The sequence below is a fragment of the Halovibrio salipaludis genome (assembly GCF_002286965.1).
Classification (GTDB): domain Bacteria; phylum Pseudomonadota; class Gammaproteobacteria; order Pseudomonadales; family Oleiphilaceae; genus Halospina; species Halospina salipaludis.
In genome coordinates, this window is record NZ_NSKD01000004.1 from 1 (window position 1) to 113,385 (window position 113,385).

Sequence of the window (113,385 nt, forward strand, 5' to 3'; positions counted from 1 at the left end):
GGGCGGATCAGCGAATGACAAAGCAACGCAGACAGTAACCAGGTAACCGGGTTGGACGAGTTCGGAGCTGTTGACCCCGTGGCTCGCTTGAGGCGCTGACCTCGTGTAGGAGATCAAAGGGCAACGGCCTCCGATTCCATACTGCGGCGTAGACCGCGAAGAGAAGCCTGAAAGCTCGTCGAACCCAATCCTTAACCAGAATCAACGGGCGTGGGTTGATCCTGACGCCCGCTTTAGAGAAGCGAGCTTTGCTCGCGAAAAACGGATCGCTTGCGATCAAGCTCCTACAGGTTTCATCGGCAATTCTGATCATCATGGATGGCGGTAAAACGGTATTTTCTGGCCAAATGACCCATTGAAATGGTCATAATGTGACACTTTGGTGGGTGTCCGAGTGGGCAGGGTATGAGCACGATTACGGTTTCCGTGCGCATGATCGAGGCGGCGCTGGCGCATTATCACGGCAGTGATGAGCAGCTGGAGGCGTTGTTCCGCAAGCATGGGGTGCCGCGTGGGTTGCTTTCAGAGAAGCAGGTGCGGATTGCGGCGGAGCAGTATTCGGGGCTTCTGCAGGACATCATGATCGCCATGGGCGATGAGATGCTGGGTTACACCCGGGTGCCGCACCGGCTGGGCACCTGGAAGATGATGTGCCATGCGGTGATCACGGCGGAGACGCTGGGGGAGGCGTTGCGGCGGTATTGCCACTTCTTTCGGTTGTTCGACTGGGGGATGGTGCCCCGTCTTCGCGTTGAGAACGGCGAGGCGATCCTTTACCTGGAACCGACGGACCCGGAGCGCCCCCTCGAGCATTACGCGCATGTGTCCACGCTTTTCTACTACCACCGCTTTGCCTGCTGGCTGGTGGATTATTCCATTCCGGTGCTTGGGGTGGATTTCAGTTTTCCGGCGCCGTTCTACGCGGAGGAGTTCCGGCCCATGTACCGGTATGCGCCGGTGCGGTGTGAGCAGCCGGTGACGCGGATGCGGTTTTCGGCGGCGATGCTGGAGGAGCCCGTGCGCCAGGACCGGCGCTCGCTGGAAACCTTCCTGGAGAACCCGAACCTGGTGATGGTGGCGCGCCAGTTCGACCATGGGAGCTGGCAGGCGCGGGTGCGGGGGATCATTGCGCGGGATCCGGTGGTGATGCCGACCTTTGAGCAGGTGGCGGAAGAGGTGGGGCTTAACCCGCAGACGCTGCGGCGCCGGCTCAGGCGTGAGGGGCTGACGTTCAATGAGGTACGCAACCAGCTGCGGCGGGACCTGGCGATTGATCTGCTCTCGCGCACCCGGCATTCGGTGGAGGAGATCGGGCACCGCGTGGGGTTTTCGGACCCGAGCAACTTCATCCGGGCCTTCCGGCAGTGGACGGGAGTGACGCCCTACAGGTACCGGAAGCAGGGGTAAAGGAGTGAACACTTGCTCATTCTTTCTATCTATGGCCTGATCAGAATGTGATCGTTCAATGCCGAACCATAGACAGGGAGACCGCCATCATGATCATCGACGCCTGGGCTCAGCACCCCACAACCCGCCTGGTCAACCACCCCATGCTGGATTCCCTGCGTCGCTGGACTCGGGAGCAGGGAGACAGCATTACGGCCTCAAATAAGGAGCTGTCGGTCTCCCTGACCACGGGTGCCATGGATCAGGGCGGGGTGGACCGAAGCCTGATCTCGGCCTGGTGTGGACCGCACGGCGACCTTATTTCCAATGATGAGGTTGCTGCTTTCGTGCGTGAATCGCCGGATCGACTGGCGGGCGTCGGCTCTGTGAATATTGCGAAACCCATGGAGGCTGTGCGCGAGATCCGCCGGTGCGTGAAGGAGCTGGGGTTCAAGGGCATCCGTGTGCTGCCGTGGCTCTGGGAGCTGCCGCCGACCCATGCGCGGTTCTATCCGGTCTTTGCCGAATGCTGTGAACTGGGCGTTCCCTTCTGTACCCAGGTAGGCCACACAGGGCCGTTGATGCCTTCCGACGTGGGCCGGCCGATTCCGCACATTGACCAGGTGGCGATCGATTTTCCGGAGCTGACCATCGTGGGTGGTCACGTGGGCTACCCGTGGACGGAGGAAATGGTCGCCGTGGCCACCAAGCATGAGAACGTCTACATCGATACCTCGGCCTATACTGTAAAGCGCTATCCTCAGGAACTGGTCCGGTTCATGGCGGGGCATGGGCGGCACAAGGTGCTGTTCGGGTCCAACTGGCCCATGATCGCGCCGGCGCGCTGTCTCGAGGGGCTGGATGAACTGCCCCTGGACGCTGAGACCCGGGATCTGTTCCTGGGCGGTAATGCAGCCCGGGTGTTTGGGTTGTAGCGCAGGGTTTGGCAGTAGACCTCCGTGGTCAGTCGGCGGCGACCCGGTCGCGCCCCTCTCGCTTCGCCCGGTACAGGTTCTCGTCGGCGCGGCTGACGAAGGTGGCCGGGGAGTCCTGTAGCTGGAGTTCCGTGACGCCGAAGCTGGCGGTAACGTTGCCGACGGGCACAATGGCCTGGCTGCGTATGAGCTGGTTCAGCTTGTTTGCGAGCTGCTGCGTTTCGTTGATCCCGGATTCCGGCGCCAGTATCGCAAATTCCTCACCACCCCAGCGACAGACCACATCGCCAGCCCGTATATGGTCGCGCAGCCACTGGCCGACGGTCTTGAGCACGGTGTCCCCTGCGGGATGCCCGTAGTGGTCGTTCAGGGCCTTGAAGTGATCCAGGTCGAGTAACACCAGCCCCAGTTGGCGTCCGTGGCGCTGGGCGGTACTCATCAGGGCATCCATGCGTTCATCGAACGCGCGCCGGTTGTAGACGCCCGTGAGGTAATCCCGTTCGGAATTCTGTCGTTCGGTGATGTCCCGCACGATCACGAAGATGCCTTCGGTGATGCCCCTGGGGCCCCGGTGGGGGATCAGGTCGGTCTCCGTTGGCTTCAGGTCCGCGTTTTCATTGAATCGGAGTCTCAGCTCGAAAGATACGTGCTCGCCGTTCAGTGCGGCTTCAATGTGCGGGCGCGTGCGACTGAAAACCGGCTCGCTTAGGATGTCCGTGACAGGGTGACCGATGATGTCGGCGCGTGCGCAGCCCACGGCGGCGAGGTAGGAGGCGTTGGCTTCCTGGTAGCGCATGTCCTGGTCGACGTAGGCGGCGAGGACCGGCAGGTTGTCGGCAAAAGTGCGGTGGCGCTGTTGCGTGCTTTCGTAGAGATAGGCGTCGTGCAGCTCAGCGGCGAGGGCGCTGCTTGCAAGCGACAGGAGCTCCTGATGGCTGCTGTCGAAGGCGGCGGGTCTGTCCGCGTAGACCTTGAGAACGCCGAAGCAGTAATCGCCATGGATCAGGGGCACCAGGACGCCGGAACGAAAGCCCACACGCTCCGCGGCGTCCCGCGCGACGCGCTCATCCTCGCGCACATCGGCGCATTCAATGGTCTCCCTGATCCGGTAGCAGGTGCCGGTGAGGCTGTTCGCGACGGGCAGTCTCAGCCCCAGCATCCCCTCGGCTGTGCCGCTGACTGCGGTGTAGACCATTTCCTCGCCGTCCGCTTCCTCGACCGCAGCGCCATCCGCATCCGTGGCGCTGAGTGCGATATCGGCAACCTTCCGGCGCAGTGCCTCGAGGTTCAGCCCGGTGGTGACCACGGTACGCTGAATGTTGACCAGTGTTGTCAGCTGGGCGCGGCGATGCTCCAGCTGGCGCATCTCGGTGACATCGCGAAGAACCGCGATATAGTGGGTCGTTGGTGCGTTGTCGCCCGGATAGGGCGTTACGGACCAGTGGAGCTGGAAGGTGGTGCCGTCCTTGCGGTAATTGACGGTTTCACCCTCGAAGGTGCTACCGGCTTCCAGCTCAGAGCGCAGGCGCGACAGTTCACTGGGGTCGGTGGCAGGTCCCTGGAGCAGGCGTGGTGTTCGGCCGATGACCTCATCCGGCGCATAGCCGGTGAGCGTCTGGAAGGCCGAATTGGCGTAGACAATGGTGGGCCCGGGCTGCTCCAGGTTGGGCTCGGTGATCAGGACGGCTTCCCCGATATTGTCCAGGCAGGCCTTCCAGAGGGCTTTATTGTTTTCTTCGGAATTCATCCGCTTACACCCATAAAACACTTGTACTTTAAGACAGATTAGACCCCGAACTATAGATAGCAAAAGAGAAAGGAAACCCTATCCAGTGGGTGTGGTTAAGGCGGGGCATACCGGGGCATTGATGAACATTGCATGGGTAATGGATTATAATTCCATGTAAATGCGTTGTGCCGGGAGATGGTTATGGAAACGAAGACTGCACGCCTGACGGTTCTGGTGGATCCGGAAAAGAAGAAGGCCTTTGAAAACCTGTGTGCCTCCCAGGATCTGACCACCTCCCAGGTGGTGCGCCAGCTCATCCGGGACTATCTCGCCCGCCATGGCGTGGACTACCCCACACGTACCCCCGTATCCGGCGAGGAGAAGTAGGTCAGAACCGGACTTCCGCCCACTTGAAACCGAGTGCCTGCAGCTCCTCAATGGCCTCGTTAAGCAGGCAATAACTGCGCCCTTCTGTTGCCGCCGAGGTGAATCTCCGGCTCCCCAGTGATAGTATGCGTATCATATGTTAATGCCATTAACATTGAATGAAATCCCTGCATGCGAGTCTGTTGTCCCATGACTGATCGATCCTTCCTGAGGCATGTTCCCGGCATCGCCACTGGCCTGCGCGCCGCCTGGGCGGAGGGGTATGGCCTTTCCGATCTGCGCCACGACGTGATGGCGGGAATCACCATTGGGACCGTGGCCGTGCCGCTGTCCATGGCGCTGGCGATTGCCACGGGTGTGGCGCCCCAGCACGGTCTCTATACGGCGATTGTTGCCGGCATGCTGATTGCGCTGACCGGAGGCTCGCGCTTCAACGTGTCTGGCCCTACCGCGGCCTTCGCGGTGATTCTTTTCCCGATTGTTCAGCAGCATGGGCTGGGGGGGCTGCTCATCGCGACCATGATGGCCGGCGTCATGCTGGTGGCACTGGGCATGGCCCGGTTGGGGCGGCTGATCGAGTTTGTTCCCTATCCGGTGATCCTGGGGTTTACCGCTGGTATCGCGGTGGTGATCGCGGTACTGCAGGTGCCGGACTTTCTGGGGCTCAGCGTGAGTATGGGAGAGCATTTTCTCGCCAACCTGGGGCGGATACTGGGGGCCCTGCCGCGTCTTGACCCGGTCGAGCTGGGGATTGGTGTGCTGACGCTTTCGGTACTGCTGATGTGGCCGCGCCTGAAACTGCCGGTGCCTGCGCCCCTGATGGGGCTGGTTGCCGGGGCGACCGCGGCCTATGCCATCAATCACTGGTTCGCCGGTGGTGCGGGGGTGGAAACCATCGCCTCACGCTTCACCTGGGAATCGGGAGGCGAGAGCGGCACCGGGATCCCGCCCATTGCGCCCACCCTGGCGGCGCCGTGGTCCCTGCCGGGTCCTGATGGCCAGCCGCTGACGGTGGATTTCCAGCTGATCCAGGCGCTGATCGGGCCGGCTCTGGCCATTGCCATGCTGGGCGCTATCGAGTCCCTGCTGTGTTCGGTGGTGGCGGATGGTATGACCCGGACCCGGCATGATCCGAATGCGGAGCTGATTGGCCAGGGGCTGGGGAATATCGCCGCGCCGCTTTTCGGTGGTATTACCGCCACGGCGGCCATTGCCCGCACGGCGACCAACATCCGCAGCGGCGCCCGCTCGCCGATCGCGGCGGTCGTGCACGCGCTGGTGGTGCTGCTTGCGGTTGTGGCATTGGCCGGGGTTCTGGGCATGGTGCCCATGGCGGCCCTGGCGGCACTTCTGTTCGTGGTTGCCTGGAACATGAGTGAGGCACGGCTTTTCGTGCGCACACTGCGCTCTGCGCCGGCGGGGGATGTGACCATTCTGCTGGTGTGCTTCACCCTGACCGTGGTGTTCGACATGGTGCTGGCGGTTGCCGTGGGAGTGGGTCTGGCGGCCGCGCTGTTCATCCGCCGCATGGCACTGCTCACGGAAGTAGAGCAGGTCAGTGCTGAGGACCATGCCCTGGTGGAGGGGCTGCCTGCGGAGGTGGCCGTCTATGATGTGGATGGGCCCATGTTCTTCGGGGCGGCCGAGAAGGCTGTGACCTCCCTGCGTCTGGTGGACCCCAGGATCCGTATCGTGATCCTGGACATGCACGATGTGCCCAGCATGGACGGCACCGCCATCGTGGCGCTGGAAACCCTGATCCGGGAAATGCACCACGATGGCGTCTCCCTGATTCTGGCCGGGCTGCCCGCGCGCATAATCCTGAAGCTCCGCCGCGCAGGGTTGCGCAGCGAGCAGGGGCGGCTTGGCTACTGTTCCGGCCTTCCGGCCGCACGCTCACTGGCGCTGCGGTGGGGTTACTCGCACAGGTAATCCCACAACCGGCGACCAAGCCTTTATACTGTTTTCACATTCTGAAAGGCGGTTGCCGGAGTCCGTGCATGCGAATACCCGTGGCTGTTCCTGCTCTTGTGGTTCTGATGCTGGTGTTGCCGGCCTGTCAGTTGATGCCGGAGGGGACTGAGCCGGCGGATCACCAGCTGAGCTGTGGTGACCGCAATCTGGGGTACAGTGTTGCCGGGGACCGGCTGCAGCTGCACCTGGAGGATGGCAGGCGGGAGCTCAGGCGTGAGGAGAGCGCCACTGGCGCGCTGTACCGGAGTCGTTCCGGCGACACGGAGTTCTGGAGCAAGGGCGAGCGGGTTACCGTAACCCTGGCCGGAGAGCGCCTCCCTCAATGCCGGCATACGGACCGGGCGAGCCTGGAGTCCCCCGACTGGCGGGTGTTGGCAGTGGAAGACGCGCCGGTACCGGGACAGGCGCGACCGGTCACCCTGAACTTCATGCCGGAGGGCCGTCTTGCGGGTCGGTCCGGCTGCAACCACTTCATGGCGGCCTGGGAGCGTGTCGGGGATCGCCTGATCATCGAGCGGGCAGCCACCACCCGCATGGCCTGTCCGCCTTCCGTCATGAGCTTCGAGCAACGGTTTCTGGGGGCTCTGAGCCGCATTGAGAACGCTCGCATGGAAGCGGATGGAACCCTGGTGCTTGTTGGCCGTGAGGACAACGGGTTGATCAGGGCCTCGGCATCCCCGGAAGGAGGTTCGGAATGACAGATCGGATCAGGACCCGGCGGATCCATGATCCCGTCTCCGACGACGATGGTTACCGCGTGCTGGTGGACCGGGTCTGGCCCCGGGGCATCAGCAAGCAGGCGGCGGCACTGGATGAATGGTGCCGTGAGCTGGCGCCTTCCACGGAACTGCGCAAATGGTTCGGGCATGACCCGGAACGCTGGCAGGGGTTCCGGGAGGCCTACCGGGATGAGCTGGCCCAGTGCCCTGAAGCGCTCTCCCGGCTTATGGAACAGATGGAAAAGGGCCGCGTGACCCTCCTGTATTCCGCGAGCGACCGCGAGCACAACCAGGCCGTGGTGTTGGCGGAGGTTCTGGCACAGGAGTGGGCCGAGACCATGGGCCCTAATGAATCCAGTTCACCGGTGTGTTACGCGGACCAGGTCCGCGACACCGGTGCCAATCGAGGTTGAATCTTTGTTGAAAACAGATGGAAGTCGGGCACTGGCGCTGGCGGCGCTGGTGCTGGTGAGCCTGACGGGCTGCAGCCTTCGCCCGCCGGGTGTTGACCCCCAGGTTGTGCGGGTGGACGAGGTGGCCCAACAGAGCGAACAGTCCCGCGAATCCGCGGATGAGGCCGCCAGTGAACCGGCCTCCGCGGAAAAGGAGGATGACGCGGACGACAGCGGCAGGGAGACAAAACCTTCCTTCACTGAAAAACGCAGGCAGGCCTCCGGGCCCGCGCAGCTGGATGAGCCGGAGGCGCTGGGCCGCGCACTGGCGGTGTTCTACCGCATGCGCTCGCGGGCCTTTATGGCGCCCGTGGCCAGCCACGTTCAGGGTGCCGTGAATCTTGGTGGTTCAGGCGGTGACCGTGAAACCCGGCGCTGCCCGGACGGCGGTGTTTTCCATCTGGAGTGGCAGGGGACGGATGGCGAACGCTCGGGTTCAAGGGAACTGCTCTACCAGTTTGATGGGTGCCGTGGTCACTTTGGTGATGGCCCCTTGCTTTCGCTCAACGGTCATTACCGGCGTGACTTCCGCCCGATGGTCGGGCGCGAGCAGGTGATCGAATCCTTCGATGTCCATGGCTACCAGGGGGAGGGCGGTCAGCGCCAGCCGATCGCCCTCCGTGGTAAGCAGCGCATCCTTCGCCCGGCCGAGGGCGGTGTGGTGCGCAGCACCGAGCGTATGGAGATGGTGCTGGGCGAAACCTATACCGCTCTCAAGGGGGTGCGTGATGAGATCACCCCGGAGGAAGGGGAGGGCGACAGTGACTTCGCCTCCTTCAACACGCGTTTCGTGACCACGATTGAGGGGCGCCTGTTCAGTTCCGAGCTCGGGGGCTGGGTGGATATCGCCACCGGCACGGGGCTGGTGGAGCAACAGGCACCCTGCTCTGCCAGTGGCGTTGTGGCGCTCAGTGCCGGACGCAATGGCGAGGTGCGCTTCGGGCCCCACACCGGAACCCATCACCGGGTGGCGCTGGAACTGGAAAGTGGTGAGGTGGCCCGGTATGAACGCTGCTCCAGCTTCGGGGAGGCGTTCGGCTTCGGGCGCTAGCGTTCGGTCGCCATCCAGTCCAGAAGCTGTTCGGCCATGCGGTCGGTAGCCGTGCCCATGGCGCGGGCGGCGGCCGTGGGCGTGTTTTCCGCCAGCGGTTCGGAGACAGTGAACCGGCGGGTGCTCCTGGCGCCGTCCTGCCGTCTGTCGACCAGCTGCGCATCGAACCGGATCACGGTTCGCGGCGTCGCGCCGGTCTGGTCCACCAGGAAGGCGCGCAGATGGCCGCTCAGGGTCAGGTCCGCGCTCAGGTTGTCATCCCGGATGCCCAGTGTGTGGAAGGCGCCGGTGTTGTGGAACGCGTCCAGCACCTGATCCCGCCAGAGTTCCGGAGCCGGCGCGCTCCAGCGGATGCCTGACCAGGCGCTCAGGCGCTGCCCCTCGCGGAGTACGACCACCCGGTTGCTGCTGGTGAGGTCGTCTGCCCTGGGCGCCCGGATTTCCAGTGACGTGGCGCCGGCCACCGCAGCCTGTTCGTTCAGGCTGGAGGGCGGCAGCCGGTAGAGCTCATAGCGGTTGGGTTCCGGCAGCACGCTGCAGGCCCCCACAAGGGTGAGGGCAAGCAGTGTCACAAGCCGTGCCGGCAGGCGGGCCTTGTGCTTCATGGCTGGTATTCCTCGAGTTTGTCCCGGTTGAAGAGGGTGCCGGCCGCGTCGGATTCCAGCCGCTGGCTGAGATCACGCAGCGCGCCCAGGGTCCGGCGCATTTCCTCCAGGGTCGGGCCCAGGCTGGCGGACCCCTGCATGGCCTTTTCCAGGGCTTCCCTGTTGCCGTTGACCAATGCCTCGACCTCCGTGACCGCCCGGCGTGTGGCCCGTGCGGCCTCCGCGGTATCCGCCAGTGCCTGCGGCGCGTCCTTCTCCAGGATCGCCCGGGTATCCGTGATCAGGCCCCGTGCTTCGCTCAGGGTTGTCTGCGCTTGCTGACCGGTCCGGTTCCAGGTCTCCAGGGTCCTGCTGATCCGTTCCTGCTGGTTGTTCAGGTTGCGGGTCAGTTCCGCCATGCCGTCCAGGGTCTGGTCGATGTTCTCCAGGTTGCGCCTGGAGAGCAGGGATTCCATGCGCTGCACCAGCTGGTTGATGTTGGCGAGGATATCACCGCTCTGTTCGCGCAGCTGTGAGAAGGGCGAGGGACGGGCCGGGATCTCCGGCGTGGTGCCGGGTTCCGACACCAGGGCCAGGCTGTTCGGTGTGCCCCCACTGAGCCGGATATGGGCGGTCCCGGAGAGCAGGCCCGTGGGCTGGATCTGGGCATGGGTGTTCTGTTTGACGGGCGTGCTTGGATCCACCGCGATGCGGGAAAGCACCCGGCGTGGGTCACGCGGATCGAGTTCAAGCTCGGTGACCTGACCGACCGTAATGCCGTTGTATTTGACGTTACTGCCAACGGTGAGCCCTGAGACGGCCTCATTGAAGATGATGCGGTATTCGGCCTGCTTCTGATGGAGGCCGCCTTCCGACAGCCACCAGCCGAACAGCAGCGCACCGGCCAGCATCAGGATGGCGAACAGCCCGATCAGGATGTGATGGGCACGGGTCTCCATTCAGGCGCTCTCCCGGTTGGTGGATGATTGGCGCAGGGCCGCCCGGCCACGCGCCCCGTGGAAGTAGGCCCGGATCCACTCATCGTCCATGTTGGCAACCTCGTCAAGGGTACCGATGGTCATGACATGACCCTGGCCTAGCACGGCTACCCGGTCACATACGCGGTGAAGTGTGTCCAGATCATGGGTCACCAGGAACACGGTCAGGCCCAGGGCATCGCGCAGGGTCAGGATCAGCTCGTCGAAGGCGGCGGCGCTGATGGGATCCAGGCCGGCCGTGGGTTCATCGAGAAAGAGCAGATCCGGATCCAGCGCCAGCGCCCGGGCCAGGGCCGCACGTTTGACCATGCCGCCAGAGAGGGCTTCCGGGTAGAGCCTTGCCGTCTTGGCTTCCAGGCCGGTGAGCCGGATCCGGGTAAGTGCCAGTGCTTCGGCATCGGCCTTTCCGAGGCCCGCTTTTTCCCGCAGGGGCAGCGAGATGTTCTCGCACAGGGTCAGAGAGGAATAGAGAGCGCCACGCTGGAACAGCACCCCCGTACGACGGGTCAGGCGTGGATCCGGCGCGCCCCGGTGGTCCAGGGCGGTGCCCTCCAGGCTGATGCGGCCGTTATTGGGTTCATGCAGCCCGATGATACTGCGGAGCAGTACCGACTTGCCGGAGCCGGAGCCGCCGACCACGCCCAGGATTTCCCCTCTGTTCAGGTCCATGTCCAGATCCTCATGGACCCTGTGACCCCCAAAGCGGTTGCTCAATCCGCGGACTTCGACCAGGGGGGCGGGTGCCGTATCCATCACCATCCGATCTCCATGAAATACATGGCTGCGAGGGCATCCAGAAGGATCACCACAAAGATGGACTGTACCACGCTGGAGGTGGTGTGTACCCCGACGGAGCGGGCGCTGCCGCCAGCCTTGAAGCCTTCCAGACAGCCGATGACGGCGATCAGGAAAGCGAAGAAGGGGGCTTTGACCAGGCCCGCAAGGAAGTGGTTGAGCGGGACCTCACTGATGGCCGTGATGAAGCGTGACATCGGAATATCCACCACCGTCAGGGCAATCAGGCCACCACCGCCAAGGCCGGCGAGTACGGCGATGAAACTGAGCATGGGCAGTACCAGTACCACGGCCAGTACCCTTGGCAGGACCTCCAGCTCCACTGGATCCAGGCCCTGGGCGCGCAGGGCGTCCAGTTCCTCGTTGGCGTTCATGGCTCCAATATGGGCGGTGAAGGCGCTGGCGGTGCGCCCGGCCATGACAATGGCGGTGATCAGGACACCGAATTCGCGCAGGAAGGAGTAGGCGACCAGGTCGATGGTGTAGACGCTGGCGCCGAACTGGCCCAGCACCGTGGCGCCCAGGTAGGCGATGACCGCGCCCACGGCGAAGGTGAGCAGGGCGACAATCGGCACGGCGTTGAGACCGGTGGTCTCCATGTGATGCAGCAGCGCCGTGAACCGCCAGCGCCGGGGCGAGATCAGGCAGCGGCCGGCGCAGGCAATAACGGCACCGATGAACCCGATCAGCAGCCGCGCTTTGGCAGCGGCATCGGTCAGTGCCTCGCCCATGCGTGCCAGAAGCTCCAGTGGGCCCCACCGGGGTTCCGGTGGCAGGGTGCCACAGTCGGCCATGGCATCCGCCACCGTGATCAGCAGGGCCCGGCGTGCTTCCGGGAGCTCCGGGCTGTTCCCGGCGATCTGGCGCAGACGCTCGCCGCCCACCAGTTCCGCCAGCAGGGTGGCGCCCGCTGTATCCAGATGCTGGATGCCGTCGAGCACCACCTGGGTGGGGACACTGCTGATGGCCCTTGTGCTTCGGCGCAGGGCGCTGTAATGGGTCAGCGTCCAGTCACCCGTGGCCCGGAGCGTCTGGCCGTCGTCGGCGCGCTGGAGCTGCCCCGGTTCAGTGCCGGCCATGGGCATTCCGGGGCCATGCGTGCTCAGTCGAAGATCCCGTCATAGAAACGCAGGGTTCCTTCCCAGGCGGTTTCCGCCGCGTGTTGGTCATAGCCGACGGGCATGTCGAATTCCCTGGCGTACTGATCCGCCTCCGGGTTCATGAACGAGTGCTGCACGCCCGGGAAGCTGCGCAGTGCGTAGTCCACGTCAGCGCTGTGCATCTCCTGAACGAAGCCGGAAACCTGCTTGGCGGGCACCATCTGGTCGGCACCCCCGGTATAGGCCCGAACGGCGGCCTCCACCTCACCGGATTCGGCCTCGATGGGGCTGCCCAGGCTGCCGTGGAAGCTCACCACGCCCTCCAGGTCCATGCCCAGGCGGGCCATGTTCAGGACCACGGCGCCGCCGAAGCAGTAGCCCTGGGCCGCGATCTGGTCCGGGTTGACGGTATCGTGGTCCTGAAGGCTCTTCATGGCCGTGCGGAACCGGGCCTGCATCAGGTCCATGTTGCTGCTGGCCTGCTCCATGAATTCCTTGGCCTTCTCGGGATGGTCGGCGTGTTTGCCTTCGCCGTACATATCCAGCGCCAGGGCGGTATAGCCTTCTTCCGCCAGCTTTTCCGCCTGGTCGCGGCTGAACTCACCGTGGCCCCACCACTCATGAACCACCAGAACACCGGGGCGCTCCCCGCTGACGCTGTCATCCCAGGCCATGTAGCCGGTGTGGGTCTGACCCTGGACGCTGTACTCAATCTCCTGGGTCTGGATGGCCGCTGTTGCCGGCGTGGCGATCAATGCGGTTAGAACAAGCGGAATACCCGCACGGGTCAATGTGCCTGTCATGTTCAATTCCCCTGTTTTGGGTTTGTCTACGAGACCATACGCCAGGTCAGGGGGTGCCGACCAGTCCCGCCCTTGATCTTCCCCAGCAATGACCTCAGTTGAATGTATAAAGCAATTATCAATCGATCAGGAGGATATAGGTCGGGACTGTTATCCGATTGATGAGAGGTTGGAACTATGGCTATAAGGAATGTGTTCGTCATGGCGTTGGACGACTTCAACCGCGCCATGCTGGAGCGTCTCCAGGGTGTGGAGAACCTGCGTTTCCATTCGCTGCTGGATCTGGAAACGGCAGTGGACACCCGCCATTACGACATACCGGCGCTGCTCGATCGGGCGCGGCGGCAGCTGCGGGCGTTTCCCGGCTCCATCGATGCCATCGTTGGGTTCTGGGATTTCCCTACCAGCACCATGCTGCCGATACTGCGCCGGGAGTTCGGGCTGCGGGGACCGTCCGTGGAGAGCGTCATGCGGTGTGAACACAAGTACTGGTTCCGGATGAACCAGGAAAAGGTCGCCCCCAGCCAGACACCGGCCTATGCCGCCTTCAACCCCTTTGATTCGCGCTTCCCGGACGAGGCGCCGCTTGCATACCCGTTCTGGATCAAGCCGATCCGCTCCCACTCGTCGCAGCTCGGGTTCCGGATCAATGACCGCTCGGCGTTTGCCGATGGCCTGACCGAGATCCGCGATAATATTGACTTCCTGGCCCGCCCCTTCAACGAGCTGATGACGCATGCGGAAATGCCGGAGGAGGTCCGGACGGTGGACGGCTGGCACTGCCTGGCCGAGGAAATCATCTCCGCGGGGCGCCAGTGCACCGTTGAAGGCTATGTCCTGGATGGCGAGATCGTCATCTATGGCACCATCGACTCGCTGCGCGAGGGGGTCCACGGGTCTTCCTTCTCCCGCTACCAGTATCCGTCCGATCTGCCGGTGGATGTGCAGGAGGCGATGTACAAAGCCACTCACGACTTCCTCAAGCAGGTGGGCTTTGATGATTCGCCGTTCAACATCGAGTTCTTCTACGAGGAGGACACCGGTCAGCTCTGGATGCTGGAGGTCAACACCCGCTGTTCCAAGTCCCACAGTCCGCTGTTCGAAATGGTGGACGGTGCCTCCAATACCCAGGCCATGGTGGATGTGGCGCTGGGCCGGAAGCCGGACTTCCCCGAGCAGGGCGGCGACTACCGACTGGCCACCAAGTTCATGCTGCGCGAACACGAGGACGCCTACGTGCGGCGGGTGCCCACCGCCGATGAGATTGCCGCCATTGAGGCGGACATTCCCGGCGTGCGCATCCAGATCGTGGCCCACGAGGGCTACCGGCTGAGCACGCTGTTCCACCAGGACAGCTACACCTTTGAAACGGCGCTGCTGTTCATCGGGGGTGACAGCCTCGAGGAGATCGAGCGAAAGAGTGAGCAGGTCAAGGGTCGGCTGCATTTTGAGCTTGAGCGGTAAGCACCGGAGGTGAGATGAAGGAAGTAACCCGGTTTCCCAGCAAGGTGAAGCACATCGAGAACCTCTGGATTCCGCTGCCGGATGGCACCCGGCTGGCGGCCCGCGCCTGGATCCCGAAGGGCGCGGACCGTGATCCGGTGCCGGCCATCCTTGAATACATCCCGTACCGCAAGCGGGAGTTCACCCGGTTACGGGACGACGTCATGCATCACTGGATGGCGGGGCAGGGCTATGCCTGTATCCGGGTGGATATCCGTGGCAGTGGTGAATCCGAGGGGCTGCTGACCGACGAGTACCTGCCGTCGGAGCTTGATGACGGGGAAGCGATCATCCACTGGCTGGCCCGCCAGAGCTGGTGTGATGGATCGGTGGGGATGATCGGCATCTCCTGGGGCGGCTTCAACGGCCTGCAACTGGCCGCACGCCAGCCGGAGCCGCTCAAGGCGATTATTACGGCCTGTTCCACGGACGACCGATACACAGACGACGTGCATTACATGGGCGGCTGCCTGCTGGCGGACAACCTCTCCTGGGCGTCCGCCATGTACAGCCATACCTCGCTGCCACCGGATCCGGCGCTGGTCGGGGACCGCTGGCGCAAGGACTGGCACCGGCGCATGGAGGGCAGTGGTTTCTGGCTGGAGCAGTGGCTGAGCCACCAGCACCGTGATGACTACTGGCGCCACGGGTCCGTCAATGAACACTACGACAGCGTGAACATACCGGTAATGGCTGTATCCGGCTGGGCCGACGGGTATTCCAACGCCGTCTTCCGCCTGCTGTCGAACCTCAGGGGTCCACGCATGGGGCTGATCGGGCCCTGGGGCCACAAGTACCCCCATCAGGGCCAGCCGGGGCCCGCCATTGATTTCCTCAACGAGGCCAGGCGTTGGTGGGATCGCTGGCTCAAGGGCATTGAGAGTGGCATTGATGCCGAACCCATGCTGCGGGCCTGGATGCAGGACACCGCGCCGCCGGACACCAACCTGCGGATCCGGCGGGGGCGCTGGGTGGGCGAGCCGTCCTGGCCCTCACCGAGCATCCGCACCCAGAGCTACCCGCTGCGTCGCGGCCTGGTGGCGGCGCCGGGTGAAAGCAGGGGGGAAGAGGCCCTGCCCATCCAGTCGCCCCTGTCCGTGGGGCTGTTCGCAGGGCGCTGGTGCTCTTTCACGGCCACGCCGGATCTCCCGCATGACCAGCGCGAGGAGGACGGGGGCTCGCTGGTGTTCGAGAGCGAGGACCTGAGTTCCCCGGTAGAGATCCTGGGGGCACCCGTGGTCACCCTGCGCCTGTCCTCGGACCGGCCCACGGCCATGGTGGCCGTGCGTTTGTCGGATGTGGCCCCGAACCAGGAGGCTACCCGGATCTCCTACGGGCTCCTGAACCTGACCCATCGCGAAAGCCATGGGGAACCGGCGCCACTGGAACCCGGCGAGTTCTATACGGTGCGTGTCCAGCTCAACGATGTGGCCCAGCATTTCCCGGCCGGGCATCGCCTGCGGGTATCGGTTTCCACGTCCTACTGGCCCGTAGCCTGGCCGGCGCCGGAGCAGGCCCGGCTGGAGGTGGATTTCTCCGGAAGCCGGCTGGAGCTGCCGGTGCGTGAATCCAATGCCTGGGATGACCTGGAGTCCCTGGGCGAACCCCAGGGCGCGAAACCCAGTGATACGGAGCTGATTCGCCCCCGTGATTACGGCTGGAACGTGAATCGGGACCTGGCGGCGGATCGCTCCACCCTGGAGGTGAAAAAGGACGAGGGAGCGGTGTACATCCCGGACGCCGATGTCTCCATGGGTATCCGCACCGTCGAGCGGTACAGCCATGTGGGCAACGACTACGACTCCGTAACCGGTGAGACGGAGAATTACCGGGCGCTCTCCCGGGAAGGCTGGTCCGTGGCGGTACAGACTCGCACGACACTGACCTCGGATTCAGGCAACTTCTACCTGCACGCGGAGATGGACGGTTACGAGGGTGGCCGGCGTGTGCACTCCCACAACATCGACCGCACCATTCCCCGTAACCTGCTCTAGGCGGACCGGCTCAGCCGTTGCTGAGCTGGTCCCGGATCAGTTTCTTGTTCACCTTGCCGACGCTGGTCTTGGGGATGTCCTCAACGAAGTCGACCCCCTGCGGGATGGCCCACTTATTGATGGTGCCGTTGTCCACGAAGCCCTGGAGATGGCTCTTGATGGCCTCGGCATCGGCGCTTTCCCCGGGGTTGAGGACCACCAGTGCGTGCGGGCGTTCGCCCCACTTGTCATCCGGCAGGCCCACCACGGCCGCAGCGGCGACGGCGGGGTGCTGGCTGATCAGGTTTTCCAGGTCCAGGGAGGAGAGCCACTCGCCGCCGGTCTTGATCACGTCCTTGATGCGGTCCTTGATCACCAGGGTGTTGTCCGGCTCGATGCTGGCCACGTCGCCGGTGTGCAGCCAGCCGCCGGCCCAGAGTTCCTCACCTTTCTCCGGGTTCTTGAGATAGCTCGCCGTCAGCCACGGAGCACGGGCAACGACCTCGCCCTGGGCGACGCCGTCCTTCGGCAGTGGGTTGCCGTCTTCGTCGTGGATTTCGACCTCGGCCATGGGCACCGGCACACCGGTCTTGATGCGCTTTTCTGTCTGCTGTTCCGGCGGCAGTTCCAGATCCGCGGGCTTGAGGTGCGTGGCCGTGAGCAGTGGACCGGTCTCGGACATGCCGTAACCAGTGTACATGCTGATGCCCATCTTCGTGGCCGCGTCACACAGCCCCTTGGGCAGGGCGCTGCCGCCGATCAGCACATGCCAGTTGCTCAGGTCGGCGGTCTTGATGCCCTCGGTGCCCATCAGCATCTGCATGATAGTGGGCACGCAGTGGGAGAAGGTGACGTTGTGGGTCTTGAGAAGCTCCACCAGCAGTTCCGGCTCATAGCGGCCCGGGTAGACCTGTTTCACGCCCATCATGGTGGCGGCGTAGGGCACGCCCCAGGCATGCACGTGGAACATGGGCGTGATCGGCATGTAGACGTCGCTGGAACGCAGCAGGGGCTGTTCATCGAAGTGCGACAGGGTGCCGGTGGCCACCAGCGTGTGCAGGACCAGCTGGCGGTGTGTGAAGAACACGCCCTTGGGGTTGCCGGTGGTGCCGGTGGTGTAGAAGGTGGTGGCGATGGCGTTCTCGTCGAAATCCGGGAACTCGAAGCAGGGCTTGGCCTTGGCCAGAAGGGCTTCGTATTCGCCGTGGCTGTGCAGTTGAGTCTTCTTGGGCGCGTCGTTGTCCGTGAGCTGGATGTGGCCCTTGACGGTCTCCAGCTGGTCGCTGACTTCTTCCACCAACGGCAGGAAATCATCGTGGATCAGGACCAGGTCATCCTCGGCGTGGTTCATGGTGTAGAGGATCTGTTCCGGTGACAGGCGCACGTTCACGGTGTGCAGCACAGCGCCGATCATGGGAATGGCGAAGAAGCATTCCAGATAGCGTGGGGTATCCCAGTCCAGTACGGCCACCGTATCCCCGGGTTTGACGCCCGCATCCGTGAGCACATGGGCGAGGCGATGGATACGCTCGACCAGGTCGGTGTAGGTGTAGCGGCTGCGGTTGGCGTAGATGATCTCCTGGTCCGGGTTGTAGCGCGGGCCGGAAAGCAGGAGCTGTTTGATCAGAAGCGGGTAGCTGTGTGCGTTTTCAGCGGCGGGCAGTGTCTTGGGCTGTGCCATGGGGCGCCTCTCTTGCTTGTTGTTGGAAATGCACCTGACAAGCCTAATACAAAACGCCGCGCATTCACTCCCATGTAGGGATGTTAATTGGAATCCGTTACCAGAGGACGAGGATCAGGAGCGCCCCCAGGGCCAGCCGGTAGATGACATAGGGCATCAGCCCGATCCGTTCCAGGAAGCGCAGGAACAGGTGAATGCACAGCAGGGCACTGATGAACGAGAGCAGGGTGCCCCAGGCGATGGCGTACCAGTCCGTGGCGCCGCCCTGTTCGATGAGCTCCAGGGTTTTGAGGCCACCGGCGGCCGTGATCAGCGGAATGGAGAGCCAGAAGGAGAAACGTGCCGCATCCTCACGCCGCAGGCCCAGGAAGAGGGCAGCGGTGATGGTGATGCCGGAGCGTGAGGTCCCCGGGATCAGTGCCAGCGCCTGGGCAAGGCCAATGAGCAGGGCATCCCGGAGTGTAACGCTGCTCAGCTGGCGCCGGCGCGAACCGGCGGCATCCGACCACCAGAGCAGCAGGCCGAAGCCGATGGTGGTGGCGGCGATGACCCAGCCAGAACGGAGTTCGTCCTCGACAAAATCGTTGAGGACCAGACCGGCCAGACCCGCGGGAATGGTGCCCAGGATGACCGCCCAGGCCAGACGGCTGTCCTCGGTCACGGTCCGCCGGGCGGTATCCCGTACCCAGGCGTTTCCCATGCGGAACACATCCCGGCGGAAATAGCTGAGTACCGCGCAGAGTGAGCCCACATGAACGGCAACATCGAATGCCAGGCCCTGGTCCTGCCAGCCGAGAAGGGCGGAGGGGAGAATAAGGTGAGCGGAGCTGCTGATCGGAAGGAATTCCGTCAGGCCCTGGATAATGGCCAGTACGATGATCTGCCAGAGGTCCATGGCGTGATGACCCATAAAAAAGCCGCAGCGTTCACTGCGGCTTTTTGAATACTGGTAGCAAGGGGCGGATTCGAACCGCCGACCCCGGCATTATGAGTGCCGTGCTCTAACCAACTGAGCTACCTTGCCGCAAACCCGTCCAACGCCTGACCTTCGGCGTTGAGGCGCGTATTCTCTGGATTTTTCCCCGGGGTGTCAAGGCACCCCGGGAATTGTGGCCAGAACGGCCGATCAGCCTGAATGACCTTCAGCACTCTCCTTGGCGAAGTACTCCCGGGTAACAGCGAATACCGTGCCGGAGAGGGCGAGCAGTGCGATCAGGTTGGGGATGGCCATAAGGGCGTTGAGCACATCCGCGATCAGCCAGATCAGCTCCAGGTTGGCCACGGCGCCCACGACCAGCAGGACGACCCACAGGTAGCGGTAGGGCATGATCACCTTCACGCCGAACAGGAACTCGGCACTGCGCTCGCCGTAATAGCTCCAGGCGACGATGGTGGTGAAGGCGAAGAAGATCATGCCAAAGGTGACCACCCAGTTACCGCCCGGGATGCCCTGGTTGAAGGCCATGGAGGTCAGGGCCGCGCCGGACTCGCCGGTTTCCCATGCACCGGTAAGCACAATCACGAGGGCCGTCATGGTGCACACCACAATGGTGTCGATGAAGGTTCCCATCATGCCCACGGTGCCCTGGCGTACCGGGCTGTTGGTCTGGGCTGCCGCGTGCGCGATGGGCGCTGAGCCCAGGCCGGCCTCATTGGAGAAGACACCGCGTGCCACACCGAAACGGATCGCCGCCCATACTGCCGCGCCCGCAAAGCCGCCGGTGGCCGCTGTTCCGGTGAAAGCACCGGTTACAATGCTGGCCAGTGCTCCAGGCACGTCGGGCAGGTTCCAGAGGATGACGGCCAGCGCGCCGAGAATGTAGATCACGGCCATCAGGGGAACCACCTTCTCGGTGAGCTGGGCGATACGGCGTATGCCGCCGATGATCACGAGGAAAACCAGCACGGCCAGTACCACTCCGGTCACCCAGGCGGGTACCGACAGGTTGGCTTCGACCACATCCGCCACGGCGTTGGCCTGCACGGTGTTACCGATCCCGAAAGCCGCTACCATGGCAAAGAAGGCGAACAGGATACCCAGCCAGTGCCAGCGGGCCCCCAGGCCGTTCTTGATGTAGTACATGGGCCCGCCGACATAGCGCCCGTCTTCATCAACCTCGCGGTACTTCACGGCGAGGAGGGCCTCCGCGTACTTCGTGGCCATGCCCACCAGCGCCGTCATCCACATCCAGAACACGGCGCCCGGGCCACCCAGCGCAATGGCTGTAGCCACCCCGCCGATGTTGCCGGTACCAATGGTTGCGGACAGGCTCGTGGAAAGGGCCTGGAAAGGGGTGATCTCGCCTTCTTCCTGGGAGGTCCGGCCCAGGAACATTTGCTTGAAGCCGTAACCGATGCGGCGTATGGGCATGGCGCGCAGCCCCAGCGTCAAAAAGAGGCCGGTGCCGAGCAGCAGAACCAGCATCGCGGGTCCCCACACGACGCTGCTTATGCTCTCCAGTGCGGTCATTAATGTTTCCATGCAGTCCTCCAGTTCTGGTTTTTCTATGGGAATGACGGCTTCAGCCGAGTATGTCTTCAGGGGAGGTGGCGTTCCGCCCCTGGCTTTGTGCCACCGGAACGCAGGTCAGTACGCCATCCGTTACGTTCAGGCCATTGCGCAGGTTGGAGTCCGCCCGCAATGCCTCACGCCAGCCCTGGTCAGCGAGGCTGAGGACATGTGGCAATGTGGCATTGGTAAGAGCCTGTGTGGACGTTCTGGGGACGGCGCCTGGCATATTGGCCACACAGTAATGGACGACACCATCCATCACGTAGGTGGGGTCAGCATGGGTCGTGGGCTGACTGGTCTCGAAGCAGCCGCCCTGATCGATGGCGACGTCCACCAACACCGCACCGCTGTTCATCCGCTTGACCATATCACGCGTAACAAGCTTGGGAGCGCCAGCGCCACTGACAAGGACAGCACTGATCACCAGGTCACTGTCCAGAACGGCACCTTCCAGGCTGCTTCCTGTGGCATAGAGCGTTTTCAGGGCTGGCCCGAATTGATGGGACAGGCGCTCGAGGACTTCCGGACTGCGATCCAGAACCGTGACTTCCGCGCCCATGCCCAGCGCGATCTGGATGGCGTTCTGCCCAACCACGCCCCCGCCAATCACGGTTACCCGGGCTGGCATCACGCCGGGAACACCTCCCATGAGCAGGCCACGGCCCCCGAAGATGCTCTCCAGAGCCTGTGCTCCCGCCTGGGCGGACAGCCGACCGGCCACCTGTGACATTGGGCGCAGGAGTGGTAAGCGGCCCTGGTCATCCGTAACTGTTTCATAGGCGATACAGGTGGCACCCGAGTTCATGAGGGCGTCGGTCAACGCCTTATCCGGTGCCAGGTGGAGATAGGTGAACAGTATGTGCTGTGGCCCCAACAGGTCACATTCGCTGGGTTGGGGCTCCTTGACCTTAACGATGAGTTCCGCTGTGCTGAATACTGCCTCAGCATGCGGCAGTATATTTGCGCCTGCCTGCTGGTAGTGCTCGTCGCTGGCATCAATACCCTGGCCGGCGCCGGTCTCCACGTACAAGGAATGCCCGTTTGCTGTCAGTTCCCCGACCGCCTCCGGTGTCAGCCCAACCCGAAACTCCTGGCTCTTGATCTCCTTCGGGACCCCAATCTGCATGTCGTCGTCCTCGGCTGGCTTGTGTGCGAGCGTTCATGCTAATGCGTCTGCATAAGCAATGTCTCTGCCAAATCAAGCTTATAGCGAGAGGGAATGCAAGGAATGGCGGAAAAGAAAAGGCTGACTGGCAGGAGAGTGTTACCGGGACTGACAACGAGTATGCTGCCAGACCCGGTGGAGGGGGCTAGACGTTAAAGCGGAAGTGGATCACGTCGCCGTCCTGGACAATGTATTCCTTGCCTTCCAGCCGCCATTTGCCGGCTTCCTTGGCGCCGTGCTCGCCGTTGTAGGCGATGAAGTCGTCGTAGCTGACGACCTCGGCCCGGATGAAGCCACGCTCGAAGTCGGTGTGGATCACGCCGGCGGCCTGGGGCGCCGTGGAGCCGGTGGGGAAGGTCCAGGCGCGGACTTCCTTGGGACCGGCGGTGAAGTAGGTCTCCAGGCCGAGCAGGTTGTAGCCGGCGCGGATCACGCGGTCCAGGCCCGGTTCCTCCATGCCCATCTCGGCGAGGAATTCGGTCTTTTCCTCGTCCTCGAGCTCGGCGATCTCGGATTCGATCTTGTTGCAGATCGCGACCACACCGGCGCCTTCGCGTTCAGCAATGGCGTTCACCGCATCAAGGTGCGGGTTGTCCTGGAAGCCGTCCTCGTTGACGTTGGCGATGTAGACGGTGGGCTTGGCCGTGAGCAGGTGCAGTTCACGGATCAGCGCCTGGTCGTCTTCAGACAGGTTCATGGAGCGCACCGGATCGCCCTCGTTGAGTACGGGCTTGATGCGCTCGAACAGTTCCAGCTGGGCCTTGGCGGTCTTGTCGCCACCCTTGGCGGCACGCTCGGTCTTCTTGGTGGTGTTCTCGATGGTCGCCAGGTCCGCCAGTGCCAGCTCGGTGTTGATTACTTCGATGTCCGAGGCAGGGTCGATGCTGTTGGAGACGTGCATGATGTCCTCGTCCTCAAAGCACCGCACCACGTGAGCAATCGCTTCGGTCTCACGGATATTGGCCAGGAACTGGTTGCCCAGGCCTTCGCCCTTGGAGGCGCCGGAGACCAGACCCGCGATGTCGACGAATTCCATGGTGGTGGGAATGGTCTTTTCCGGCTTGACGATCTCCGCGATGCGGTAGAGACGCGGGTCGGGGACGGAGACCACGCCGGCATTGGGCTCAATGGTGCAGAAGGGGAAGTTTTCCGCGTCGATGCCGGCGCTGGTGAGTGCGTTGAATAGCGTGGACTTGCCGACGTTGGGCAGTCCGACGATGCCGCATTTGAATCCCATAGCCTGTGATCCTTAACGGAGGTCGTGATGAATAGGGTTACTCGTAACGGAACGCGTGCAGGCGGTTCATGGCTGCGCTCCAGTCGCCGCGGATGCCGTCGGGCAGGGCGCGCTGGGTTTCTTCCAGTGCCGCTTCGATCGCATCCGTTTCCTTCTTGCCGGCGTTGCTGAGCACATAATTGATGACCTGCTTGCTGTCACCGGGGTGACCCACGCCGACCCGCAACCGATAGAACTCGCGGCTGCCCAGATGGCTGATGATGTCCCGCAGCCCGTTATGGCCACCGTGGCCGCCGCCTTTCTTGAACCGTGCCGTGCCGGGGGGCAGGTCGAGCTCGTCATGGGCAACCAGGATGGATTCGGGGGGAATGCGGAAGAAATCGCTCAGTGCCTTCAGGGAGCGGCCGCTGTGGTTCATGTAGGTCGTGGGGAAGAGCAGGTGGAGATCCTGGCCCTGCCAGTTCACCTTGCTGTGGTAGCCAAGAAACTTGCGTTCCTCGCGCAGTGGCTGGCCCGCGTCCCGGGCCAGCATGCTGACGAACCAGGCCCCGGCATTGTGGCGGGTTCCGGCGTATTTGGACCCGGGGTTGCCGAGCCCGGCAATGAGCCTGACCACGTCGGATGCCATAGCGGGGCCTGAAAGGGCGGCTTATTCCTCGCCGCCTTCCTCTTCGTCGCTGGAGCCACCGCCGCTGGCTTCCTCGGCCTTCTTGCCCTTGGGCTTGTGCACGGAAACCACCGGCTGGTCATGGTCTTCGCCATGCTGCAGGGCAACGATCTCAACGCCCTTGGGCAGCTTGAGGTCCGACAGGTGCACGATCTGCTCGAGTGCTACCTCGTTCATGTCCACCTCGAGGTGCTCGGGCAGATCGTCCGGCAGGCAGGTCACTTCGACTTCCATGGCGTCGTGGGAGACGACACCGCCCTCAAGCTTGATCGCGGGTGCGCTTTCCTCGTTGAGGAAGTGGACCGGGACCGTGACGTTGATCTTGTGGCCCTTCTCGACGCGCTGGAAGTCCGCGTGGGTCAGGATCGGCTTGTAGGGATGACGCTGCAGATCCTTGATGATCACGTCTTCCTTCTTGCCGTCGATGCTCAGGGAAATGATGTGCGTGAAGAAGGCTTCGTTCTCGATCGCCTTTTTCAGGTCATTGTGCCAGAGCGTGATCGGCATCGGATCCTTGCCTTCGCCGCCGTAGACGATGGCCGGGATCTTGCGCTCAACGCGACGCAGGCGGCGGCTCGCACCCTTCCCTTTGACGTCGCGCTGGAATGCTTCAAGTTCAAATGCTTGTGCCATGGTTCCTCCTGGGCATCCACGGGGCCCGCGACCAGGCTCTGGTCCGTGGACGGGTTCGAATCGGCCCTGAGGGCCGGTTAACAGTCAATAACGCCGCGCGACCACGGCACCGATTCACTCGATGTTGTAGTCGAACATGGCGCTGATGGATTCCTCGTTGCAGACCCGGCGGATGGATTCCGCGAGCAGGCCCGACATATCGAGGGAACGGATTTTATCACACTGAGCGCCTTTGTCACTCAGCGGAATCGTGTCCGTTACGACGAGTTCATCCAGGCGTGAGGACTGGATGTTGTCGATGGCGGGACCGGAGAGAACCGGGTGCACGATGTAGGAGCGTACGCTGGTGGCGCCGTGTTCCTTGAGGGCGTTGGCGGCCTTGCACAGGGTACCGGCAGTGTCGACGATGTCGTCGACCAGGATGCAGGTCTTGTCCTTCACGTCACCGATGATGTGCATGACCTGCGAGTCGTTGGCGCGCGGGCGGCGCTTGTCGATGATCGCCAGGTCCGCGTCCAGCAGCTTGGCGATGGCACGGGCCCGCACCACGCCGCCGACATCCGGGGAAACGATCACGTAGTCCTCGTTGATGTGCTGGCGCTCGATGTCGTCCAGCAACACCGGCGTGGCATAGATGTTGTCCACCGGGATGTCGAAGAAGCCCTGGATCTGGTCGGCGTGCAGGTCGACCGTCAGAACGCGGTCGATACCGGCGCTGGTGACCATGTCCGCGACCAGCTTGGCGGTGATGGAGACCCGGCTGGAGCGCGGCCGGCGATCCTGGCGCGCGTACCCGAAGTAGGGAACAACGGCGGTGATGCGTGCCGCCGAGGCGCGGCGCAGGGCGTCCACCATGACCAGCAGTTCCATCAGGTTGTCGTTGGTCGGGGCGCAGGTGGACTGCAGGATGAAGACGTCACGGCCACGGACATTCTCGTTGAGCTCGACCGTGGTTTCGCCATCACTGAACTTCGCGACGGTGGCGTCACCGAGCGGGATATTCAGGCGTTTTGAGACATTGCGGGCCAGTCGGGGATTGGCATTCCCCGCGAACACCATCAGGTTGGACACGATTGAATCCCTCTGCGGTTCGTCTGAGCGTTCGTGCGGTTCGGAAGGGGGAAGATGGCTGGGGTGGCAGGATTCGAACCTGCGAATGACGGGATCAAAACCCGCTGCCTTACCACTTGGCGACACCCCATCTGATCGTTTATCCGGCATCAATCCAGTTCACCCAGTTGCGTGTACAGTGGAGACCGGTTTCTGCTCTGGGCGATGAAACCGTTGATGCCTGAGGGTTTCTCCGCGTGTGCGTCAATGGCTGCGGATTGTGTCTCGAAAGAACAGAAAACGCAACCCCCTGTGCCCGTGAGCCGGGCTTCACCGTATTGCCCAAGCCATTCCAGGGCCTGGTCCACGGCCGGGTAAAGCTGACGCACGATGGGTTCGCAGTCGTTGCGGAACCCGTCGCTACCCTCAAAAGCGGTGCGTATTCTGCTTTTCGGGGTGTCCCGTGTCAAGTCGGGATGAGCAAAGATTTGGGCGGTACTGACCTCGACCTCCGGAGCCAGCACGAGATACCAGTGCTCGGGCGGCAGAACCGGGGTGAGCTGTTCGCCCACGCCTTCGCCCCAGGCGGCAACACCATGGATGAACACGGGCACGTCGGCCCCCAGCTCCAGGCCGAGGGTGGCCAGTTGTGACCGGCTCAGGCCGGTTTCCCAGAGGTGGTTAAGGCCCACAAGGGCGGTTGCCGCATCGGAACTTCCGCCGCCCAGGCCGCCGCCGGCGGGCAGGATCTTGGTCAGTTCGATATCGGCGCCCGCGCTGGTGCCGGTGCGTGCCCGCAGACGGTCCGCGGCACGCGTGATGAGGTTATCGCCGGACGGCAGCCATTCCGGGCCATACACCCGGATCCGGCCGTCACTGCGGGGGGTGATCCGCAGCCGGTCACTGTGGTCCAGGAACTGGAACAGGGTCTGGAGTTCGTGATAGCCACCATCCCGGCGCCCGGTGATGTGCAGGAAAAGGTTGAGCTTGGCTGGAGCGGGCAGGTCCAGGGTGTTCATGGGGTTTCAGGTGTCCACCGGGTGATGACCAGCCGCAGGCGCAGGTCGTCGCGCGTCGCCGTGAGGCTGTGCGGCACCGCCTCAACGCCGGCCAGGGTAGCGTAGTTGCTGTAATGGATTTCCCAGCCCTGTTGGCGCAGGTGGCTGATCCGGCCCTGTTCGTCGAAGAAGACATCGGCCGGGCTGTCCTGCAGTGGCAGGCCGCGCACCCAGACGTACAGGGCTTCCACCGGCAGTGACCAGCCCAGGGTTTCGCGGATCAGGGCGTCCGGATCGTCGGAGAGGTACTGTTGCCCCTCGGAGTCGGTGATGGTGAGGAAGGTGGGGGAGCCCTCCAGGCGGACGCTGCCCATGCCCATGAAGGCGGAGGACATCTCGATCAGGAACTGATCGCCGTTCTGCACCCATTCGCGGATGACCGCTGAGTCGTTGCCCTGCTCGTGGCGCACGGCCACCTTGCCCTGGAGTGTCCACTGGTTGATGTCGCGCAGTTCGGCCTGGCGGGCCTGCCAGCCTTCCGGCTGTTCGCGGGTCAGGCTGTCGTCAGGGGGTGGCGCCGGCGGCGCGGTCATGCAGCCCTGCAGCAGAAGGCCCAGGACGACCGCGCCCAGCAGGCATCGGGCCTGTTTCATTACAGGGCCTCCGGTTCGAGGTCCAGTTCCTCAAGAATCTCGAGGAGCGGCTTCAGCGCCTCCGTGTTGTCCGTCTCCTCCAGGGTGCGGCGCCACAGGGTGCGGGCCTCTTCCCGGCGGTCCACGGCCCAGAGAACCCGGCCGAGGTGGGCTGCGATCTCCGGGTCCTGGAGGCGTTCATAGGCCTTGCCCAGATATTCCAGGGCCTCCTCGTGCTCGCCACGGTGGTAGTGGATCCAGCCGGCACTGTCGAGGATGGCGGGGTTGTCCGGGTCCAGCTCGAGCGCCTGCATGATGAGCTTTTCCGCCTCGTCATAACGCTCGGTGTGCACGGTCAGGGTATAGCCGAGCGCGTTCAGCGCCACGGCATTCTCCGGCTCCGCTTCGAGAACCTGGCGGAGATCGGCTTCCATGCCCTCGATGTTGCCGGTGCGTTCGCGCAGCATGGCGCGGGTGTAGCGTATCTCGGTGTTGTCCGGGTTCTGTTCGAGGGCACTACTGGCAACCTCCAGCGCCTTTTCCGGGTCTCCCAGATCCAGCAGGAGGTTGATCTCCATCTGCCATAGCCGGGCGCTCTGGTCCGGCAGCCGCGAGCGGAGATTCTCCAGGTTGCTGCGCACCGCCTCCAGTTCCCCCTGCTCGGCCCGGATGTAGCTGGCGCGGGCGAGGGCCTGGAAGAAATGGTTGCCGCCCTCCACCTGGGCGTAATGGTGCAGCGCTTCATTGGGGTTGTCGCGCCTGTCCGCCAGCCGGCCCAGGTAGAAGTGTGCCTGGTTGGTGTGGACCCCTTCCGCCAGAAGTTCATTGAGCAGGGTTTCGGCGGTCTCGGGGTGGTCGTTCTCCAGTGCCACAAGGGCCCGTGAGAGCTTGAGGCCGGTGGCTTCGGGGAATCGATCCATCAGCGCCTCGAATTCGTCCTCCGCGGCCTGCAGCTTGCCTTCGTTGACCAGGACACGGGCGTAGAGGGTGCCCAGCCGGCGGTTGTCCGGGAAGCGTCGGGCCTGCTCGCGCAGGTAGTCGATTGCCTCCTCGCCCCGGTCCAGATCATAGAGCAGCTTACCCTTGAGGGTGACGGCGGGCTGGAAGTTGCTCTCTTCCGCAACCAGGGATTCCGTCAGCTCCAGGGCGCGCTCGCTGTTGCCGGTGTTGTCGTTGAGCAGCGCCAGGCTGTAGGTGATGGCGGTAGCGTCGGGGTAGCGTTCGTGCATCCGCCCGTAGAGCTCCAGCATCTGTTGCTGCTGTTCGGCGGGGAGTGCGCGTGCCTGGTTGGCAAGGGTGTCGAACTGGGCTTCAGCGCCCTGCTCATGGAGCTTTTCCATGTAGGCCAGTGCCTGCTCCAGGTTGCCCTCGCGCAGTTCTGCCAGCGCGGCAATGCGCAGGGCCTGGGGATGGTTGGGTTCTTTCTTGAGCCAGACTTCGGCGATCTGGCGCTGGGCGTTGGTGGCATCCAGCGCCTGGGCGATCTGCATGGCCCGGCGGATCACTGCCGGGTCCTGGGTGTCGGCAGCGGACTGGGCGTAGTTCATCAGCGTGACGTCGTAACGGCCGCGCTGGGCCGCCAGTTCCGCACTCAGCAGGGCGAAGAGCACATCCGGCGGGAAATCCCGGTACTCGATCTCTTCGGAGTCCATGACCGCGGATTCCACGGATTCCTCTGTGGTGTCATCCGTACCACTGTCAGGGGAGTCGGCGGGTTGCTCTTCGCGGGAAGTGTCCCCCTTTCCGGGATCGGTTGCCAGGCCGGAGCAGCCCCCGACGATGAGGGTCAGTGCAAGGGCGGGGACATGGAACCAGGCGAGTTTCTGCATCTCTAATCCACTGCGGTGAAAGGCTTCCAATAATGGCACAGCCCGGCCTCTACGCCCAAGTGCGTACAGGCGTATCAGTAGCACTGAGGCCCGTCGATCGTTACACTGGGCAGCGTACATTCAGAGGGGGCTGAATACCAGTCTATGGCGTTGTGGGTCCTGGGCATCAACCACCGCACGGCAAGTGTGGAAAAGCGCGAGCGTGTGTCCTTTCCGGAGAGTGAAATGGCACCGGCGCTGCAGAATGCACTGCAGCTGCCCGGGGTGCATGAGCTCGCGGTCATGTCCACCTGCAACCGCACCGAGTTCTACGTGGTCGGCGATGAGCACATCACCCGCCAGGCACTGGTGGAGTGGTGGGGCGCCTGGCTGGACGTGGAGCCGGCCAGCTTCGAGGAGTGCGTCTACGTTCACGAGGAGCAGCACGCCGCCCAGCATGTGATGCGGGTTGCCTGTGGGCTGGACTCCATGGTGCTGGGTGAACCCCAGGTGCTGGGCCAGCTCAAGGAGGCCTACAACCAGGCCTATGCCGCCGGCACCACGGGCACCATCCTTTCCCGGCTGTTTGAGCATGCCTTCTCGGTGGCCAAGCGTGTGCGTACCGATACTGCGATCGGCGAGAACCCGGTATCGGTGGCCTACGCGGCGGTGTCCATGTCACGTCACATCTTTTCCGACCTGCGGCGCAAGTCGGCCCTGCTGATTGGCGCCGGCGAGACCGTGGAGCTGGTGGCGCAGCATCTCGCCCAGGCTGGTGTCGGCGACCTGACCGTGGCCAACCGGTCCATCGAGCGGGCGGAACAGCTGGCCGCACGTTTCGAGGGCAAAGCGGTTTCCCTCTCCGCTGTGCCGGATGAGCTGCCGGGGGCGGACATTGTGATCGCTTCCACCGGCAGTCAGCTGCCCATTCTCGGCAAGGGCGCGGTGGAGCATGCCATCCGCCGGCGCAAGCACAAGCCCATTTTCATGGTGGATCTGGCCGTCCCCCGCGACATTGAGCCGGAGGTGGGCGAGCTGGATGACATCTTCCTCTACACCGTGGATGACCTGCACAGCGTGATCGAGGAGAACCGGCGCTCCCGCGAAGGGGCGGCGCAGGAGGCGGAACACCTGGTGCAGGAGGGCGCCTCCGGATTCATGTACCAGCTGCGGGCCCTGGATGCCGTGGCCACGCTCAAGCAGTTCCGGGGCGAGGTGGAGTCGGTGCGTGACGCTGAGCTGGACAAGGCCCTGCGCTCACTGGCCTCCGGGGGTGATCCTGAAACCCTGCTGCGCAGCATGGCACGGACGCTGACCAACAAGTTCCTGCACCATCCCACCGTGCAGGTTCGCAAGGCCACTGCCGAAGGGCGTGTTGAGGTGACCGACTGGCTGCGCGAACTCCACGGTATGGAGCCCATCTCCGGGGAGACCGGGGACGCCGGCGCCGGTGAAGGGGCTCTCCAGGACACGTCTGTTTCCCCAACCGAGTCCAGCACCCGGAACCCATCATGAAGGAATCCATCGCGCGGCGACTCGACCAGCTGGTGGAGCGCCACGAGGAGATCAGTGCGCTGCTGGCGGACCCGGCCACCATTGGTGACCAGAAGCAGTTCCGTAATCTTTCCCGTGAATACGCGGAGATCGAGCCGGTGGTCGAGACCTACCGGGAATACCGGCAGGTGAAGGAGAACATGGCCGAAGCCGAGGCACTTCAGAACGACGGTGACCCGGACATGCGCGAAATGGCGGAAGACGAGCTGCGCCGTGGGCGCGAGCGGCTGGAAGAGCTTGAGACTTCCCTGCAGACCCTGATGCTCCCCCGCGATCCCAATGAGCGCAACAATGCCTACCTGGAGATCCGTGCCGGTGCCGGTGGTGACGAGGCGGCCCTGTTTGCCGGTGACCTGTTCCGCATGTATTCACGTTACGCGGAGAACCAGGGCTGGCGGGTGAGTGTGCTCAGCCAGAGCCCGGGCGAGCATGGCGGCTACAAGGAATTGATCGCTCTGGTGGAAGGGGAGGGCGTCTACGGGCAGCTGCGTTTTGAATCCGGTGGTCACCGCGTCCAGCGCGTGCCCGAGACGGAATCCCAGGGGCGCATCCACACCTCGGCGTGTACCGTGGCCGTGCTTCCCGAGGTGGATGAACCCGAGGATGTGACGCTCGACAAGAACGACCTGCGGGTGGATACCTTCCGCAGCTCCGGTGCCGGCGGTCAGCACGTGAACACCACGGACTCCGCCATCCGCATCACCCACCTGCCCACGGGGCTGGTGGTGGAGTGCCAGGAAGAGCGCTCCCAGCACAAGAACCGGGACCGGGCCATGAGCTTTCTCCAGTCCCGTCTCCAGCAGATGGAGCAGGACCGGCGTGCCGCCGAGGAGGCCGATACCCGGCGCAACCTGGTGGGCAGCGGGGACCGCTCGGAACGCATCCGCACCTACAACTTCCCCCAGGGCAGGGTGACCGATCACCGCATCAACCTGACCCTGTACCGGCTGGACGAGGTGATCCAGGGCAACCTGAGGGAGGTCATCGGGGCCCTGCAGCAGGAGCACCAGGCCGACCAGCTGGCGGCCCTCGGAGCCGAATCGGCATGAAGGGGCCGGACCGGGTCGATACGCTGCTGGATGACGCCGCTTGCCGGCTTGAAGCGGCCGGCCTCCCCAACGCCGCGGGTGAGGCCCGGATGCTGCTGGCCCACCAGCTCGACTGCAGTCCAAGCCGTTTCCGCATCTGGCCTGAAGCCCTGATTGGCGATGATGATGCCGAGACCTTCCGCAGCCTGGTGGCGGCGCGTGCCGGTGGCAGGCCCCTGGCCTACATCACTGGCGAACGTGAATTCTGGTCCCTGCCCCTGACGGTTACCCCGGATACGCTGATCCCCAGGCCGGATACCGAAACCCTGGTGGAAGCCGCGCTTGCCTGCCCACTACCGGAGGCGGCGCGGGTTCTGGACGTGGGTACCGGCAGCGGTGCCGTGGCCCTGGCGCTGGCCCGGGAGCGCCCGGGTTGGCAGGTCACGGCCAGTGAGACCTCCGGTGAGGCCATGGCGGTGGCAGCCACCAATGCACGGGCCCTGGGGCTGAACCTGGCCTTCGTGGAAGGGGAGGGGCTGGCGCCTTTCGAGGGCGAATACTGGGATCTGATCGTTTCCAATCCGCCGTACATTACCGAGGATGATCCGCATCTCGCCCAGGGGGATCTGCGTTATGAACCCCATGGGGCGCTGGCCGCGGGCGCGGATGGGCTGGATGTGATCCGGCCGCTGATTGCGGGGGCTCCCGACCGACTCAACCCGGGCGGGTGGCTGCTTCTGGAGCATGGTTACGACCAGGCGGAGGCCGTGGCGGAGCTGCTCGCGGGAGCGGGTTTCCAGGACTGTTTCATGCAGCGTGACCTGGCGGGTAACCCCAGGGTGAGCGGCGGACGCCGGGAGGAGTGACGGTATGGATCCACTGAGCGACAGGGACCTGGAGCGCTACAGCCGCCAGATCCTGATGCCCGAATTCGACGTGGCCGGCCAGCAGTCACTGGCGCACAGCCGCATCCTGGTGGTGGGCGCCGGCGGGTTGGGCTGCCCGGTGGTGCTCTATCTGGCGGCCGCCGGCGTCGGCCACATTGAAGTCGTGGATGACGATCACGTGGAGCTGGCCAACCTCCAGCGCCAGATCGCGTTCACCGAGTCGGATATCGGCCGTTCCAAGGCGGAGGCGCTGGCTGAGCGTGCCATGGCCCTGAACCCGGGGGTCACCGTCGAGCCGATCCAGAGCCGCGCCAGACAGCGCTGGCTTTCCCGCGCCGCGACCCGAAACCATCTGGTTCTGGACGCCACGGACAACTTCCAGACCCGGTTCGCCGTGAACCAGGCCTGTGTGGACGCCTCCGTGCCACTGGTCTCCGGCGCCGCCATCCGCGCCGAGGGCCAGGTGGCGGTGTTTGACAGTGGCCGGACGGGCGCCCCCTGCTACCAGTGCCTGTACGCGGATGTGGGCGAGGCCACTCTGAGCTGTTCCGAGGCCGGCGTGATCGGGCCCCTGGTGGGCATGATCGGGGCTGCACAGGCCATGGAAGCCATCAAACTCCTGGCGGGCGTGGGCGAGTCCCTCACCGGCCGGCTTCTGCTGCTGGATGCCTGGCGCATGCAGTGGCGGGAGATGCGCGTTCCCAGGGATCCCGCCTGCCCCATCTGCGGCGACTGACCCGGGGCGGCGCCTCAGCCTTTGCCCAGGGCCTTGAAGCGCTCGATCGCCCGCTGCCGGCTTTGCTTCAGGTCCACAATGGGTGCCGGATAACCCGCAACCGTGCCATTTGGATTGAACAGTTTCTTTCCCTGCAGATGTGCGATTTCCGGCACCCAGTGCCGGATGAAGGTGCCCTCCGGGTCAAAGCGCTCGCTCTGGGTCACCGGGTTGAAGATGCGGAAGTAGGGCGCTGCGTCCGTTCCGGTTGAGGCACTCCACTGCCAGCCGCCGTTGTTCGAGGGCAGGTAGCCGTCCACCAGCTGCTGCATGAAGTATTGCTCGCCCAGTCGCCAGTCCACGAACAGGTTCTTGGTCAGGAACATGGCGGCGACCATGCGCAGCCGGTTGTGCATCCAGCCGGTGGCATGGAGCTGGCGCATGGCCGCGTCCACCAGGGGAATGCCGGTGTGGCCGGCTTTCCAGGCTTCCAGGTTGGCACCCGCCGGCTCCCAGGGCAGGGCCTCCGTTTCCGGCTTGAACGCCTGGTGACGGGACAGGCGCGGGAACTGGTAGAGCAGCTGGATGTAGAAGTCCCGCCAGGCGATCTCGTTGAGCCAGGTGTGGGCGGCGCTGGCCGGGGATTCCGCGCCCGTTCGCTGCTGTACCGCGACCAGGCACTGGCGGGGCGAGAGCACGCCCAGCGCCAGGTAGGGAGAGATCTGACTTGTGGCTGGAATTGCGGGGTAGTTCCGCTGATCCGCATAGGCCCCGAGGCGCTGGTCGATGAATCCTTCCAAAGCCCTGTGGGCCGCGGCTTCACCACCGGCCAGCCAGTCCACCTGCTCGCTGCGCCAGGCGGTCAGTTCAGGAAGTGTGGGAGGAGGCAGGGGAGCGCCTCTGGCTGCCGGTGCGGGATGCAGCCGGGGCGGATGACTTTCCACCCAGCGCCACCATTGCCGGGAATACGGGGTGAAGACGGTGTAGGGCGTGCCATTGCCGGTTTTCAGCTGATCCACGGGCACCACGGTCTGGTCCCGGTAGATGTGGAACGCGATGCCCTGGTGGTTCAGTGCCCGGGTCAGTCGATGGTCCCGGTTGCGTTCGTTGAAGGCGTATTCCTCGTTGGCATGGATCCGCGTGATGCCACGCTCCCGGCACAGCGCCAGAAGTTCTGCATCGGTATCCGTAAAGCGGTCAATGGGGCGGATGTGCAGGGGAATGCCCAGCGCCGCCAGATCCCGTCCGAGCTGGTCCAGGCTGCGAAGCAGCAGGTCCGTGCGGTTGGGGGACCAGTCATGCTCCGCCCACTGGCCAGGGGCGGGCAGAAAGCAGGCTTCCACGGCGGCGTTGCCGGCGCAGGCAGCCGTGAGGGCAGGATTGTCCCCCAGGCGTAGATCATTGCGGAACCAGATGAGTTCGGTCACGGGCACCCCGTATGATTGTCTGTGCTGTTGGGTTGTTCGCTGAACCGCGCGCTTTGGATTATAGTGATCCGCAATCCGAGTTCAGGAATCATTATGGCTCAACCCCAGTCCTCCTCTGGTACGGATGGCCCCATCGCGGCATGGGGCGAGTCTGTGCCCCTTTCACCGGGCGACACCCTGCGGAATGGCCTCAGTGACATGACACTCTCCGTGACCCTGCTGGCCCATGAGTGGCAGGTGCGTGTGGCGCGCCACCCCGGGGCCCGGGAGGAGACGGCCTGGCGCCAGTGGTGTGACAGTACCCTGCCGGAGCATGATGAGGGACTGGAACGGTTCGCAAGGGGCAATGAGGCTCCCCGCGTCGCACTGCGGCCGGCGCTGGCGGACCTGCCCCTGATTGTACGCCCCAACCATCCCCTGCACCTGCCGCCGGGCACGGATACGACCATCTATATGAGTACCCTGGTCTGGCTCCAGCTTCTGGTGGGCGATGACCGCAGGCTGATGGAAGTGCCGGTACGCCAGCCCTCCTGGACCTGGATGGGGGCGGACACCATGGAGGGCGAGCTCTGCTATGCCAGCCTTACCGCGGCCCGCCTGGAGCCGGACAATCTGCCACGCCGCCCATGGCGGGCCATGTCGGCGGTACGGCTGCGCCATGAGGGCGACGACTACCTGACGCTGGACCGTTTCAGCTTTCCGGCGCCCATCATGCCCCTGTTCCGCCAGAGTGAACCGGGAGTGGACGGTGCGCACTCGCTCTGGACGCCGACGCTGAGCATCCGGTGCGAGCGGGACCTGGCCACCGCATCGCTGAAGGTGGAAGCGACGCCACCGCCCGAGGCCGGGCCCTGTACGGCCCTGGCACCGGCGCGCCAACCGGTTGAACGCAACCATCTGGTGCGCACCATGGACCGGATTTTCGGATAGGAGCCACTATGCCGGAATGGATGACACTGGAGACCCTCGGGCAGTGGCTGCGGCCGCTGGTATGGATGGCTCTCGGGCTGTTCCTGGCCACGATGCTCGGGCGCATGGTGGAGCGGTTCGGGCAGGGGCGCCTGACACGGCACCAGGCCGTGCTCTTCCGGCGTCTGGTGTTCTATACGGTGCTGGGGATTGCCGTGGCGCTGGCGCTGCAGCAGTCCGGTTTCCAGATCGGGGTGCTGCTGGGCGCGGCGGGTATTCTGACGGTGGCGCTGGGTTTTGCTTCCCAGACCTCGGCCAGCAACGTGATCAGTGGCCTTTTCCTGCTGGCTGAGCGGCCATTCGAGCTGGGCCACTTTATCGAAGTGGATGGTGTGCGCGGCGAGGTGGTCGGGATCGACCTGCTGAGCGTCAAGCTGCGCAGCCTCGACAATCTCTACATACGGGTGCCCAACGAAACGCTCATCAAGACCCGGGTGACCAACTTCACCCGTTTTCCGGTCCGGCGCCTGGATCTGCCCATTGGTGTGGCCTACGGGGAAGACCTTGAAAAGGTGAATGCGGTACTGCTGGCGCTGGTGGATGAGAACCCGGACTGCCTGGAGGAGCCCGAGCCGTTCATTTACCTGCAGCAGTTCGGGGCCTCATCCGTGGACCTGCAGCTGTCGTTCTGGGTGCGTGGCCTTGATCTCCGGCGGGTCCGCAGTGATGTGATGTTTGCCGTCAAGGCGGCTTTCGACCGCGAGAGCATCGAGATTCCCTTCCCCCATACGACCCTCTACGCTGGGCAGCATTCAGCACCGATACCGGTTGCCATTCATCAACATCAGGACAAACCATGACGGACAGGGCGGAGACGCCGGGCTTACAATGGGTCGGCTGGCGCGAGTGGGTGAGTCTGCCGGAGCTTGGCATTCCACGCCTGCGGGCCAAGGTCGACACCGGGGCAAGAACTTCCTGCCTCCACACCTTTGACCTGGAGGCCTATGAACACGAGGGCGAGCGCCGGGTGGCGTTCTCGATCCACCCGAGTCGCCGCAACCTGGATCGGGTGATCCACTGTGACGCGCCACTGCTGGACGAGCGGATTGTTACGGACTCCGGGGGACACCGGGAGATGCGCTATGTCATCCTGACACCGATGCGCATGGGGCCCTGGTGCTGGCCCGTGGAGATGACGCTTACCAATCGCGATACAATGCGCTTTCGTATGCTGATCGGTCGCACTGCCATGAAGGAGCGCCTGTTGGTGGATCCATCCGCTTCTTTCCTGGCCGGTAAACCGCGTGAGGAGTAATCAATGAGAATAGCCATCATGTCGCGCAACAAGCGCCTCTATTCCACCCGCCGCCTGGTGGAGGAGGCCAAGAAACGCGATCACGAGGTTCAGGTACTGGACTTCCTGCACTGCTATATGAACATCACGCCGGCCAGCCCGACCATGCATTACCGGGGTGAGAAACTGCCGGAATTCGACGTGGTGATCCCCCGGATTGGCGCTTCGGTGACCTTCTACGGTGCCGCCGTATTGCGCCAGTTCGAGATGATGGGCGTTTTTCCGGCGAATGAGTCGGTGGCCATTACCCGTTCCCGGGACAAACTGCGGTCGCTGCAGCTGCTGGGGCGCAAGGGCCTGGGCATGCCGATCACGGGCTTTGCCAGCAAGCCGGATGACGTGCCCGACCTGATCCGGATGGTGGGTGGTACGCCGGTGGTGATCAAGCTGCTGGAAGGCACCCAGGGTATCGGCGTAGTGCTGGCCGAGACGCGCAAGGCGGCGGAAAGCGTGATCGAGGCCTTCATGGGTCTGAAGGCGGACATTCTGGTGCAGGAGTACATCAAGGAAGCGGCGGGGGCGGACATCCGCTGCTTCGTGATTGGCGACAAGGTGATCGCTGCCATGAAACGCCAGGCCAACGAAGGCGAGTTCCGCTCCAATCTTCATCGGGGCGGGCAGGCCTCGCTGGTGCGTATTACGCCCACCGAGCGCAAGACGGCCGTGATGGCGGCCAAAGCCATGGGCCTGAACGTGGCGGGTGTGGACCTGCTGCGCTCCAGTCGTGGGCCGCTGATCATGGAGGTGAATTCCTCTCCGGGCCTTCAGGGCATTGAAGCGGCCACCAACAAGAACGTGGCCGGCATGATCATCGACTTCATCGAGAAACGGGCCCGGCCCTGGCGTACCGCCACCAAAGGCGCAAGGGGCTGAGCATGGCGAAACGTGCCCCCTTCCGTCTGGGTGATGAACGGATTCCGGCGGGTGAGCGCCTCCAGGTGGAGGTGCCCATAGGGCGCCTTTACACCCAGACGCCGCTGCACATTCCGGTGGAAGTGATCCACGGCCGTCGCCCCGGGCCCACGCTGCTGGTCTGTGGCGCCATCCATGGGGACGAGATCAATGGCGTGGAAATCGCCCGCCGGCTGCTGCGTAGCACAGGGCTCAAGCGGCTGCGCGGAACGCTGCTGGTGGTGCCCATCGTCAATGTGTTCGGGTTCCTGCACCAGTCCCGCTACATGCCGGACCGGCGGGATCTGAACCGGTGCTTCCCGGGGACCGAGAAGGGCTCACTGGCCGGGCGCATTGCCTACCTGTTCCGGACCCAGGTGCTGGAAAAGGCCACCCATGTGATCGACCTGCATACAGGGGCCAGCCACCGTTTCAACCTGCCGCAGATCCGGGCGGAGCTGCGTAATCCGGTGACCGCGGACATGGCGGAGATCTTTGCGGCTCCCATCGTGATCAACGCCTCCCTGCGCGAGGGCAGCCTCAGGGCCTGTGCGGATGCCGCCGACGTGCCCGTGATCACCTATGAGGCCGGCGAGGCGCTGCGCTTTGACGAGGTGGCCATCAACACAGGCGTGCGCGGCATACTGCGCGTGATGCGCATGCTGGAGATGCTGCCGAGCCGCCGGCGCGGCCGGCACCGGCCCGCGAAGCGCTCTGAAGTGGCTTCGAACTCCACCTGGATGCGCGCCGAAACCGACGGCATCATGCGCCCCATTGCGGGCATTGGCCACCGGGTGAAGGAAGGGCAGAGACTGGCGGTGGTCGCGGATCCCTTTGGTCGGCTGGAGTCCTCTGTGACCAGCAGCGTCAATGGCATCGTCATCGGTATGAACAACCTGCCCATGGTCAATGAGGGGGAAGCCCTCTACCACGTGGCGCTGTTTGATGAGCTGGATGAGGCCATGAAGACCATGGATGCCTTCCGCGACCGCTACAAGCCGCTTCAGGGCGAAGAGCCCATGGCGGACCATCCCTGGGATAACGATCTGGGCCAGGAGACGAATAACAGCGACTCCTGACCCAGGACGGTTACAGGTGTTCCTCGGCGTACTCAGCGAGCGGCGAGCGGGGAACGCCCTGCAGGTGGATGTGGCCGCCGTGCTTGAAGCCCTTGAAGCGTTCGGTCATGTAGGTCAGGCCGGAGCTCAGGGGGTTGAGGTAGGCGGTATCAATCTGGGAGAGGTTACCCAGGCATACCACCTTGCTGCCCGTGCCCGCCCGCGTGATGATCGTCTTGAGCTGGTGTGGCGTCAGGTTCTGGCTTTCATCGATGATGATCAGGCTGTGCTGGAAGCTCCGGCCCCGGATGTAGTTCAGAGACTTGAACTGCATGGGAACCTTGCTGAGGATGTAGTCCACGCTGCTGGTCATGTTCTCGTCATCCTCGTGCAGCGCCTCCAGATTGTCCACGATCGCGCCCAGCCAGGGTTCCATCTTTTCCGACTCGGTCCCCGGCAGAAAGCCGATGTCCTCATCCAGCCCCTGGGTACTGCGGGTGGTGATGATGCGCTTGTAGGTCTTGCTCGCCACGGTCAGTTCGATGGCCGCGGCCAGTGCCAGGATGGTCTTGCCGGAGCCCGCGGAGCCGGTGAGGTTCACCAGGTGCACATCCGGGTCCATCAGCAGTTCCAGCGCCAGCCCCTGGTAGATGTCGCGGGGTGACAGGCCCCAGACCTGCTGGTGCATGAGATCGTCCTGGAACAGATCCTCCACGACCAGCCGTTCGGGCTCGGTTTCAGTGATCCGGCCGATGAACCCCTGCTGATCCAGGATGAACTCGTTGATCTGGTAATCCGCCATGGCTTCGGTGCGTGGGATCAGGTGTTCGGTGATCCCCTCGCGCTGGACCGTCTCCACCTTCTCCACGCCGTCCCAGAACGAGCCTTCGAACTCGTGGTAGCCGGTCGGCAGGTAGCGCACGTCGTCCACCAGCTGGTCGGTCTGGTAATCCTCGGCTTCCAGGCCGCAGCCACGCGCCTTGAGGCGCATGTTGATGTCCTTGCTCACCAGGATGATGGGCCTGTCGCGGTGCTGGCGCTGAAGCCGGGCGAGGAGGTTGATGATGCGGTTGTCGTTAAGGTGATCCGGCAGCCCGTGTTCAACGTCGTCCTGCCCGCCCATGGCAATGGAGAGGGTGCCCAGGGGTTCCGATTTGTCGCCGCGGCGGATGGGCACGCCGTTGTCGATGTCGTGTGGGTCCGCGTCGCCGATCAGCCGGTCGATGGTCCGTATGGCCTGGCGGCAGTCGGCGGCCACGGCCTGCTTGCCGTTCTTCAGCTGGTCCAGCTCCTCGAGTACGGTCATGGGGATGACCACATGGTGCTCTTCGAAGTTGAGGACGGCGGTGGGGTCGTGGATCAGAACATTGGTGTCGACGACGTAGGTCTTGATCTGGGACTGGTCTTCCCGGGGCATGGGCTTGGTTACCTCAGGGCCGGTTGCTGGGCGTCAGGTGGGGGTGCCGGAGTCGTCGGCCTCGAGACAACGCCGGGTCAGGTCCGGTTCCGCCACCAGCTTGAGCATGTCATAGGTGGTGATGATGCCGGTGATGGCCTCCTTTTCCGTCACGAAGATGCGGTGCAGGTGCTCCGCCATCATGATGTCGGCGATGGTCCGGACGCTGGTATCGGCGTCCACGGACATCACGCTGGGGGTCATGATGTCACGAACTTCCACGGGCATGCGAGTCATGCCCTCCAGCATCATCTGCCGGATCTGACGTGCTTCCTGTTTCTCTTCGTCCGAAAGCTCCTTCTCCGGCTCACCGCTGACCTGGTTCCAGCGGAATTCGGCAATGTCCTTGAGGGTGACGATGCCGATGATGCGTTCATTGTCGTCGCAGACCGGGCTGCCGGTGATCTCGTTTTCCGTGAGGAACGCCGCCAGTTGCTGCATGGTCCAGTCCTGGGGGACGGCTTTCACGCTGGGGGTCATGATGTCCTGCGCGGTTACGGCCATGATTCAGCCTTCCTTCGCATCGGGTTTGGGTTCGCTGTCCGGGGGTGCATCCTCTTCCGGGGGGATGACGTCCACGAGCCGGCCTTCTTCGTCGAACGCCAGCTCGTGGCCCTGGTAGCGCTCTTTCTGGACCACGCCGTTGAGCGTGCGCAGGGATTCATAGGGGATATCCGTGGCCAGGCGGTTGACCAGCCAGTTGGGCAGGGAACCACCGGGAGCGGCATGCTGGTACCAGACGATCCGGGTCCGGTTCCCGCCCTCACGGAAGAATTCATAGACCGTGGAGGATTCAGGCATGCGCACATAGCCGTCCTTCTTTTCCACACGGCCGTCCACGGATTCCATTTCGATGATGATGTGGTCCCGGCTATCGCCCGTGTGCGTTGTGATGTGCAGGACATAGTCCCGGTCACTGACCGGCCAGGGCATGTCATTGATGGAGTAGGCGTAACGGTCCCGGAAGCTGCCGCCCTCGAGGTTTTCGGCGTGCGAGCACTGGTGGACCCACTCCATGCAGGATTCCGGGTTGGCCATTACCGCCATGACGGCTTCCAGGGGCGCGTCCAGCACCGTTTCCGCCCGGAAGGCATCGATCCGCGAATTCTCCAGGTTGCGGGTGTGGACCTCGATGCCGTCGGAATCCACGGCCTTTTCCCAGTTCTCGTCGTCGGTCGGGACTTCCGCGTGCAGGCTGACTGTGGTCAGCAGGAGGACCAGTGTCTGAAGAGCGGTCAATACGGTTCGCATGGGCGCATCCGGACAGTGAGAAGGGACCCTCATGGTGACAGGGGCGCCGGACCGGGTCTGCCGATTCCTCCGCAGCATGGCCAGCCAGTGCCCCGTGCATCCCTACTGGGGGTCGGCCACCTCCTCGGGAAGGGTGACGTTGAGTTCCAGTACCGAGCAGCTGTCATTGCGATCAAGCTGGACCTGCACCTGGTCGTCCTCGATCTCAACGTAGCGCCGGATCACGGCCAGCAGCTCCTGCTGGAGCTCGGGCAGGTAATCCGGCTGTTCCCGGGTGTTGCGCTCGTGCGCCACGATGATCTGCAGCCGTTCCTTGGCAACGGACGCGGACGACTTCTTCTTGGTCTTGAAATAGTCAAAGAAACTCATCTCAGCCTCCGAACATGCGCTTGAGGAAGCCTTTCTTCTGCCCGTCGAGGAACCGCAGGGGGCGTTCCTCGCCCAGCAGCCGGGCTACGGCGTCCGCGTAGGCGCCACCGGCCTCGCTTTCGTCTTCCAGGATCACGGGAGACCCCTGGTTGGAAGCGTTGAGCACCGCCTGGGACTCCGGGATCACGCCCAGCAGGGAGATGCTCAGGATGTCGTTAACGTCCTCGAGGGACAGCATCTCACCGCGTTCCACACGCTCACTGTTATAGCGTGTGAGCAGCAGGTGCTCCTTGACCGGGTCCATGCCCTGCTCGGCACGGCGGGACTTGCTCTGGAGGATGCCCAGAATGCGATCCGAGTCGCGTACCGAGGAGACCTCCGGGTTGGTGACCACGATGGCTTCGTCCGCGTGGTAGAGCGCCATCAGGGCGCCGTGCTCAATGCCCGCCGGGGAGTCGCAGACGAGGTAGTCGAAAGTCTCGCTCATCTCGTCCAGAACCTTCTGCACACCCTCCGCCGTGAGCGCTTCCTTGTCCCGGGTCTGGGAGGCGGGAAGGATGAAGAGGTTCTCGACCCGCTTGTCGCGGATCAGTGCCTGGTTGAGCGTGGCCTCGCCCTGGATGACGTTGACGAAGTCGTACACCACGCGACGTTCGCAGTTCATGATCAGGTCCAGGTTGCGCAGGCCCACGTCGAAGTCGATCACGGCTGTCTTGTAGCCGCGCTGCGCAAGGCCGGTGCTGATGGAGGCGCTGGTGGTGGTCTTGCCCACCCCGCCCTTGCCGGATGTCACTACTATGATTCGTGCCAAGGTTGTTGTCCTGTTTGCTGTTCTGTCGTTCCGTTAACGGGTCAGCGGGTCCACTGTCAGTACGTCGCCCTCAAGGCGGATCCTGGCCGGGGTCCGCCAGTCATCGCCCTGCAGATCCTCGGAGATTTTATAGTGCCCGGCCACGGACACAAGCTCCGCTTCCAGTGACTGACAGAAGATGCTCGCACTGGTATCGCCGTGCACGCCAGCGAGTGCCCGCCCGCGGAGCGGGCCATAGATGTGGATATGGCCGGCCGCGAGCACTTCCGCCCCGGCGCCAACCGGCGCCATGATAATGAGATCACCCTCGGGGGCATAGACCTGCTGGCCGGAGCGGACCGGCTGTTTAACCAATCGGCCGGCACCGGTGCTGGTGATCGCCGGGGCGCCTTCCTCTGTATTCTCCGCCGTGTCCTGTTCGGGGTCGGGCACGGGCCTGGGGGCGCTGGCCTGGCCGCCGGGGAGCCAGGCCAGGGCGGCGTTGCGGGCCAGGCGCCGGATATCGTCGTCACCCCCGCGCACGCCCAGAACCTGGATGGAGTGCGTACGGCAGATGCCGATGAGCTGGAAGAAGTCCAGATCGGCCGCGTTGCCTTCATAATGATCCAGCCCGATCACCAGTGGCAGGTCACGGAAGAAATTCGGCGCCTGTCGGATCTTGTCGCGCAGATCCCGCTCCAGAGCATCCGGGTCGAAATGGTGCAGTTCCATCACGGTCAGCGTCTGGCTGGCACCGCGCAGCTCAAAGCAGGCGCGGTTCTCGGTTGCCGTGGCGGCGGGTTCGCTCATCGGGCTATCCTTTTTCGGGTATCGCTGTCCTGACACGGGCTCTATGGCGCCCTAAGATACAGCCTGCACTGAATCCACGGCAACTCCGGAGATGCCCTTTGAGCCGCAAGATCATCCATTGCGACGCGGACTGCTTCTACGCGGCGGTGGAAATACGGGACAATCCGGCGCTGGCGGGCCGCCCCATTGCCGTGGGCGGAGCCACCGGCCGCGGTGTTGTGGCCACCTGCAGCTACGAGGCACGGGCCTTCGGCGTGCGTTCCGCCATGCCGGTCTCGGAGGCGCTGCGCCTGTGCCCGCACCTGGAGTTGCTGCCCACGGACATGCCCCGCTATCAGGCGGTTTCGCGCGAATTCATGGCCATCCTGCGCGAGACCTCTCCGATCCTGGAACCACTCTCCCTGGACGAGGCCTATCTGGACGTTACCGACATCGATCGGTTCCAGGGCAGTGCCACGCGCATGGCCGAGCACATTCGGGCACGGGTGCAGGATGAACTGGGGATTACGGTTTCTGCAGGTGTGGCGCCGAACAAGTTCCTGGCCAAGATCGCCAGCGACTGGCACAAGCCGGACGGGCTCTGTGTGATCACGCCGGAGGAGGTGGCGGATTTCGTGCCACGGCTGCCGGTTACAGCGCTGCACGGCGTGGGGCCCCGGACCGCGGAAAAACTGCACGGACTGGGAATCAACACCTGCGGGGACCTGAGGGAGTGGTCGGAACTGGCCCTGCGGGAGCGTTTCGGGCGCTACGGGGCGCGCCTCTACGGGCTGGCCCGGGGCGAGGACGATCGGCCGGTACAGGTAACCCGCCCGCGCAAGTCGATCAGCGTGGAGAACACCTACAGCCAGGATCTCGCGACCCTGGCCGAGTGCCGGCGGGCCCTTGAGGGACTGGTCTCGGATCTGGAGCGGCGCATGCGCCGCAAGGGCCTGGACAGCGCCGACGCGGGCCAGTTTGAGAAGCTGTTCGTGAAACTGCGTTTTTCCGATTTCGAGACCCATAGCCGTGAGATGGTCTGGCGCCGCCCCGAGCATCCGGGAGCCGCTGACTTTACGCCCCTGCTGGATACGCTTTATGGCGATGTGCCACGCCCCGTGCGGCTGCTCGGGCTGGGCGTGCGGCTGCCCGAGGTCAGGCGTGGCGGCCACCAGCTGGCCCTGTTCGATGCCGGCGGCCGGCCTGTTACACCCGCTTCAGGTGGGCAACAGCGGCAGCAGGGCACTGAGCGCGGGGGCGAAGTGCAGGGCGATGACAGCGCACCCAGCCCCGATGAGGCTGCCGGCGAGGACGTCTGAGGGGTAGTGCAACCCCAGCACCACGCGCGAGGCCAGCACCGCCATGGTGAACGGCAGTACGGCCCATCCCAGCAACGGCATGCCGTGGAACAGCAGCACCGTGAAACACACCGCGTGCAGGCTGTGGCCGGAGGGGAAGCTGCCCCGGTCCAGCGGTGGCGAACCGCAATGGATCGCCGGGAAGCTGATGAAAGGGCGCTCGCGCACCAGGCAGGTCTTGAGCAGCTTGTACAGGAGGGTGCAGGCGGCACCTGTGAGCGTCATCAACGCCGCCAGGGCCCACCCCTCGAGGCCATTGATGGCCGGCAGCGCCAGGATCAGGGCGTACCAGAGCCAGCCATCCCCGAGCCGGCTTACGACCCGGAAGAAGGGGGTGACCGCCGGGAAGGCGAGGCTGCGGTTCAGGCGCAGGCACCAGCGCCCTTCGCTGTGATCAATACGGGTGAAGACCCGCGACAGGCGGTGTGGCGTCATGCTGAGCGGCCTCCTCGGTGGGCTCCAGCAGGAGCTGTTCGAACCGTTCCGCGAGTACGGACCAGTCCAGTGTCTGCGCGTGCTCCCGGGCGTTCCCGCCAATCTGGCGTCGGAATCCGGGTCTGTCGGCGAGCTCGAGGGCGGCGGCGGTGAAGCTCTCAATGTCGCCGGGTGGCGCCTTCATGCCATGGACCCGGTGGCGGATGTGCTCGCGGGCGGCCGCCTGGTCAAATGCCACTACGGCCAGACCGGAGGCCAGTGCTTCCGTCACGACGTTGCCGAAGGTGTCTGATTCACTGGGAAACAGGAAGATATCCGCCGAGGCATAGTGGCGGGCCAGATCCACTCCGCGACGGGTACCCCGGAAGATGAACTCCGGGTGGGCCTGTTCCAGCGTCTGCCTCAGTGGCCCGTCACCGACCAGTACGAAGCGGGCGGACGGGTGACAGTCACGCAGGCGTTCAAAGGTGGTGACAGCCTGCATCAGGTTCTTTTCAGCCGCGAGGCGCCCTACATAGAGCACCACCGGCGCGTTGTCCGCGTTCCACTGTGCCCGCAGGACCCGGCTGCGCCGCCCGGGGTTGAAGAGCTGGCTGTCCACGCCACGGCTCCAGCAGTGGGTGGTGTGGATACCCCAGCCGGAGAGCTGGTCGCAGATGCGGGTGGTGGGGGCCAGGGTAGCGCAGCTGCGGTTGTGGAAGGCAACGAGGTAGCGCCGGATCAGAGGTTCCAGGAAACCGGCACCATAGTAACTGCTGTACTGGTGGAAGTTGGTGTGGAAACCGGACAGACAGGGGAGGCCCAGTTCCCGCGCGGCGGCCACCGCGCTCCAGCCCAGCGGTCCCTGGGTGGCCACGTAGATCGCATCCGGCGGCTTCTGGCGCCAGAGCCTGTGGAGCCGTCGGCGTGCCCCCAGACCGAAGCGCAGTGTCGGGTAGCCGGGCAGGGGCAGGCCCCGCACACGCAGGGTGCGTTCCCCGAACAGCGGGTTGTGGCCGCCCGGGGGTTCGTCGCGCTGGTGGGGTCGGATGAGGGTCAGCCGGTGCCCGCGCCGTGCGAGTTCACGGCAGAGGTTGCCCAGGGTGCCCGCGACGCCGTTGATCTCGGGCGGGAAGGTCTCGGTAACCAGTGCGATGTGCTGTTCCTGCATGCTTGATTCTCCGGGGCTGGGCCGACAGGATCAGTCTCCCCCGGGGGCGTTACCGTTTTCTGACAATGGTGTGATGTTCTGATGACAGCGTGTGGCATTGCGGTGACCCGGGGATGGACTTAGCATGCGGGGACAACCAGCAGGAGGTGACGGTAATGGAGAAGCGCCAGCTAGGCCGGACGGGCATCGAGGTGAGTGTGATCGGCCTCGGGACCATGACCTGGGGGGAACAGAACACCGAACAGGAGGCCTTTGAGCAGCTGGATTACGCGGTGGATCAGGGCATCAACCTGATTGATGCCGCCGAGATGTACCCGGTACCACCACGTGCCGAAACCCAGGGGCTGACCGAGACCTATCTGGGCAACTGGCTGAAAAACCGTGGAAAGCGGGATGACCTGGTGATCGCCACCAAGGTGACCGGGCGCAGTGATATGGACTACATCCGGGGTGGGCCACGTCTGACCCGGGAGCAGATCCACCAGGCGGTGAACGACAGCCTGAAGCGGCTCCGGACGGATTACATCGATCTCTACCAGGTGCACTGGCCCGAGCGTAAGGCCAACTTCTTCGGCAAGCTCGGTTATAACCCCGTGGACGACTCGGATGCGGTGCCCATCGAGGAGACCCTGGAAGCCCTGAATGAGCTGGTGGAGGCCGGCAAGATCCGGCACATCGGGCTTTCCAACGAGACCGCCTGGGGCGCCATGACCTGGCTGAAGGAAGCGGAGCGCCGGGGCTGGACGCGCCCGGTGAGCATCCAGAACCCTTACAGCCTGCTGAACCGCTCCTACGAGGTGGGCCTTGCCGAGGTCTCGCTGCGCGAGGACTGCGGGTTGCTGGCCTATTCGCCCCTGGCCTTCGGGGCCCTGAGCGGCAAGTACCTGGGCGGGCAGAAGCCGGCCGGGGCGCGGCTCACGGAGTTCTCGCGCTTTACCCGCTACACCTCGGAGCAGGCCCAGGAGGCGACCCAGGCGTACGTGAACCTGGCGGGCGAGCATGGGCTGTCTCCCGCGCAGATGGCGCTGGCATGGGTGAATTCCCGGTCCTTCCTGACCAGCAACCTGGTGGGGGCGACCACCATGGAGCAGCTTTCCGAGAACATCGGCAGTGCCAGCATCCAGCTCTCCGAAGAGCTGCTCGATCGGATCGAGGCGCTGCACCAGCGCTACACCTACCCCTGCCCGTGAGCTGCCCATGACTGAGGAACGCACAGGCGCCCATTTCCGTCAGGCGGAACGGTGTGCCGAGGAGTTGATCCGCCGCCTGGACGGCGATGTCCGGATTGCCCTGCCATTGGGGTTGGGCAAGCCGGTGCATCTGATCAACGCCCTCTACCGGCGTGCCTGTGAGGATCCGAAGATCCGGCTGCACATCATGACGGCGCTGTCGCTGGAGAAGCCGGGGGGCGGGAACTCTCTGCAGAAACGCCTGATGGAGCCGTTCGTGGAACGGGTCTTTGAGGGCGTGCCGGAGCTGGCGTACGCCCAGGCGGTGAGCCGGGGCGAGCTGCCGGACAATGTCACCGTCACCGAGTTTTTCTTCAAGGCGGGCAGCCGCCTGGGTAATCCGGACCAGCAGCAGCGCGTGGTGCTGACCAACTACACCCATGTGGTGCGCGATCTCCTGGCGCTCGGGGTCAATGCGGTGGGGCAGATGCTGGCGCCGGACGACGAGGGCCACCAGGTGAGCCTGAGCTGCAATCCGGACCTTACCCTCGACATCCTGCCGGAACTGCGGAAGCAGCGTGAATCCGGCCAGGCCGTGGTGATCGCCGGGGAGCTCAACCCGGAGCTGCCATGGTTCGGCAATGACGCCGCGCTGGACCGCGACACCTTTGACCTCGTTCTCGAACCCCACAACCAGCCCATGCGCCTGTTTCCGGTGCCGGATCTGCCGGTGGAGCCGGCGGATTACCTGATCGGGTTCTACGCCGCCAACCTGGTCCGTGACGGCGGCACCCTGCAGGTGGGTATCGGCGCCCTGGGCTCGGCGGTGGTGTACAACATCCTCTTCCGGCACCGGGACAACGGGCTGTTCAATGAGCTTTCCCGGCGCCTGGATGCTCATTCACGCTTTCCGGAACTGGCGGCGATTGGCGGCAGTGGGCGTTTCGAGGAAGGCCTCTACGGCTGCAGCGAAATGATGGTGGAGGGGTTTCTGCACCTCTACCAGGCGGGCATCCTCAAGCGTCAGGTGGTGGCCGACCGGGCCCTGCAGCAGCTTCTGGATGACGGCGTCATTCCGGATCCGCTTGATATCTCCGCGCTGGACCGGCTGTGCGAGGCGGGCTGTATCGAGACCGTCCTGAAGGCGCGGGACGTGCAGTGGCTGGTGCGCTTCGGTTTCCTTGATGACGCATGCGAGCTCAAGGGCGGGCGCCTGGCCCTGGGCGACGAGGCGGTGCGCCCGGACCTGGGTGATGAAAAGGCGCGCGCGTTGATTGAACAGTATGCCCTGAAGGAACAGCTTGACGGCGGCGTGGTCATGCATGGTGGCTTCTTCCTGGGGCCGGAACGCTTCTACCAGGGGCTGCGGGAGCTGGATGACGCGCAGCGGGCCCGCTTTGACATGACCAGCGTTGGGTTCGTGAACCATCTCTACGACCATCCGCTGGGCGATCAGGCACTGAAGACCGCCCAGCGCCGCCGCAGCCGTTTCATCAACTCGGTCATGATGCAGACCCTGAACGGGGCCGCCGTATCCGATGGGCTCGAGGATGGCCGTGTGGTCAGTGGTGTGGGCGGTCAGTACAACTTCGTGGCCATGGCCCATGAGCTGCCCGAGGGGCGTTCCATACTGACGCTTCGGGCAACGCGCATCAGCGCCGGCCGGCCGGAGTCCAACATCCGCTTCAGCTATGGTCACTGCACCATACCGCGCCATCTGCGGGATATTGTGGTGACCGAATACGGCGTGGCCGATGTGCGTGGGCAGCCCGATGTGGAGGTCTACAAGCGGCTGATCTGCATCGCGGATTCACGCTTCCAGAACGAGCTCATGCGGGAGGCGAAGAAAGCCGGCAAGATCCCGAAGGACTGGAAAGTCCCGCGGGCACACCGCAACAATTACCCGCAGCGCATTGCGGAAGCCATGGCGCCGCTGCGGGATCATCACCAGCTGTTCCCGGCGTTCCCCTTCGGTACGGACTTCACTGAGGTGGAGCAGGGACTGGTCCAGGCCCTCCAGTGGCTGCGCGATGCGACCGGCTCAAGACGTGGTCTGCTGGCAGTACTCTGGCGCGCCCTGCGCCAGTCCGCTCCCGGGGCGGCGGAAAGGCCGGCGCTGGAACGCATGGGGCTGACGCAGCCCGGCGGATGGCGTGAACGGCTGGAACAGCGGCTTGTCATACATGCACTGCGGGTCACTGGGGTGACCCGTACACAATGATCCAAACAGGGGTAAAGCACGACAGCATGGCGGAACAACGGGTTTATCGACTGGGGTATCAGCTGAAGAATCGTGAAGGCGAGGTTGTGGACAGTTCCGTGGGAGCGGAACCGCTGCACTTTGTCAGTGGCTGCGGGCAGATGATCGAGGGCATTGAGCGCGCCGTGGAGGGGCGTGAGGTGGGCGAGTGCCTGGAAGTGACCATTCCACCGGCGCTGGCCTATGGTGAACACCAGCCCGAGAAGGTGCGGAAGATGCCGCGCAGCATGTTCCAGGGCGTTGAAAAGCTCGAAGAGGGCATGAAGTTCCAGACGGATTCCGGCGACGAGGCCCAGGTGGTGAAAGTGGTGGGCTTTGAGGACGAGCAGGTGCTGGTGGATGCCAATCACCCCCTGGCTGGAATCACCCTCTATTTCGATCTGGAAATACTGGAAGCCCGGGATGCCACCCCGGAGGAAATCGAGGCTGGAGAGCCGCTGGCCTGAAGTCAGCGCTGACATGCAAACTCGCATTCAGTGTGTATACTTGTGTTACACAATGTTTGATGTACGACCCGGCGCCTGCGCCTCAATCCCGCGACAGGACTGACAATGGAAACAACAACTAACGAGACGGATGCCGTGGAACAGACCAGTGAAGCCTCCCGGGTTCTCATCGTTGAGGACGATGAGCGGCTGGCGGAGCTGACCCGGGATTTTCTGGAGAAGAACGGGCTGGTGGTGTCGCTGGAAACCAACGGCGCCCACGCGGTCGAGCGGATACGGGATGAAACCCCGGATCTGGTGGTTCTCGACCTGATGCTCCCGGGGGAGGATGGCCTGGCCATCTGCCGCCGTGTTCGCCCGTTCTACAACGGGCCCATACTGATGCTGACCGCCCGCACGGATGACCTGGATCAGGTTCTGGGGCTGGAGATGGGGGCGGATGACTACATGTCCAAACCCGTGCGTCCCCGGGTCCTGCTGGCCCGGATCCGGGCGCTGCTGCGCCGCATCAGTGAGCCGTCCGCCCAGGCCGGTGGTGGCTCGGCCCAGTCAGGGGCTGACAGTGCGCCGGAGCGGCTGGTCTTCAACAACCTGGTTGTGGATCATTCCATGCGTGAGGCCTGGCTGGACGATGAGAGCATCGACCTGACCAGCGCCGAGTTCGACCTGCTCTGGCTGCTGGCCAGCAGCGCGGGGCGCGTGCTCAGCCGTGAGGAGATCTTCACCTCCCTGCGCGGCATTGAGTATGACGGCCAGGACCGTTCCATTGACGTACGGGTATCGCGCATCCGGCCCAAGATCGGTGACGATCCGGTGCACCCGCGCCGCATCAAGACGGTGCGCAGCAAGGGGTACCTGTTCGTTCGCGACGTCTAGGCATCAATGTCTCTGGGGCGCTACTACCTCCGCGTCTACGGTGCCCTGATCCTGGTGGCGCTCGGCGTCACCCTGGTGGGGGCCGCACTGGTGGTGACCATCAACGGTGTGCGGGAACAGGCGTTTCTCGAACACCATCCCCGGCCGGTTCTGGACTGGCTCGCCCAGCATCCCCGCTCGGTTGATCCCGTTAACGCCAGAGTGGACTCTTCCCGGTTGCGCCTGCTGCCCAGGCAGGCGGTCTCCCTGAACGACGTGGCGCGTGAGCGCCTTGAGTACGGCCAGGTGCTGGCCCAGCGCCGGGGCGATGCGGTCTATTTCTACCGTCTGGCGCCAGATGCTGGAGTACTGGAGCTGCGCGCCGAGGACCCGTACCGGCATGTGGCGGAACTGGCGGCCAGAACCCTGGTGCATGTAGCGGAGCGCTCACGCGGTTCGGACCCGGCGGCGATGGGTGCCGCTCTGGGTGTGCACGCAACCCCGCTGGAGACCCCTGAGCAGCTGCCGGGACCGGCCGCACTGGGCCGGATTGCCAATGGCGGCATTGTCTACCACCAGCCCAGCCCCCGTGAGCCCGCCCACAGCTATGCCGCGCTGGGTGACGGCACCCTGGTCTCTATCGCCCATCCGTCACCCTTCCGTTACTGGTCCTGGCCGCTGGCACTGGTGCTGGCAGGGCTGGTGGCCGCGGTTCTGGGGGCGGTGGTCTACTACCTCCTGGCGGGCCTGCACCGGCGTCTGCGTGGCATTGAGGGGGCGGTGTCGCGTATCGCCCGTGGTGAGCTTGATGCCCGCGTTAGTGAGGAAGGCGATTACATGGGCAGGCGGCTGGCGGGCGCCTTCAACCGCATGGCGGAGCATATCCAGCGGCTGGTCAGTGTCCAGAGTGAAATGATCCATGGCGTCTCCCATGAACTGCGCACGCCCGTGGCCCGGATCCGCTTCGGGGTCCAGATGATCGAGGACTGTGAGGACCCTGAGATGCTGCGCTCCCAGCTGGGTGCCATAGACGGCGATATCCAGGAGCTGGACGAGCTCATAGACGAGATCCTGACCTATGCCCGCCTGGAGCAGGGCGGTCCCATCATGGCGGTGCAGCGCCTTGATATTGCCGATATCGTGGATCAGGTGATCGAGGAACAGCAGAGCATCCACCCGGAGCTGCGCGTCGAATCCGATATTCCGGAGGATTCGCGGACCCACGCGGAGGCGGATGCGGAACCCCGCTACATACACAGGGCCATCCAGAACCTGGTGGGCAATGCCGCCCGCTACGCCAGTGAGCGGGTTCTGGTGGCCTGCCATTTCGATGACCAGACCATGCGTATTGATGTCCAGGATGACGGCAAGGGCATTCCCGAGGAGGACTGGGACAAGGTGTTCACCGCCTTTGCCCGGCTGGATGACAGTCGCACGCGCAGCTCCGGCGGTTATGGCCTGGGCCTGTCCATTGTCCGGCGCATCCTGTACTGGCACGGTGGCCAGGCGTTCGTGGGGCGTTCGGAGACCCTGGGCGGGGCCTGCTTCACGCTGGTCTGGCCCCGTCATCAGCCCCGGGATCAGCATGAGGGCAGCGCGCGCACGGAGGATCCGTCATGACCCGAATACTTGCCATTGACCAGGGCACCACCAGCTCCCGGGCCATCCTGTTCGATGAGGATGGTCAGCCCCGCCAGATCGCCCAGCATGAATTCCAGCAGTTCTATCCTGGAGACGGCTGGGTGGAGCATGATCCGATGGAGATCTGGAATACCACCCACAGGGCCTGCCTGGAAGTGCTGCAGCAGGAGGGCATTACGGCCCGTGAGGTCGCCGGCATCGGCATCACCAACCAGCGCGAGACCACCATTGTCTGGGACAGGGCCACAGGCGAGCCCATCCATCGCGCCATTGTCTGGCAGGACCGTCGCACCACGCCCCAGTGCGAGACCCTCAAACGCCAGGGCTGGGAGTCCACGCTGGTGGAGCGGACCGGTCTTCTGATGGATCCCTATTTCTCGGCCACCAAGCTGGGCTGGATCCTGGACCATGTGGAGGGGGCGCGGACGCGGGCTGAACGCGGTGAACTGGCGTTCGGCACCATCGATACCTGGGTCCTCTGGAAGCTGACCAATGGCCGCGTGCACGCCACCGATGCCACCAACGCCTCGCGTACGGCCCTCTTCAATATCCATGAACAGCGGTGGGATGACGAATTGCTGTCGCTGTTCCGTATTCCTGCCGCGCTGCTGCCGGAGGTGCAGGACAGCGCCTCGGACTTCGGACGCACGGATCCGTCGGTGCTGGGCGAGGCGGTGACAGTGGGTGGCATCGCCGGGGACCAGCAGGCTTCACTCTTCGGCCAGACGTGTTTTGAGCGCGGTATGGCGAAGAGCACCTACGGCACCGGCTGTTTCCTGATGCTCAATACCGGCAGCGAGGCGATTCGTTCCGAGAACCGGCTTCTGACCACCGTTGGCTACCGGCTGGAAGGGCAGACCACCTATGCCATGGAAGGCAGTATCTTCGTGGCCGGTGCGGCCATCCAGTGGCTGCGGGATGGCATCAGGCTGATCCAGAGCGCGGACGAGTGTGAACCCATGGCGGAATCCGTGGGCGTGGAGAACCCGGTCTACCTGGTGCCCGCCTTCACCGGGCTGGGCGCGCCCTACTGGGATCCCCACGCCCGCGGCGCCATTCTGGGGCTGACCCGGGATACGGGCATCGAGGACATCGTGACCGCCGGCCTGCAGTCGGTGTGCTACCAGACGAAGGACCTGGTCCGGGCCATCCAGAACGACGGCGCGCCGCTTGAGGAGCTGCGTGTGGACGGTGGCATGGTGGTTAACAACTGGCTGATGCAGTTCCTGGCGGATATCCTCAACGTGGCCGTGGACCGGCCCGCGATCACCGAGACCACGGCCCTGGGCGCGGCCTGCCTGGCGGGGCTGCAGACCGGTGTTTACGATGGCCTGGACCGCATCCGGGAGCGCTGGCACGTGGACCGCCGGTTCGAGCCGGCCATGGCCCCGGCGGTGCGTGAGCGCGCCTACCAGGGTTGGCTGGATGCGGTGGAGAAGGTGACGCGCTCGCGCTGAGTGGCTCAGTCGAGCCGGTCGAAGCCGAGGATCAGGCCCTCAAGCAGTGCCTTCTGGGCATGCAGCCGGTTTTCCGCCTCGTCCCAGACTACGCTGCTGCGGTGCTCCAGCATGTGTTCCGAGATCTCCTCGCCACGGTGGGCCGGCAGGCAGTGCATGAAGAGAGCATCCCGGTCGGCGTGCGCCATCAGCTCCGGTGACACCTGGTAGCGGCTGAAGTCCCTGATACGTTTCTGCTGTTCCTCTTCCTGGCCCATGGAGGCCCAGACGTCGGTCACCACCAGGTTGGCATCGCGTACGGCCTCTCCCGGATCATTCACGATCCGCACCCGGTCCTGGTTGGCTGCCACCAGTGCGCTGTTGGGCTCATAGCCCTCCGGGCAGGCCACCACCAGCTCGAAATCGAACTGCAGTGCCGCGTTGATGTAGGAGTTGCACATGTTGTTGCCATCGCCTACCCAGACGACTTTTGCGCCCTGGATGGAGCCCCGGTGCTCGCGCCATGTCTGCATGTCCGCCAGGAGCTGACAGGGATGGAAATCGTCGGTCAGCGCGTTGATGACCGGCGTACGGGAGAAGGTGGCAAAGCGCTCGAGCGTCTCGTGACTGAAGGTGCGGATCATGACCGCATCCACCATGCGTGATATGACACGGGCGCTGTCCTCCACGGGCTCACCGCGGCCCAGCTGGGTATCCCGGGGCGAGAGGAAGATGGAACCTCCGCCGAGCTGGGTCATGCCCGCTTCGAAGGAGACACGGGTGCGGGTGGAGGATTTCTCGAAAATCATCCCCAGGCTGCGGTTGTGCAGTGTGTCCCGGTGGATGCCCTGGTCACGCTCCCGGCGCAGGGCCGAGGCGTGATCCAGTACACGAGTCAGTTCATCGTTGTCCAGATCCAGCAGAGTCAGGAAGTGTCGGACGGTCATGCTGTTTTCCCTTTATAGCAGGCAGCGTTACTGGCGCGGGCGGTCACGGTCATCGGCGGCGTACAGCTTGATGATCCGGATGACCTGATCCGCCAGGTAATCCGCTTCGTCGTCGGTCATGGTCAGTGGCGGCAGCAGCCGGATCACCCGCTCCCGGGTGATGTTGAGCAGGATGCCCTGGACTTTGGCCAGCAGCACCAGTTCCGAGCAGGGCCCGGTGAGCTCGATGCCCAGCATCAGGCCCTGGCCCCGGATGTCGTGGATGTAGTCGGCCCCTTCCAGGTGCTCCCGGAAGCGGTCGAGCAGCCGCTGACCAAGGATCCGGGCGCGCTGGGTGAGCGCATCCTGTTCAATGGCGTCCAGAACGGCCAGCGCGGCGGCACACCCCAGGGGATTGCCGCCGAAGGTGGAGCCGTGGCTGCCGGGGCCGAAAACCCGCGCGGCCTCGCCCCGGGCCAGACAGGCGCCGATCGGGTAACCGTTGCCAAAGCCCTTGGCCAGTGTGACCACATCCGGCTCAACCCCTGCCTGCTGGCAGGCCAGGTAGGTGCCGGTGCGGGCGTTACCGGTCTGGACTTCGTCCAGCATCAGCAGCCAGTTATTGCGGTCACAGATGTCACGGAGTCCGGGCAGATAATCGGGGTCCGGAATGGCGACTCCGCCTTCCCCCTGAACCGGCTCGACCAGAATGGCCACGACATCATGGTTGGCTTCCGCGATCGCCTCCACTGCTGCCAGGTCATCAAAAGGGGCACGCACAAAACCGCTGACCAGGGGCTCGAAGCCGGCCTGGACGCGACGGTTGCCGGTGGCCGTCAGGGTCGCAAGGGTGCGCCCGTGAAAGGCGTTCTCCATCACGATGATGCTGGGGTTGGTCACACCACGCTGGTGGCCGTAGTGGCGTGCCAGTTTGATGGCGGTTTCATTGACCTCGGCACCCGAGTTGGCGAAGAAGGCGCCATCCATGCCGGTCTGGTCACAGATGCGGTGCGCCAGTTCCTGCTGGAGCTTGCAGTGGAACAGGTTCGAGCAGTGGGTCAGGCGTTCGGCCTGCTGGCTGATGGCGTGTGCCACGCCGGGATGGCTGTGCCCCAGCCCGCATACGGCGATGCCCGTGAAAGTGTCCAGGTAACGCTGGCCCTCGGTATCATAGAGCCACATCCCGCGACCGTGTTCAAAGACCACGGGCAGGCGACCGTAAGTGTTGAGCAATGGCTGGTTCGCCATGGCAGCGGGCCTCACTGAAACAAAAAAGGCAGCCTTCAAAGCTGCCTCCGTCTGGAGCCAATACTAGCGTTAAACGCGGGGGCTGGCAAACCGGACACGTGGTTGGGCGCTCGCCGGATCGCCCAGGTGAATACCCCAGTACAATGGTCAGGTATGGGTATGTTCTGTAGAATGGTGCCCGGTAATGATCAGCGTGTTCCAGCTGGAGGATCAATGGACATCAACGACACCATCAAGCAACAGCTCAGCGAAAACCCCATCCTTCTGTACATGAAGGGAACGCCCCAGGCGCCCCAGTGTGGGTTCTCCGCCAAGACGGTCCAGGCGCTCATGGCCTGTGGCCAGCGCTTCGCCTACGTGAATATTCTCGATAATGACGAGCTGCGCGAAGGGCTCAAGGTCTATTCCAACTGGCCGACCTATCCGCAGCTGTACGTTAACGGTGAGCTGGTCGGTGGCTGCGACATCATCCTGGAGATGCACGAAAGCGGTGAGCTTCAGGAAGTGGTGGACAGCGCCGCCGAGGCGACCGAGGACAATTCCGGCGGCTGAGCTTATTCCGGCCGGGCCGGTTCGAAAATGAGCCGGACACTGAAGCGGCGGCGCCCCTCCGGTGGCGCCGGAAAGGGCGTTGCCGCCAGGGCTGCTTCCCGCGCCACCCCGTCAAGCTCCGGGATCCCTGAGGGTGTGCCCACCCGGGCCCGCCTGAGGGCCCCATTGGTCATGAGTCTCAGATCCAGGACCACATCCCTGGGCCCCTCCAGTTCCGCCAGGATCGGCGTGTATTCCACTTCCCGCGCGATCCGTTCCCACAGTGCGATTTCGTAGTCTGAGCGTTCACGCCTGTCGTCCTGGCTGAGCCGGGTAACCGGTGTGCGCGTATCGGCCTCGGAGGCCGGGGCATCGGGCCCGGCATTACTGGCCGGCCTGTCCGGCGAAGGCGATTCTTCGGGCTGGGTGGCGGTTTCCCGGGGGGCATCCTTTTCGTTGGCTTCCCCGGCCGGTGAAGCTGTCGGCTCCGCGGACCTGTCTGTTTCGCCCGGTGTGGTGGCGCTGGCTTCGGGAGCACTGGTCTCCGGCGCCTTGTCGCGCGGGGTCTGCTGGTCCCTGGTCCGGGGTAAGGACTCCGGCTGCACCGGTGACCGCTGGTTGCTGCTGCCCGGCGAAGCGATGCGCACGCTGACAGCCGGCGCGGGCTCTTCTGGAGCCGGCAGGGAAAGCCACGCATTGACCAGGGTGCCCAGGACCACATGGATAAAAAGGGCCACCGACAGCGCCAGTACAAGCGGGTAAGGGGTCTGTTGGTTCGGGGGCTCCGTCATGTACTCCAGGGCCGTTGGCCGTCCATGCTCTAGCCGGCCTTGCGGTTCAGGCCTCCGACAACGGCATGCAGTGCCCGGTCGATCAGTGCGCCCTGCTCGAGCAGGGTCATGCGCCCGCGCCTGAGCTCGTGGGCCAGGTCGGCGCGGCTCTTTTCCGCCACCTTCAGGCCCATGCGGTTGACGAATACAAAGCTGTCGGCATCCTCAATGACTGCGGACAGCTTACAGCGGAAGTGGGTGCCGTTGACAAGGTGAAATTCCACCCAGTCGCCGATGCTGATGGTTTCCAGCTTCTCATAGTGCTCCGCCATGGCCGCATCCTCGAACGCCTGGCTCTGCTTGACCGCGGTCTGTACCACCGGTTCCGGGGGTGGGTCGTCCTCGGCCGCTTCCGCCAGGGCCTGGCGGCGGAAGGCCTGGGTGAGCTCGCGCTTGAGGCCTGTCATGGTCTCGTCCAGCCGGCTGGCATTGTAGGAGACTTCCTCCAGACCGGCCCTGATGGTCTTGATCAGGGTGGGAACCAGGCGCACCCACTGCTCACGGCCATCGCTTTCCGCCTGGGGGCGCAGGCACCACAGCAGGTCGTCCACAACCCTGACGGTGTGGGCCCAGCGGTGCTCGTTGTCGTCCCGCAGATAGGCCAGGAACATGACCCGGCTCCAGCCCTGGGTCAGCAGCTGGTGCACGTGCTCCGGGACATCCCGGCCGTCCAGCCGTTCCCGCAGTACCTGGTCGACCGTTTCCTGGGCGCGGCGGGACTTGATACGGCCCCTTTCGGATTCCCGCGTGCGCTGCTCCACCAGGGTCGCCTTGCGGGTCTCGCGCTGCAGGAACTGTTCGAATTCATCGTACAGCGTTTCGAAGAGGGCGACGTCGCCATCAAATTCCTCCAGGATGCGCTGCACCACCCGCTGGATCTCCTTATACAGCCGATCCCGGTTCTTCTCGTTGTGGTCGTTCCATCCGATCCCTGCCCGCGCCAGCGCATTGAGCAGCTTGCGCGCCGGGTGTGAGGGGTTGCTGAGGAAGGAACGGTCACGCACCACCACCTTGAGAACCGGAATCTGCAGCCGGCTGATCAGTGCCTGGATCGGGGGCGAGAGGTTGCGGTCGTCGAGAATGAACTCGAACAGCAGTGCAACCAGGTTGATCAGGTCCTCATCCATGGTTTCGAGCGCGGCCCGGTTACCCTGTGTCTCGGACTGGCGCTCCAGCAGCTCGCCCACCAGGCCACGCAGGTCGGGGCGGTCCGGGGCGCCCTGGCTCAGGTCGCCCTGGTGCTGGGGTTGGGGGATTCTTGAGAGCAAATCGTACAATTCCCTTTTGGATACGATGTGAAAGGAGTCTGAGGGCGCGTTGCCCATGGCATCGGTACTGTAGCGACGGTAGCCGGACAGCAGCGAGCTGATGCTCGACAGGAATTCCCTGGCCTCGTCAGTGGCTTGCTGTTCCGTGCGGGTGCCCGGTTCATGGCGGGCTCGCTCCGGGTCCGGGCGGCCCTGGCTGCCCCGGGTGTGGACCTCGTAGCGGAAGTCCGGGATCACGCCGGCCTGGATCAGGATGCGGTTGGCCTCATCGAGCACGATGCCCAGGCTGGCGAGCAGATAGCGGTCAAAGTGCTTGAGAAGAATGAGCCGCTCCCGGATCTGGATGTCCAGATCGGAACAGGCCTCGCGGAATGCGCCGCACAGGTGCTCCGGGGCCAGCGGGTTCACCGGATGCTCGCTGTCATGACCGGGATAGAGGGCCGTGAGGCGCGTCTGGAGCTGGAGCAGGGGGCCCTGGAAGCTGACCGTCGCCTTGGTGACCATGGCGTTGATGGCAACCTGTTCCTCAAGGTCGTCGTTGTCCACCAGTGACAGGCTGTCGGCATCGACGCTCTGTGGCTGGTCGTGGGCTTCTTCGGCGTTGCTCCCGGGTGGCTTGCGGAACAGGTTGGTCAGCGCTTCGCGGAACTGCTTCTCGATGCCCTTACGCTTGATGCGGATCTCGCGCATGGTCTCGAAGTAGCGGTTCTGGTCGTTGTTACTGCGTGCGCCGTTGGCCAGCTCGAACAGGGCATCATCAATGGCGTCCAGGGTGCCGCCCAGAAGGTCGCACAGCCCGGGCGTTACCGTGTCGCGGACCTGGCGGATCGCCTCGGGGAGGGAGCTGTCGTTATGCCGGCCCTGGCCGGGCGGAACGGGATGAATGCCGGATTGTTCGCTCATGGCGTGTCCCCACTGGCTCGCGTGGCGCACAGGGCTTGCGATGTATGCTCAGTGTACAAACACTAAACGAGAATAACAAAGTGTTACTTGTCCGGTTTCTCATTTTCTGATCCCGACTGGCTTTCAGAGGGCTCAATCGGGTGGATGCGGACCGTGCGGATGACGTTGTCCTTGATCTGGAGGGTTTCCAGTCGCATGCCGTGCAGTGCCAGGCAGAGGTTGCTTTCCGGGATGGATTCCAGGTAGTCGGTGATCAGGCCATTGAGGGTCTTGGGGCCGTCGGTGGGCAGGTCCAGGTTCAGGGCCCGGTTGAGGGTCCGGATGGGGGTGGTGCCGTCGACAATGGTGGTGCCGTCGCTCTGGGGCAGGATGTCCTGGCTGCTGCTGGAGGCGAAGTCGGTTGTGAACTCGCCCACGATCTCCTCGAGGATGTCCTCAAGAGTGGCGATGCCGAGCACGTCGCCGTACTCGTCCACCACGATACCGATGCGCCGGCGTTCCTTCTGGAAATTGAACAGCTGGGTGTGCAGCGGCGTGCTTTCCGGGATGAAGTAGGGCTCCCGGCAGAGCTGCATCAGCGTGGCCTTGTTGATCTCATCCGTGTGCAGCAGGCGGCTGATGTTGCGCAGGTGAAGAATGCCCACGGTGTTGTTGATGTCGCTGCGATAGACCGGCAGGCGGGTGTGCTGGCTGCTGCGCACCAGTCTGAGAATCTCGTCCATGGGGTCATCCAGGTCGATGCCCACGATCTCGTTACGCGGAACCATGATGTCGTTTACCGTGACCTTTTCCAGATCCAGGATACTGAGCAGCATGTCCTGGTGGCGGCCCGGCAGCATGGAGCCGGACTCATTGACCAGGGTGCGCAGCTCCTCCCGGCTCAGGTGGTCGCTGCTCTGGTCGCCTTCCAGCTGTACCCCCATGAGGCGCAGCAGGTTGTTGGTGATCAGGTTGAGGACCCAGACCACCGGGTAGAGGAGCTTCAGGAGTGGACCGAGCGCGTGCGAGGCGGGGAAGGCGATCCTCTCCGGGTACAGGGCCGCAAGTGTCTTGGGTGTGACTTCCGAGAAGATCAGGATGACGATGGTCAGGCCAATGGTGGCGATGACCACACCGGCGTCCCCCCAGATGCGGACCGCTATCAGGGTGGCGATGGCCGAGGCCAGGATGTTCACAAAGTTGTTGCCGATCAGGATGACGCCGATCAGCTGGTCCGTGCGGGCAAGGAGACGGTCCGCGCGCAGGGCGCCGCGGTGGCCGGTCCTGCTCAGGTGGCGCAGGCGGTAGCGGTTGAGCGCCATCATGCCGGTCTCGGAACTGGAGAAGAAGGCCGAGAGGATGATCAGCAGGATCAGGATCGCGCTGAGCGTGGTTAACGAGGCTTCGTTCAAGGCTGAGGGTCCCTGTCCATACGGTGTTCGTCAGAGGATGACGTCAATGACCAGGCGGCTGCCGAAGTAGCCCAGGGTCAGCAGGATGCATCCGGCCAGGGTCCACCGGCTGGCTACAGCGCCCCGCCAGCCCCGGATCTGGTGCCCGAGGATGAGCGCGGCGAACACCAGCCAGGCCAGCAGTGTGAACACGGTCTTGTGGGCCAGCTGCTGGCTGAAGAGATCCTGGACGAAAATGGCACCGCTGATGATCGCCAGGGTCAGGATGGCAACCCCGGTGTGGATCAGCCCGAACAGCAGGGCCTCCATGGTCTCCAGTGGTGGCAGGGCGCGTACCAGAAAGCCGCTGTGGTGGGCCTTGAGGTGATGGTGCTGGAGATAGAGCAGGACCGCCTGGATCGCCGCCAGCGCCAGCAGGCTGAAGGCGGTGATGGCCAGGCTGACGTGCAGCAGTACCCCCAGATTGGAATCATCGATGATCCGGGGCCCGGTATAGAAGGTGATCTTGCCCAGGATGCTCAGCAGCGCGATGGGGTAGGCGATCAGCAGCAGCGGCTGCAACGGATAGCGCAGCGACAGGATGAGCACCAGCGCTGCCAGCAGCGCGGCTATGGTCGTGCCGGCAACCAGCACGGAGAGGTTGACGCCATCCTCCAGGACCATGAAGCTCAGGGCGAAGCTGAGATGGGCGGCAATGGCCAGAACCCCGGTGAACTGGGCGAGCCAGCCGGCGCGCTGGTTGCCTGATCGGATCCGCAGTACCTGTAGCAGTGTCCCTGCCCCGTAGAGGATGACAGCGGTGAAGGCGATGATGGTCGTGCCCATGTGTGTTGGTATGACCGGCTCCGGTTCGTCTCCAAGCGCTCAGTCTGGTTATAATGGCGTTAAACATCAACCGACAATTGCGGGCGTCCATGTTTGATAATCTGACCGATCGGCTATCTGGAAGCCTCCGGAAGATCTCCGGCCAGGCGAAGCTGACCGAGAACAACATCAGTGAAACCCTGCGCGAAGTGCGTATGGCGCTGCTCGAGGCGGACGTAGCGCTGCCCGTGGTCAAGGACTTCGTCGAGAACGTGCGGCAGAAGGCCATGGGGCAGGAGGTGATGCGCAGCCTCACGCCGGGGCAGGCGTTCATCAAGCTTGTCCAGAGCGAGCTGGAAGCCGTCATGGGGACCGCCGAACCGTTGAAGCTCGACGGCAAGCCGCCGGCGGTGATCATGATGGCTGGTCTTCAGGGCGCGGGTAAGACCACCAGTGTGGCCAAGCTGGCGCGTTATCTGAAGGAGCGTGAGAAGAAATCGGTGCTGGTGGTCAGCGCCGACGTCTATCGCCCGGCGGCGATCAATCAGCTCGAGACGCTCGCGGGCGAGGTGGACGCCACCTTCTATCCGAGCAGTACGGACCAGGACCCGGTCACCATCGCCAATAACGCCGTGGATGAGGCACGCCGGCGTTTCATCGATGTGGTGATCGTCGACACGGCGGGTCGCCTGCACGTCGATAACGACATGATGGACGAGATCGGGCGGCTGAATAAGGCGGTCCAGCCCAACGAGACGCTGTTCGTGGTGGATGCCATGAGTGGCCAGGACGCCGCCAACACCGCGAAGGCCTTCAGTGAGGCATTGCCGCTCAGTGGCGTCATCCTGACCAAGGCCGATGGTGATGCCCGCGGTGGTGCTGCTCTCTCCGTGCGCCATATCACGGGCCGGCCCATCAAGTTCATGGGCGTGGGTGAGAAGAACGACGCGCTGGAAGTATTCCATCCGGACCGCATCGCCTCGCGCATTCTGGGCATGGGGGACGTGCTCTCCCTGATTGAGGATGCCGAGCAGAAGGTCGACCAGAAGAAGGCCCAGAAGCTCACCAAGAAGATCAAGAAGGGCAAGAAATTTGACCTGGAGGATTTCCGGGACCAGCTCCAGCAGATGAAGAGTATGGGCGGCATGGGCGCCATGCTCGAGAAAATGCCCGGTATGGGGCAGTACCAGGAGATGGCGGAAAAGCAGGTCAATGACAAGTCCATCGGCCGCATGGAGGCGATCATCTCCTCCATGACCCCGCATGAGCGCCGCTACCCGGACGTCATCAGCAGTTCCCGCAAACGCCGCATCGCTTCCGGCTCCGGGGTGCAGATGCAGGAGATCAACCGCCTGCTCAAGCAGCACAAGCAGATGCAGAAGATGATGAAGAAGATGGGCAAGAAAGGCGGCATGGAGAACATGATGCGCGGCATGCAGGGTATGATGGGCCAGGGCGGTCCTGGTGGACCCGGAGGCGGGCCCGGCGGTATGGGCGGTGGTGGCATGCCTCCCATGGGGCGGCGCTGATACCCGTCATCAATGCTTTTCAGGGCCGGCGTTTTACAGTAGAATGCCAGCCCTTTCGCACGGGCGTAATTGAGCCCGTGACAGCCGGTTCGCATGCACAGGCTTGTCTGAACTGATTATTCGAACGCAACAGGACAGTCGTTGAAATGGTAACAATCCGTTTGACACGAGGCGGCGCCAAGAAGCGCCCGTTCTACCACGTCCAGGTCACGGACAGCCGTAAGCCCCGTGATGGCCGCTACATCGAACGGCTGGGCTTTTTCAATCCGGTGGCACGCGGCAACGAAGAGCGTCTGCGGCTCGACACCGAGCGCGCCCAGTACTGGATCGACCAGGGTGCACAGCCCACTGAGCGGGTGAGCAGCCTGCTGAAAGAGGCGGCTTCCGAGTAAGGGAGCCGTATCCATGGGGGGCGGAGAAACCGTACTGGGCCAGATCACCTCGGTTTACGGGGTGCAGGGCTGGGTGAAGGTGTATTCGTACACTGAGCCCCGGGAGAATATCTTTCAGTACAGCAACTGGACCCTGGTGGATGGGCGTTCACCGTCCCGCGAGCCCCGCAAGGTCCGCCTTGTGACCGGCAAGCCCCATGGCAAGACACTGGTTGCCAGGCTTGAAGGCATTGAGGACAGGGACCAGGCGGCCAGCCTCTGCGGTCTCGACATCCGTGTTGAGACCAGTGAGCTTCCGCCGCTCGGTGAGGGCGAGTACTACTGGTACCAGCTCCAGGGGCTGCGGGTCCGGACGGCCGATGACGGGCATGACCTGGGGGTTGTGGACCACCTGATCGAGACCGGGTCCAATGACGTGCTGGTGGTGCGTGCTGACGCAGCCAGCATGGATGGCAGGGAGCGGCTGATCCCCTTCCTGCCGGATGAGATTATCCGATCGGTGAACCTGGAGGACGGTGTCCTCGAGGCTGACTGGGATCCGGAATTCTGAGAAACGGCCCGCGCACCGGGTAAACGGTCACGGGTCAGACAAGAGGCGCTCGGGTTGCGGGTTGCGGCCATCAGTATTTTTCCGGAAATGTTCCGGGCGATCACCGACTATGGGGTGAGCGGCCGGGCGGTTTCCGAAGGGCATCTGGTGCTGGACTGCATCAACCCCCGGACCTTTACTCACGACCGTCATCGCACGGTTGATGACCGCCCCTACGGGGGCGGGCCGGGCATGGTCATGAAGGCCGAGCCGCTGGAGGCCGCCATAGACGAGGCGGTTGAGCGGGTAGGCGGGGAGGCGAAGGTCATCTGCCTTTCGCCCCAGGGCCGGGTGCTTGATCAGGCGATGGTCGAGTCCCTGGCGGAGGAACCCGGTCTGGTACTGCTGTCCGGGCGCTATGAAGGGATTGATGAGCGCGTGCTGGAGTCATGGGTGGATGAGGAGATCTCCATCGGTGACTATGTGCTCAGCGGCGGCGAACTCGCGGCCATGGTGCTGGTGGATGCGGTCGTCCGCCAGATCCCGGGGGTTCTGGGGCACAGCCAGTCCGCCGTGGAGGATTCCTTCGCGGACGGGCTGCTCGACTGCCCGCATTACACGCGCCCGGAAGCGCATCGCGGATCCAGGGTGCCGGAGGTCCTGCTCGGTGGCGATCACGAGCGGATCCGGCGCTGGCGGCTGAAGCAGTCGTTGCAGCGGACCCTGATCAGGCGCCCTGAACTGCTTCAGGAACGGGAATTGACCGCCGAGGAGCAGCGACTGCTGGCGGAGATTGAAAACGAACGGCCGGATGGCGGGTCGGATTGGTGACACATTCAGGAGTGAGCGAAACGATGAGTGGCAAGAACAGTATCATCCAGGAAATTGAAAACGAGCAGCTCAAGGACTCCGTTCCCGAGTTCGGCCCGGGTGATACCGTGGTCGTTCAGGTGCGGGTAACCGAGGGCAACCGTGAGCGTCTGCAGGCGTTCGAGGGTGTGGTCATCGGCAAGCGCAACCGCGGCCTGAACTCCTCGTTCACCGTGCGCAAGCGCTCCTATGGCATCGGTGTTGAGCGGACCTTCCAGACGCATTCGCGCCTGATCGACAGCATTTCGGTCAAGCGTCGCGGTGATGTGCGCCAGGCGAAGCTGTACCATCTGCGTCAGCTCTCCGGTAAGGCTGCACGGATCAAGGAAAAGCTTGGCTGAGGAACGCAACGAGCAACTGGTTGCGTCATTCAGTGAGTCGCTCTGGCTGGAATCCGGCCTGAGCGACCGCTCCCGGCTTTCCTACGAAAGTGATCTCAGACAGTTCGGACGCTGGCTCACCCGGCAGTATCCCGGGAAGGATCTGTGCGGTGTTGACCGGACCTGTCTCATGGAATACCTCTCCAGTGCGCTTTCCGCCGGAACCCGCTCAAGCACGGCGGCGCGGCGTCTCTCCTGCCTCAGACGGTTCTACCGCTACCTCCTCCGTGAAGGCCTGATCGACGAGGATCCGACGCTGCGTCTGGACAGTCCGAAACTGGTCCGCCGTCTGCCGGATACTCTGACCGAGGCGGATGTGGAGGCCCTCCTGGACGCACCTGACACGCAGGAACCCATTGAGCTCCGCGACAGGGCCATGATGGAGCTGCTCTATGCCTGTGGTCTGCGTGTCTCGGAGCTGGTGGCGTTACGGCTTACCCAGGTGAACCGACGCCAGGGTGTGGTGCGGCTGCTGGGCAAGGGCAACAAGGAGCGCCTGGTGCCCATGGGCGAGGAAGCCCTTGAATGGCTTGACCGGTATCTGCAGGAAGCCCGGCCGGAGCTGGCCGGGGGCGCCGGCACGGACGCCCTGTTCCCCGGAGGCCGTGGCGGGCACCTCACGCGCCAGGCATTCTGGTACCGGATCCGGCGCTACGCCGTCCGGGGCGGCATCCAGAAGCCGCTCTCTCCCCACACCCTGCGCCATGCCTTTGCCACCCATCTTCTCAACCATGGCGCGGATCTCCGGGTGGTCCAGATGCTGCTGGGGCACAGTGATCTTTCGACTACCCAGATCTATACCCATGTCGCACGGGAGCGGCTGCAGCAGCTGCACCAGACCCACCATCCCCGGGGCTGATCAACGACAGACCAGCGGAAATCCGGTATCCTCCGGAGCATTGCAAGTGAACCCGGAGTTGATCATGAGACGCCTATCAGCTGCTTTTCTGTTGCTCGCTGCCATGCTGCTGACGACAGCGGTACAGGCGGCATCCCCGGAAGAGCAGATCCGCGAGCGCCTGAAAGAGAGCCTTCCTGACATGCCCGTGGACAGTATCCGGGAAACGGAACGTGAGGGGCTGTATGCCGTCCAGGGTGGCGGTAACCTGATCTATGCAACCGCTGATGGCCGCTATCTGTTTACCGGCCAGATGCTGCGTCTTGGCGACGATGGCATCGCCAACCTGACCGAGCAGACCCGCACCCGGCAGCGCCGACAGACGCTCTCGAAGCTGGACAGCGGTGAGATGATCCGTTTCGGGCCGGATGAAGGTGGGGTCAAGGCCGATCTCTATGTGTTCACGGACACGACCTGTGGCTACTGCCGCAAGCTTCACCGTGACATGGAAGCCCTGAATGACCTGGGTATCCGGGTCAACTATCTGGCCTACCCCCGTGGAGGCCCGGGCAGCAAGGGCGCCCGGCAACTGAATGCGGTCTGGTGCTCGGACGATCGCCGCAGCGCCATGACGCGGGCCAAGCAGGGGGAGTCCGTATCCGCGGGCCAGTGCGAGTCACCGGTGCAGTCCCACTTCCGGATGGGGCGTGCATTCGGCGTCAGCGGAACACCGGCACTGGTTACGGAATCCGGCCGCATGATCCGGGGCTACAAGCCCCCGAGAGTACTGGCGAGGGAGCTCGGGCTCGACGGCTGACGTAACCGTAACGCTGGGAGGCCGTCGAGTTTTTTTCGGCGCGCAAAGCGTATAACATGCGCGTTTCCCCGGCATTGACGTGCATTTTCCAAGCGAACGAGAGGTGGCCAGTTGAAGGACGTGAACATCGGAATCTGTGGTCTCGGGACCGTTGGTGGCGGAACCTGGGAGGTCCTGCAGCGCAACGCCCGGATCATCGCCGGTCGTGCCGGCTGTAACCTGCGTGTGGCGCGTGTAGCGAACCGGAGCCCGCGCCCGGACCTGGGTCTGGGTGACACACCGTTCTCCACGGACGTGCACGATGTGGTCAATGATCCGGCCATCGATATTGTCGTTGAGCTCATCGGGGGCTATGACGATGCCCGCCGTCTGGTGCTGGCCGCCATCGAGCAGGGCAAGCATGTGGTCACCGCCAACAAGGCCCTGATCGCACAGCACGGCAATGAGATCTTCGACGCCGCCCGGGAGAAGAACGTCATTGTCGCCTATGAGGCGGGCGTTGCCGGTGGTATTCCGGTCATCAAGGCGATCCGGGAAGGACTGGCCGCCAACCGGATCCAGTGGCTTGCCGGCATCATCAACGGCACCGGCAACTACATCCTCACTGAGATGCGGGCCGGGCGCGATTTCGATGAAGTGCTGAAGGAAGCCCAGGAGCTCGGGTATGCCGAAGCCGACCCCACCTTTGATGTTGAGGGGATCGATGCGGCCCACAAGCTGACCATCATGGCCTCGGCCGCCTTCGGCGTACCACTGCAGTTCGACCGGGCCTATACCGAGGGTATTGCCAATATCACGCCCTACGACATCACCCACGCGGAAGCTCTGGGTTACCGGGTCAAGCACCTGGGGATCGCCCGTTCCCGCGAGGATGGGATTGAGCTGCGCGTGCACCCGACACTGGTGCCCGAGAAGAATCTGATTGCCAAGGTCGACGGCGTTCTCAATGCCGTGCTTGTTGATGGTGATGCGGTCGGCCAGACCATGTACTACGGCCCGGGTGCCGGGGATGAGGCCACGGCCTCCGCGGTGATCGCGGACCTGGTGGACGTGGCGCGTACCGTCTCGACCGACAGTGCGCAGCGCGTGCCCTATCTTGGCTTCGAGTCTGATGCGGTGACCGATCACCGTATCCTGAGTCCGAACGAGATCCGCTCGGCCTACTATCTGCGCATCCAGGCGCTGGATCGGCCTGGTGTGCTCGCCAAGGTGGCCTCCATCATGAGCGAGAACGGCATCAACATCGAATCCATCATGCAGAAGGAATCCGAACTGCATGACGGCCAGATCCCGGTGATCCTGCTGACCCATACGGTTCTGGAGAAACAGGTCAACGATGCCATTGCCGAAATGGAAGCACTGCCCGAGGTAGAGGGCAGGGTGGTGCGCATCCGCGCCGAGAACTTTCTCTGAGAACTGACCCTGGACACTGACGGAATACTGCCTTGAGATACATCAGCACCCGCGGGCAGGCGCCCGCGCTCAGCTTTGAAGACGTGCTCCTGCAGGGGCTTGCCACTGACGGCGGGCTCTACGTGCCCGAAACCCTGCCGCGCTATACGCCGGAGGATCTCATGGCGCTGCGTGGGCTGCCCTACGACGAACTGGCCTGCCGGGTGATGTATCCGTTCGTCGAGGAATCCATTGCCGAGGACGACTTCCGGGCCATGGTCCGTGAGACCTATGCCGGTTTTGCCCATCGTGCGGTGGCGCCCCTGGTGCAGCTGGATGCCAACGAATGGGTCATGGAACTGTTCCGGGGCCCGACGCTGGCGTTCAAGGATTTCGCCCTGCAGCTGCTGGGCCGGCTCCTGGACCATGTTCTGGAAAAGCGTGGCCAGCACGTGGTGATCCTCGGGGCCACCTCCGGCGATACCGGTTCCGCGGCCATTGAGGGCTGCCGCCACTCGAAGCACGTGGACATCTTCATCCTGCATCCCCACGGGCGGGTCTCGGAGGTGCAGCGGCGCCAGATGACCACGGTGCTCAGCGACAACGTGCACAACATCGCGGTGGACGGGAACTTCGACGACTGCCAGAAGATGGTCAAGGCGAGCTTTGCGGACCAGTCCTTCCTGGAAGGCAAGACCTCCCTGGTGGCCGTCAACTCCATCAACTGGGCCCGGATCATGGCCCAGATCGTCTATTACATCTACGCCTCACTGGCGCTGGGTGGTCCGCACCGCAGCCTGGCTTTTTCGGTGCCCACAGGTAACTTCGGGGACATCTTTGCGGGTTATCTGGCAAGGCAGATGGGCGTGCCGGTGCAGCAGCTGGTGGTCGCCACCAACCAGAACGACATCCTGCACCGGTTCATCAGCGGTAATCACTACGAGACCGGTAAATTGCAGCACACCCTGTCGCCGAGTATGGACATCACCATTTCCAGCAACTTCGAGCGGCTTCTGTTCGATCTCTATGGCCGCCATCCGGAGAGCGTGGTTCAGTTCCTGAAAAACGCGGAGCATGGCGCTGTCTCGCTGGAAAAGGACCGCTGGCAATCAGCCCGCGGACTGTTCGACAGCCTCTCGGTGAACGATGAACGCACCTGTGAGGTGATCGCCGAGGTCTATGGCGAAACCGAGTACCTGCTCGACCCGCACACGGCCATTGGTGTGGAAGCGGCGCGGCGCTGCCGGCGTGATGCCACGGTACCCATGGTGACCATGGGTACGGCGCATCCGGCCAAGTTCCCGGATGCGGTGACCCGTTCCGGCGTTCCCCGCGAGGCGGCGCTGCCCGAGCACCTGTCCGATCTGATGGAGCGCGAAGAGCGGTTCACGGTGCTCGACAACGACCTCGCCACCATTCAGCAGTACATGGCCCGTAACTGGCGCCACGCCGACAGCTGAGCCCTATGCAGCAGACCATCGTACGGCGTGCTGGCGCCGGCGGGGATGCCCTCGCCAGTGCCGGTCTCCATCCCCTCCTGCGGCGGCTTTATGCCGCCCGGGGTGTCACGGACGCCAGCCAGCTCGACTATGGTCTTGCCTCCCTGGCGCGCCCGGAGGGCTTCCTGGGTATGGAGACGGCCGCCTCCACGCTTGCCAATGCCGTGATGCAGGGGCAGCGGATCACCATCGTGGGCGACTTTGACGCCGATGGCGCCACCAGCACGGCGCTGGCGGTGCTGGCGCTCACCCGTTTCGGTGCCCACCAGGTGGACTACCGTGTGCCCAGCCGCTTCACGGATGGCTATGGCCTGACGCCGGGCATTATCGACCAGCTGGCGCAGGAGGGCAGCCTTCCGGATCTGATCCTGACCGTCGACAATGGCATTGCAGCCCATGAAGGGGTGGCCAGGGCCGGCGAGAAGGGCGTGCGCGTCGTGGTCACGGACCACCACCTGCCCGGGGAGACCCTTCCGCGGGCCGAGGCCATCGTCAATCCCAACCAGCCAGGCTGCGGCTTTCCCACCGGCAATACGGCCGGCGTTACCGTGACGTTCTATGTGATGAGCGCGCTGCGCAGACACCTGGAAGCGGCCGGCTGGTTTGCCCAGGCGCCTCCGGCAATGGCGGAATACCTGGATCTGGTGGCACTGGGCACGGTGGCGGACGTGGTGCCCCTGGATCACAACAACCGAACCCTGGTGGCCCAGGGGCTGCGCCGCATCCGTGCCGGCCGCACACGCCCCGGCATCCGGGCACTGCTAGAACTCGCCGGGCGCGAGGCGGATGCGCTGGAAGCGACGGATCTGGGTTTCGTACTGGGTCCACGCCTCAACGCGGCGGGCCGCCTGGACGATATGGCCGTGGGCATCGAGTGCCTGCTGGTGGAGGATGAGACTGAAGCGCAGCGACTTGCCTCCGAACTGGACCGCCTGAACCGAGAGCGCCGGACCATTGAATCGGACATGCGCGGGGAGGCGGAGTCGGCGCTGGCCAGGCTGCACCTGGATGAGGGTGAGCTGCCGCCGGTGCTGTGCCTGCATGATGAACAGTGGCACGAAGGCGTGATTGGTCTTCTGGCCTCGCGCATCCGCGAACGCTTCCACCGCCCGGTGATCGCCTTCGCCCGCGGTGGTGAGGGGCTGCTCAAGGGCTCGGCCCGTTCCGTGCCAGGCCTGCATATCCGGGACCTGATCGCGGAGCTTGATGCCCGCCATCCGGGGCTTCTGAATCGTTATGGCGGCCATGCAATGGCGGCCGGGATGACCCTGACAGACTCCGGTGTGGATCAGTTCCGGGAGGCAGTGACGGAACTCGTGCGCGAACGGGTCGAGCCGGAGCTTCTGCGCCCGGAGATCCTCAGTGACGGTGAGCTGGAGCCCCACTGGCTGACCCTCGAAACAGCCCACCTTCTGTCCAGCGGCGGACCCTGGGGGCAGGGGTTCCCCGAGCCGGTGTTCGACGGTGAGTTCGAGCTCCTGGAACAGCGGATCGTGGGCGAGCGCCACCTCAAGCTGCAGATCGGCGTGCCCGGATGGAACACGCCGCTGGACGGCATCGCCTTCAATATCGACACCGATCAGTGGCCGTGTGAGTGCCGACGCGCCCGGCTTGCGTACCAGCTGGATGCCAACCGCTTCCGTGGGCGCGAGCGGCTGCAGCTGCGGGTACTGCACCTGGAGCCGCTGTAAGCCGCGTATTCAGTGCCCTGCGCATTCGTTACAATAAGCCATCTTTCTGACAAGCCCACTCAACAAGAGGCCGTCGGCTATGGAAACCAATCCGATCGTTCAAACCATTCGTGACCTGGAAGCGCGTACGGAAGCGCTTAGGGGGTATCTTTGACTACGACAGCAGGAAGGAACGGCTGACGGAAGTCGAACGCGAACTGGAACAGCCCGAAGTCTGGAACAACCCGGACCGCGCCCAGGCCCTGAACAAGGAACACGCCAGCCTGCATGCCATTGTTTCCACGCTGGACCGGCTGAGCACTGGCATCCGTGATGCGGAAGAACTGCTTCAGATGGCCGAATCCGAGGAGGATGAAGCGGCCGCCAATGACGTGACCGGCGAGCTCCAGACCCTGGAAGGGGAGCTGGAGAAGCTGGAGTTCCGGCGGATGTTCTCTGGCGATATGGATGCCAGCAACTGCTACCTGGACATCCAGTCCGGCTCCGGCGGCACCGAGGCCCAGGACTGGGCCAACATGCTGCTGCGCATGTACCTGCGCTGGGCCGAGGCCAAGGGTTTCAAGTACGAGGTGCTCGAGGCCCAGGACGGTGATGTGGCCGGCCTCAAGAGTGCCACCATCAGGATCGAGGGCGAGTACGCCTATGGCTGGCTGCGTACTGAAACAGGCGTGCACCGTCTGGTCCGCAAGTCGCCCTTTGATTCGGGTAACCGCCGGCACACCTCCTTTGCTTCCGTGTTCGCCTCACCGGAGATCGACGACAACATCGAGATCGAGATTGACCCGTCGGATCTGCGGATCGACGTGTACCGGGCCTCGGGTGCCGGTGGCCAGCACGTCAACACCACGGAATCCGCGGTGCGGATCACCCACCAGCCCACGGGCATCGTGGTGGCGAACCAGAGCGGGCGCTCGCAGCACTCCAACAAGGACTATGCGATGAAGCAGCTGCGCGCCAAGCTGTATGAGCTGGAGCTGCAGAAGCGCAACGAGGAGAAGCAGGCTGCCGAGAACAGCAAGTCGGACATCGGCTGGGGCAGCCAGATCCGCTCCTATGTGCTGGATGACCAGCGCATCAAGGACCTCCGCACGCGCGTGGAGACGAGCAATACCCAGAGTGTGCTCGACGGGAGTCTTGATCAATTCATCATCGCCAGTCTCAAGCAGGGCCTGTAACCACCGGAGAATCTTTCGCCCATGACGGACAACACCGACGCAACGCCATCCCAGGACGAGAACCGGCTGATCGCCGAGCGCCGCGAGAAGCTCCAGGCGCGGCGGGACGCCAGCGACAACCCGTTCCCCAATGATTTTGAGCGGGACAGCACCGCGGCGGAGCTTCAGGCACGCTACGGCGACTACAGCAAGGAAGAGCTGGCCGAGCTGAATATGAAGGTGGCGGTAGCCGGGCGCCTGATGCTGGACCGCAAACCCTTCTCTGTGATCCAGGACATGAGTGGCCGGATCCAGATCTACAGCACCAAGGAGGTGCAGAAGGAGATCAAGGACTGGGATGTGGGCGACATCGTCGGCGTGAAGGGCACGCTGTCGAAGTCCGGTAAGGGCGACCTGTACGTGGTGATGGAGGAATACCAGCTCCTGACCAAGTCACTCCGGCCCCTGCCGGAGAAGCACAAGGGCCTGGTGGACCCGGAGCAGCGTTACCGCCGGCGCTACGTGGACCTCATCATGAACGAGGACACGCGCAGCACCTTCAAAGTGCGCTCGAAGGTCATCAACCACGTCCGCCACTACCTCACCAGCCGCGATTTCATCGAGGCGGAGACGCCCATGCTGCAGGTGATCCCCGGCGGTGCCGCGGCCCGGCCCTTCGTTACCCACCACAACGCGCTGGACATCGATATGTTCCTGCGCGTGGCGCCGGAGCTCTATCTCAAGCGCCTGGTGGTTGGTGGGTTCGAGAAGGTCTTCGAGATCAATCGCAACTTCCGCAACGAAGGGCTGTCCACCCGGCATAACCCGGAGTTCACCATGCTTGAGTTCTATCAGGCCTATGCGGACTACAACCACCTGATGGAGCTGACCGAGAACCTGCTGCGGGAAGTGACGGAGAGCGTTTTTGGCGAAGCGCACTTCAGCAACGGGGTACGGGGTGAGAACGGCGAGATCGTGGATCACGTCACCTACGACTTCTCGGGCCCGTTCCGGCGCCTGAGCGTTATGGAAGCGATCCTGGAGCACAATCCGGAGCTGACCGAGGGGCAGCTCTCGGATCCGGAGCAGGCGGCGAAGGCCGCCTCAGCTCTGGGCATCAATGTGAAGGACGGTTGGGGGCTGGGGCGCATCCAGACCGAGATCTTTGAGGAGACCGCCGAGCACCGGCTGACCCAGCCCACCTTCATTACCCGGTATCCGACCGAGGTGTCCCCGCTCGCACGGCGCTGTGACGACGACCCGAGCGTGACGGAACGCTTTGAGCTCTTTGTGGGCGGGCGCGAAATCGCAAACGGGTTCTCCGAGCTCAATGATGCCGAGGATCAGGCCCAGCGCTTCAGGGAGCAGGCCGAGGAAAAGGCGGCCGGCGATGACGAGGCCATGTTCTACGACGAGGATTACATCACGGCGCTGGAATACGGCCTGCCGCCGACCGCGGGTGAGGGGATCGGTATCGACCGGCTGTTGATGCTGCTGACGGATTCGCCCTCGATCCGCGATGTGATCCTGTTTCCGGCCATGCGGCCAGAAAAGGGCTGACCATGCATCCGGCCACGGAAGCGCTGCTGTCGCATCTGAAACCGGGCACCGGCTGGCGGGAACGCCTTGAGGGTGAATTCAGCCAGCCGTACATGGAAAAGCTCGGGGAATTCCTGGCTTCGGAAGAGCAGGCCGGGAAAACCCTGTTCCCGCGCGCCAACCTCTGCTTCAACGCGCTCAACAGCACGCCGTTCGAGCGCACCTCGGTGGTCATACTGGGGCAGGATCCCTACCACGGCCCGGGGCAGGCCCATGGCCTGTGCTTCAGCGTCCGGCCCGGCGTTCAGGTGCCGCCCTCGCTGGTGAATATCTTCAAGGAACTGAATCAGGACCTGGGCGCGCCCATTCCGGATCACGGCTGCCTGCAGCCCTGGGCGGAGCAGGGTGTGCTGCTGCTCAACAGTGTACTGACCGTGGCCCAGGGCAACGCCGGAGCACACCGCGGGCAGGGCTGGGAGACTTTCACGGACCGGGTTATCGGGCACCTCAACGAGGAACGTGAAGGCGTGGTTTTCCTGTTGTGGGGCAGCTACGCCCAGAAGAAGGGTGGGTTCATTGACCGCAATCGGCATCTGGTCCTGGAAGGGCCCCACCCATCGCCTCTTGCGGCCCACCGGGGGTTCTTCGGACAGAAATGGTTTTCGCGGACCAACGAGTGGCTGGCGCAGAAGGGGCTTCCGGAGGTGGACTGGGCGCTGCCGGACCAGGCCACACTGGAAGCCCGTTACCGTGGCGGCAAACAGGCACAGGGCTGAGCGGGATCAGCCCTTGAGCAGGGCCATGGCCGCGTCCATCTGCTCGCCCAGATCCTCGTCATCCTCCATGCCGGATTCCGGATCCAGACCGAGGCGATGGAACGCGGTGACCTCGTGCCAGTTCATTTCCGTGTAGGGGTGGCCGGTGCCCACCAGGGTCTGAAGGCTGGCGACCATGACCACATCCGCGTAATCCGCTTCCGGAACCTGGCGCCCGAAGTTCACGTGCTCTGACGGCACGTGATGCAGTTCCAGCGGGAAGTCCCAGCGTTTGAGAATCCGGTCCCCGATCACCGGGTGGAGCTCATCCACCAGGTTGTCCAGCATGGCGCTGTTGACCTGCAGGTCATGGTCCTCGACGAATCGCAGTACCGGCAGGGCGCCGATCTGGCAGACAAGACCCGCCAGGGTCGCCTGCTCGGGCCTGAGCTTCGTGTAGTGCTGGGCGAGCACCTGGGCAATGCCGGCGATTTCGGTGCTGCGCTGCCAGATGGTCCGCAGGCGCCGGTCCACCATATCGGAGGTGGCCTGGAACATCTGTTCCATGGCCAGCCCCATGGCCAGACTGCTGGTGTAGTCCATGCCCAGCCGGCTGACGGCCATGTTGAGGGTGTTGATCTCGCGTGATCCCCGGAACAGGGGGCTGTTCACCACCTTGATGATGCGCGCGGACATGGCCGCATCATCACTGATGGTCTTTGAGATGTCCTGGATGGTGGCGTTGTCGTCCTCGGCGATGTCCCGGACTTTCAGCGCCACTTCCGGCAGCGTCGGCAGGGTCAGTTGATCCTGGTCGATGGCTGTTAGGAGCTGATCACGGATGCGATTGGCCAGTTCCGTCATAGCCTTGAGGGCCTCCTGAATGCTTTGAAATGCTGCCCTCTTTATAGCAGGAGCTGGCGTGGCCTGCCGTTATATTTTGTCACGGCTGCTGTTCGGGCACGTCATATCCCAGTGGCTGCAGTGCCAGCTGGGCCCCCGGTTGATCGGCGAGCGTGATGGTGGCTTCGATGGCGGCATGCTTGAGCACCCCGAGAAGCTGCACGGTGCCATCGTCGGTGGCGATGCTGTCGGTGATCTCACCCAGGGCATTGCCGTCGCCGTCCACCAGCCGGTCGCCGGGGGCGGGGAGGGTATCCGTGAAACGGGCCTCAAGACGGAAAAGGCTCTTCTTGAGCTGCCCCAGGTGATGCATGCGCGCGATGATTTCCTGGCCGGTGTAGCAGCCCTTGGTAAAGCTCACGCCCCCGTAGGCCTGGAGGTTCAGGTTCAGCGGTATGTACTGTTCCGTGGTGGATTCGTTGAGCAGGGTCAGACCGCTCATGATCTCCGAGAGCTGCCAGGTGGTGCCTGGCTGATCCGGCTCTGGTGCCGCCTGAACGGCCGTGTTCCACCAGAACTCAAAGCGGGCGCGGCCGTCCGGCAGCGGGACGGTGCGCACCAGGACGCCGTTGTCGGTGACGGTGGCATCGTTCAGCTCCGCCGGGAGTGACGGGGCGAGGGTCGTGGCGTGTTCCTCCCCGATGAGGCCCAGGAGCTGCCAGTCTTCCGCGGGTTTCAGTTCCGCCTGGAAGAAGGCCAGGTACTTGCTCAGCTGCTGGTTGATCCGGTCGCTCAGGGTTTCGGGAAAGCGCACCAGGACCTTTTCGGGCGACAGGCGCACCAGACGGAAGAGCGCATAGGCGCGGCCCTTGGGGGTACAGGCCGCGCCGGGCAGGCTGTGTTCGCGGGTCAGTTCATCAATGTTGCAGGTGACCTGGCCCTGGAGGAAGCGATCCACATCCGGACCCTCCAGCAGCATCAGCCGATGGGCGTTGACCGACGCGGTCATGGCATCAGGCAGGGTGGCGGGGGCCGTGGTCGTCTGGGTCATTCCGTGTCTCCGTGAAAAGGGTTCATGAGGTCACTCATCGCCCGCGTGGGCTGGCCCCAGCCGGAGCCAGCCCGTCAGCCGGCGCAGGCTTTGCGCGTCAGTATTGCGGATACCCGGGAGGGTGCTCAACAGCAGGGGGTGCGTATGGCCGCTTCCGCTGAGGCGCAGCCAGAGGAAGCGGTGGGCGATTCGTGAGCCGGTCCCGACCCGCACCGGCTGTTCCTCTCCTCCGGCATGGACGGCCCGGAGCCCGTCCGGTCCAGCGATCAGCCGCAGCGGGCTGTGGCGGGTGCGCAGGAGCTGGCGCCGGGTGGCGGTGATGGCGCCGACCGCGCTGGCAGCGGTCACGCCCACTGTGACAGCGCCGGGAATGCCGTCCAGGCCCAGGACCAGTCCCGCTGGCAGCAGCCATGGTGCTGCGGCTACGGCAGCGAGGCCCGGGGACGGGCTGAGCGGGACGTCAATCCGGCTGAACCCGCTGGAGGATGAGGTCGACGATGCGGGCAAGGTCCGGGTCCTCGGGGCGGCTGCGCTGCATGAACCAGGCGAAGAGGTCGTTGTCCTCGCACTCGATCAGGCTCCTGTAACGGGCCTGGTCGGCTTCGGGCAGCGAGGGGTAGGCTTCCTTCACAAAGGGCACGAGCAGCAGGTCAAGCTCCAGCATGCCCCTGCGGCTGTGCCAGACAAGGCGTTTGTATTCACGGTCGTCGGTCATGGAGTCTGTGGTTCCCATCAGGGCTCAGGCGTCGGAACGCATGTAGGTGGTTGGCACCAGCACGGTGTCCTTGGGCTCCGCGATGGTTGTCGGGTAATCCAGGTTGTAGTGGAGCCCCCGGCTTTCGCGCCGCTGCAGGGCCGAGCAGATGATCAGGTCCGCCACTGTCACCAGGTTGCGCAGCTCCAGCAGGTCATTGCTGACGCGGTAGTTGCTGTAGAACTCGCGGATCTCACTGTGCAGCATGTCCGCCCGGTGCTTGGCCCGCTGCAGCCGTTTGGTGGTGCGCACGATGCCCACATAGTCCCACATGAAGTGGCGCAGTTCATCCCAGTTGTGGGCGATCACCACGTCCTCGTCCGAATCCCGTACCCGGGACTCGTCCCACTCGGGCACTTCCGGCGGTTCCGGAACATGTGGGTTCTGCTCATTGATGTCCCGGGCCGCCGCCCGGCCATAGACCAGGCATTCCAGCAGCGAATTGCTGGCCATGCGGTTGGCGCCGTGCAGGCCGGTGAAGGAGGTCTCGCCCACGGCGTAGAGCTGGTTCACGTCCGAGCGGGCATGGTCGTCCACCATGACGCCGCCGCAGGTGTAATGGGCGGCGGGCACGATGGGGATGGGCTCACGGGTGATGTCGATGCCGTACTCGCGGCAGCGCGCGGCGATGGTGGGGAAGTGTTCCTCGATGAAATCCGCCGGCCGGTGGCTGATGTCCAGGTAGAGGCAGTCCGCACCCAGGCGCTTCATTTCGTGGTCGATGGCCCGGGCCACGATGTCCCGCGGCGCCAGTTCGGCGCGTTCGTCGAAGCGGTCCATGAACCGACTGCCGTCGGGCAGCAGCAGTTTGCCACCTTCCCCGCGCAGGGCTTCGCTGATCAGGAACGACTTGGCCTGCGGATGATAGAGGCAGGTGGGGTGGAACTGGTTGAACTCCATATTCGCCACCCGGCAGCCGGCACGCCAGGCGATGGCAATGCCGTCACCGGTGGCGCCGTCTGGGTTGCTGGTGTAAAGGTAGGCCTTGCTGGCGCCGCCGGTGGCCAGGACCACGAACCGCGCGCGGAAGAGTTCCACCTCCTGGGTGTCGTGGTTGAAGATGTAGGCGCCCACGCAGCGGTTGCCCGGCAGGAACAGTTTGCGGTGGGTGACCAGATCCACTGCCACCCGGTTTTCGAAGATGTCGATGTTGGGCTGCTGTCGGGCACGCTCGCAAAGGGCCTCGGAGACCGCCTGACCGGTGGCGTCCGCGGCGTGGATGATACGGCGGTGGCTGTGGCCACCCTCCCGGGTGAGGTGGAAGTGGCTGCCGTCGGCCCGGGTGAACTGGACACCCTGCGCAATCAGCCAGTCAATGCTGTCGCGTGCCTGGGAGACGGTCAGCCGGACCGTGTCCTCGTGGCAGAGCCCGGCACCGGCCGCCAGGGTGTCGGCGGTGTGCGCGTCCTCGCTGTCGCTGTCGTCCAGCACGGCGGCAATGCCGCCCTGGGCCCACTGGGTGGAACCGCTGTCGAGCTCCGTCTTGCTCAGAACCGCAACGCTCAGGTCAGGGGACAGGGTCAGGGCAGTGCTCAGACCTGCTGCACCGCTGCCGACGATCAGCACATCGTAATGGTGGAATGCATGCATGGCGGATATTGAACTAAAGTTTGCCTCTGGTGTCACTCTTTACGTACAGCGATGGCCGGGAGATGATCCGGGTACGGCATGGGGACGGGCAATGGAAGAACGGGCGCAACCGGACGACGAACGCGAGGGCGAGGTTCTTGAATGCGTGGGACAGCGTGCGCGGGTACGTGTGGCGCCGGCCGCTGGCTGCCCGCGCTGCGCAGCCGGTGAGGGCTGCGGCCAGGGGTTGCTGGGCGCGATGCGGAGTGCACCCATGCCCGGCGAGTTCTGGGTTACCGTTCCCGGGGATGAACGGGTAGCGCCGGGAGACCGGGTGCTGCTGCGGATGAGGCCGTCCGCCCTGGTGGCCGGCGCGGCGATGGTCTACATGGTGCCGCTTCTGGGGCTGGTTCTCGGGGCTCTGCTTGCGGAGGTGCTGATGGGCAGCAGTGATGGGGTGACCACGGCTGCCGGGGTTGCCGGCCTCGCGGTTGGGGTGCTGCTGGTTCGCTACCGGCTGCGCGATGCCCGCGAGGCCCGGCGCTTTGAGCCGGTTTTTGTGAGGCGCGTCCCTGTTTATGACGTACAGTTCACTTGAAAACCCCGGTGTTCCACTCAATATCATGACGGGATATCAGGCGAGGGTCCGTGCGCCACGCACGGGCTCCTGAGAATTCAAACCGGACGGGAGATCCCAATGACGAGGATGCCACATCGAATAACGCCGCTGTTCGCCCTGGCATTCCTGCTGGTGAGTGCCTGTGTGCCCGCCCAGCAGAGTGGCGGCCAGCTGCCGGATTTCACCGGACTGGTCGAGGAGAATGCGGACGTTGTGGTCAATATCAGTACCACGTCCACCAGCTCCCGGGGCGCGACGCCATTTGGTGGCCAGATGGAACAGCTGCCGGAATTCTTCCAGGAATTCTTCAAGGACCGCTTCCGTGGGCAGATGCCGGAGCGCCAGCGTGAACACCAGTCCATGGGCTCGGGCTTCATCGTCTCTTCCGATGGTTACATTCTCACCAACAATCACGTGGTTGAGAATGCGGACGAGATCATCGTGCGCATGAACGACCGGCGCGAGATGGAAGCGGAAGTGGTGGGGGCCGATGCCCGCTCCGATATTGCGGTGCTGAAGGTGGATGCCGAAGGCCTGCCCACCGCGAAGATCGGCAGCTCCTCGGACCTGTCGGTGGGCGAGTGGGTCTTCGCCATCGGGTCGCCTTTCGGCTTCGACTACACCGTCACCTCTGGAATCGTCAGCGCCAAGGGTCGTTCCCTGCCGCGCGACAACTACATTCCCTTCATCCAGTCCGATGTGGCCATCAATCCCGGCAATTCCGGTGGCCCCCTGTTCAATATGGAGGGTGAGGTCATAGGGGTGAACTCCCAGATCTATACCCGTTCCGGTGGTTTCATGGGGGTGTCCTTTGCCATTCCCATGGATGTGGCCATGGACGTGTTCGATCAGCTCAGGAACAAGGGCAGTGTGACCCGCGGCTGGCTGGGCGTGATGATCCAGGAGGTCAACCGGGACCTGGCCGAGACCTTTGGTCTTGAACGGCCGTACGGCGCCCTGGTGGCGGATGTGGTGCCGGACTCACCGGCCGCGGAAGCCGGTCTGCAGCAGGGTGACGTGATCCTCGCGTTCAATGGCGAGGAAATCACCCGCTCCTCGGATCTGCCGCCCAAGGTCGGGCAGGCGGATGTTGGCAGCGAGGCCGAACTGACCGTGATGCGCGGCGGCGAACGGATCCAGGTGCCCTTTACCGTGGGCGAACTGCCGGAAGACGGGCAGCAGGCACAGCAGCAGTCCGCTGAGCCGGATACCGGCAACCGTCTGGGGCTGAGGGTTGAGCCGCTGCCTGAGCAGCTGGCACGCCAGTGGGATCTTGACGGCGGCGTGCTGGTCACGGAGGTCGGACGGGGGCCGGCGCGCCAGGCCGGTATCCGCCGTAATGATGTGATCCGCAAGATCGGCAACCAGGGCGTAACCGGCGTTGAGGAGTTCCGGGAGGCGGTTTCCGGGCTGCCGGCTGGTAAGCCGGTCGCGGTCACCCTGATCCGGCAGGGGAGTCCGCGGATCGTGGCCCTGCGCCTGCCCGAATAACCCCTGTCCCCAGGACGGCCGGCTCCGCGCGGGGTATTCCACCCGGGGCCGGCCATAGCCTTTCCCTCCAGTGTCCGGTAAAATCCGCCCGGTCATGGCCGTCGCCGCAATGGCGGCAGCCGGAAACCGGATTCTGGAGTTTCAGTGAGCGATCTCAGCCACATACGCAACTTTTCGATCATTGCCCACATCGACCACGGCAAGTCCACACTGGCAGACCGCTTCATCCAGGTCTGTGAAGGGCTGACCGACCGGGAAATGGCCGAACAGGTCCTGGACTCCATGGACCTGGAGCGTGAGCGCGGGATCACCATCAAGGCCCAGAGCGTGACGCTCAAGTACAAGGCAAAGGATGGCAATGTCTACGAGCTCAACTTCATCGACACCCCGGGGCATGTGGACTTCTCCTACGAGGTCTCACGGTCCCTGAAAGCCTGCGAGGGTGCGCTGCTTGTTGTGGACGCGGGCCAGGGTGTTGAGGCCCAGTCCGTGGCCAACTGCTATACCGCCATGGATCAGAACCTCGAGGTCATCCCGGTTCTGAACAAGATCGACCTGCCGCAGGCCGATCCCGAGAAGGTGATGTCCGAGATTGAGGACGTGATCGGGATCGATGCCAGCGACGCGGTTCCCTGCAGCGCCAAGAACGGCACTGGCGTCGAGGACGTGCTGGAGGCGCTGATCCAACGCATTCCGCCGCCCCAGGGCGAGGTGGATGACGCCCTCCAGGCGCTGATCATTGATTCCTGGTTTGATAACTACCAGGGCGTGGTATCGCTGGTGCGCGTGATGCACGGCAGCGTGCGCAAGGGCGAGAAGATCCTGGTCAAGTCCACCGGCAAGACCCACGTCGTGGACAAGGTGGGCTACTTCAACCCGAAGCCCACGACCATTCCCGAGCTCAAGGCCGGGGAAGTGGGCTTTGTCGTCTCCGGCATCAAGGACATCAAGGGCGCGCCCGTGGGCGATACCATGACCCACGCCAGCACGCCGGATGTGCCCCAGCTGGAAGGCTTCCAGAACGTCAAGCCGCAGGTCTATGCGGGCATCTTCCCGGTGTCCTCGGAGGACTACAATGCGTTCCGGGATGCGCTCGAGAAGCTGACGCTCAATGACGCCTCGCTGTTCTTTGAGCCGGAGAGCTCGGATGCGCTCGGGTTCGGCTTCCGTTGTGGCTTCCTGGGCATGCTCCACATGGAGATCATCCAGGAGCGGGTGGAGCGCGAATACGGCATCAATCTCATCACCACGGCGCCCACGGTGGTCTATGAGGTGGTGATGGCGGATGGCAGCGTTGAGTACATCGAGAACCCATCGCGCCTGCCGGACCCGGCGGAGATCGAGGAGATCCGCGAGCCCATCTGTGAAGCCAACATCCTGGTCCCCCAGGAGTTTCTGGGCAACGTCATTGCCCTGTGCGAGGAACGCCGGGGGCAGCAGACCAACATGAACTTCCTGGCGACCCAGGTCCAGGTGGTCTATGAGCTGCCCATGAGCGAGGTGGTGCTGGACTTCTTCGACCGCCTCAAGAGCGCCACACGCGGTTACGCCTCGCTGGACTACCAGTTCCAGCGTTTCCAGGCGGCGAACCTGGCGCGGCTGGACATCCTCATCAACGGCGACCGGGTGGATTCACTGGCCATCGTGGTGCACCGGGACCAGGCCCACAGCAGGGGCCGGGCCTTTGCCGAGAAGATGAAGGAACTGATCCCGCGCCAGATGTTCGATATCGCCATCCAGGCGGCCATCGGCAACCATGTGGTGGCACGCCAGACGGTCAAGGCGCTGCGCAAGAACGTGACGGCCAAGTGCTATGGCGGTGACGTGAGCCGCAAGAAGAAACTGCTGCAGAAGCAGAAGGAAGGCAAGAAGCGCATGAAGCAGGTGGGCAACGTGGAAGTGCCCCAGGAGGCCTTCCTGGCCGTGCTCAGGGTGGACGATGACTAGGGAGTGTCCATGAACATCAACTTCCCGCTGCTGCTGGTGGTCCTCACCGCCGTCACCGGCATCATCTGGCTCATTGATGGGCGGTTCTTCCGGCCGCGCCGGCAGGAACGCTATGCGCAGAGTGGCGCCCGCAAGAGTGCCGAGGATGCGGCGGACAGCGAGGATCCGGACCAACCCTGGCTCGCCGAGGTCAGCCGTTCCTTCTTTCCCATCCTGCTGGTGGTCCTGGTCCTGCGTTCCTTCCTGGTGGAGCCTTTCCAGATCCCGTCCGGGTCCATGCTGCCAACGCTGGAAGTAGGGGACTTCATCCTGGTGAACAAATTCACCTATGGCCTGAGGCTGCCGGTGGCGCACTGGGAGATTGCGGACTTCGGCGATCCCGAAAGGGGCGACATCATGGTGTTCCGCTACCCGGTGGAGCCCTCCGTCAACTACATCAAGCGTGTGGTCGGGGTGCCGGGGGACCGTGTTGCCTATGAGGGCAAACAGCTCTACGTTAATGGAGACCCGGTACCTTCGGCGTTTGTGGCGAACCTGGGTGACCAGGACCTGCACCATGAAAAGCTGGGGGACGATGTGTTCAGCGCCCTTTACGCCCAGCGCCAGACGGATCCGGATGCCGAGGGTGAGTGGACGGTTCCGGAAGGTCACTACTTCGTGATGGGCGATAACCGCGACAACAGCCGGGACAGCCGGTATTGGGGCATGGTGCCCGACCAGCATGTGGTGGGTAAGGCCTTCGCCATCTGGATGCACTGGGAGTCACTGACCAGCCTGCCCAGCTTCCATCGTGTCGGCTGGATCCAGTAGCAGCGGAGATCCGTTATGAAACCAGCAGTCAGACACCAGAACGGTTTTTCCATGCTCGCGATGATGCTGTTCATCGTGATCGGCGTTTTTCTCCTGACCGTGGTTGTCCGCGTGGTGCCGGTGTATATCGAGGACTTCACGCTCAGCAGCATCATCGGCTCGCTGGAGGATTCCCGGCCCTACCGCGATGCGGAAACGGTGGGGGATGTGCGGGAACTGCTCCGCAAGCGTATTCAGATGGAGAACATTGATGGCGTGGATGTGGACGAGATCGACATGGAGCGTGATGGCGAGCGCCTGCGCCTGCAGTTCTCCTATGAGGTCCGCTCTCCGTTCATGGGCAATATCGACACCGTGATCCAATTCGACCACCAGCATGAACTGAGGATGCCGTGACCGAGCAGGAACGCCTCGACCAGCTCCAGAAACGACTGGGGTACCACTTCAGTAACGTGGAACACCTCCGGCTGGCGCTGACCCACCGGAGCTACGGTGGCAACAACAACGAGCGGCTTGAGTTCCTTGGGGATTCCATCCTCAACATGGTCATGGCCCAGTACCTTTTTCACCGCTTTCCGGAAGCCCGGGAAGGCCAGCTCAGCCGCCTGCGGGCAAGGCTGGTGCGCGGGGCGACGCTGGCCGAGATCGCGCTGGAGTTCGAGCTGGGTGACTGCCTGCGCCTGGGCTCGGGGGAGCTCAAGAGCGGTGGTTTCCGGAGGGAGTCGATTCTGGCTGACGCTGTCGAATCGATTGTTGGCGGCATCTATCTGGATTCAGACCTGGAGCATGCACGGGAGCGCCTGCTGGCCTGGTTCGGGCCCCGGCTTGACCGGCTCAGCCTGCAGGATACCCAGAAGGACCCCAAGACCCGCCTGCAGGAGTTCCTCCAGTCCCGTCGCGAGTCGCTGCCCAACTACGAGGTGGAGACGGTGCGCGGCGAGGCGCATCAGCAGACCTTCTACGTGAACTGCACTGTGCCCATACTGGCGGCGGCGACCCGTGGCCAGGGTGGGAGCCGGCGTGCCGCGGAACAGGATGCGGCCAGGCTGGCGCTGGAGCAGCTCGACCAGGAGGCAGGCAGCAATGACGGATGAACCGGTCACCCGCAGTGGTTTTGTCGGCATCCTGGGGCGGCCCAATGTGGGCAAGTCGACCCTGATGAATCACCTGCTGGGCCAGAAGCTCAGCATCACCTCGCGCAAGCCCCAGACCACCCGCTACCAGCTCCTGGGAATACACACGGTGGAGCAGGACCAGATGGTGTTCGTGGATACACCTGGGCTGCACACTGAGGAACCCAGGGCGCTCAACCGCTATATGAACCGGGAGGCGACCACGGCCCTGAGGGACGTGGATGTGGTGGTGTTCGTGGTCGACCGGGACCTGTGGAACGAGGGCGACGCCAATGTGCTGGAACGCTTCTCCCACCTTCAGTGCCCGGTACTGGCGGTGATCAACAAGGTCGACCAGATGCCGGACACGGACCAGCTGCTGCCGCACATCGAATGGCTCAGCCAGCAGTACCCGTTCACCGAGATCGTGCCGGTCTCGGCGCTGCGCTCACGCAACCTGGACCGGCTGGAAAGCGCCATCCGCAGTCACCTGCCGGAGGGGCCGCATCACTTCGGTGATGACGACCTGACCAACCGGAGCTCGCGTTTCCTCGCCGCGGAGATGATCCGCGAGAAGATCACCCGCCAGCTCGGGGCGGAGCTGCCGTACACCATGGCGGTGGAGATTGAGACCTTCGAACAGGAAGGGAACACGCTGCACATCAATGGGCTCATCCTGGTCGAGCGTCAGGGTCAGAAGAAGATCGTCATCGGCGACAAGGGCAGCCGCCTGCGCCAGATCGGCCAGGAATCCCGCCTTGATATGGAGAGCCTGTTCGGGTCGAAAGTGATGCTGCGTCTCTGGGTCAAGGTGCGCAAAGGCTGGGCTGATGATGAGCGCGCCCTGCGTTCCCTGGGGTATGGGGACCAGGGGCGCTGAGCCGTGAGCGAGCGCGGCCAGCAGCTGGATCCGGCCTTTGTGCTGCATCGCCGCCCCTATGGTGAAACCAGCCTGATTGTTGACCTCTTCACTCTGCACCATGGCCACTTCAGCGCTGTGGCCCGTGGTGCCGCCCGGCCCCGGAGCCAGTGGCAGGCGGAGCTCCAGCCCTTCCGGCCGCTGAGGATCTCCTGGTCCGGCCGTCAGTCGCTCAGGACGCTGCGCCATGCCGAGGCCACGGCGCCGGCCCTGGCGCTGGCCGGTGATCGCCTCTACTGCGGTTTCTATCTGAATGAACTGCTGTTGCGGCTGCTGACCGAGGCGGATCCTGCCCCGGACCTGTTCAGCGTCTACCTCGATACCCTCGAACGGCTGGCGGCCGGCAGTGCGGCGCTGGAACCCACGCTGCGGCGGTTCGAGTACCGGCTGGCGGGGGAGCTGGGTTACGGCATCAGCTGGGACCGGGCCGGGGATACCGGTGAGCCCGTACAGTCCGATCGTGTCTACGCATTCCATCCGGCCCAGGGCGTGCTGGCGGACGCCCACGGGTCTGTCGGGGGCATCCGCGGTGAGTACCTGCTGGCGCTGGCCGCCGACGAGCTGGATAATCAGGCGGTACTGAAGGTGGCCAAACGGCTCATGCGCAGCCTTGTGGATCATCTGCTACAGGGGCGGCCACTGCACAGCCGCCGTCTTTTCGTGCGTCAGGGGAGGTCAGAATGAATCATCAGCCGCGTCGTGTTCTGCTCGGTGTCAACGTGGATCACGTGGCAACCCTCCGGGAGGCCCGGGGGACGCGTTATCCGGATCCGGTCCAGGCCGCACTGCTGGCGGAGGAAGCCGGGGCGGATGGCATCACGGTGCATCCCCGGGAGGATCGTCGCCACATCCAGGACCGGGATGTACGGATCCTGAGCGAGACCCTGAACACCCGCATGAACCTGGAAATGGCCGTGACCGATGCCATGCTGGCGTTCGCGGAAACCATTCACCCGGAGCACTGCTGCTTCGTGCCGGAGAAGCGCGAGGAGCTGACCACTGAGGGCGGTCTGGATGTGGCTGGCCAGCCCGGGCGGGTCAGGGCCGCCTGCGAACGCATGGCGGCGATGGGCACGGAGGTCTCACTGTTCATCGATGCCGATCCGGACCAGATCCGGGCGGCGGCGGACTGTGGCGCGCCGGCCATTGAGCTGCATACCGGCGAATACGCGCTGGCGGAGACGCCAGAGGTGATGGAGCGGGAGCTGAGCCGGCTTCGGGAGTGCGTGGACCTGGCCCGGGAGCAGGGGCTGACCGTCAACGGCGGCCATGGCCTGCACTACCACAACACGGCCGCCATCGCGGCGCTCGAGGGCATTCACGAACTCAACATCGGTCATGCCATCATGGCCCGGGCACTGATGGTTGGCATGAAGGAGGCGGTCCGGGACATGAGGGCGCTGATTGATCAGGCGTCAGGTGTCGGCGCTGTGTAGCAGCTGGTGCCAGTGCGTCTGCTCACACCAGCGCATCAGCCGGTCCATGGCGGCAAGCAGGCGCTCCACCGCGTCGCCGATCCCTCCGGAGCCCTTCTTGAGGCGGGTTTCCAGGTCCGCCGCGCAGTCGCCCAGCTCCGGGACACCGGTGTAGCGGGTGGCCCCGTGCAGCCGGTGGACCCGTTCAAGCAGGGCGGCCTGGTCCCCCTGGTTGTACAGGCTCTCAACAGCCGTCCGGTCCTCCTCGACATGATCCAGCAGCATGCTCAGCATCTCTTCCGCCAGGTCCGGCTTGCCATTGGCCATCTGCAGGCAGGCCTCGGGGTCGACCACCGCGTGCTGGCGGCCCCGTGACGAAGGCCTGACCCCCTCCGGCTCCCGGGGGTGGTGCTCCTGCTCCTCGGCCGCCTGGACGTCCAGCCCCAGGTGGCGCTGGAGCGCATGGGCAATCAGTGACGGGTTGATGGGTTTGGTCAGATAGCCGTCGAAACCGGAAGCCAGGAGATGTTCGCGTTCTTCCGACAGGGCGTGGGCCGTGAGAGCGATGACCGGTACATGGCTGTTGGTGTTGTTGAGCCGGCGTATGCGGGTGGTAGCCTCGGTGCCATCCATGCCGGGCATCTGAACGTCCATCAGCACCAGGTCAAAGGTTTCCTGCTGGAGGCGTTGCAGGGCCTCATAGCCGCTGCCCACGTCCTCGACATGGAGATTGAATTCCCGCAGCAGCGTTGTGACAAGCTTGAGGTTGGCCGCATTGTCGTCCACTGCCAGAACCCGGGCATTCGTTTCCTGGGGGGTGGCTGCGGGCAGGGGCGCTGGCGCCGCTGCTTGGGGTTGTTCTGACAGATCGCCCGTGCCCTGGATCAGCTGCCTCAGGCGCTGCTGGAAAAAGGTGCGGCGCACCGGCTTGGTCATGTGGGCCGAGGCCATGCTCACCAGCGGGCTGGCGTCCTCATTGAGCGTGGGGGTAAGCAGCAGCACCCGGCAGTCGCACTCGTATTCCAGGCTCCGGATCAGTTCCCGGTGCTGGTTCGAATGCAGCAGGTGGCGGGCCACGCCCAGGATCACCAGCGCGAAACCCTGGCCGCCGGCCTGCGCGGACTGGACCTGTGCAATCACCTCCTGCGGGTCGGAGGCGTGGGTAACGGCTACCCCGGATTCCCGCAGCAGGTTGGTGATCGCCAGCCCGGTGGTTTCCTGGTATTCCAGGTAGAGGACCGATTCCCCGCTGAGTGGAGGGGGCGGGGCCGTTTCCGCTGTGCCCGAGGTCTCCAGAGGCAGGCTGAACCAGAAGCTGGAGCCCCTGCCCAGCTCGCTATCGACCCCGATTTCGCCGCCCATTTCCTCCACCAGCCGGTGTGAGATCACCAGGCCCAGTCCGGTGCCGCCGTACTGGCGCGCCGTGGAGGCGTCCGCCTGGCTGAAGGCATTGAAGATGCTTTCCTGCTGGGATTCGGACAGGCCCACACCGGTGTCCGTGATGCTGATCCGGATGCGGTTGTCGTCCCGGGCATCCTCATCGAGCATCACCCGCACCACCACCTCGCCGTGCTGGGTGAACTTGATGGCATTGTTCACCAGGTTGGTCAGCACCTGCTTGATGCGCAGCGGGTCCCCCATGAAGGCGTCGGGGACATCGGTGTAGATCAGGGGCGCCAGGTCCAGGTTCTTCTCGTGGGCTGCCGGTGCCAGCATGATCAGCACCTCCTCCACGGTCTCGCGCAGGTGGAAGGGCGTCCGGTCCAGAACCAGTTTGCCCGCCTCGATCTTGGAGAAGTCCAGGATGTCGTTGATGATGGTGAGCAGGATCTCCGAGGACTTGCGGATGGTGTTGAGGTGGTCCCGCTGCTGGGCCGAGGCGGGGGCTTTCAGCAGCAGATCCGTGAAGCCGATGATGCCGTTGAGCGGGGTCCGGATCTCATGGCTCATGTTTGCCAGGAACTCCGACTTGATCCGGCTTGCCTCGAGGGCCTGCTTGCGTGCCAGGTCGAGTTCGATGTTCTGGACCTCGATGGTCTCCAGGGTCTCGCGCAGATCCTCGGTGGCCTGGTCCACATTCTGCTGCATCTCATCCCGCGCCTGCTGCAGGCTGCCGGCCATGGCATTGAGCCCGGAAGCCAGTTCCTCCAGCTCCGGTCCTGCCGTCATCTCCACCCGGGTGTCGAGCTTGCCCTCGCGCAGACGGTTGATAGCGCGGGTGAGTTCATGGATGGGGTCAGTGACCGAGCGGCTCAGATGGATGGCGATCAGGGTGTTCAGGAAGAGGCCGCCCCCGACCAGGAGCAGGCTTACCAGCAGGGCCTCATACTGCTCCTTGCGGGTGGTGGCATGGGAGAGTTCCACGCTCGCCCATCCCAGGGGCTGCTCGCTGTCAGCGCCGTCGTTCCGGCGTCGATCCATGTCCAGCAGGCCGTCAATCATGAGGTCCTGGGGGTAGATGGGGGCGGTGAAGAGCGACGCGTCCTCGCCGGTGCGGAATCTCGGGCTGGTTACGTCCTGGAGCGGTTCCTGGCGCTGCAGCCTCTCCCGGCGGCCGGTCTGTACCAGCTTCCGCCCATCGCTGTCATAGATGGTGATGGCGCGGACATCGTCCTCTTCCAGCATGGAACTGGCGATGCCGAACAGCAGGTTACGGTTGCCGGTAAAGGCGCCGTACTCAGAGGCGGAAGCCAGCTGGCGGCTGAGCGACATGCCCCGTTCCTCGAGCATGCGCGACAGATTGCTGACCCAGCTGTGGGTGAAATACACCCCCACGATCACGATCAGCACCATCGTGGGGATCAGCGACAGAAAGAAGACCTTTTTCTGGACGCCCCAGCGGCGCATCAGTGATCCTGCTTCATCGTGTGGATGGCTCCGGAGTGGTTGGGCGCGGCTCCGGATCGGCGTATCATGGGCGCCAATCTAACACAAGCGTGTGCCGGCACGCGTTGCCGGTGTCACAAGCCTGAGGAGTCTCCGCCGCCATGGCCTATGCAACCATCGAGGATTATGTGGGCAATACGCCGCTGGTGCGGCTCCAGCGCCTGCCGGGCAATACCAGCAACACCATCCTGGTGAAGCTTGAGGGCAACAACCCGGCCGGGTCGGTCAAGGACAGGCCGGCGCTGAGCATGATCAGCGAGGCGGAAAAACGCGGTGACATCAAGCCGGGGGATACCCTGATCGAGGCCACCAGCGGTAATACGGGGATCGCCCTGGCCATGGCGGCTGCCATCAAGGGCTACCGCATGATCCTGATCATGCCGGAGAATGCGAGTGAGGAACGCCGTGCCTCCATGCGCGCCTACGGGGCCGAGATCATCAGCGTCTCGCGCGAGGCCGGCATGGAGGGCGCGCGGGACACGGCGCAGCAGATGGCGGCCGAGGGACAGGGCCTGATCCTGGACCAGTTCGCGAACCCTGACAATCCGCTGTCGCACTACAAGGGCACGGCGCCCGAGATCTGGCGGGATACCAGTGGAGGGATCACCCACTTCATCTCGTCCATGGGGACCACCGGTACCATTATGGGCTGTTCCCGGTATTTCCGGGAGCAGAGCCCGGGCGTCGAGATCATCGGGCTGCAACCGGGGGAGGGCGCGGCCATTCCGGGTATCCGCCGCTGGCCGCCGGAGTACCTGCCCGGGATCTTCAATGCCAGCGCCGTGGACCGGACCATGGAAATGGGCCAGCAGGAGGCCGAGGACACCATGAGGGCCCTGGCCGCGAAGGAGGGCATCTTCTGCGGCGTATCCTCCGGGGGCTGCGTGGCCGGTGCGCTCCGTCTCTCCCAGGAGGTTGAAAACGCCACCATCGTCGCCATTATCTGCGACCGGGGCGACCGCTATCTGTCCACCGGTGTGTTTTCCAGCCAGTAGACCATCGGCCCACACCCCGCAAATCGACCATCAACAGGGTAGTCCAGCATGAGCCGACGCCGGCGAGGTCCGCGCATCCCCGCAGAACCGGTGAGCATCGAAATCGACAGCCTCAGCCACGATGGACGTGGCGTTGGGCGCATTGAGGGCAAGGCGGCGTTCGTGGCCGGAGCGCTGCCGGGGGAACAGGTGCAGGCACGCTTCCTGGACCGCCGCCGGCGTTTCGATGCCCTGCGTACGCTGGAGGTTGAAGCCAATCCCGGCCCCGACCGGGTAACGCCACCGTGCCCGCACGCGGATCTGTGTGGCGGCTGCAGCCTGCAGCACCTGGCACCGGCGGCGCAGGTCCGGCTCAAGGCGGAAACGCTGGCCGAACAGTTCGCCCACTTCGGGGGAATCGAACCGGAGCAGTGGGCTGAGCCGCTGACCGGCGAAACCCTGGGGTACCGCCGTAAGGCGCGCCTGGGCGTGCGCTACGTGACCAAGCGCGGCGAAGTCCTGGTGGGTTTCCGTGAGAAGGGCAGCAGTTTTATTACCGCCATCAACGACTGCGCGGTGCTCGATCCCCGTGTGGGTCAGCGCATCGAGGCCCTGAAGGAACTGATTGCCGGGCTTTCGGTCTACAACCGGCTGGCCCAGATCGAAGTGGCCTGTGGTGATGAAGAGGCGGCCCTTGTCCTGCGTCACCTGGAGCCTCTGACACCGGAGGACGAAGCCACTCTCTGTGAATTCGGCCGGACCCATGACCTGCAGATCTATCTCCAGCCCAAGGGGCCGGATACCGTGCACCGCCTCTGGCCCGAGCCGGGTAACGGGCCTGACCGGCTGTTCTACCAGCTTCCGGAATGGGATCTGACGCTGGGCTTCCATCCCATGGATTTCACCCAGGTGAACGCGGACATCAACCAGCGCATGGTCAGCCAGGCACTGGCATGGCTGGCGCCGGAGCCCCATCACCGGGTGCTGGACCTGTTCTGCGGTCTGGGCAACTTCTCGCTGCCGCTGGCGCGCCAGGCCGGCGAAGTGGTTGGTGTCGAGGGTGAGGAGGCGCTGGTCCAGCGCGGCCGTGAGAACGCCGAGCGTAACGGTCTGGGCAACGTCACCTTCCGGGCCACGGATCTGCAGCAGGATTTCACGGCGGAGCCCTGGGCCGCGGAAGGGTTTGACCGGGTACTGATTGACCCGCCGCGCTCCGGTGCGGAAGACGTGGTGCGTCATCTTTCCGGAGCCGGTGTGGAGCGCATTGTCTATGTGTCATGCAATCCGGCGACCCTGGCCCGGGACGCCGGTATTCTGGTGGCCAATGGCTACCGGCTGGTGCGGGCGGGGATCATGGACATGTTCCCGCATACCGCCCATGTCGAGTCCATGGCCCTGTTCGAGCGGGAGTCACACTGATGGTGAAGGTCCGTGAAAACTACGCCAGCACGGCGGATGGCGGCGTGGATATCGGTGCCTGGGTCGACCACATTGACGCCCAGCACCCGCTGGAGGAACGTGAAACACTGATCCGCGCCTGCCGGCGCAGTCTCGCCATAGACCGTAAGGCCGTGCGCGAGGACCGGCAGTGGGCACCCGGGGCCAGCAGTTTCCTGACCGGGCTCGAGATGGCCCAGATCCTGACCGAGCTGCGCCTGGACCAGGAAACCCTGGTTGCGGCGGTGCTGTACCGGGCGGTGCGCGAGGAGCGCATGACGCTGGAGGCGGTGCGCTCCGAGTTCGGTGATGCCATCGCACAGCTGATTGATGGCGTGGTCCAGATGGCCGCCATATCCACCCTTCACCGGCCGCTCAAGGGCAATGTACTGGGGCAGGCCCAGGGACAGCAGGACAATGTCCGCCGCATGCTGGTGACCATGGTCGACGATGTGCGCGTGGCCCTGATCAAGCTGGCGGAGCGTACCTGCGCCATCCGTGCGGTCAAGGACGCCCCGCCGGAGAAACGCCTGCGCGTGGCGCGTGAGGTGTTCGACATCTATGCGCCCCTGGCCCACCGGCTGGGCATCGGGCACATCAAGTGGGAGCTGGAGGACCTGTCCTTCCGCTATCTGCACGAATCCGCCTACAAGAAAATCGCCAAGCTTCTGGACGAGAAGCGCGTTGACCGGGACGCCTATGTCAAACGCGTGGCCGAGATTCTCAGGGGCGCCCTGGCGGAGTCGGACATCCAGGCCGAGGTGGCGGGGCGCGCCAAGCACATCTACAGCATCTGGCGGAAGATGCGCCGCAAGGGCATTGATTTCTCGGAGGTCTACGACATCCGGGCGCTGCGTGTCCTGGTGCCGGAAGTGCGTGACTGCTATGCCGCGATCGGGGTGGTGCACGGGCTCTGGCGCCATATTCCCCATGAGTTCGATGACTACATCGCCAATCCCAAGGAGAACGGCTACCAGTCCCTGCACACGGCCGTGGTGGGGCCCGAGGGCAAGACCATGGAGGTGCAGATCCGTACCCATGACATGCACGAGGACGCGGAGCTGGGCGTGTGTGCCCACTGGCGCTACAAGGGCACCGACAACGGCGGTTCGGAGGCGGCCTATGAGGCCAAGATCAACTGGCTGCGCCAGGTCATCGAATGGCAGGAGGATCTGGGCGAGAGTGGCAACCTGGTGGAGCAGCTGCGCAGTGACGTGGGCGGCGACCGTATCTATGTCTTCACCCCCGAGGGCCACGTGGTGGACATGCCCCGTGGGGCGACGCCACTGGATTTCGCCTACAAGATCCACACCGAGGTGGGCCATGCCTGCCGCGGTGCCAAGGTCAACGGCCGCATCGTACCGCTGACCCATACGCTGCGGACCGGGGACCAGGTGAGCATCCTGCGAGGCAGCGAGGCCGCGCCCAGCCGTGACTGGCTCAATCCCGGGCTGGGCTACATCCAGACCTCGCGGGCCCGCGCCAAGGTGACCCACTGGTTCAAGATGCAGGACCGGGAACAGAACATCGCCGACGGAAAGGCGGTTCTGGAGGACGAGCTTGGCCGCCTCTCGCTGCGGGATCTCGATCTCGACGCCCTGGCCCGGAAGGTCAACTACAGCTCGGCCAGCGACATGTATGCCGCCATCGGAGCCGGGGACCTCAAGCCGGCCCAGGCGGTCAAGGCGGCCCAGCGGATCCTGGAGCCGGCCGATCGCCAGCTGGATTTCCGGTTCGCGCGCGGGCGCAGTGACAAGGCAAGGAAGGACCCGGACATCCACATCCAGGGCGTGGGCAATCTCAAGACCACCATTGCCCAATGCTGCAGCCCGGTGCCCGGAGACCCCATCGTCGGCTACATCACTGTTGGCCGTGGCGTGACCGTCCACCGGGATGACTGCATGAACCTGCTGCAGCTTCGCGAGCAGGAGGCCAGCCGCATCATTGAGGTGGACTGGGGTCCGGAGCCCGAAGCTCGCTACCCGGTGACCATCGATATCGAGGCCTATGACCGGGCGGGGCTTCTGAACGACATCACCTCGGTGCTGGCCAACCGCAAGCTCAATGTGCTGTCGATGCAGACCCAGTCCCACAGTGACAGTCATATGGCAAGCATGACACTGACGGTGGAAGTCGGCGATATCGACCAGCTCTCGCGCCTGCTGGCCTCCATCCGCCAGCTGCCCAACGTCATGGATGTGCACCGCCACCGTGAAGCCTGACCGGAGTGACCCGATGAGCCGAACCTATTCGATGGAGGGTCTGCTGGCACTGATGGCCCGCCTTCGGGACCCGCAGCAGGGCTGCCCCTGGGACCTGGAGCAGGACTTCCGCAGCATAGTGCCGCACACCATCGAGGAGACCTACGAGGTGGCGGATGCCATTGAGCGCGGGGATTTCGACCACCTGCCGGATGAGCTGGGGGATCTGCTGTTCCAGGTGGTGTTCTACGCCCAGCTGGCCCGGGAGGAGGGGCGCTTCGGGTTCAGTGACCTGGTGGATGGGGTGACCCGCAAGATGATCCGCCGCCATCCGCATATCTTTCCGGATGGCACCCTGGACAGCCATCCCGGTGACGCCGATGGCATGACCGAAGCGGATGTGCGCGTGAACTGGGACCGCATCAAGGCCGAGGAGAAGCGGGAGCAGGGGGCAGAGGCAACACCTGCAAGCGCGCTGGACGACGTGACCCCCGGCCTACCCGCCTTCCAGCGTGCGGCCAAGCTTCAGAAGCGCGCCTCAAAGGTGGGCTTCGACTGGCCGGAGACCGGCATGGTCTTCGACAAGCTCCACGAGGAGGCGGATGAGCTCAGGACGGCCTGGCACGAACAGTCCGGCCCCGAGGACACGGACGCGGTGGAGGATGAGCTGGGGGATCTGCTGTTCGTGGCCGTGAACCTCAGCCGCTTTCTGGGCGTTGACGCCGAACAGGCCCTGCGCCGTGCCAACCTCAAGTTCGAGCGCCGCTTCCGGTGCATGGAGGAACAGCTGGAGGATGCGGGTGAAAAGCTGAAGGGGCGGGATATCGATGCCCTGGAGGCGGCCTGGCAGAGGGCCAAAAAAGCCTCGGATGCAGGCAGCTGAGGCCCTGAGCGGTCAGTATACGTACAATCCATTACCGTTATTCCCTCTCCTCCCGGGCCCGAATGGACTACAGTATTGTCTGAATAGGCGGCATCAACGGGGAGGTAATATGCGGCTTGGACAACTCGTCAATCACTGGGAGCAGCATGCCCGAGGCCGGCTGGCCGAGGAGCAGGTGACCGTACGGCTCCCGGAGGAAGGCGAACAGCGGCTTGAGGCGCTTGCCAAGCAGTACCCTCTCAAGTCCCGCGAAGCCCTGCTGCGTGACCTGATCAACGCCGCCCTGACGGATCTCGAGGTGTGCTTCCCGTACCGCGAGGGCAGCCGTGTTGTTGCCCGTGACGAGGATGGGTTCGAGATCTACGAGGACGCCGGCATGACTCCCCGCTTCCTCAACCTTTCCCGCAAGTACATGCAGCAGCTCAAGGGCGACGCCTCACGCGTGGCGTGAGGCCATCTCTTCCTGCTACTTCTGGCGGCCCGGCTCCGGGAGATCGGAGAGGGCCGCGTTGAGCAGATCCCGCAGCAGTTCCTCTTCCGAATAGTCCGGATACAGCTCCGCCAGCGCACGCAGCCGTGCCGCATCCTCCAGTGTGACGTTCACTTCGTATTCCTGCTTGCCGTCTTCCGGTGTGCGTTCACCGGATTCCCACTGTTTGGGCAGATCCGCGATTTTCATGGTCTTGCGTCGCTCCGGTACTGTTGGGCCATACTAAAGGGGTTCAACCGGTTTCATCCTAGCACGGAGCCACCGGTATTGCCCGCAGCAAAGGGGACCTGCTTACATGACCGAACTGCATCCCGCTCTCAGGGAAAACATCCGTCTTCTTGGTGAGATCCTCGGCGACTGCATCCGCGAGAAACCCGGCCCCGAATGGTATGAACGGGTGGAAGCAGTACGCCAGGCCGCCAAGGATGACCGTATGCAGGAAAGCGGCTCCGGGCAGCGCCTTGCCGAACTCCTGGCAAGCCTGACCGACGACCAGCTGGTGCCTGTTACCCGGGCCTTCAACCAGTTCCTGAACCTGGCCAACCTGGCCGAGCAGTACCACAGCATCCGGCGCCGGCGTGAGCCCCGGGAGGAGGGGCCGGATGAATCGGTGCACGGGACGCTGGCGCGCCTGGCCGAGCAGGGCGTGGAACCGTCCCGGCTGCACGAATGCGTGCGGGACATGCGCATGGAGTTCGTGCTGACGGCCCACCCCACGGAAGTGGCCCGCCGGACCCTCATCATGAAATACGATGAGATGTCCGCCTGCCTCCAGCGCCTGGACAGTGAAGACCTCCTGCCGGAGGAGCGTGAGCGGGAGGTGGGACGCCTGCGCCAGCTCATCACCCAGGCCTGGAATACCGACGAGATCCGTTACGAGCGGCCCACCGCGGTGGACGAGGCCCGCTGGGGCTTTGCCGTGGTTGAGAACAGTCTCTGGCAGGCATTGCCCGACTTCCTGCGGGAGCTGGACGGCGCCCTGGTGGAACAGACGGGGGAAGGTCTGCCCATCGAGGCCAGCCCCATCCGGGTGGCTTCCTGGATGGGGGGCGACCGGGACGGCAACCCCAACGTCACCGCCGCCGTGACCCGCGAGGTGCTTCTGCTCAGCCGCTGGATGGCGGCGGACCTGTTCCTGCGCGATCTCCAGGATCTGCGGGCGGAGCTGTCCATGTGGGAGGCCTCCCCGGAATTGCAGGAACGGGTCGGGGGCCATCGCGAACCCTACCGGGCGCTGCTCTCGGAACTTCGGGACCGCCTGAGAGCGACCCGGGACTGGGCCGAAGAGGCGGTCAGGGGAAGCACTGAACCCTCACCGGAGGTGATGCTGGATTCCGCCGAGCTGATCGAACCCCTGCAGCTGTGCTACGACTCCCTTGTGGCCTGCGGCATGGAGTCGGTGGCGCGCGGGCCGCTTCTGGACACACTGCGGCGCGCCCACTGTTTCGGGCTGGAGCTGATCCGCCTGGATGTGCGCCAGGAAGCCTCCCGGCATGCCTCGGCCATTGGCGAAATCGTCGAGTGGCTGGGGCTGGGGGATTACACGCAGTGGAACGAGACCGAGCGCCAGCAGTTCCTGATCCGGGAACTGGAGAGCCGCCGCCCCCTGGTGCCACGCAACTGGGCGCCCTCGGAGGAAACGCGGGAGGTTCTGGATACCTGCCGGGTGATTGCCGAGCATCCGCCGGAAGCACTGGGTTCCTATGTGATCTCCATGGCGGCCCAGCCCTCGGATGTGCTGGCGGTGATCCTGCTGCTGCGGGAGGCCGGCATGGATCATCCCATGCGCATCGTGCCACTGTTCGAAACCCTGGCGGATCTGGACCATGCTCCGGAGGCACTGAGGGCCCTGCTGGAGCTGGACTGGTATCGGGAGTACACCGGTGGCGCCCAGGAGGTGATGATCGGGTACTCGGATTCGGCCAAGGATGCCGGGCAGATGATGGCGGCCTGGGCCCAGTACCAGGCCCAGGAAGCGCTGACCCAGGTGGCCTCGGACTACGGTGTGCACCTGACGCTCTTCCACGGTCGTGGCGGCACCGTGGGTCGTGGTGGCGGCCCTGCCAACCGGGCCATCCTCTCGCAGCCGCCGGGCTCGGTGAACGGCAGCCTGAGGGTGACCGAGCAGGGTGAGATGATCCGCTTCAAGTTCGGCCTCCCGCGTGTGGCCCGGCGGAGCTTCAATCTGTACACCAGTGCGGTGCTGGAGGCGACAGTGGCGCCGGCCCCGGAACCGAAACCGGAATGGCGCGAGATGATGCATACGCTCAGTGGTGAAGCAGTGCGTTCCTATCGTGGTCTGGTGCGCGAGACGGATGAATTCGTCACCTACTTCCGCCAGGCCACCCCCGAGCAGGAACTGGGCAAGCTGGCGCTGGGCAGCCGCCCGGCGCGGCGCAAGCCCACAGGGGGCGTGGAGAGTCTCAGGGCGATCCCCTGGATTTTCGCCTGGACCCAGATGCGCCTGATGCTGCCGGCCTGGCTGGGCAGTGATGCGGCCCTGGGCCAGGCCCTGGAGAACGGGCATGAGCCCCTCCTGAATGAGATGACCCGGGACTGGCCTTTCTTCCGCACCCATATCGACATGCTGGAGATGGTTCTTGCCAAGGCGGACCTGCGGATTGTCAGCTATTATGAGCAGAAGCTTGTGGAACCGGATCTGCGCCCCCTGGGTGAGACACTGCGTGAACGCCTGCGCGGGTGTGTCCAGCATGTGAACCGGCTGAAGGGGCAGGAGGAGCTGCTGACCCAGCAGCCGGACTTCGCCCATTCAATGAGGGTCCGCAACACCTATACGGACCCACTCCATTATCTGCAGGCGGAGCTGCTGCAGCGCGACCGGGATGCAGCCGGGCGGGTTCCGGAGAACGTCGAGAAGGCCATGAAGGTGACCATGGCCGGGATTGCGGCCGGTATGCGCAATACCGGCTGAGGCAGGGGAGAACGGATGACGGAACAGCCGGATATGGACGCACTGGCGGCAAGGGTTCAGCAGCTTTACCGACTGCCGCCCATGCCGGCTATTGCGTTGCGGGTCATGCAGATGACGGCCGCACCTGAAACAACGGCCGCCGACCTGGCGGGCGTGATCGAGCGCGACCCCAGCCTGGCCGCCCAGGTCCTGCGTTACGCCCGCTCCGCTCTCTTCAACTACCGGGGGGAGCTGCACAGCGTCCAGGAGGCGGTAACGCGGGTGCTCGGGTTTGACCGTGTCACTCACCTGGCGGTGGGCATCGCGGCCTCACGCAGTTTTGAGCTGCCGCGTTCAGGCCCTCTGGGGCTGGAGGCCTTCTGGCACCATTCGCTGCACTGCGCGCGCCTTTGCCTGTCGATCGCCCGCAGCATTCCCCGTGATGTCCCGGGGCGACCGGACCCGGAACTGGCCTACCTGTGTGGGCTCCTGCACAACCTGGGTCTGCTGCTGATCGGGCACCTGTTTCCGGAGGATTTCCGTCAGCTCCGTGAGGCCCGCGAGGCGGAGCCGGATGTGCCGCTGACGGAGCTGGAAACCCGGGTGTTCCACAGCAACGGGCAGGACGAGGGCACACCGCTGCGCGTTGGCCATGCCAGTGCCGGCGGACTTCTGCTGCACCTCTGGGAAATGCCCGCCCCGGTGGTGACGGTTGCCGGCATGCATGAGACCCCGGACTATCAGGGCCAGCACGATGCCTACGTACACTGTGTTCAGCTTGCCAACGGGCTTCTGAAGGAACGTGGCATTGGTGATGGCAGCAGTGGATCCGATCCCGCAGAGGCAGCCCGTGCCCTGGGGTTGGATCAGACGGCCATCGAGTCGCTCGGGAGCACCATCGACCAGGTGAGCGCTGAAATCGAGGAGCTTGCCCGCGGCCTTGCTGCCTGATTTGCTACATACGGTCTGCCACGTATAATGAGCCTTCGATTTTTAATGTGCCTGTCCCTGTTCAGGGGGCTGCAAGCCAATGGGAGCAATCAGTATGCGTATCATTCTGCTCGGCCCGCCGGGAGCCGGAAAAGGAACCCAGGCTGCGTACCTCACCGAAGCTTTCGGTATTCCCCAGATCTCCACGGGCGACATGCTCCGTGCCCACGTTAAGTCCGGCACCGAGCTGGGCAAGAAGGCGGAAGAGGTGATGAACGCGGGTCAGCTGGTCTCCGATGACCTGATCATCGGTATGCTGAAAGAGCGCATTGCTGAGGACGACTGTAAGAACGGCTATCTGCTGGATGGCGTGCCCCGGACGATTCCCCAGGCGGAATCACTCCAGGAGCAGGGCATCAAGATCGACTACGTGGTCGAGATCTCGGTGGACGACGAAGAGATTGTTGAGCGTCTCTCCGGTCGCCGGATCCATGAGCCCAGCGGCCGCGTCTACCACGTCAAGCACATGCCGCCGAAAGAGGATGGCAAGGACGACGAGACGGGTGAGCCCCTGATCCAGCGTGAGGACGACAAGGAAGAAACGGTACGCAAGCGTCTCCAGGTCTATCGTGAAGAGACCGAACCGCTGGTGAAGTTCTATCAGGATCTGGAAGCGAAGAACCCGGGTAATGCCCCCCGCTATGTCCGGATCGAGGGTGTGGGTTCCACCGAGTCCATCCGTGACCGGATCATTTCCACCCTGAAGGGCTGATGCCTGCCATGACCCGGCTGCTCGCTGTGGATACCAGTGCTGGCCGGGGCTCCGTTGCCCTCCTTGACGGGGGCAGCGTGCTCACCGATTACAGCGATGAACCCCGGTCCCACACCCGCCGTCTGGAGCCCATGGTCAATGGACTTCTGGCTCAGGCCGGGCTGCGGCTGGGGGATCTGGATGCACTGGCCTTCGGTGCCGGCCCGGGCTCGTTCACGGGCCTGAGGGTGACCGCCGGGCTGGTTCAGGGGCTGGCTTTCGGGCTCCAGTTGCCGGTGGTGCCGGTGTCGTCACTGCGGGCCATGGCCCATGCCGTGCATGGGCGGCTGGACGCACCCGCAGAGGTCGCCGTGGCCCGGGATGCCCGTATGGGGGAGCTCTACTGGGGGCTCTATCGGGTGACGCCGGAGGCTGCGGTGGAGCCGCTGCTGCCCGATTCACTGGTTTCTCCCGCGGCCCTGTCGCTGCCTGAGACGACCGGTGTCTGCCTGGGCGTGGGTGATGGCTGGCTACTGCGGGAAGCCATCCCGGAACCCGTGCTTGCGCGCGTGGAGGCGATCATGCCCGACGTGATGCCGGAAGCCGGTGCGATTGCCCGCCTGGCTGAGACCCTGCTTCACCAGGGCGAATGGGTTGGGGCAGAGGCGGTCCAGCCGGTCTACCTGCGGGACGATGTGGCCTGGCAGACCAGCGCCTGAGCAGAGTGGGCGATCAGTGATTATACTGTTACCCGGTTCCCCTTTTTTCGATTCTGACGGGCATTGATCCAATGGTCGGTGGTATCTCCGGAAACAGCCCCCTGCCGGTCGCACCGGATCCGGCACGGCGGCCTGACGCCCCGGGGCGGGAAGCACCCCGCGCGGAGCCTCTCAATGATGCCCGCAGTGCCCCCCGCGAGGACAGCGGTCAGGCGCGCACCCGGCGTGCTGAGGCCGTGGCCGAGCCGGAGGTTGTGCGTCCCCGCCGCAGTCCGGATACCGACAGTCTCCCTCTCCGGAATCAGGAAGCACTCAGCGCCTATGATCGTATCGGCAGTGCCGCCGTGGCAGAGGACGTGGAGCTGGTCGGCGTGGACATCCGGATCTGATGGTGGCTGAGCTTCAGGTGGCGGCTGCCGGGCCGGAATGGCTCCCGGTTGCGGCCGAAGTGGCGCAGCGGCTGGGGCTCGAGTGTCTGCCCGAACCGGTGGACAGACCGGCGAAAGTGGCCAGCCCCGCGTTGCTGGTGCTGGTTTCCGGTGAGGGCGTCAGTCTTCAGGCAACCGGAAAGAAAGCGCCTGGCCCGGTGCGGGTGGACTGGGTGCACGGGCGCAGCGGTCATCGCCGCCGCCAGGGCGGTGCCGAACTGCTGGTCAAGGCCATCGGCGTGGGGCGGGCTTCAAGGCCGCTCCGGATCCTGGATGCCACCGCCGGGCTGGGGGAGGATGCGCTGGTATTGGCCGGTTTCGACTGTGAGCTGATGCTGTTCGAACGCTCCCCGGTGATCGCCGAGCTGCTTGCGGATGGCATGGCCCGGGCCGCACAGGAACCGGCGCTGTCGGATCGACTCGCGCGCATGCAGCTGGAACGTGGTGACGCCACCCGCTGGCTTGCGGACCATCCCGAGGCCGTGGATGTGGTCTACCTGGATCCGATGTTTCCGGAGAAGCGCAACAGTGCCGCGGTGCGCAAGGAAATGCAGCTGGCCAGGAGCGTGGTCGGTGATGACGGGGATGCCGCTGTACTGCTGGAGACGGGCCTGACCGCCGCGCGCCACCGTGTGGTGGTCAAGCGCCCGCGCCGGGCGGACCCGCTGCCCGGGCCGGAACCCGCCACCTCAGTTGAGGGCCGCAGCAGCCGGTTTGACGTCTACAGCCGCCGGGCCCTTCCATAGCAAGCCGTCAGGACTGGCCCGTTTCGGGAAGATCCGCGCTTTTGACGCCCGGCATGGGTACACTGACATTCGTCACCTGGAGGATCGACTGGCGCAGCTCCGAGCTCAGCACCAGGCGGGCCTCTTCAGCCACTTCCTCCAGCCCCGAGCGCCAGGCCAGCCGGCCATCCTCATCCGTGGTCAGGATGCCGTTGGTCCGCAGGTTGGCAATGAAGTTGCGGAACAGGGTCTTGTCGAAGAATTCCGGCGCGCTCAGCCCGAACAGCACGGATACCCGCTCGGCCAGCAGCGTGGACTGTTCCTCCAGCTCTTCCGGTGTCAGGGTGTTGGGCCCGAAGCGCTGCAGTATGGCGATGCTCAGGTAGTAGCGCTGCAGGGTCTGGATCATGCCGTTGGAGAGCACCCCGAGCCGGACGGCATCCGCCGTGCCGGGTTCCGGCCGGTGCAGGAGGCTGCCTTCACTGATGAGAAGCCCTTCCTCCACCAGCCGGTCGATCCAGGTGTCCAGCACGCCGTCGATGCTCTCCGTGGGCCAGCGCAGGAAGAGCTCGGACTGGATGTAGGGATAGATGGCGCGCGCCAGGAACACCAGGCGTTCACGCTCCAGGGAGCTGTTGTTCTGGAACAGGCTGGCCAGCAGTGCGGGAATCGCGAACAGGTGCTGGACGTTGTTGCGGTAGTAGGTCATCAGAACCGCGTGCCGCCCCTCGAGCATGATGATGTCGCCCAGCTTCTGCTTGCGCCGGACGATCAGCCCCATGGCCTCGTTGTAGGCGATCCAGTCCTCACCGGAGCCTTCAGGGAAGGTCATGCGATCGCTGTAGGGCTGCTTGTGGAGCAGGTTGCACAGGTCCTCCATCAGCCGGGCCAGCAGCTGTTCGTCCATGGCCAGGCGGTCGGTCGCCAGCATGACGGTGGCCAGCAGGTTGACCGGGTTCAGCGCCGCCGCTTCGTTGATGTTCGTCACGGTGCGCCGGGCCAGGGTGTTGACCACGTCCGGCAGCCACTCAGGGCGGGATTCCTCGTCATACGCCTGCTCACGCCACTGCGGCTGCTTTTCGTCCAGAACGCCGGCCAGTTCAATGGGTTCACCGAAGTTGACCGACACCTGGCCGAAGGAACGCCGCAGGTTGCGTACCGAGCTGATCAGGCCCAGGAGCCCTTCCTTTTTCTTCTGGGTGCCCTGGAGCTCGCCCAGGTAGGAACGGCCTTCCAGCACCTTTTCATAGCCGAAGTAGACCGGTACGAACACGATGGGCTTGCGCGGATCGCGCAGGAAGCTGCGGACCGTCATCGACAGCATGCCCGGGCGCGGCTGCAGGGTACGACCGGTGCGGCTGCGCCCGCCTTCCACGAAGTATTCCACCGAGAAGCCGCGGGTGAACATCACGTGCATGTATTCATTGAAAACGGCCGAATACAGCGGGTTGTCGCGGAAGCTTCGGCGCATGAAAAAGGCCCCGCCCCGGCGCAGCAGCGGGCCCACGATGGGCATGTTCAGGTTGATTCCCGCCGCGATGTGTGGCGGCATGAGGCCGTTCTTGTAGAGGACGAACGACAGCAGCAGATAGTCGATGTGAGAGCGGTGGCAGGGCACATAGACAACGGCGTTATCCCGCGCCGCTTCCTGTGCGGTTTCGATGTTATTCACCCGGATACCGTCGTAGAGCCGGTTCCAGAGCCAGCCCAGGACAACTTCGAGAAAGCGGATGGTCACCATCGAGAAGTTCGAGGCGATCTCGTGGGCGTACTTGAGAGCCCGCTCCTTCGCCCGTGCCTGGTGGATGTCTTCGTGCTCCGCCGTCTCGCGGATGGCGTCCTTCACCGGCTGGCTGCGCACCAGTGAGTTCACCAGTGTGCGCCGGTGGGACAGGTCGGGGCCGATCACGGCCTGGCGGACGCGCCGGAAGTGCACCCGCAGGATGCGCGCCAGCTTGCGCTGGGCCACGGACTCGCTGCGGGCTTCACTGACGGCTTCCTGGAGTGACAGCGGCCGGTTGAACTGGACAAACAGATTCCGGCCATGCATGAGGATGGTGAAGAACTTCTGCAGTGGGCCGGTGACGGACCAGCTGTCCGAGAGCATGATCTTGAGCAGGGACTTTTCCTTGTCCGGTGAACGGCCCCAGAACAGGGAAACGGGGACGATCTGGACATCGTTCCCGGTACGGCATCCCTGGCTGACCAGGGCCTCGAAGCGTTCCGTGGGAACCGGTGTCTGGCGGAGCCGGCGGAGACCGCCCCGGCGCTGGTAGAGAAAGAAGAAGGAATGCTTCAGGCCCTCGCCCAGAGGCAGCGGTCGCTCGGCCCGGGGCAGACCGGCGCGCTTGAGTTCCTCTTCCAGCACCAGCCGGCTCGACAGAGAGCTGTACTGCAGCACGTAGCAGACCGGTTTTTCGGGATCCAGGCCGAGCTGCTCCCGGTCGGCACCCAGAACACGGCTGCGCACCCACAGGTAGATGAGTTTGCGCAGAAGGGTCAGGATCAGGTTTCCGGGGCCTTTCAGGAACGCCATGCCTACTCCGTTCGGGGTCCGTGGTCGAGTCGGGGACAAGTTTACGCCTCGCGGGGCAGTCGGCAAAGTCCCGTTGCTTGCCGCCATGGCAGGGGCTGATTATAGTGCCCTGCATGGATACTCTGACCGACTTCGTTGCCGATCCCTGGGCGGTTGCCACTCCGGACCGTGAGCGGGTGGCCGTTTTCAGTGACCGGCTGGACCTCTATCCCGCTGCGGAAGGGGGACTCTTCCACAGTACCACGGCGCTTCCCGACAGTGTCGGTGAGCTGCTGCCCGTGGGCTGCATGGGCCGGGACCGGCTGTACGTGGCGCGTGCCTGTGGTGTTGAGGGCCGGAGTCTGCGTTCGGTCTATCCCAACGCCTCGCCGGCCGAGCGGGCCGCGCTGGGCGCAGCCCGCCAGCGGCTCCAGTGGGTTCAGGATCATGCCTTCTGTGGCCGCTGCGGTGGCCCCACCCAGTGGTATGAGCACGAATACACGCTCTACTGCGCTCACTGTGATCACCGCCACTACCCGCGGGTCTCACCCTGCGTGATCGTGGCTGTCCACGATGGGGACTGGCTGCTGCTTGGTCGCAGCCCGCGCCATCCACCGGATCTGTGGACCCTGATTGCTGGTTTCATCGAGCCGGGAGAGTCGGCTGAAGCCGCGGTGGCGCGGGAGGTCCACGAGGAGACCGGTGTTCAGCTGGCGGACGTCCGCTATCACGGTTCCGAAAGCTGGCCCTTCCCCCATCAGCTGATGCTCGGCTACAGCGCCCGGTTCGCGGGCGGCCCATTACGTCGCGCCGAGGATGAGCTGGTGGCACTGGAGTGGTTCCATCGGGATTCGCTGCCCCGGGTTCCGGGAGACTGGACCATTGCCGGGCGGTTGATACAGGCCTTCAGCCAGGGGCGTGCCTGATGCACCAGAGCTGTCCCCGGGTCCTGCTGTTTGACAGCGGCATCGGCGGGCTCAGTATCGCGGATGCGGTCCGTCTCCGGCTGCCCTGTGCGGACATGGTCTATGCCGGAGACAACGAGGGCTTCCCCTATGGGGATCTGCCGGAGCACGAGGTGGTGGCACGCTGTGTGGCTCTGGTGGAGGGGGCGCTGGCCCGGTGGCCCTGTGATCTGGTGGTGGTGGCCTGCAATACCGCCAGCACCGTCGTGCTGCCCATGCTGCGCTCCCGGCTTCGCTTGCCGGTGGTGGGTGTTGTGCCGGCCATCAAGCCCGCTGCAGCACTCAGCCGTAACCGGAGGCTGGGGGTTCTGGCAACGCCTGCCACCGTGGATAGGCCCTACCTGGCGTCGCTGATTGATGAATACGCCGCGGATTGCACGGTGCTGAGGCTGGGCAGTTCCGAGCTGGTCCGGATTGCGGAAACCGGGCTGGCGCAGGGGTGGGTGGACGATGAACAGGTCCGCGCCATACTGCAGCCCCTGGCGGCCGGCGATCCGGATACGGTGGTGCTCGGGTGCACGCATTTCCCCCTGATCCGGGAGGCACTGGCACGGGCCATGCCGGGCGTGAGGCATTGGGTGGATTCCGGGGATGCCATTGCCCGGCGGGTTGTTCAGCTTCTGGATGAGACCACAGGCGACGGAGCCGGCACCGGACAGGGGAGCAGCACTTTCCTGTTCACCGCCGAGCCCCCGGCGGGGCTCCGGCACTGGCTGGAAGTGAGCCAGACCGGCACCCGCGGGGGCGGCCCTCAGATCAGCCGCGTCAGCCTGAATACCGCCAGAAACTCAAGCATTGGCAGCGCGGGCTTGTGGCAGCAGTAGGTTCTCTCGATCTCACCCCGGAACCGTGACTTCGTGAACTCCAGCCCCCTGAAGTTGTAGAAACGGTTGCCGTGCCTGTACACGCCACGGCATAGGCTCTTGAGAATGCGGCTTTCCTGCGGTTCCGTTTCCTCGGATAGATGCAGGGGGATCAGGCCCAGATCGAGCCGTGGCACACCTTCCGCCTGGAAGGTTTCCATGGCGTGCGCCATGATGGTGTAGAAAATCCCCTGCCGGAAATTGGCATTGGCCCGCGAGATGTTCGGGACGTAGCTGACGATCTCATTGCGCTCGTAGATCGGATCGAAGTAGATGAACCCCACGGCCTTACCATCCTGGTAGGCATAGAAATGGCGTTCGTTCTCCCGGTATTCCATGTCCATGGGCCGGATCAGGAAGCGGATCTCCTGGCGCTTGCACTGGCGGGTGCGGATCCATGCGTCCGAGATTTCGCGGGTATGGTCATCACTGAACCGTTCCTGGACGGTGATGCCGGCTTCCCGTGCCTGGTTGAGGGCGGTACGGATGACCTGTTTCTTCTTGCCCTTGAGCGACCACTGGCTCAGGTCCACCCGGGATTCCGCCCCGAACTGCGTCCCGTAATAACCGAAGCGTTCGTGCAGGATTTCCATAACGGGGCGCGAGACCTGCACGTAGCAGACGTTCGAAACCCGGCGCTCAAACCGTGACAGTATCAACTCCCGGTCTTCCGGAGCACAGACCGGATCCGAGAGTACGAAGTTCAGCCCCCATTTCTTCATGTAGCCGATGTAGCCGACACCGGGCACGTCGAAGTAGTGCATGCCGGGCTGCAGTGTCGAGAACGACTGCGAGTGGGAGCCGTACTGCTTGAGCAGTGCCACCCGCTCAGAGAAGCTTATGGGACCTTCCGGGATGTCCCGGAATCCGTCGAGCACCAGGGTCTGCTGCGTCATGGCTGGACTCCTTATTGTTATACGTGCTTTCTCAGCCGCGCTTCTCGGCAAGAATTGACCAGTAGCAATGGATGTTCAGCAGTGAGAAGCGTTTCTTGTCGCGGATTTCCAGGCCCAGACTTTCCAGGTAGGCCGGGTAGTTGTAGATGCCGTGAAAGGCGTTGTCGGTGAACAGCCAGAAGAAACAGGCGGCGATATACCAGTAGCCCTTCTTGAACAGGCGGGCCAGGGGGTTACCGCTGGGGTAGATGAAATCCCCCACCACCAGCTGGGCCCGGGGTTTGCCGAGACTGACCAGGTGGCGCAGGATCTCGAGCATGGTCGGGCGGTCAAACACATTCAGGAAGAAGTTGGCGACCACCATGTCGTACTGTTCGTACTCGGTGACCTTCATGATGTCGTCCTGGACCGTCCGGACATGGAGGTGGGGCGCTTCTCTGGCCAGCAGTTCCCGGAACCTGTTGAGCATGGTTTCCGATACATCCACAACCGTAACGTCGGCGCCGAGTTCGGCCGCGCGCAGGGCGTCCCGGCCGTGGCCAACACCGGCTACGAGGACACGATCCCCGGGGCTGACATTCCCGGAATGGAGCATGGCCGTCTTGCACTCATCGATGCTCCTGCCGCTGTAGACGCTGCTCAGGAAATCATAAACGGGGCCGACGATTCTGTATTTGTCCTGCATGGTCCGCACTGCCAGTCCTGAATGGGGTTTTGGAAGCCGTTACGGCCACCGGATTCAGGAACCATGCTATACACATCCGGCCAGGGTCTCTGTGGAACAGACCGCAGTTTCCGGTTGCACGAGTTAACGAAAAAACCAAAAAATGCAACTTGAATCAGATATTTGATCTGATCGTCCGACAACTGGGCAGAAAGTTTTGACGTTTCCGGCATTGATTGTTCCGGAAGGCCGGGGGAGATAGCCGTCGTCGGGAAGGGGAAGGTCGTGTGCCGCTCAGATGACGTTGTAGTACACCGGTTCCGGTGAGGCATCCGAGAGTGCGAGTTCGTCCCTGGGCCGGGCCTCGCTGAAGTAATGGCCCTGGACACTGTCGCAGCCGAGTTCACGCAGGTAGGCGAGCTGGTCCCGGGTCTCGACACCCTCGGCCACGATATCGAGCTGGAGTCCGCGGGCCATGGCGGTAATGGCGTTGACAATGCAGGCGCCTTCCTCGCCGTGACGGATGCTGCGCACGAAGCTCTGATCCACCTTGAGCGTGTGGATCGGCAACCGGTGGAGGTAGTTGAGGGAGGAATAGCCAGTACCGAAATCATCGATGGCGATCCGGATGCCGTAGCTTGAGAGCTGGTCCAGCTTGAGGCTGATCTGCTCCAGGTCGCTGATGATCATGTTCTCGGTGATCTCGATCTCCAGGCGCTCGGGGGGCAGGTCATAGTGCTCCAGTCTCTGGAGCAGAAGATCCACAAAGCGGGGATGTTCCACCTGCATGGGGGAGAAGTTGACCGACAGCCGGATATCCTCTTCCGTGTTCTTCAGCCATGACCCCATTTCGCGGCAGGCCGTGGCCAGAACCCATTCACTGAGATCACCGATCAGGCGGGTCTCCTCGGCCAGCGGCAGGAATTCCCCCGGCTGCAGCAGGCCGCGCGTGGGATGCTGCCAGCGCACCAGAGCCTCAAGTCCACGGCAGAGCCCTGTGCGAAGGCATATCTGGGGTTGGTAGAAGACCCGCAGTTCACCTGCCTGGAGGGCGCGGCGCAGGTCGCGCTCCATACCCAGGCGATGGGTGGTGTTCACGCTCATGGATTCCGTGAAGAACTGGTAGCCATCCTTGCCCCGGCCCTTGACGTGGTACATGGCCACATCCGCCTGCTGGATCAGTTCCTCGAGCTTGCTCCCTGACTCGGGGTAGAGGGCAATGCCGATGCTGACGCCTACATAGACCTCGTGCTCACCGAGCTTGAACGGGCTCCTGAGCGCCTCCATCAGCTTGCGGGCGATGGTGCGGGCGTCGTCGGCGTGCCGGATCTCGGGCAGGAGCAGGGTGAATTCGTCGCCACCGAAGCGCGAGAGGGTGTCCCCCTGGCGCAGGCAGCCCTCCAGGCGCTGCGTCACGGCCTGCAGCAGCCGGTCGCCCATGGCGTGGCCGAGGCTGTCATTCACCACCTTGAAGCGGTCCAGGTCGATGAACATGACCGCCAGCTTCTGGTTGTTGCGCTCCGCCTGGGAAATGCTCAGGCCCAGACGGTCCTTGAACAGGGCCCGGTTGGGCAGCCGGGTGAGCAGGTCGTGATACGCCTGGAAGTTGATGAAGGCCTCGGCTTCCTTGCGTTCGGTAATGTCGCGGGCGGTGCCGTAGATCTGGAAAACAGCCGCGCCGGGGGCGCCGGATTCGTCCTCCATGGGGAAGGCGGTGATCTCGAAATGCCGGTTGCCACGCGCGCTGCCCCGGGATTTGAGCCTGAGCTCGATGGTCCGCGGGTTGTCGGCGCTGATGGTGGGGTCCCGGAAAGCCCAGTCCACCCGCCCCACATCCTGTTCTTCGATCAGGTGGCGGATATGCCGGCCTTCAAGATCCTCAGGCCGGTAGCCGAGCAGGGATTCCACCTTGCTGTTGAGGAACCGGAAGTGGCCGTTGCGGTCCAGGATGAACACGATGTCCGGGGAGCTGTTCACGATGCAGCGGTGCAGCTGCTCGGACTGGCGCAGCTGCGTCTGGGCCTCCTGGTGACACTGTTCCAGCTGCCGCGTTTCCAGCACGCTTTCGACGGTTGCGGTCAGTTCCTCGCTGTCGTAGGGCTTGCGGAGATAGTCGTAGGCACCGCGCCGCAGGGCACGGCTGATGGCATTGAAGGAGGTATCGCCACTGATGACCACCACGGCGGTATCGATGCCGCGACGGTCCAGAAACGCCATGACCTCATGCCCGCTGATATCCGGCAGGCGGAGATCCAGCAGTACAAGCTCATACTGGCCCCTGCCGAGTTTCTGGCAGGCATCATTGCCGTTGAAGGCGGTCTCCGGGTGGTAGCCCTGGTGTGCGAGCAGGTTATGGATACTGCTGCAGACCGCTGTGTCGTCATCGACGATGAGCAGAGGCGTCCTGGCTGTTTCAACCCTGTTATCGTTATTATCTGGATCCATGACGGAAGACGGCCCGATCGGATTCAGGGTTCAAGTCTAGCCGGTGATGGACGATTGTGCGCCCTGCCTCTCCGAAACTTTGAACCCGGTCTCACTTTTTATGCCAGGAAGCCTAATCCATTTGTCCGGGAAATGAAAGATTTGTAGCCGTCTGTTCAGCATGCACTCCAACAAACACGCCAAACAGTCTGGTTGTGCCCCTGCTTCACTCCGGGGCGGGACTGTCCCGGACTGGTCAGCCGGCGTACAATGACCCGATGCGGTTGGCAGTATCTGCGGTGTCGGAATGAATCATAACAACAGCTCCAGCGCAGTTGACCGCCCGGAATCCGGTTCCCGGGTCCCGCTCACCCTCGCGATCACCGGGGGCAAGGGGGGTGTGGGCAAGACCCAGGTGGCTCTCAACCTGGCCCTGGTCCTGGCGCGTCAGGGCTATCGTACGCTGCTTCTGGACGGCGATGTGGAACTCGCCAATGTGAACGTGATGCTGGGAGTCTATCCCGGCATGACGCTGGAGCACGTGGTGCTGGGCGAGCGGACCCTGGATGAGGTGGTGCTGCCGGTCACCGAGAATCTGGATCTGCTGCCAGGAGCATCCGGGGTGCCCGGGTGCCTGGAGCTGGACAGCGCGCGTCGGGAGGATTTCCTGGCGCAGCTGAGGACGCTGGAGCAGGGTTATGATCGTGTCATTATCGATACCGCTGCTGGCCTGAGCACTCCCGCACTGCATATGGTCGCCGCCTCCCATCTGGCGGCGCTTGTGATCACGCCGGACCCGACGTCCCTCACTGATGCGTTCTCCCTGGTCAAGGTACTGCACCGCAAGGGGTACCGGCGCACGCCCAGCGTCATCGTCAACATGGCACGCGGGGCGACCGAGGCACAGACCGTCTACCGCCGCTTTTCGACCGCTGTCTCCCGGTATATCGGCGTCCAGCTGCACTATCTGGGCGCCATCTGGCGGGACGAGACCATAGCCCAGTCCATCAGCACCCAGCATCCCGTCGCGATGATGGATGACAGTGACCCCTCCTGCCGCCAGTTCTGGACCCTGGCCGACATGCTGGCCGTGCGCTGCTCCCAGGGCGTCGCGCCGGCCAATGGGTTTGCCCGGTATTGGGGGCGGCTGGTCCGCCGGCGCCACCAGCAGCGCAGCGAACAGCAGCCACAGCCAGTGGTGGAGGCGGGCAGCAGTAACCGTGAATGGGTTGCCGCACTGGGTGAGCGACTGCGCCGCTCCCAGGGTGATCCGCTGACCCGGTATCGTCTGATTACAGGGATACTCGAGACGCTCGGGGAGTCCGTGGATGAGGATGCGCTGGAAGCACTCCAGACGGGGCTGGCGGCGATGAACTGGGAGGAGGCTCCGGTCACCGTAAGGCGTGCCGCAGCCGAGCATTTCCGGCAGCTGGCACGGGTTGTGGCGCCGCCAGAGGGGCTCCGGCCCGAAGAGGGCAGGGCACTGGGTGCTGGGGCGGATGCCTCCGGCGAGCCGGCTACGGAAGACTCTGATCCGGGGTGATCGCCCCTCTGCTGATAGCGGGAAAGCGATCACGTTTCGGGGGATGATCAGATCCTGTTCAATGTTACACTCAGGTCTTAACCGCAACCCCGAGACTCACTTTTCAGGGAGGTGACCATGGAATCGGAACAGGCCAATGCCGCGACCGGTGAGTCCAGTGTACTCAATGAACTCCAGGGCAAACGGGTACTGATCACGGGTGTGACGGGGTTCGTCGGCAAGGTGGTGCTGGAGAAACTGATCCGTGCGGTGCCGGACATTGGTGGCATAACGCTGCTGATACGCGGCAACCGGCGTCATGGTACCGCCAGCGAACGGTTTGCAAACGAAGTAGCGACCGCCTCCGTCTTTGACCGGCTGCGCG

106 protein-coding genes and 2 tRNA genes (1 of these 108 only partly in view) are annotated in these 113,385 nt (G+C 64.1%); 63 read left to right on the plus strand and 45 right to left on the minus strand.

What is annotated here, in order from left to right; genetic code table 11:
• The first annotated feature begins 405 nt into the window (after positions 1-405).
• The gene (locus CK501_RS10155; RefSeq protein ID WP_095617631.1) at positions 406-1,407 is read left to right on the plus strand and encodes an AraC family transcriptional regulator; all 1,002 of its coding nucleotides are present in this window, start codon (positions 406-408) and stop codon (positions 1,405-1,407) included.
• A gap of 89 nt (positions 1,408-1,496) precedes the next feature.
• Entirely contained in the window at positions 1,497-2,321 is an 825-nt protein-coding gene (locus tag CK501_RS10160) for an amidohydrolase family protein (RefSeq protein WP_198949478.1), read from the plus strand.
• A gap of 28 nt (positions 2,322-2,349) precedes the next feature.
• On the opposite strand, the gene CK501_RS10165 is transcribed toward CK501_RS10160, so the two are convergent.
• Positions 2,350-4,068, minus strand: coding sequence for a diguanylate cyclase (locus tag CK501_RS10165; protein WP_095617632.1), 1,719 nt, complete (start codon positions 4,066-4,068; stop codon positions 2,350-2,352).
• Between the two features lie 183 nt (positions 4,069-4,251).
• Here CK501_RS10165 and CK501_RS10170 point away from each other — a divergent pair, with 183 nt between their 5' ends.
• The 5 genes from CK501_RS10170 (at position 4,252) to CK501_RS10190 (ending at position 8,633) form a co-directional block, all read left to right on the plus strand.
• Positions 4,252-4,437: a ribbon-helix-helix protein, CopG family gene (locus tag CK501_RS10170; RefSeq protein ID WP_095617633.1), complete on the plus strand. Its 186-nt coding sequence runs from the start codon at positions 4,252-4,254 to the stop codon at positions 4,435-4,437.
• A 189-nt stretch (positions 4,438-4,626) separates the two neighbouring features.
• Complete coding sequence (gene dauA, locus CK501_RS10175; RefSeq protein WP_095617634.1) at positions 4,627-6,369, plus strand: C4-dicarboxylic acid transporter DauA; 1,743 nt, start codon at positions 4,627-4,629, stop codon at positions 6,367-6,369.
• 68 nt (positions 6,370-6,437) lie between these two features.
• Positions 6,438-7,109 carry an META domain-containing protein gene (locus CK501_RS10180; RefSeq protein WP_095617635.1) on the plus strand — a complete coding sequence of 224 codons (672 nt, stop codon included), beginning with the start codon at positions 6,438-6,440 and terminating at the stop codon, positions 7,107-7,109.
• Complete coding sequence (locus tag CK501_RS10185) at positions 7,106-7,543, plus strand: DUF488 domain-containing protein (protein WP_095617636.1); 438 nt, start codon at positions 7,106-7,108, stop codon at positions 7,541-7,543. The genes CK501_RS10180 and CK501_RS10185 overlap by 4 nt, the downstream gene beginning before the upstream one ends.
• Before the next feature lie 7 nt (positions 7,544-7,550).
• Positions 7,551-8,633, plus strand: coding sequence for a hypothetical protein (locus tag CK501_RS10190; protein WP_095617637.1), 1,083 nt, complete (start codon positions 7,551-7,553; stop codon positions 8,631-8,633).
• Here the strand turns inward: CK501_RS10190 and CK501_RS10195 are convergent.
• The 5 genes from CK501_RS10195 to CK501_RS10215 are packed head-to-tail and all read right to left on the minus strand — an operon-like array spanning position 8,630 to position 12,913.
• The gene (locus CK501_RS10195; protein WP_095617638.1) at positions 8,630-9,238 is read right to left on the minus strand and encodes an ABC-type transport auxiliary lipoprotein family protein; all 609 of its coding nucleotides are present in this window, start codon (positions 9,236-9,238) and stop codon (positions 8,630-8,632) included. The genes CK501_RS10190 and CK501_RS10195 overlap by 4 nt on opposite strands.
• The gene (locus CK501_RS10200; RefSeq protein ID WP_095617639.1) at positions 9,235-10,176 is read right to left on the minus strand and encodes an MlaD family protein; all 942 of its coding nucleotides are present in this window, start codon (positions 10,174-10,176) and stop codon (positions 9,235-9,237) included. Before CK501_RS10200 ends, CK501_RS10195 begins: the two co-directional genes overlap by 4 nt.
• Complete coding sequence (locus CK501_RS10205) at positions 10,177-10,968, minus strand: ABC transporter ATP-binding protein (RefSeq protein WP_095617834.1); 792 nt, start codon at positions 10,966-10,968, stop codon at positions 10,177-10,179.
• Complete coding sequence (locus tag CK501_RS10210) at positions 10,968-12,089, minus strand: MlaE family ABC transporter permease (protein ID WP_332888977.1); 1,122 nt, start codon at positions 12,087-12,089, stop codon at positions 10,968-10,970. The genes CK501_RS10205 and CK501_RS10210 overlap by 1 nt, the downstream gene beginning before the upstream one ends.
• 23 nt (positions 12,090-12,112) lie before the next feature.
• The gene (locus CK501_RS10215; RefSeq protein WP_095617641.1) at positions 12,113-12,913 is read right to left on the minus strand and encodes a dienelactone hydrolase family protein; all 801 of its coding nucleotides are present in this window, start codon (positions 12,911-12,913) and stop codon (positions 12,113-12,115) included.
• A 201-nt stretch (positions 12,914-13,114) separates the two neighbouring features.
• Between CK501_RS10215 and CK501_RS10220 the strand changes: the two genes are divergently transcribed.
• Both CK501_RS10220 and CK501_RS10225 read left to right on the plus strand, forming a co-directional pair.
• Positions 13,115-14,377 (plus strand): ATP-grasp domain-containing protein, encoded by a 1,263-nt coding sequence (locus CK501_RS10220; protein WP_198949479.1) that lies wholly within the window; start codon positions 13,115-13,117, stop codon positions 14,375-14,377.
• Positions 14,378-14,391: 14 nt separating this feature from the next.
• Positions 14,392-16,410: a CocE/NonD family hydrolase gene (locus CK501_RS10225; protein ID WP_095617643.1), complete on the plus strand. Its 2,019-nt coding sequence runs from the start codon at positions 14,392-14,394 to the stop codon at positions 16,408-16,410.
• Between the two features lie 10 nt (positions 16,411-16,420).
• Here CK501_RS10225 and CK501_RS10230 read toward each other — a convergent pair whose 3' ends face one another.
• The 13 genes from CK501_RS10230 to CK501_RS10290 form a co-directional block, all read right to left on the minus strand.
• Entirely contained in the window at positions 16,421-18,070 is a 1,650-nt protein-coding gene (locus CK501_RS10230; RefSeq protein ID WP_095617644.1) for a fatty acid--CoA ligase, read from the minus strand.
• A gap of 97 nt (positions 18,071-18,167) precedes the next feature.
• A complete protein-coding gene (locus tag CK501_RS10235; RefSeq protein WP_095617835.1) occupies positions 18,168-18,965 on the minus strand; it encodes an undecaprenyl-diphosphate phosphatase in 798 nt (265 codons plus the stop codon).
• A 52-nt stretch (positions 18,966-19,017) separates the two neighbouring features.
• Positions 19,018-19,094 (minus strand) — tRNA-Met (locus tag CK501_RS10240).
• 102 nt (positions 19,095-19,196) lie between these two features.
• Positions 19,197-20,552: an alanine/glycine:cation symporter family protein gene (locus CK501_RS10245; protein WP_095617645.1), complete on the minus strand. Its 1,356-nt coding sequence runs from the start codon at positions 20,550-20,552 to the stop codon at positions 19,197-19,199.
• Positions 20,553-20,592: 40 nt separating this feature from the next.
• Complete coding sequence (gene ald / locus CK501_RS10250) at positions 20,593-21,708, minus strand: alanine dehydrogenase (RefSeq protein WP_095617646.1); 1,116 nt, start codon at positions 21,706-21,708, stop codon at positions 20,593-20,595.
• Between the two features lie 184 nt (positions 21,709-21,892).
• The gene (gene ychF / locus CK501_RS10255; protein WP_095617647.1) at positions 21,893-22,984 is read right to left on the minus strand and encodes a redox-regulated ATPase YchF; all 1,092 of its coding nucleotides are present in this window, start codon (positions 22,982-22,984) and stop codon (positions 21,893-21,895) included.
• Between the two features lie 37 nt (positions 22,985-23,021).
• On the minus strand, positions 23,022-23,612 hold the full coding sequence (gene pth / locus CK501_RS10260) for an aminoacyl-tRNA hydrolase (protein WP_095617648.1): 591 nt from the start codon (positions 23,610-23,612) through the stop codon (positions 23,022-23,024).
• 21 nt (positions 23,613-23,633) lie between these two features.
• Entirely contained in the window at positions 23,634-24,284 is a 651-nt protein-coding gene (locus tag CK501_RS10265; protein WP_095617649.1) for a 50S ribosomal protein L25/general stress protein Ctc, read from the minus strand.
• Between the two features lie 114 nt (positions 24,285-24,398).
• A complete protein-coding gene (locus tag CK501_RS10270; protein ID WP_095617650.1) occupies positions 24,399-25,355 on the minus strand; it encodes a ribose-phosphate pyrophosphokinase in 957 nt (318 codons plus the stop codon).
• 55 nt (positions 25,356-25,410) lie between these two features.
• Positions 25,411-25,485 (minus strand) — tRNA-Gln (locus CK501_RS10275).
• Positions 25,486-25,504: 19 nt separating this feature from the next.
• Positions 25,505-26,353: a 4-(cytidine 5'-diphospho)-2-C-methyl-D-erythritol kinase gene (gene ispE, locus CK501_RS10280; protein ID WP_095617651.1), complete on the minus strand. Its 849-nt coding sequence runs from the start codon at positions 26,351-26,353 to the stop codon at positions 25,505-25,507.
• Complete coding sequence (gene lolB, locus CK501_RS10285) at positions 26,350-26,985, minus strand: lipoprotein insertase outer membrane protein LolB (RefSeq protein ID WP_095617652.1); 636 nt, start codon at positions 26,983-26,985, stop codon at positions 26,350-26,352. The genes ispE and lolB overlap by 4 nt, the downstream gene beginning before the upstream one ends.
• Positions 26,985-28,793: a tetratricopeptide repeat protein gene (locus CK501_RS10290; protein ID WP_158223095.1), complete on the minus strand. Its 1,809-nt coding sequence runs from the start codon at positions 28,791-28,793 to the stop codon at positions 26,985-26,987. The genes lolB and CK501_RS10290 overlap by 1 nt, the downstream gene beginning before the upstream one ends.
• 144 nt (positions 28,794-28,937) lie before the next feature.
• On the opposite strand from CK501_RS10290, the gene hemA reads away from it, so the two are divergent.
• From hemA to CK501_RS10310, 4 genes are read left to right on the plus strand one after another with little or no spacing between them, the layout of a single operon-like run.
• On the plus strand, positions 28,938-30,287 hold the full coding sequence (gene hemA, locus CK501_RS10295) for a glutamyl-tRNA reductase (protein ID WP_095617654.1): 1,350 nt from the start codon (positions 28,938-28,940) through the stop codon (positions 30,285-30,287).
• Positions 30,284-31,375 carry a peptide chain release factor 1 gene (gene prfA / locus CK501_RS10300; protein ID WP_095617655.1) on the plus strand — a complete coding sequence of 364 codons (1,092 nt, stop codon included), beginning with the start codon at positions 30,284-30,286 and terminating at the stop codon, positions 31,373-31,375. The genes hemA and prfA overlap by 4 nt, the downstream gene beginning before the upstream one ends.
• Positions 31,372-32,220, plus strand: a complete 849-nt coding sequence (gene prmC, locus CK501_RS10305) for a peptide chain release factor N(5)-glutamine methyltransferase (protein WP_095617656.1) — start codon at positions 31,372-31,374, stop codon at positions 32,218-32,220. Before prfA ends, prmC begins: the two co-directional genes overlap by 4 nt.
• Before the next feature lie 4 nt (positions 32,221-32,224).
• The gene (locus tag CK501_RS10310) at positions 32,225-32,977 is read left to right on the plus strand and encodes a HesA/MoeB/ThiF family protein (protein ID WP_095617657.1); all 753 of its coding nucleotides are present in this window, start codon (positions 32,225-32,227) and stop codon (positions 32,975-32,977) included.
• 14 nt (positions 32,978-32,991) lie between these two features.
• On the opposite strand, the gene CK501_RS10315 is transcribed toward CK501_RS10310, so the two are convergent.
• Entirely contained in the window at positions 32,992-34,383 is a 1,392-nt protein-coding gene (locus CK501_RS10315) for a cryptochrome/photolyase family protein (RefSeq protein WP_095617658.1), read from the minus strand.
• A 93-nt stretch (positions 34,384-34,476) separates the two neighbouring features.
• Between CK501_RS10315 and CK501_RS10320 the strand changes: the two genes are divergently transcribed.
• From CK501_RS10320 to CK501_RS10340, 5 genes are read left to right on the plus strand one after another with little or no spacing between them, the layout of a single operon-like run.
• On the plus strand, positions 34,477-35,313 hold the full coding sequence (locus tag CK501_RS10320) for a hypothetical protein (RefSeq protein ID WP_095617659.1): 837 nt from the start codon (positions 34,477-34,479) through the stop codon (positions 35,311-35,313).
• Positions 35,314-35,321: 8 nt separating this feature from the next.
• Positions 35,322-36,152, plus strand: a complete 831-nt coding sequence (locus CK501_RS10325) for a mechanosensitive ion channel family protein (protein WP_233128888.1) — start codon at positions 35,322-35,324, stop codon at positions 36,150-36,152.
• Positions 36,149-36,607: an ATP-dependent zinc protease family protein gene (locus CK501_RS10330; RefSeq protein ID WP_095617660.1), complete on the plus strand. Its 459-nt coding sequence runs from the start codon at positions 36,149-36,151 to the stop codon at positions 36,605-36,607. Before CK501_RS10325 ends, CK501_RS10330 begins: the two co-directional genes overlap by 4 nt.
• Before the next feature lie 3 nt (positions 36,608-36,610).
• Complete coding sequence (gene rimK, locus CK501_RS10335; protein WP_095617661.1) at positions 36,611-37,519, plus strand: 30S ribosomal protein S6--L-glutamate ligase; 909 nt, start codon at positions 36,611-36,613, stop codon at positions 37,517-37,519.
• 2 nt (positions 37,520-37,521) lie between these two features.
• Entirely contained in the window at positions 37,522-38,616 is a 1,095-nt protein-coding gene (locus CK501_RS10340; RefSeq protein WP_095617662.1) for a succinylglutamate desuccinylase/aspartoacylase family protein, read from the plus strand.
• A 10-nt stretch (positions 38,617-38,626) separates the two neighbouring features.
• On the opposite strand, the gene CK501_RS10345 is transcribed toward CK501_RS10340, so the two are convergent.
• The 6 genes from CK501_RS10345 to minC all read right to left on the minus strand — a co-directional run bounded on the left by CK501_RS10345 (position 38,627) and on the right by minC (position 43,271).
• A complete protein-coding gene (locus CK501_RS10345; RefSeq protein ID WP_095617663.1) occupies positions 38,627-40,012 on the minus strand; it encodes a PhoH family protein in 1,386 nt (461 codons plus the stop codon).
• 33 nt (positions 40,013-40,045) lie between these two features.
• Positions 40,046-40,555 carry a CBS domain-containing protein gene (locus tag CK501_RS10350; protein WP_095617664.1) on the minus strand — a complete coding sequence of 170 codons (510 nt, stop codon included), beginning with the start codon at positions 40,553-40,555 and terminating at the stop codon, positions 40,046-40,048.
• A 3-nt stretch (positions 40,556-40,558) separates the two neighbouring features.
• Complete coding sequence (locus CK501_RS10355; protein WP_158223096.1) at positions 40,559-41,302, minus strand: START domain-containing protein; 744 nt, start codon at positions 41,300-41,302, stop codon at positions 40,559-40,561.
• Positions 41,303-41,404: 102 nt separating this feature from the next.
• Entirely contained in the window at positions 41,405-41,671 is a 267-nt protein-coding gene (gene minE, locus CK501_RS10360) for a cell division topological specificity factor MinE (RefSeq protein ID WP_095617666.1), read from the minus strand.
• 1 nt (position 41,672) lies between these two features.
• Positions 41,673-42,482, minus strand: coding sequence for a septum site-determining protein MinD (gene minD, locus CK501_RS10365; RefSeq protein ID WP_095617667.1), 810 nt, complete (start codon positions 42,480-42,482; stop codon positions 41,673-41,675).
• Positions 42,483-42,515: 33 nt separating this feature from the next.
• Complete coding sequence (gene minC, locus CK501_RS10370) at positions 42,516-43,271, minus strand: septum site-determining protein MinC (RefSeq protein ID WP_095617668.1); 756 nt, start codon at positions 43,269-43,271, stop codon at positions 42,516-42,518.
• Between the two features lie 98 nt (positions 43,272-43,369).
• Here minC and dinB point away from each other — a divergent pair, with 98 nt between their 5' ends.
• Complete coding sequence (gene dinB, locus CK501_RS10375; RefSeq protein ID WP_095617669.1) at positions 43,370-44,569, plus strand: DNA polymerase IV; 1,200 nt, start codon at positions 43,370-43,372, stop codon at positions 44,567-44,569.
• Here dinB and CK501_RS10380 read toward each other — a convergent pair.
• Together CK501_RS10380 and CK501_RS10385 are read right to left on the minus strand one after the other, a co-directional pair.
• Positions 44,468-45,043: a phosphatase PAP2 family protein gene (locus tag CK501_RS10380; RefSeq protein ID WP_095617670.1), complete on the minus strand. Its 576-nt coding sequence runs from the start codon at positions 45,041-45,043 to the stop codon at positions 44,468-44,470. The genes dinB and CK501_RS10380 overlap by 102 nt on opposite strands.
• Positions 45,003-46,193 (minus strand): glycosyltransferase family 4 protein, encoded by a 1,191-nt coding sequence (locus tag CK501_RS10385; protein WP_095617671.1) that lies wholly within the window; start codon positions 46,191-46,193, stop codon positions 45,003-45,005. The genes CK501_RS10380 and CK501_RS10385 overlap by 41 nt, the downstream gene beginning before the upstream one ends.
• 155 nt (positions 46,194-46,348) lie before the next feature.
• Here CK501_RS10385 and CK501_RS10390 point away from each other — a divergent pair, with 155 nt between their 5' ends.
• From CK501_RS10390 to glpK, 6 genes are all read left to right on the plus strand, one after another.
• On the plus strand, positions 46,349-47,383 hold the full coding sequence (locus tag CK501_RS10390) for an NADP(H)-dependent aldo-keto reductase (protein ID WP_095617672.1): 1,035 nt from the start codon (positions 46,349-46,351) through the stop codon (positions 47,381-47,383).
• Between the two features lie 7 nt (positions 47,384-47,390).
• Positions 47,391-49,583 (plus strand): acetyl-CoA hydrolase/transferase C-terminal domain-containing protein, encoded by a 2,193-nt coding sequence (locus tag CK501_RS10395; protein ID WP_095617673.1) that lies wholly within the window; start codon positions 47,391-47,393, stop codon positions 49,581-49,583.
• 26 nt (positions 49,584-49,609) lie between these two features.
• A complete protein-coding gene (locus CK501_RS10400) occupies positions 49,610-50,068 on the plus strand; it encodes an FKBP-type peptidyl-prolyl cis-trans isomerase (protein WP_095617674.1) in 459 nt (152 codons plus the stop codon).
• A gap of 105 nt (positions 50,069-50,173) precedes the next feature.
• On the plus strand, positions 50,174-50,944 hold the full coding sequence (locus CK501_RS10405; protein ID WP_198949481.1) for a response regulator: 771 nt from the start codon (positions 50,174-50,176) through the stop codon (positions 50,942-50,944).
• A 6-nt stretch (positions 50,945-50,950) separates the two neighbouring features.
• Positions 50,951-52,543: an ATP-binding protein gene (locus tag CK501_RS10410; RefSeq protein WP_095617675.1), complete on the plus strand. Its 1,593-nt coding sequence runs from the start codon at positions 50,951-50,953 to the stop codon at positions 52,541-52,543.
• Complete coding sequence (gene glpK, locus CK501_RS10415) at positions 52,540-54,021, plus strand: glycerol kinase GlpK (RefSeq protein ID WP_095617676.1); 1,482 nt, start codon at positions 52,540-52,542, stop codon at positions 54,019-54,021. Before CK501_RS10410 ends, glpK begins: the two co-directional genes overlap by 4 nt.
• A gap of 5 nt (positions 54,022-54,026) precedes the next feature.
• Here glpK and argF read toward each other — a convergent pair whose 3' ends face one another.
• Positions 54,027-54,947 carry an ornithine carbamoyltransferase gene (argF, locus tag CK501_RS10420; protein WP_095617677.1) on the minus strand — a complete coding sequence of 307 codons (921 nt, stop codon included), beginning with the start codon at positions 54,945-54,947 and terminating at the stop codon, positions 54,027-54,029.
• A gap of 27 nt (positions 54,948-54,974) precedes the next feature.
• A complete protein-coding gene (locus CK501_RS10425; RefSeq protein ID WP_095617678.1) occupies positions 54,975-56,174 on the minus strand; it encodes an aspartate aminotransferase family protein in 1,200 nt (399 codons plus the stop codon).
• A 213-nt stretch (positions 56,175-56,387) separates the two neighbouring features.
• On the opposite strand from CK501_RS10425, the gene grxD reads away from it, so the two are divergent.
• Entirely contained in the window at positions 56,388-56,726 is a 339-nt protein-coding gene (gene grxD / locus CK501_RS10430) for a Grx4 family monothiol glutaredoxin (RefSeq protein ID WP_095617679.1), read from the plus strand.
• Positions 56,727-56,728: 2 nt separating this feature from the next.
• On the opposite strand, the gene CK501_RS10435 is transcribed toward grxD, so the two are convergent.
• The 4 genes from CK501_RS10435 to CK501_RS10450 form a co-directional block, all read right to left on the minus strand.
• Positions 56,729-57,496: an energy transducer TonB family protein gene (locus CK501_RS10435; RefSeq protein WP_095617680.1), complete on the minus strand. Its 768-nt coding sequence runs from the start codon at positions 57,494-57,496 to the stop codon at positions 56,729-56,731.
• A 29-nt stretch (positions 57,497-57,525) separates the two neighbouring features.
• A complete protein-coding gene (locus CK501_RS10440) occupies positions 57,526-59,706 on the minus strand; it encodes a DUF1631 domain-containing protein (RefSeq protein ID WP_095617681.1) in 2,181 nt (726 codons plus the stop codon).
• An 83-nt stretch (positions 59,707-59,789) separates the two neighbouring features.
• Positions 59,790-61,097, minus strand: coding sequence for an HlyC/CorC family transporter (locus CK501_RS10445; RefSeq protein ID WP_095617682.1), 1,308 nt, complete (start codon positions 61,095-61,097; stop codon positions 59,790-59,792).
• A gap of 30 nt (positions 61,098-61,127) precedes the next feature.
• The gene (locus CK501_RS10450; protein WP_095617683.1) at positions 61,128-61,922 is read right to left on the minus strand and encodes a cytochrome C assembly family protein; all 795 of its coding nucleotides are present in this window, start codon (positions 61,920-61,922) and stop codon (positions 61,128-61,130) included.
• 89 nt (positions 61,923-62,011) lie between these two features.
• Here CK501_RS10450 and ffh point away from each other — a divergent pair, with 89 nt between their 5' ends.
• The 13 genes from ffh to ung all read left to right on the plus strand — a co-directional run bounded on the left by ffh (position 62,012) and on the right by ung (position 75,307).
• The gene (ffh, locus tag CK501_RS10455; RefSeq protein WP_095617684.1) at positions 62,012-63,430 is read left to right on the plus strand and encodes a signal recognition particle protein; all 1,419 of its coding nucleotides are present in this window, start codon (positions 62,012-62,014) and stop codon (positions 63,428-63,430) included.
• Positions 63,431-63,576: 146 nt separating this feature from the next.
• Positions 63,577-63,822 carry a 30S ribosomal protein S16 gene (gene rpsP, locus CK501_RS10460; RefSeq protein WP_095617685.1) on the plus strand — a complete coding sequence of 82 codons (246 nt, stop codon included), beginning with the start codon at positions 63,577-63,579 and terminating at the stop codon, positions 63,820-63,822.
• A gap of 13 nt (positions 63,823-63,835) precedes the next feature.
• On the plus strand, positions 63,836-64,372 hold the full coding sequence (gene rimM / locus CK501_RS10465) for a ribosome maturation factor RimM (protein ID WP_095617686.1): 537 nt from the start codon (positions 63,836-63,838) through the stop codon (positions 64,370-64,372).
• 54 nt (positions 64,373-64,426) lie between these two features.
• Positions 64,427-65,182, plus strand: coding sequence for a tRNA (guanosine(37)-N1)-methyltransferase TrmD (gene trmD, locus CK501_RS10470; RefSeq protein ID WP_095617687.1), 756 nt, complete (start codon positions 64,427-64,429; stop codon positions 65,180-65,182).
• Positions 65,183-65,205: 23 nt separating this feature from the next.
• Positions 65,206-65,562, plus strand: a complete 357-nt coding sequence (gene rplS, locus CK501_RS10475; RefSeq protein WP_095617688.1) for a 50S ribosomal protein L19 — start codon at positions 65,206-65,208, stop codon at positions 65,560-65,562.
• The gene (xerD, locus tag CK501_RS10480) at positions 65,555-66,460 is read left to right on the plus strand and encodes a site-specific tyrosine recombinase XerD (RefSeq protein WP_233128889.1); all 906 of its coding nucleotides are present in this window, start codon (positions 65,555-65,557) and stop codon (positions 66,458-66,460) included. Before rplS ends, xerD begins: the two co-directional genes overlap by 8 nt.
• Positions 66,461-66,524: 64 nt before the next feature.
• Positions 66,525-67,256, plus strand: a complete 732-nt coding sequence (locus CK501_RS10485) for a DsbC family protein (RefSeq protein WP_158223097.1) — start codon at positions 66,525-66,527, stop codon at positions 67,254-67,256.
• Positions 67,257-67,367: 111 nt separating this feature from the next.
• Positions 67,368-68,669: a homoserine dehydrogenase gene (locus CK501_RS10490; RefSeq protein ID WP_095617691.1), complete on the plus strand. Its 1,302-nt coding sequence runs from the start codon at positions 67,368-67,370 to the stop codon at positions 68,667-68,669.
• A 32-nt stretch (positions 68,670-68,701) separates the two neighbouring features.
• Positions 68,702-70,108, plus strand: a complete 1,407-nt coding sequence (gene thrC, locus CK501_RS10495) for a threonine synthase (protein WP_095617692.1) — start codon at positions 68,702-68,704, stop codon at positions 70,106-70,108.
• Positions 70,109-70,113: 5 nt separating this feature from the next.
• The gene (gene recJ, locus CK501_RS10500; RefSeq protein ID WP_095617693.1) at positions 70,114-71,838 is read left to right on the plus strand and encodes a single-stranded-DNA-specific exonuclease RecJ; all 1,725 of its coding nucleotides are present in this window, start codon (positions 70,114-70,116) and stop codon (positions 71,836-71,838) included.
• A gap of 79 nt (positions 71,839-71,917) precedes the next feature.
• Positions 71,918-73,013 (plus strand): peptide chain release factor 2 gene (gene prfB, locus CK501_RS10505; protein ID WP_143421418.1). Its coding sequence is split into 2 segments (ribosomal slippage): positions 71,918-71,989 and positions 71,991-73,013, totalling 1,095 coding nucleotides; the frame shifts between segments, so codons are not numbered across the junction.
• Between the two features lie 21 nt (positions 73,014-73,034).
• Positions 73,035-74,552, plus strand: coding sequence for a lysine--tRNA ligase (gene lysS, locus CK501_RS10510; protein ID WP_095617695.1), 1,518 nt, complete (start codon positions 73,035-73,037; stop codon positions 74,550-74,552).
• A 2-nt stretch (positions 74,553-74,554) separates the two neighbouring features.
• Positions 74,555-75,307, plus strand: coding sequence for a uracil-DNA glycosylase (ung, locus tag CK501_RS10515; protein ID WP_095617696.1), 753 nt, complete (start codon positions 74,555-74,557; stop codon positions 75,305-75,307).
• A 6-nt stretch (positions 75,308-75,313) separates the two neighbouring features.
• Here the strand turns inward: ung and CK501_RS10520 are convergent, their stop codons facing one another.
• The 5 genes from CK501_RS10520 to nadB all read right to left on the minus strand — a co-directional run bounded on the left by CK501_RS10520 (position 75,314) and on the right by nadB (position 79,524).
• Positions 75,314-76,150: an HDOD domain-containing protein gene (locus CK501_RS10520; RefSeq protein ID WP_095617697.1), complete on the minus strand. Its 837-nt coding sequence runs from the start codon at positions 76,148-76,150 to the stop codon at positions 75,314-75,316.
• 79 nt (positions 76,151-76,229) lie between these two features.
• A complete protein-coding gene (gene ygfZ / locus CK501_RS10525; RefSeq protein WP_095617698.1) occupies positions 76,230-77,180 on the minus strand; it encodes a CAF17-like 4Fe-4S cluster assembly/insertion protein YgfZ in 951 nt (316 codons plus the stop codon).
• 30 nt (positions 77,181-77,210) lie between these two features.
• Positions 77,211-77,687 (minus strand): hypothetical protein, encoded by a 477-nt coding sequence (locus tag CK501_RS10530; protein WP_143421419.1) that lies wholly within the window; start codon positions 77,685-77,687, stop codon positions 77,211-77,213.
• Positions 77,641-77,913 carry an FAD assembly factor SdhE gene (locus tag CK501_RS10535; RefSeq protein ID WP_456298000.1) on the minus strand — a complete coding sequence of 91 codons (273 nt, stop codon included), beginning with the start codon at positions 77,911-77,913 and terminating at the stop codon, positions 77,641-77,643. The genes CK501_RS10530 and CK501_RS10535 overlap by 47 nt, the downstream gene beginning before the upstream one ends.
• Positions 77,914-77,919: 6 nt before the next feature.
• Positions 77,920-79,524 carry an L-aspartate oxidase gene (gene nadB / locus CK501_RS10540; protein WP_095617700.1) on the minus strand — a complete coding sequence of 535 codons (1,605 nt, stop codon included), beginning with the start codon at positions 79,522-79,524 and terminating at the stop codon, positions 77,920-77,922.
• A 91-nt stretch (positions 79,525-79,615) separates the two neighbouring features.
• Here nadB and CK501_RS10545 point away from each other — a divergent pair, with 91 nt between their 5' ends.
• From CK501_RS10545 to pdxJ, 9 genes are all read left to right on the plus strand, one after another.
• Positions 79,616-80,101, plus strand: coding sequence for a SoxR reducing system RseC family protein (locus CK501_RS10545; protein WP_158223098.1), 486 nt, complete (start codon positions 79,616-79,618; stop codon positions 80,099-80,101).
• Positions 80,102-80,200: 99 nt separating this feature from the next.
• On the plus strand, positions 80,201-81,613 hold the full coding sequence (locus tag CK501_RS10550; protein WP_233128890.1) for a DegQ family serine endoprotease: 1,413 nt from the start codon (positions 80,201-80,203) through the stop codon (positions 81,611-81,613).
• 144 nt (positions 81,614-81,757) lie between these two features.
• A complete protein-coding gene (gene lepA, locus CK501_RS10555) occupies positions 81,758-83,560 on the plus strand; it encodes a translation elongation factor 4 (protein WP_095617702.1) in 1,803 nt (600 codons plus the stop codon).
• 15 nt (positions 83,561-83,575) lie between these two features.
• Positions 83,576-84,370, plus strand: a complete 795-nt coding sequence (gene lepB, locus CK501_RS10560) for a signal peptidase I (RefSeq protein ID WP_198949492.1) — start codon at positions 83,576-83,578, stop codon at positions 84,368-84,370.
• Positions 84,371-84,385: 15 nt separating this feature from the next.
• Entirely contained in the window at positions 84,386-84,766 is a 381-nt protein-coding gene (locus tag CK501_RS10565) for a DUF4845 domain-containing protein (RefSeq protein WP_095617704.1), read from the plus strand.
• A complete protein-coding gene (gene rnc, locus CK501_RS10570; protein ID WP_095617705.1) occupies positions 84,763-85,464 on the plus strand; it encodes a ribonuclease III in 702 nt (233 codons plus the stop codon). Before CK501_RS10565 ends, rnc begins: the two co-directional genes overlap by 4 nt.
• The gene (gene era / locus CK501_RS10575; RefSeq protein ID WP_095617706.1) at positions 85,454-86,362 is read left to right on the plus strand and encodes a GTPase Era; all 909 of its coding nucleotides are present in this window, start codon (positions 85,454-85,456) and stop codon (positions 86,360-86,362) included. The genes rnc and era overlap by 11 nt, the downstream gene beginning before the upstream one ends.
• 3 nt (positions 86,363-86,365) lie before the next feature.
• The gene (gene recO / locus CK501_RS10580; protein ID WP_095617707.1) at positions 86,366-87,085 is read left to right on the plus strand and encodes a DNA repair protein RecO; all 720 of its coding nucleotides are present in this window, start codon (positions 86,366-86,368) and stop codon (positions 87,083-87,085) included.
• On the plus strand, positions 87,082-87,837 hold the full coding sequence (pdxJ, locus tag CK501_RS10585) for a pyridoxine 5'-phosphate synthase (RefSeq protein ID WP_095617708.1): 756 nt from the start codon (positions 87,082-87,084) through the stop codon (positions 87,835-87,837). Before recO ends, pdxJ begins: the two co-directional genes overlap by 4 nt.
• On the opposite strand, the gene CK501_RS10590 is transcribed toward pdxJ, so the two are convergent.
• Entirely contained in the window at positions 87,817-90,663 is a 2,847-nt protein-coding gene (locus tag CK501_RS10590) for a response regulator (protein WP_095617709.1), read from the minus strand. The genes pdxJ and CK501_RS10590 overlap by 21 nt on opposite strands.
• A 140-nt stretch (positions 90,664-90,803) precedes the next feature.
• On the opposite strand from CK501_RS10590, the gene cysM reads away from it, so the two are divergent.
• The 5 genes from cysM (at position 90,804) to CK501_RS10615 (ending at position 96,648) form a co-directional block, all read left to right on the plus strand.
• A complete protein-coding gene (cysM, locus tag CK501_RS10595) occupies positions 90,804-91,697 on the plus strand; it encodes a cysteine synthase CysM (protein WP_095617710.1) in 894 nt (297 codons plus the stop codon).
• A gap of 48 nt (positions 91,698-91,745) precedes the next feature.
• Entirely contained in the window at positions 91,746-93,095 is a 1,350-nt protein-coding gene (gene rlmD / locus CK501_RS10600) for a 23S rRNA (uracil(1939)-C(5))-methyltransferase RlmD (RefSeq protein WP_095617711.1), read from the plus strand.
• On the plus strand, positions 93,095-95,335 hold the full coding sequence (gene relA, locus CK501_RS10605; protein WP_095617712.1) for a GTP diphosphokinase: 2,241 nt from the start codon (positions 93,095-93,097) through the stop codon (positions 95,333-95,335). The genes rlmD and relA overlap by 1 nt, the downstream gene beginning before the upstream one ends.
• Before the next feature lie 13 nt (positions 95,336-95,348).
• Positions 95,349-96,197: a nucleoside triphosphate pyrophosphohydrolase gene (mazG, locus tag CK501_RS10610; protein WP_095617713.1), complete on the plus strand. Its 849-nt coding sequence runs from the start codon at positions 95,349-95,351 to the stop codon at positions 96,195-96,197.
• Between the two features lie 109 nt (positions 96,198-96,306).
• Positions 96,307-96,648: a pilin assembly protein gene (locus tag CK501_RS10615; RefSeq protein ID WP_095617714.1), complete on the plus strand. Its 342-nt coding sequence runs from the start codon at positions 96,307-96,309 to the stop codon at positions 96,646-96,648.
• A gap of 15 nt (positions 96,649-96,663) precedes the next feature.
• Here CK501_RS10615 and CK501_RS10620 read toward each other — a convergent pair whose 3' ends face one another.
• Entirely contained in the window at positions 96,664-96,876 is a 213-nt protein-coding gene (locus CK501_RS10620; RefSeq protein ID WP_095617715.1) for a hypothetical protein, read from the minus strand.
• A gap of 106 nt (positions 96,877-96,982) precedes the next feature.
• On the opposite strand from CK501_RS10620, the gene ppc reads away from it, so the two are divergent.
• The 6 genes from ppc (at position 96,983) to CK501_RS10650 (ending at position 103,172) form a co-directional block, all read left to right on the plus strand.
• On the plus strand, positions 96,983-99,619 hold the full coding sequence (gene ppc, locus CK501_RS10625; RefSeq protein ID WP_095617716.1) for a phosphoenolpyruvate carboxylase: 2,637 nt from the start codon (positions 96,983-96,985) through the stop codon (positions 99,617-99,619).
• A gap of 15 nt (positions 99,620-99,634) precedes the next feature.
• On the plus strand, positions 99,635-100,549 hold the full coding sequence (locus CK501_RS10630) for an HDOD domain-containing protein (RefSeq protein WP_095617717.1): 915 nt from the start codon (positions 99,635-99,637) through the stop codon (positions 100,547-100,549).
• A gap of 94 nt (positions 100,550-100,643) precedes the next feature.
• On the plus strand, positions 100,644-101,300 hold the full coding sequence (adk, locus tag CK501_RS10635) for an adenylate kinase (RefSeq protein WP_095617718.1): 657 nt from the start codon (positions 100,644-100,646) through the stop codon (positions 101,298-101,300).
• Entirely contained in the window at positions 101,300-101,998 is a 699-nt protein-coding gene (gene tsaB / locus CK501_RS10640; protein ID WP_198949482.1) for a tRNA (adenosine(37)-N6)-threonylcarbamoyltransferase complex dimerization subunit type 1 TsaB, read from the plus strand. The genes adk and tsaB overlap by 1 nt, the downstream gene beginning before the upstream one ends.
• A gap of 71 nt (positions 101,999-102,069) precedes the next feature.
• Positions 102,070-102,387: a hypothetical protein gene (locus tag CK501_RS10645; protein ID WP_095617719.1), complete on the plus strand. Its 318-nt coding sequence runs from the start codon at positions 102,070-102,072 to the stop codon at positions 102,385-102,387.
• The gene (locus CK501_RS10650) at positions 102,387-103,172 is read left to right on the plus strand and encodes a class I SAM-dependent methyltransferase (RefSeq protein WP_198949483.1); all 786 of its coding nucleotides are present in this window, start codon (positions 102,387-102,389) and stop codon (positions 103,170-103,172) included. Before CK501_RS10645 ends, CK501_RS10650 begins: the two co-directional genes overlap by 1 nt.
• A 7-nt stretch (positions 103,173-103,179) precedes the next feature.
• Here CK501_RS10650 and plsB read toward each other — a convergent pair whose 3' ends face one another.
• On the minus strand, positions 103,180-105,687 hold the full coding sequence (gene plsB / locus CK501_RS10655; protein ID WP_095617721.1) for a glycerol-3-phosphate 1-O-acyltransferase PlsB: 2,508 nt from the start codon (positions 105,685-105,687) through the stop codon (positions 103,180-103,182).
• A 113-nt stretch (positions 105,688-105,800) separates the two neighbouring features.
• Here plsB and nudC point away from each other — a divergent pair, with 113 nt between their 5' ends.
• The gene (gene nudC / locus CK501_RS10660) at positions 105,801-106,592 is read left to right on the plus strand and encodes an NAD(+) diphosphatase (RefSeq protein ID WP_095617841.1); all 792 of its coding nucleotides are present in this window, start codon (positions 105,801-105,803) and stop codon (positions 106,590-106,592) included.
• A complete protein-coding gene (gene murI, locus CK501_RS10665; protein WP_198949484.1) occupies positions 106,592-107,455 on the plus strand; it encodes a glutamate racemase in 864 nt (287 codons plus the stop codon). Before nudC ends, murI begins: the two co-directional genes overlap by 1 nt.
• On the opposite strand, the gene CK501_RS10670 is transcribed toward murI, so the two are convergent.
• The 3 genes from CK501_RS10670 to CK501_RS10680 form a co-directional block, all read right to left on the minus strand.
• Complete coding sequence (locus CK501_RS10670; RefSeq protein WP_095617722.1) at positions 107,383-108,390, minus strand: DUF2156 domain-containing protein; 1,008 nt, start codon at positions 108,388-108,390, stop codon at positions 107,383-107,385. The two genes, murI and CK501_RS10670, sit on opposite strands and share 73 nt — an antisense overlap.
• 31 nt (positions 108,391-108,421) lie before the next feature.
• Positions 108,422-109,075, minus strand: coding sequence for a class I SAM-dependent methyltransferase (locus CK501_RS10675; RefSeq protein WP_095617723.1), 654 nt, complete (start codon positions 109,073-109,075; stop codon positions 108,422-108,424).
• 273 nt (positions 109,076-109,348) lie between these two features.
• Positions 109,349-111,499 (minus strand): EAL domain-containing response regulator, encoded by a 2,151-nt coding sequence (locus CK501_RS10680; RefSeq protein ID WP_095617724.1) that lies wholly within the window; start codon positions 111,497-111,499, stop codon positions 109,349-109,351.
• Between the two features lie 286 nt (positions 111,500-111,785).
• Between CK501_RS10680 and CK501_RS10685 the strand changes: the two genes are divergently transcribed.
• Positions 111,786-113,021 carry an AAA family ATPase gene (locus CK501_RS10685; protein WP_095617725.1) on the plus strand — a complete coding sequence of 412 codons (1,236 nt, stop codon included), beginning with the start codon at positions 111,786-111,788 and terminating at the stop codon, positions 113,019-113,021.
• Positions 113,022-113,138: 117 nt separating this feature from the next.
• Positions 113,139-113,385, plus strand: the start of a protein-coding gene (locus CK501_RS10690) for a fatty acyl-CoA reductase (protein WP_095617726.1). It continues 1,292 nt past the right edge of the window; only the first 247 of its 1,539 coding nucleotides appear in the window; the start codon lies at positions 113,139-113,141; its stop codon lies beyond the right edge, outside the window.

Excerpts from the sequence above, each read along its gene's own strand:
- CK501_RS10155 (WP_095617631.1), top strand. The coding sequence starts at position 406 with ATGAGCACGATTACGGTTTCCGTGCGCATGATCGAGGCGGCGCTGGCG.
- CK501_RS10160 (WP_198949478.1), top strand. The coding sequence starts at position 1,497 with ATGATCATCGACGCCTGGGCTCAGCACCCCACAACCCGCCTGGTCAAC.
- CK501_RS10165 (WP_095617632.1), bottom strand. The coding sequence starts at position 4,068 with ATGAATTCCGAAGAAAACAATAAAGCCCTCTGGAAGGCCTGCCTGGAC.
- CK501_RS10170 (WP_095617633.1), top strand. The coding sequence starts at position 4,252 with ATGGAAACGAAGACTGCACGCCTGACGGTTCTGGTGGATCCGGAAAAG.
- dauA (WP_095617634.1), top strand. The coding sequence starts at position 4,627 with ATGACTGATCGATCCTTCCTGAGGCATGTTCCCGGCATCGCCACTGGC.
- CK501_RS10180 (WP_095617635.1), top strand. The coding sequence starts at position 6,438 with ATGCGAATACCCGTGGCTGTTCCTGCTCTTGTGGTTCTGATGCTGGTG.
- CK501_RS10185 (WP_095617636.1), top strand. The coding sequence starts at position 7,106 with ATGACAGATCGGATCAGGACCCGGCGGATCCATGATCCCGTCTCCGAC.
- CK501_RS10195 (WP_095617638.1), bottom strand. The coding sequence starts at position 9,238 with ATGAAGCACAAGGCCCGCCTGCCGGCACGGCTTGTGACACTGCTTGCC.
- CK501_RS10200 (WP_095617639.1), bottom strand. The coding sequence starts at position 10,176 with ATGGAGACCCGTGCCCATCACATCCTGATCGGGCTGTTCGCCATCCTG.
- CK501_RS10205 (WP_095617834.1), bottom strand. The coding sequence starts at position 10,968 with ATGGATACGGCACCCGCCCCCCTGGTCGAAGTCCGCGGATTGAGCAAC.
- CK501_RS10210 (WP_332888977.1), bottom strand. The coding sequence starts at position 12,089 with ATGGCCGGCACTGAACCGGGGCAGCTCCAGCGCGCCGACGACGGCCAG.
- CK501_RS10215 (WP_095617641.1), bottom strand. The coding sequence starts at position 12,913 with ATGACAGGCACATTGACCCGTGCGGGTATTCCGCTTGTTCTAACCGCA.
- CK501_RS10220 (WP_198949479.1), top strand. The coding sequence starts at position 13,115 with ATGGCGTTGGACGACTTCAACCGCGCCATGCTGGAGCGTCTCCAGGGT.
- CK501_RS10225 (WP_095617643.1), top strand. The coding sequence starts at position 14,392 with ATGAAGGAAGTAACCCGGTTTCCCAGCAAGGTGAAGCACATCGAGAAC.
- CK501_RS10230 (WP_095617644.1), bottom strand. The coding sequence starts at position 18,070 with ATGGCACAGCCCAAGACACTGCCCGCCGCTGAAAACGCACACAGCTAC.
- CK501_RS10235 (WP_095617835.1), bottom strand. The coding sequence starts at position 18,965 with ATGGACCTCTGGCAGATCATCGTACTGGCCATTATCCAGGGCCTGACG.
- CK501_RS10245 (WP_095617645.1), bottom strand. The coding sequence starts at position 20,552 with ATGGAAACATTAATGACCGCACTGGAGAGCATAAGCAGCGTCGTGTGG.
- ald (WP_095617646.1), bottom strand. The coding sequence starts at position 21,708 with ATGCAGATTGGGGTCCCGAAGGAGATCAAGAGCCAGGAGTTTCGGGTT.
- ychF (WP_095617647.1), bottom strand. The coding sequence starts at position 22,984 with ATGGGATTCAAATGCGGCATCGTCGGACTGCCCAACGTCGGCAAGTCC.
- pth (WP_095617648.1), bottom strand. The coding sequence starts at position 23,612 with ATGGCATCCGACGTGGTCAGGCTCATTGCCGGGCTCGGCAACCCCGGG.
- CK501_RS10265 (WP_095617649.1), bottom strand. The coding sequence starts at position 24,284 with ATGGCACAAGCATTTGAACTTGAAGCATTCCAGCGCGACGTCAAAGGG.
- ispE (WP_095617651.1), bottom strand. The coding sequence starts at position 26,353 with ATGAACACCCTGGACCTGCCCGCTCCAGCCAAGCTCAACCTTTTCCTG.
- lolB (WP_095617652.1), bottom strand. The coding sequence starts at position 26,985 with ATGAAACAGGCCCGATGCCTGCTGGGCGCGGTCGTCCTGGGCCTTCTG.
- CK501_RS10290 (WP_158223095.1), bottom strand. The coding sequence starts at position 28,793 with ATGCAGAAACTCGCCTGGTTCCATGTCCCCGCCCTTGCACTGACCCTC.
- hemA (WP_095617654.1), top strand. The coding sequence starts at position 28,938 with ATGGCGTTGTGGGTCCTGGGCATCAACCACCGCACGGCAAGTGTGGAA.
- prfA (WP_095617655.1), top strand. The coding sequence starts at position 30,284 with ATGAAGGAATCCATCGCGCGGCGACTCGACCAGCTGGTGGAGCGCCAC.
- prmC (WP_095617656.1), top strand. The coding sequence starts at position 31,372 with ATGAAGGGGCCGGACCGGGTCGATACGCTGCTGGATGACGCCGCTTGC.
- CK501_RS10310 (WP_095617657.1), top strand. The coding sequence starts at position 32,225 with ATGGATCCACTGAGCGACAGGGACCTGGAGCGCTACAGCCGCCAGATC.
- CK501_RS10320 (WP_095617659.1), top strand. The coding sequence starts at position 34,477 with ATGGCTCAACCCCAGTCCTCCTCTGGTACGGATGGCCCCATCGCGGCA.
- CK501_RS10325 (WP_233128888.1), top strand. The coding sequence starts at position 35,322 with ATGCCGGAATGGATGACACTGGAGACCCTCGGGCAGTGGCTGCGGCCG.
- CK501_RS10330 (WP_095617660.1), top strand. The coding sequence starts at position 36,149 with ATGACGGACAGGGCGGAGACGCCGGGCTTACAATGGGTCGGCTGGCGC.
- rimK (WP_095617661.1), top strand. The coding sequence starts at position 36,611 with ATGAGAATAGCCATCATGTCGCGCAACAAGCGCCTCTATTCCACCCGC.
- CK501_RS10340 (WP_095617662.1), top strand. The coding sequence starts at position 37,522 with ATGGCGAAACGTGCCCCCTTCCGTCTGGGTGATGAACGGATTCCGGCG.
- CK501_RS10345 (WP_095617663.1), bottom strand. The coding sequence starts at position 40,012 with ATGCCCCGGGAAGACCAGTCCCAGATCAAGACCTACGTCGTCGACACC.
- CK501_RS10350 (WP_095617664.1), bottom strand. The coding sequence starts at position 40,555 with ATGGCCGTAACCGCGCAGGACATCATGACCCCCAGCGTGAAAGCCGTC.
- CK501_RS10355 (WP_158223096.1), bottom strand. The coding sequence starts at position 41,302 with ATGCGAACCGTATTGACCGCTCTTCAGACACTGGTCCTCCTGCTGACC.
- minE (WP_095617666.1), bottom strand. The coding sequence starts at position 41,671 with ATGAGTTTCTTTGACTATTTCAAGACCAAGAAGAAGTCGTCCGCGTCC.
- minC (WP_095617668.1), bottom strand. The coding sequence starts at position 43,271 with ATGAGCGAACCCGCCGCCACGGCAACCGAGAACCGCGCCTGCTTTGAG.
- CK501_RS10380 (WP_095617670.1), bottom strand. The coding sequence starts at position 45,043 with ATGACGCCACACCGCCTGTCGCGGGTCTTCACCCGTATTGATCACAGC.
- CK501_RS10385 (WP_095617671.1), bottom strand. The coding sequence starts at position 46,193 with ATGCAGGAACAGCACATCGCACTGGTTACCGAGACCTTCCCGCCCGAG.
- CK501_RS10390 (WP_095617672.1), top strand. The coding sequence starts at position 46,349 with ATGGAGAAGCGCCAGCTAGGCCGGACGGGCATCGAGGTGAGTGTGATC.
- CK501_RS10395 (WP_095617673.1), top strand. The coding sequence starts at position 47,391 with ATGACTGAGGAACGCACAGGCGCCCATTTCCGTCAGGCGGAACGGTGT.
- CK501_RS10400 (WP_095617674.1), top strand. The coding sequence starts at position 49,610 with ATGGCGGAACAACGGGTTTATCGACTGGGGTATCAGCTGAAGAATCGT.
- CK501_RS10405 (WP_198949481.1), top strand. The coding sequence starts at position 50,174 with ATGGAAACAACAACTAACGAGACGGATGCCGTGGAACAGACCAGTGAA.
- CK501_RS10410 (WP_095617675.1), top strand. The coding sequence starts at position 50,951 with ATGTCTCTGGGGCGCTACTACCTCCGCGTCTACGGTGCCCTGATCCTG.
- glpK (WP_095617676.1), top strand. The coding sequence starts at position 52,540 with ATGACCCGAATACTTGCCATTGACCAGGGCACCACCAGCTCCCGGGCC.
- argF (WP_095617677.1), bottom strand. The coding sequence starts at position 54,947 with ATGACCGTCCGACACTTCCTGACTCTGCTGGATCTGGACAACGATGAA.
- CK501_RS10425 (WP_095617678.1), bottom strand. The coding sequence starts at position 56,174 with ATGGCGAACCAGCCATTGCTCAACACTTACGGTCGCCTGCCCGTGGTC.
- grxD (WP_095617679.1), top strand. The coding sequence starts at position 56,388 with ATGGACATCAACGACACCATCAAGCAACAGCTCAGCGAAAACCCCATC.
- CK501_RS10435 (WP_095617680.1), bottom strand. The coding sequence starts at position 57,496 with ATGACGGAGCCCCCGAACCAACAGACCCCTTACCCGCTTGTACTGGCG.
- CK501_RS10440 (WP_095617681.1), bottom strand. The coding sequence starts at position 59,706 with ATGAGCGAACAATCCGGCATTCATCCCGTTCCGCCCGGCCAGGGCCGG.
- CK501_RS10450 (WP_095617683.1), bottom strand. The coding sequence starts at position 61,922 with ATGGGCACGACCATCATCGCCTTCACCGCTGTCATCCTCTACGGGGCA.
- ffh (WP_095617684.1), top strand. The coding sequence starts at position 62,012 with ATGTTTGATAATCTGACCGATCGGCTATCTGGAAGCCTCCGGAAGATC.
- rpsP (WP_095617685.1), top strand. The coding sequence starts at position 63,577 with ATGGTAACAATCCGTTTGACACGAGGCGGCGCCAAGAAGCGCCCGTTC.
- rimM (WP_095617686.1), top strand. The coding sequence starts at position 63,836 with ATGGGGGGCGGAGAAACCGTACTGGGCCAGATCACCTCGGTTTACGGG.
- rplS (WP_095617688.1), top strand. The coding sequence starts at position 65,206 with ATGAGTGGCAAGAACAGTATCATCCAGGAAATTGAAAACGAGCAGCTC.
- CK501_RS10485 (WP_158223097.1), top strand. The coding sequence starts at position 66,525 with ATGAGACGCCTATCAGCTGCTTTTCTGTTGCTCGCTGCCATGCTGCTG.
- recJ (WP_095617693.1), top strand. The coding sequence starts at position 70,114 with ATGCAGCAGACCATCGTACGGCGTGCTGGCGCCGGCGGGGATGCCCTC.
- lysS (WP_095617695.1), top strand. The coding sequence starts at position 73,035 with ATGACGGACAACACCGACGCAACGCCATCCCAGGACGAGAACCGGCTG.
- ung (WP_095617696.1), top strand. The coding sequence starts at position 74,555 with ATGCATCCGGCCACGGAAGCGCTGCTGTCGCATCTGAAACCGGGCACC.
- CK501_RS10520 (WP_095617697.1), bottom strand. The coding sequence starts at position 76,150 with ATGACGGAACTGGCCAATCGCATCCGTGATCAGCTCCTAACAGCCATC.
- ygfZ (WP_095617698.1), bottom strand. The coding sequence starts at position 77,180 with ATGACCCAGACGACCACGGCCCCCGCCACCCTGCCTGATGCCATGACC.
- CK501_RS10535 (WP_456298000.1), bottom strand. The coding sequence starts at position 77,913 with ATGGGAACCACAGACTCCATGACCGACGACCGTGAATACAAACGCCTT.
- nadB (WP_095617700.1), bottom strand. The coding sequence starts at position 79,524 with ATGCATGCATTCCACCATTACGATGTGCTGATCGTCGGCAGCGGTGCA.
- CK501_RS10545 (WP_158223098.1), top strand. The coding sequence starts at position 79,616 with ATGGAAGAACGGGCGCAACCGGACGACGAACGCGAGGGCGAGGTTCTT.
- CK501_RS10550 (WP_233128890.1), top strand. The coding sequence starts at position 80,201 with ATGACGAGGATGCCACATCGAATAACGCCGCTGTTCGCCCTGGCATTC.
- CK501_RS10565 (WP_095617704.1), top strand. The coding sequence starts at position 84,386 with ATGAAACCAGCAGTCAGACACCAGAACGGTTTTTCCATGCTCGCGATG.
- era (WP_095617706.1), top strand. The coding sequence starts at position 85,454 with ATGACGGATGAACCGGTCACCCGCAGTGGTTTTGTCGGCATCCTGGGG.
- pdxJ (WP_095617708.1), top strand. The coding sequence starts at position 87,082 with ATGAATCATCAGCCGCGTCGTGTTCTGCTCGGTGTCAACGTGGATCAC.
- CK501_RS10590 (WP_095617709.1), bottom strand. The coding sequence starts at position 90,663 with ATGCGCCGCTGGGGCGTCCAGAAAAAGGTCTTCTTTCTGTCGCTGATC.
- cysM (WP_095617710.1), top strand. The coding sequence starts at position 90,804 with ATGGCCTATGCAACCATCGAGGATTATGTGGGCAATACGCCGCTGGTG.
- rlmD (WP_095617711.1), top strand. The coding sequence starts at position 91,746 with ATGAGCCGACGCCGGCGAGGTCCGCGCATCCCCGCAGAACCGGTGAGC.
- relA (WP_095617712.1), top strand. The coding sequence starts at position 93,095 with ATGGTGAAGGTCCGTGAAAACTACGCCAGCACGGCGGATGGCGGCGTG.
- mazG (WP_095617713.1), top strand. The coding sequence starts at position 95,349 with ATGAGCCGAACCTATTCGATGGAGGGTCTGCTGGCACTGATGGCCCGC.
- CK501_RS10615 (WP_095617714.1), top strand. The coding sequence starts at position 96,307 with ATGCGGCTTGGACAACTCGTCAATCACTGGGAGCAGCATGCCCGAGGC.
- CK501_RS10620 (WP_095617715.1), bottom strand. The coding sequence starts at position 96,876 with ATGAAAATCGCGGATCTGCCCAAACAGTGGGAATCCGGTGAACGCACA.
- ppc (WP_095617716.1), top strand. The coding sequence starts at position 96,983 with ATGACCGAACTGCATCCCGCTCTCAGGGAAAACATCCGTCTTCTTGGT.
- CK501_RS10630 (WP_095617717.1), top strand. The coding sequence starts at position 99,635 with ATGACGGAACAGCCGGATATGGACGCACTGGCGGCAAGGGTTCAGCAG.
- adk (WP_095617718.1), top strand. The coding sequence starts at position 100,644 with ATGCGTATCATTCTGCTCGGCCCGCCGGGAGCCGGAAAAGGAACCCAG.
- tsaB (WP_198949482.1), top strand. The coding sequence starts at position 101,300 with ATGCCTGCCATGACCCGGCTGCTCGCTGTGGATACCAGTGCTGGCCGG.
- CK501_RS10645 (WP_095617719.1), top strand. The coding sequence starts at position 102,070 with ATGGTCGGTGGTATCTCCGGAAACAGCCCCCTGCCGGTCGCACCGGAT.
- CK501_RS10650 (WP_198949483.1), top strand. The coding sequence starts at position 102,387 with ATGGTGGCTGAGCTTCAGGTGGCGGCTGCCGGGCCGGAATGGCTCCCG.
- plsB (WP_095617721.1), bottom strand. The coding sequence starts at position 105,687 with ATGGCGTTCCTGAAAGGCCCCGGAAACCTGATCCTGACCCTTCTGCGC.
- nudC (WP_095617841.1), top strand. The coding sequence starts at position 105,801 with ATGGATACTCTGACCGACTTCGTTGCCGATCCCTGGGCGGTTGCCACT.
- murI (WP_198949484.1), top strand. The coding sequence starts at position 106,592 with ATGCACCAGAGCTGTCCCCGGGTCCTGCTGTTTGACAGCGGCATCGGC.
- CK501_RS10670 (WP_095617722.1), bottom strand. The coding sequence starts at position 108,390 with ATGACGCAGCAGACCCTGGTGCTCGACGGATTCCGGGACATCCCGGAA.
- CK501_RS10675 (WP_095617723.1), bottom strand. The coding sequence starts at position 109,075 with ATGCAGGACAAATACAGAATCGTCGGCCCCGTTTATGATTTCCTGAGC.
- CK501_RS10680 (WP_095617724.1), bottom strand. The coding sequence starts at position 111,499 with ATGGATCCAGATAATAACGATAACAGGGTTGAAACAGCCAGGACGCCT.
- CK501_RS10685 (WP_095617725.1), top strand. The coding sequence starts at position 111,786 with ATGAATCATAACAACAGCTCCAGCGCAGTTGACCGCCCGGAATCCGGT.